We start from the raw sequence: 114,425 nt of genomic DNA on the forward strand, positions 1-114,425 counted from the left end.
TCCCATGATCGCCCCGGACACGCTGCTCGCCTTCGTCGTCGCCGCGTTCGTCATGGTCGTGATCCCCGGGCCGACGGTGCTGTTCACGATCGGCCGGGCCATGGTGCTGGGGCGCTGGGGCGGGTTCCTGAGCATCCTCGGCACGGCCGTCGGGTCGATCGTCCTCGTCGTGGCCGTCGCGCTCGGCGTCGGCACCGTGATCGCACAGTCGATCGTGCTGTTCACGATCGTCAAGGTGCTCGGCGCCGGTTACCTGATCTTCCTCGGCATCCAGGCGATCAGGCACCGGAAGGATGCGGCGCGCGCCATGTTCGCGGCACCGGCACGGCGCTCGGGGTGGCGACTCCTCAGCGAAGGCTTCGTCGTCGGCGTGACCAACCCGAAGTCCATCGCCTTCTTCCTCGCGATCCTGCCCCAGTTCGTCGATCTGCATGCCGGTTCCGTCCCCGCGCAGCTCTTCCTGCTCGGGGCGATCGTCGTCACCATCGGTGTGACGTGCGACGCGGTGTGGGTGCTCCTCGCGAGTGCCGCCCGCGACTGGTTCGGTCGCTCCCCACGACGCATCGAGGCGATGGGCGCGACAGGCGGCGGACTGATGATCGCTCTCGGAGCGTTCCTTCTGGTGTGGAGCGAGAAGCCCGCGACCGCCTGAGTGCGGCCTGAACGCTCACACGTGCCTGGAGGTCACATGCGAGCGAAGCGGGCCCGAGCGATGCAGAAGACGCCGTAGACCGCGAAGCCTGCGCCGACCAACCCCAGGACGAGTCCTCCTAGGGGCAGCTCGAGCAGGCTGTGCAGAGCAGCGTCGAGCCCTGCGCCCTTCTCCGGGTCCTGTGTCACGGCGGCGACCACGAACAGCACCCCGGTCACGGCCACCGCGATGCCCTTGCCGAAGTAGCCGATCACTCCCAGCGTCACGATGCCCCCGCGAGCGACCCCCGATGGCAGGTCGAGCAGCTTCTCGAAGCCGCGGGTGAAACCGCCGACGACGAACCCGACCCCCACCCCGACGATCGAGAGCCCCACGACGACCAGCAGGGCCACGCCGCCCGGCGCCGAGAGCAGCACCGCGCTCAGGGTCTTCGAGGCCGTCTCCGAGTCGGCGTTGCCACCCACCGCGTAGATCAGGGCCATGCCTCCGACGACGAGGTACGCGGCGGCGATGCCGAAGAGCTTGACGCGCTGACCCCACTTCTTCGTCTCGGCCGGGTCGGCGGCGAGGAAGGCACTGGCGATCTGCCATACGGCAAGCGCGATCAGCCCGGTGGCCACGAGCACGAGGAGCAGCCCTCCGATCGGGCTCTGGCGGATCTGCTCCATCGCTCCGTCCTGGTCGGCGTCACCGGAGGCGCCCGCCGCGATGGAGATCGCCACCGAGCCGATGATGACGTGGATGAGACCCAGGACGACGAACCCGGCACGGGCGATCCGTCGGAACGTCGACGACCTCTTGGCGACGCGTGCCGCATTCTTGACCGTGCTCATCGTTGAAGCGTATCCGTCACTCCGAAAGCCGAGGAGGGGCTTGCTTTCCCCGTGTCCACCGCTCAGGCGCGCGGCATGACCGGCTGCCGGAGGATCGTGCGCAGCTTCGCCGGAGCGACGCGACGCAGGTCGCTCAGGTAGATCTCGTGATGGAGTCCTCGCATCTGCAGCCCGTTCTCGGGGATGAAGCGGTGATGCAGATCGTCGAGCACCGGACCTTCGTCGTCGAACGGGCCGACATGCAGCGTCTGCACGCAGGTGGCCTCGTCGAGCGTCTCCAATCGCACGGACTCCAGTGCCGGAATCGACTCCTTCTTCTTCGCCGCCTTCTGCGCGACGGCTTCCACCGCAGCCGCGCACATCGCCCCGGTGATGTGGTCGCCGACCATGATCATCATCGTCCACATCCACGCCGACTTGTCGCGGCGCGAGGTGAACGACTCCATGTCCGGTGCATGCCAGAGTCCTTCGAGCGGCATCACCACCGTGTCGACGCCGAGCTCGTTCCGACTCGCGAACTTCAGCGCATAGGCCACCGGGAACAGGGCGGACACGGCCTCCCGGTACGCGGGTGCGGTGTTCGGGTCGCCTGCCCCGTCGATCATCAGATACTGCAGGGGCGGCACCTCGACGATGCGGAACTCTCCCCTCTTCGCGCGATACGCGTCGAGCGTCTTCTTGGGATCGATCGCCGCCATGACGTGCCCTCCTTGATCGTGCGCCCAGTGTCGCACGGGCGTCGGACACGGTGTGGCGAGGCGAGGGCGGGTGGTGCGCGGACGCCCGCCCGCCCTCGGGCCTGCGTCAGCCGTGCTCGACCGGAAGCCAGAGCTCGCACGACGCGGAGTCACCCCGGAACTCGAGGTAGCGCACGATCGAGGGACCGGGACGAAGCCTCCAGGGGTTCGACGGGAACCACTCGGTCGCTGTGGCGGCCCACAGATCCTGCAGCGTCTCGGGGAACGGGCCCTGGGCCGCGAAGACCGCCCAGGAACCGGCTTCGAGGGGAAGGGAGTCGAGGTCGTCCGGAACGGGAGTGGTGCTCTGCAGGGCGACGCCGTGCAGATACGTGAGCAGCGTGCCCTCCGGTGCGTCCGGTTCGATATCGGACGTGACGGCCAGGATCCCCGACGGCTCGGCGTCGCCGAGACCCTTGAGGCGCGCGTGTTCCTCGGACGGGATCGCGGCGATGTGCTCCTGGATGTGCGGATTGACGCCCTCGTGGATCAACGGGACCTCGGCGGCATGACCGACGAGGACGAACGCGGGCCGGGTGGTGATGGTGACGTCCATGGGGATTCTCCCTTCGACGCTCAGGCGGAACCGGAGCGTGGGTTGAGTGCGGAGGGGACCCCCGTCACGGCGCGCATCGGCCGGGCTGATGCCGTGCACAGCCCGGAACGCGCGTCCGAATGCCTCGACCGACCCGTACCCGTGGCGCACGGCCACGTCGAGCAGACTCGCGGCGCCCGCAGCGAGCTCCGCCCCGGCGAGCGTCATCCGACGACGACGCACGTATTCCGAGAACGGCATGCCCGCGAGTGCCGAGAACATCCGGCGCAGGTGATACTCGGTGGTGCCGTGCTCATGCGAGAACGAGGCCACGTCGATCTCCTGACCCGGGTCTCCCGCGTCGACCATGTCGATCAAGGCGTTCAGCGTGCCGATCATGAGGTCCTCCTTTCCTCACCATCGTCACCGTCGCCCGCCCCTCGCGACCCGACTTCTGCGGTCCGATGCGATCAGTGCCCGCACTCGATCGGCGCCAGAGCTCGATCGACGTCAGCGCTCGATCGACGTCAGAGTTCGACGGGCGGCGCCGGTTCGGTCTCCGATTCCTCGGGATGACGCGCCAGGTTGACGATCCCGGCGATCAGGCCACCCCACACCGTGACCATGGCGACGATCATCATGACGATCGCGATCGGAGTCATGCGCCGGCTCCCTTCGTCGTGCCGACTGCCGGTATCGCCGAGGTCTCGGTATCCGGTTCGTAGTGCTCCTCGGAGAGGAACTCGTCGTACTCGGGGTCGTCCTTCGCATGCGAGCGCGTGCTCCAGGGCAGCGCCGACAGGATCAGCGCCAGGACGACCAGGGCGATGACCATCCCCCAGCCGAAGATGGCGAGGAACCAGGCGGGATAGCCGCTGTACGGTTCGGAGGTCTTCGCGATGAGCTCGCTGACGAAGAGGTATCCGAGAACGACCGGCGCGAGAACCCCGACGAGCACCTTCCAGACGGTGCCCACCCGGAAACTCGAACGCCGGTTGAGGTGCTCGACCAGCACCGGCAGCTTGTGCAGCAGCCAGGCCACGATGATGACCGCCACCAGCGCGACCGCCATGATGCCGAAGGAGTTGACGAAGGCGTCGGCCGTGTCGAGCACCGACAAGGCCGTGGTCGTCGAGAAGAGCGCCATCGAGATAATCGCCAACGGGATCGCGACCGTGAGGGTCGTGCGCACGCGCGCCCATCCCAGCTTGTCCTGCAGGGCGGCCACGATCACCTCGAGGATCGAGATGAGGGAGGTGACGCCGGCGAACACCAGGGCTCCGAAGAACAGCACACCGATGATCGACCCTCCCGTGGCCTGCGAGACGATCGTGGGGAAGGCGATGAAGGCGAGACCGATTCCGGAGGACGCGACACCGGCCACCTCCGTTCCCTGCGCCTGCGCCATGAATCCCAGCGCCGCGAAGACGCCGATGCCGGCGAGGATCTCGAAACCGGAGTTGGCGAAGGCCACCACGAGCCCGGAACCGGTCAGATCGGTCTTCCGCTTCAGGTAGGACGAGTAGGTCACCATGATGCCGAAGGCGACGGAGAGCGAGAAGAAGATGTGTCCGTAGGCGGATGCCCAGACGCCGGGGTCGGCCAGTGCCTCCCAGTTCGGGGTGAAGAAGGCGTTGAGGCCGTCCATGGCTCCCGGGAGGAACAGGGACTGCACCACGAGGATCGCGAACATCACGGTGAGCAGCGGCATCAGGATCATGTTCGCCCGGCCGATGCCGCGCTTGACGCCCAGCGCCATGATGACGATCACGATCAGCCAGACCACGACGAGCGGGATGCCGACCTGCGGGACGAAATCGGTCGATACACCGACCTCGGCGACGTCCGCCGATCGCAGGAAGTCGATGAAGAAGAAGTCGTTCTCGTTGCCCGCGCCCCAGGTGAGCTGGGCCGAGAACCACGTGTACATCGCCGCCCAGGCGATGATCACCGCGTAGTAGACCGCGATCACGACGCAGATGAGCACCTGCCACCAGCCGAGAGGCTCGGCCGCACGGTGCATGCGACGGAACGCCAGCGGCGCCGACCCACGGAATCGGTGACCGATCGCGTAGTCGAAGAACAGCAGCGGGATCCCGGCCGTGAGCAGAGCACACAGGTACGGGATCAGGAAGGCTCCGCCACCGCCCTCGTAGGCGACGTAGGGGAACCGCCAGATGTTCCCGAGGCCGACCGCGGAGCCGATCGCCGAGAGGATGAACACATTGCGCGAGCCGAAGGCTTCACGTTTGTGGGTCTGCGTCGCTGCGGTGGCCATGCGGACGAGGCTACCTGAGGGTCGAGCCGAACGTCGGGTCGGACACAGACACGAGCCGATCCCGCCGCTTCAGTCCAACGCATCCGCCAGCCCGGCCAGGGTGGAGAAGCGACCGTCGAAGGCGTCGGTCTCCGCGGGCGGATCACCCACCGGACGCGGCACGTACGCGGTCCTCATCCCTGCATCTCCGGCGCCTCTGAGGTCCCAGGCGTGAGCGGCGACCATGAGCACTCTCTCCGGGTCGCCCCCTGCCTCCTCCACCGCGAGCCGGTAGACCCGCGGTGAGGGCTTATAGGCCTCGACGGCATCCGCGGAGAGTGCCCCGTGCCATCGCAGTCCGGCGTGCTCCCCCAGCGCGCGCAGCGACTCCGGGTTCGCATTCGACAGCCCGAGAACATGGAAGCGGGCGGCAAGCCGCGCGACGCCCTCGCACGAATCCGGCCAGGCGGGAAGACGCTTCGTCGCGGTGGCGAGGCGATCGATCGTCGCGGCATCCGTGATCCCCGCGGTCTGCGCCACCCGAGTCGCCGCCTCGCGATCAAGGATTCCGGAGTCGACATAGTCGCGCTCACCCCGTGCGATCCGGCGCTGCTCCCCTTCGATATGACGTTGCCAGACGCCGAGGAGTTCATCGGCATCACGGGGAGAGCCGCCCGCCTCCTCGATGGCGATGCGGAGCCCTCCGGGTTCATCGACCAGGGTGCCCAGCACGTCGAAGACGATCGTGGTGATGTCGCGCAGCATGGTTCGAGTCTGCCCCGACGCGGGAGTGCAGGGGCCGGGAACGAGAAAACCCCCGCCTGAGCGGGGGTTCTTCTGCGGAGACGAGGGGATTTGAACCCCTGGTCCCCGTGAGGGGACTCCACCTTAGCAGGGTGGTGCACTCGGCCGGACTATGCGACGTCTCCAGGCATCCGACCCGAAAGCACGGATGCACCTAGCCATCATAACGGGTCGGACGAGCGGTGACGAACCGGCACCCCCCGAACTCGCTTCCGACCGACGCGCACGCGGGCTGAGCGGGGATGCGCACTCGCGCTGGGATACTTGCCGCACATCGTGGGCACCCGACGTCCACCGCGCGGAAGAGGACCGATCATGCCCCGCACCGACACCGTGAACGCGGAGAACGCCCACACCCCCTCGCATCGCGAGCGGGACGGCCAGGCGCGCGGTTACGCGATCATCCTCGGTCTGCTCATCGTCTCGTACGGCTTCTGCGCGGCGCAGCCCAGCACCGACCCGAGCCCCTGGGCCTTCCTCGCCATGCTGGCGACGGTGGCGATGGTGTTCTACGTGACCCGTGCGCGACACCTCGTGCAGCGTGTTTGGTGGGTGGTGCTCTCGGTCGCCGGTGCCGCCGCCGTCATCGCCGCACTCTTCGGCGTCGACGGCCCGGTGCTCGCGATCCCGCTGTCGGCCGCATCGATGCTCGCTCTGCTGGTCGCTCCGTGGGCCATCATCGCGCATCAGGTCAACCGGCGGGGCCTCGACCTGGAGGCGCTGCTGGCGGCGATCACGGCCTACATCCTGGTCGGGATGTTCTTCGCCTTCGTCTACAACCTGATCTCGCAGATCTCCCCCACCCCGATGTTCGGCGAGGAGAGCCTCGACTCGCTCGGCAACCAGCTGTTCTTCTCGTTCACCGCACTGACCACGACCGGATACGGCAATCTGGTCCCCGTCGGCACCACCGGACAGGGGATCGCCATCGCCGAGGGCATCACCGGGCAGCTGTTCCTGATCACGGCGGTCGCACGGATCATGCGCGGCGCGAGTGCGAAAGGCAGATCGAGCACGCCCGCCTGAGTGCCTTCCGGCGTGCCCGCCGCCCGCCGCCCGCCGCCCGCCGCCCGCCGACCTCATCCGGAAGGGGTGACGCCCGCACGGAGATCGCCCCCGTCGGATGCCACGATGAACAGGCTCGAAGGAGTCACCATGAAGAGATGGGGCGTCATCGCCGTCCTCGGCTCCGCGCAGTTCGTGATGGTGCTGGACGGCACCGTGATGAACGTGTCGATATCGACGGTGGTGTCCGACCTCGACACCACCGTCGCCGCGATGCAGGGCGCCATCACGTTCTACACCCTCACGATGGCGGCGTTCATGCTGCTCGGGGCGAGGCTGGGTGACGTGTGGGGCCGCCGCAGGGCGTTCGTCATCGGATCGTGCATCTATGCCGTGGGGTCGCTGATCACGGCGGTGAGTCCGAACGTGCAGTTCCTGTTCCTCGGCTGGTCGGTCGTCGAAGGTCTGGGTGCCGTGCTCGTCATCCCGGCAATCGCCGCCCTCGTCGCCGACAACTACCGCGGCCGTGAGCGCATCACGGCGTTCGCGATCATCGGTGCCGTCTCCGGGGCCGCCGTCGCGGCTGGACCACTGATCGGCGGATTCGTCACGACCTACTTCGACTGGCGCTACGTGTTCGCCGCCGAGGTGCTCATCATGATCGGCGTGGTGCTGTGCGCCCGGATCGTCACCGACCCGACGCCACGGCAGAGCGTGCGCATCGACGTCCTCAGCGTCGCGCTCTCGTCGGTCGGGCTGGTCGCGGTGGTGTTCGGGATGCTGCAGAGCAAGACGTGGGGGTGGGTGCTGCCGCTGAACCCGCCCACGATCGGCGGCGTCGTGGTCGCCCCTCTCGGCATCTCTCCCGCCGCCTGGTTCATCGTGCTCGGCGTCGTGCTCCTGGCCCTGTTCTTCTCGCGTCAGCGCCTGCTCGAACGCCTCGGCCGGTCGCCGCTCATCCACGTGGGGATGTTCTCGATCACCTCGCTCCGCAGCGGACTCACCGTCCTCGGGGCGCAGTACACCGTGACCGCCGGGCTCTTCTTCATGGTGCCGGTGTATCTGCAGATGACCCTCGGCCTCGATGCCCTGGAGACCGGGATCCGGATCTTCCCCCTCTCCATCGCTCTCGTGCTGTTCTCGATCGTGGGCACCCGACTCTCGCGCCTCTTGTCTCCGCGGACGATCGTGCGCATCGGACAGCTGACACTCGTCGTCAGCGCCCTCATCCTTCTCGGCTCCGCCACCAGCGACCTGCGCAGCGGCTTCTTCGCGACCGGGATGTTCCTCGCCGGAGCGGCCCTCGGACTCCTCGCCTCGCAGCTCGGGAACGTGAACATGTCGAGCGTGACCGAGAAGGAGACGAGCGAGGTCGGCGGGCTTCAGGGCGTGTTCCAGAACCTCGGCTCGTCGCTCGGAACGGCCCTGATCGGGTCGATCCTCATCGGTGCGCTGTCGACCTCGTTCGCCTCGGGAGTCGCGGCGAGCGACCTGCCCGACACCACCCAGGCGACCGTGGCGAGCGCCACGCAGCACGGAGTCACCATCGTGCCCGCAGCCGACGTCGCCGCCATCGCGGAGAAGGCCGGGCTGGACGATGCCGACGCCGACACTCTCGCCACGGTCTACCGCGATTCGCAGCTGTCGTCGCTGCGCATCGCGTTCTTCGGGCTCATCCTCATCAGTCTGCTGTCGCTCTTCTTCTCGAAGGGGATACCCCACGCGAACGCCGTCCGCAGACGGCACGGCCAGGAGACGGCCGACCAGGAGGCCGGCTGACCAGGAGGCCGGCTGACCAGTGCGGACCCGGCGGAGACGCCGGTCCGAACGTCGCCGTCGCCGTCGCCGTCGCCATCGTCATCGGGATCGGCGAGGATGAGGACCATGACGACCGTCTCCGCACCCCGCATCGAGCACCACCGGGAACCGTTCGGCATCGGCGAGAGCGCACCACGCCTGAGTTGGACCACCACGGATGCACCTGCCGGCTGGCGCCAGGAGCGCTACGCCGTCACGGTGGTGCGCGACGACGCCGAGGAGACCGTCGAGGTCACGTCCGCCGAGCAGGTCCTGGTTCCCTGGCCGACTCGTGCGCTCGACTCCCGCGAGCGGGTGGGTGTGCGCGTGGCGGTGCAGGGTGCGGACGGCCGCTGGTCGGCCGAGAGCCCGCAGACCTGGGTGGAAGCCGGCCTCCTCCACCCCGACGACTGGTCGGCGCGGCCGGTCGGGCTCGACCTCGATGAGGACCCGGAGAGCGACGCCCGCCGCGCCACCCTGGTGCGGCGGAGCTTCCGGCTCGACGGGGAGATCTCCCGCGCCCGGCTCTACGCCACCGCGCACGGGCTGTACGAACCCGAGATCAACGGCGGGCGCGTCGGCTCCGACACGCTGTCGCCGGGGTGGACGGTCTATCGCGAACGGCTGCGGTACTACACCTACGACGTGACCGCCCTGCTCGTCGACGGCGAGAACGCGCTCGGCGCCTGGCTCGGCGACGGCTGGTACCGCGGACGTCTCGGCTGGCGCGGCGGGTACCGCAACGTGTTCGGAAGCGATCTCTCGTTCCTCGGCCAGCTGGAGATCACCTATGTCGACGGACGACGCGAGACGATCGTGACCGACGACTCATGGAAGGGCGCGCTCTCCCCCATCCTCCGCTCCGGCATCTACGACGGCGAGGACTACGACGCGCGCGAGGAGCTCTCGGAGTGGACGACCGCCGCCTTCGACGACGCGCAGTGGCTGCCTGTCGCGGTGCGCGATCGCGATCCGCGCACCCTGGTCGCACCGACGGCGCCACCTGTCCGGGTGACCGAGGAGATCGCCCCCGTCGCCGTGCTCACGTCACCCGGCGGCGCCCGCATCCTCGACTTCGGGCAGAACCTCGTGGGAAGGGTGCGCATCAGCGTGACCGGTCCGCGCGGCACGACCGTCACGCTGCGCACTGCGGAGGTTCTGCAGGAGGGGGAGATCTACACGCGGCCGCTGCGCAGCGCACGCTCCAGCGACTCCTACACACTCGCCGGACGCACCGGCGGCGAGGAATGGGAGCCGCGGTTCACATTCCACGGCTTCCGATACGCCGAGGTCTCCGGCTGGCCGGGCGACCTCGATGCGGATGTCGCGGCCGGCGCTCTGATCGCCCGTGTGCTGCACACCGACCTCGAGCGCACCGGGTGGTTCACCTGCTCCGATCCCCTGGTCGAGCAGTTGCACCGCAACGTGGTCTGGGGCATGCGCGGCAACTTCGTCGACATCCCCACCGACTGCCCGCAGCGTGATGAGCGCGTGGGGTGGACGGGCGACGTGCAGGTGTTCGGCCCGACCGCATCCACGCTGTTCGACGTCTCGGGGATGCTGTCGGGATGGCTCCGTGACGTGGAGGCCGACCAGCTGCCCGACGGCACGGTCCCGTGGTTCGTGCCCGTGATCCCGTCGCACAAGGTGTGGTCTCCGATCCGCGCCGGCGCCGCCTGGGGAGATGTGGCGACGCTGCTGCCGTGGGCCCTGTACCAGCGCTTCGGAGACGAGGGCGTTCTGGCGACGCAGTTCGAGAGCGCACGCCGATGGGTCGACAAGGTGGAATCACTGGCCGGACCCGACCGCCTGTGGAACGAGGGGTTCCAGCTCGGCGACTGGCTCGATCCCGCGGCGCCCCCGCAGGATCCGGGCGATGCCCGCACCGATCGGTATCTCGTCGCCACGGCGTACTTCGCCCGGTCGGCGCGAGCGGTCGCCGATATGGCTCGTGTGCTCGGACGCTCCGCCGACGCGGATCGTTACGGCACGCTCGCCACCGAGGTCGCTGCCGCTTTCCGGGGTGCGCATGTGAAACCCGACGGCACGATGACCTCCGACGCCCAGACTGCGTACGCCCTGGCCATCGTCTTCGACCTGCTCGCCGACGAGACGCAGCGTGCGATCGCGGGGGCACGCCTCGCCGCGCTCGTGCATGCCGCGGACAACCGCATCGCGACCGGCTTCGTGGGCACGCCGCTCGTCTGCGACGCGCTCACCCTGACCGGCCACGCGGATGCCGCCTACGACCTTCTTCTCGAGCAGGGATGCCCGTCCTGGCTGTACCAGGTCGTGCAGGGCGCGACCACGGTCTGGGAGCGGTGGGATGCGATGCTCCCCGACGGCACCGTGAACCCCGGGACCATGACCTCGTTCAATCACTACGCGCTGGGAGCGGTCGCCGACTGGTTGCACCGCAGCGTCGCCGGGCTCGCACCCGCAGAGCCCGGATACCGCCGCATCCGCTTCGCACCGCGTCCCGGTGGCGGGCTCACCCATGCCGCGGCGATGCAGCGCACGTCCTACGGTGACGCCTCGATCGCGTGGCGCGTGGGCGAGGACGAGCTGCATGTCGACCTCGTGGTCCCGGTCGGCGCGACGGCCGAGCTCGACCTGCCCGGCGCGGTCCGTGAGGAGCTCGGGCACGGCGCGCACACGCGCACCGTGCCCCTGCATCCGTGACGCGTCAGCCGGCGGCGGGACCGCCTGCGTTCGCCGCGGCGATCAGCTGCTCGATCTGCTCGAAGTCGACCGGGAGCCCGGGGAATCCGGCCAGGCGTCCGATCGGGAAGGAGGCCATCATCTTCTGCATCGCCTCGTCGTTCGGCATCATCGACGCCGCGGCCGCGTCGCCACCGAGCCCGCCCATCAGGCCACCCAGCGCCTGCTGAACGATGGGGCCGGCGATCGGGTGCGAGATCAGGTCGCCGATCGAGGAGTTCATGGTCAGTTCCTGGTGTACCTCGTCACCCGAGACCTCGACCGCCGCGGTCGAGCGGATGTCGCGACTGGAGGCGGCCACATCGACGGCATAGGCGCCGCCCTCGACCACCCAGCGGTCGACGCGGATGTCCCAGTAGGCGAGGTCTTCGCGCCGCACGACGAGCTCGACCGTGCGCGTCTCCCCGGCAGCGAGCGCGACCGAGGAGAAGGCCTTGAGCTCACGAGGTGCGCGCTGCACGATCGACGCGGCCGGGGCGACGTAGACCTGCACGACCTCGCGCCCGTCGCGGTCACCGGTGTTGGTGACGTCGACGCGCACGACGATGTCCCCGTCGGCACCGACATCGGCTGTCGCTCGACCGTATTCGAACGTCGTGTACGAGAGTCCGTGGCCGAACGGGAAGGTCACGTCGAGACCCTTCGCGTCGTACCAGCGGTAGCCGACCAGCAGACCCTCGCCGTAGCGCACGTGTCCGAACTCGCCGGGGAAGTTGCCGAATGACGGGTTGTCCTCGAGCCGGGCCGGCACGGTCTCGGTGAGCTTGCCCGAGGGGTTCACGGCACCGTAGAGCACGTCGGCCACCGCGCTGCCGCCGGCCTGACCGAGCAGCCAGCTCTCGACGATGGCCGGCACGCGGTCGGCGAAGGGCAGGGCCACCACGCCGCCGTTGGACAGCACGACCACGACGCGGGGATTGACCTCGAGCACGGCGTCGAGCAGGGCGAGCTGCGGCGCCGGCAGGTCGATGTGATCGCGGTCGAAGCCTTCCGACTCCTCGGCAGCGGGGAGGCCGAGGAAGACCACGGCCACGTCTGCCGCCTCGGCGACGCCGACGGCCTCTGCCCGCAGGTCGTCGGCAGTCCGACCGGATGTCGCGATGGTGCCGCCTTCGACGGCGAAGCCCGCGGCGTAGGAGACGTTCTCGCCGCCCACGGCACGCAGTTCATCGAGCGCCTTGTCGACGCGGGTGGGGTTGATCAGCGAAGACCCCGCGCCCTGGAACCGCGGCTCGGTCGCGAACGCGCCGATCACGGCAATCTTCTGGTCGACGGCGAGCGGGAGCAGGGCAGCCTCGTTCTTCAGCAGCACGATGGAACGACCGGCCGCCTCGCGGGCGAGTGCGTGGTGGGCATCGACATCGAGCGGGCCTGCCACGGCCGGGCGCTCCCCGGCCTTGCGCACGAGCTCGATGGCGCGGCCCGCGGCGGTGTCGAGCACGCTCTCCTCGAGCGTTCCCGCACGCACGGCGGCGACGAGCTGCGCATCCGTGCGCCCTCCCGACGCCGGCATCTCCAGGTCGAGGCCTGCAGCGACGCCGGCGACGCGGTCGTTGACGGCGCCCCAGTCCGACACGACGAGGCCGTCGAAGCCCCAGTCGTCGCGCAGCACGCTGGTGAGCAGCCACGGGTCCTCCGAGGTCCAGACGCCGTTGAGCTTGTTGTACGAGCACATGACGGTCCACGGCGAGGCGTCCTTCACGACGCGTTCGAACCCGCGCAGGTAGATCTCACGCAGCGGGCGGGGGTCGACGTCGGAGCTCGCACGCATGCGGTCGAACTCCTGGTTGTTCGCGGCGAAGTGCTTGAGCGAGGTGCCGACGCCCTTCGACTGGATACCGCGGACCGAGGCGGCGCCGAGGACGCCGGACACGATCGGGTCTTCCGAGAAGTACTCGAAGTTGCGGCCGCACAGCGGCGAGCGCTTGATGTTGATGCCGGGGCCGAGCACGACGGCGACGTTCTCGATCGCGGCTTCGACGCCGATCGCCGCGCCCACGCGCTCGATGATCTCCGGATCCCACGACGAGCCGATGCCGACGGCGGGTGGGAAGCAGGTGGCGGGGACACTGCTCGCGAGACCGAGGTGATCGGTGGCACCGGACTGCTTGCGCAGGCCGTGCGGACCGTCGGTCATCATCACCGACGGGATGCCCGCGCGGGCGATGGCCTTCGTGGTCCAGAAGTCCGCACCGCTGGTGAGCGACGCCTTCTCCTCGAGGGTGAGGTCGGAAGCCGAGATCTCGGTCATGGTGTTCCTTTCGCGGGCGACGTCGATGTCCTTGCGAAAACCATATGCCCTTCAGTATTAGATTTCAAACGGCATTCAGGATTAGGGTCGAAGCATGGCACGACGGGGTTCGTATGCGAAGGGCGTGGCGCGACGCGAGGAGATCCTCGAGAGCGCCCTCGACGTGATCGGACGCAAGGGTTACCAGAACGCGTCCCTCAAGGAGATCGCCGAAGTCGTCGGCGTCACCCCCGCTGCTCTCCTGCACTATTTCGGATCGAAGGAGGAGCTCTTCACCGAGGTGCTCCGCAAGCGCGACGAGCACGACGGCCTCGATCCCGCCGGGCTCAGCGACGCCGAGGCCAGAGCCGCGTTCATCGGCGTGATCCGCCACAACACCGAGGTCCCGGGTCTCGTCGCCCTGTTCTCACGCCTCTCCGTGGACGCCGCCGACCCGGAACACCCCGCCCACGACTACTTCCTGGATCGGAGCGCGCGCCTGCGCGACTCCATCGCCGACAACTTCGGCGCCGACGGCAGACGCTCCACTCTCGACCCGGACACGCTCGCGCGGGTGATCCAGGCGGCGTCCGACGGGCTCCAGCTGCAATGGATGATCGACCCGACCGTCGATATGCCCGGCATCATGGGTGCCCTGATCGACGCCCTGCATCCGCCAGTGCCGCCGACCGTCGACTAGCCCTTCACGGCACCCCCGAGTCCGGCCGAGCGCAGGAACACCGACTGGAAGATCAGGAACATCGCGATCGGGATCAGGGTCGCGATCGCCAGCGCCGCCAGGAACACGTCGAGCTCTGTCTGCGACTGCACGGCGGGGAGACGCACCGACAACGGTTGCACCGCAGGGTCGGGCAGCACGAGCATCGGCCACAGGTAGTCCTTCCACGCGGCGATGATCGCGAACACCGAGACCACGCCGAGGATCGGCTTCGACATCGGCAGCACGATCGACCAGAACAGCCGGAAAGGTCCGGCGCCATCGGTGCGCGCTGCCTCGAACACCTCCCGCGGGAGCGAATCGAAGAACCGCTTCACGAGCAGGATGTTGAACGCGTTCGCGCCCATCGGCAACCAGACCGCGAGGTAGTTGTTGAGCAGGCTCACGTCTCCGAGAAGCGGCGGATGCACGATCGTCAGGTACAACGGCACAAGCAGCACGATGCCCGGGATGAACAGCGTCGCCAGCACCAGGGCGTTCAGGATCGGCGCGTACTTCGGGCGTAGCACCGACAGCGCGTAGCCCCCGGTCGTCGCGATGAGCAGCTGCACGAACCAGGCGCCGAGGGCGATGATCACCGTGTTGAAGAAGTACTGGTCGATGTGGATGTCGTTCCACGCGGTCGACAGGTTCTCCCAATCCATGCCGTTCGGCCACAGGGCGAACGGCTGCTGCAGCGTGTCCTGGGTGGGGGTGATCGCCGACTTCGCGAGCCACAGGATCGGCCCGAGCCCGGCGACCACCAGTCCGACGGCGAGGAACACGTGCGTGAGCGACATCCCGATGCGGATGCCGGGCCGCCGACGTTCGGAGTCGGAGATGACGGTGCGGTCCCCGACGCGATCGGCGGCCTTCTCCGCCGCCTTCTCCGCGGCACGGGTCGAGAGGCGGGTGGTGAGGCTCACGTCGTGCTCCAACGGTCGGTCAGCTTGAAGTACAGCCAGGAGAGGAGGGCGAGGACGATCGCGAGCAGCACCGAGACGGCCGTCGCCTCGCCGTAGTCGCCGCCCAGGCTGTTGCGGAAGGCCTTGTCGTAGATGTACAGCAGCACGGTCTTGGTTGCTCCGGCCGGTCCACCGCCGGTGAACAGGAACGGCTCGAGGAAGACCTGCGCGGTGGCGATCACCTGCAGGATCAGCATGATGAAGAGGATGCCGCGCAGCTGGGGCAGCGTGACGTGCCAGATCTTCTTCCAGATGCCGGCGCCGTCGACCTCCGCGGCGTCGTAGAGCTCGGGCGGCACGCCCAGAAGCGCGGCGAGGTAGATGATGATCGACCCACCGGCGCCTGCCCACGTGGCCTCGAGCACGAGCGAGGGCATGGCCTGCACCGCGTCCTGGATCCACGGCTGTGGAGGGATGCCGACGAAGCCGAGCACGGTGTTGAACACCCCGGACGGGTCGGCGCTGTAGAAGAACTTCCACAGCAGCACCGCGACGACCGGCGGGATCACGACGGGCAGGTAGGCGAGCGCCGAGTAGATGCCCTTGCCACGACGCACCTCGCTCATCAGCACGGCCATCAGCAGCGGCAGCGGGAACCCGAAGAGCAGCGCGAGCACGGCGAACCAGAGCGTGTTGATCACGGCGCGGCCGAGCTCGGGGTCGCCGATCACGGCGAGGTAGTTGTCGAATCCGACCCACTCGGAGACGATCAGGTTCGTCTTCTGCAGGCTCATGATCACCGACTGCACGATCGGGGACCACGAGAAGAGCACGAACACGAACAGCATGGGGAGCACGAACAGCAGGTTCGCGAGCCCGCCGCCGCGGAACCAGGTGAGGGGCGAGCGGCGGCGGGAGGGGCGCACAGCGGGCGGCGGAGAGTCCTCCACCGCCGCCCGCTGCTCGGAGAGCGTCATCGTCATGAAGCGTTACTCGTCGAGCTTCGCCTGCGCGTCGGTCTGCACCTGAGCGAGCAGAGCGTCGATGTCGGCGTTCTGGTCGGTCAGGACCTTCTGCACCACGGTGTCGAGGAGGGCATACACCTCCTGCGTCTTCACCTTCGGCTCACCCACCGGCGTCTGGTCCCAGATGCGGTCGCTGAACGGCGCCATCTGCTCGACCGGGACGTTGATGTAGTCGGCGATCCACACCTGCGACTCGTCGTACAGCTCACGGCTGAGCACCGGGAGCAGCGGGGTGCCCACCGCCTGGCCGGACTCGTTCAGGGTCTTCGCATCGAGCACCGCCGCGTCCTCGTCCATCAGCTTCTGCATGTAGTACCAGTCGATCCACGTGACCGCCGCCTCCTTCGTCGCGTCGTCGACCGTGGGGCTGATCACCGCGATGTCACCGCCGCCGAGCGTGCCGGGGTCGTCGCCTTCCATGGGCACGACGGTCATGCCGTAGATGTCCGAGTCCATGCCGAAGTCGCGCACGAGGGCGGTGTAGATGTCGGAACCCGACGTGTACATGCCGATGTTGCCGGCGGCGAACTCCTGGTTGATCGTTCCCCAGTCGAGGTCGACCTTCGACCCGAACGAGCCGTCCTCCCACTTCACATCGTGCAGGAACTGCAGCGAGGCCTTGGTCGCATCGTTGTCGATCGTCGACTCGGCTGTGCCGTCTCCGTTGTCGGTCTGGGTGCGACCGCCGCGGGCGACGGTCTGCGAGGTGAGCTGCCACCCGCCGGTGTTGTTGATCGCCATCTGCGCGTACCCGGCCTTGCCCGTGGCATCCGTGATCTTCTTGGCTGCCTCGCGGATCTCGTCCCACGTCTCCGGCGGGTTGTCGGGGTCGAGCCCGGCCTGCTCGAACAGGTCGCGGTTGTAGTGCAGTGCGGCGGCGTATGCCTGACGCGGGAACCCGTAGATCTTGCCGTCGGCGCCGGTGACACCGTCGAGGATGATCGGGTTGAACTTGTCGGTGTAGCCGAGCTTCTCGATCGCGTCGGTCACGTCCATCAGCTGCCCGTTCTCGAGCAGCGTCTTCGAGTCGGTGAACGGCACGGTGAAGACGTCGGGCAGGCTTCCGCCGGCAAGCTGCACGGCGAAGGTCGGGCCCTCCCACTCGTACTCGACGCCGATGATGTCGATGTCGGGGTGTTCCTTCTCGAACTGCTTCTCCTGCGCGGCGAACGCATCGTAGGCCGCAGCGTCCGCTCCCGGGGGGAACGTCGCGACGCGCAGCTCGAGGCGTCCGTCGCCGCTGTCGCCGTCGCCGCTGGACGTGCAGCCGGCGAGCGCGCCGACTGTCGCGAGCACGGCGATGCCGGCGACCATGGCCTTCGTTGATGACTTCATTGTCTGTCCTTCCATGTGGTGCTGATCGGGTGGTGCAGGGCTACTTCGGCGCCCGGTGCGGGTGCGCGGGGACGGCTCGGAGGGCGAGCCAGGCTGTGGAGTCAGGAGGGAGCGCACCGTCGAGTGGCGCGCTGGCGAGGAGCACCCCGTGGTGCGCCGGCAGCGGCACGGGCGCGGACCCGAGGTTCGTGATGCTGAGCGTGCCGTCCCCTCTGCGGAACGCGAGCACGTCGGCGCCGAGCTCGAGCCACTCGAGGTCGTCTCCGGCGAGGTCGTCGAGTCGACGGCGCAGCGCGATCGTCGCGCGGTACAGGTTGAGGGTCGAGTCGGGGTCCCTGTCCTGCGCGTCGACCGTGAGCGCCTCCCAGTCCTCGGGCTGCGGAAGCCACGGGACGCCGCCGAAGCCGTACGGCGTGGCCGTTCCGGACCAGGGCAGAGGCACGCGGCATCCGTCGCGCCCCGGGTCGACCCCGCCAGAGCGGAAGTGCATGGGGTCCTCGATCGCGTCGAGCGGCAGTGCTACTTCGGGAAGGCCGAGCTCGTCGCCCTGGTAGATGTAGAGGCTGCCCGGCAGCGCCGCGACGAGCAGCGCCGCGGCGCGAGCGCGGCGCGCGCCGCGTACGGCATCCGTCGCGGTGCCGAAGCGCTTGCGCTCGAACGCGAAAGAGGAATCGGCCTGTCCGTACCGGGTGACCGGACGCGTGACGTCGTGGTTCGAGAGCACCCAGGTCGCCGGCGCGCCGACCGGCGCGTGTTCGGCGAGCGTGCGGGTGATCGAGTCGCGCATCGCCCTGGCGCTCCACGGCTGCGTCATGAATCCGAAGTTGAAAGCCGTGTGCATCTCGCCGGGGCGCAGATAGCGGGCGAAGCGCTCGGCGTCGTCGAGCCACACCTCGCCGACGAGCACCCTTTCGCCGTCGTACTCATCCGCGACGGACCGCCAGTGGCGGTAGATGTCGTGCAGCTCGTCGCGGTCGATGTGCGGGTGGCCGACCGTGGGAGCGGAGCCCGGCGGAAGGTCGGGAAGAGTCGGGTCCTTGACCGGGAGCGCCGCGGAGTCGATGCGGACGCCCGCGACGCCTCGGTCGAACCAGAATCGCAGGACGTCCTCGTGCTCACGCCGCACATCCGGGTGGTTCCAGTTCAGGTCCGGCTGTTCTGGGGTGAACAGGTGCAGATACCACTCGCCGTCGGAGCCGTCGGGGTTCTGCGTGCGCGACCAGGTCTCGCCCTGAAAGCTCGAGACCCAGTTGGTCGGGATGCCGTCACCATGCTCGCCCCGACCGGAGTGGAACCAGAAGCGCTCGCGCTCCGGGCTGCCGGGGCCGGCCGCCAGCGCCTGTCGGAACCACTCGTGCTGATCGGAGATGTGGTTGGGCACGATGTCGACGATCGTGCGGATGCCGAGTTCAAGCGCCTCCGCGATCAGGTGCTCCGCCTCTTCGAGGGTGCCGAAGCGGGGGTCGATGCGGCGGTAGTCCTGTACGTCGTAGCCGCCGTCCGCGAGCGGGCTCAGGTACCAGGGGGTGAACCAGAGCGCGTCGACGCCGAGGCTCTTCAGGTAGGGCAGCCGCGAGCGGACGCCGGCGAGATCTCCGATGCCGTCACCGTTGCCGTCCGCGAAGCTGCGCACGTACACCTGGTAGATGACGGCTGTGCGCCACCACCCCTCGCCCACGGGCATCGTCAAGGTGCGGGCCGGTGCCGCCGTGCGCAGAACGTCAGTGTCCACAGATCTCCTCGTCGTCGATGGCGATGAGTCGAATGTAGCTTTTCCGCGCGTTCCGTGCAAGAACTAAACAGAATGTTGGAAAATTGCGATGGCTTACATGCGCGCACAAGGACGGCTCGGGGCCGTCCGCAGCTCAGATCAGCGCAGCGGGCCCGTCGAGGCTCGCAGCACCAGCTCGGGCTCGAACAGCAGTTCGTCGCTCGGCTGGGCCGTGCCGGCGATCTGCGCGAGCAGCAGGGCGATCACGGCGCGCCCCATGGACTCGATCGGTTGTCGCACCGTCGTCAGCGGAGGTTCGGTGCAACTCATCAGCGCCGAGTCGTCGAACCCGACGATGCTCACGTCCCCCGGCACGGAAAGTCCGGCTCGCCGCGCCGCGCGTACGGCCCCGAGTGCCATCGGGTCGCTCGCGCACACGATCGCGGTCGCGCCGGCAGCGAAGAGGCGCGAGGCCCCTGCCTGCCCGGACTCGAGCGAGTACATGCCGCGCACCACGAGCTCGTCGGACAGCGGTGCCCCGAGCGCATCCAGCAGTCGGCGCGCGGACTCGAGCTTGCGGCGGGAGGGGACGTGGTCCTCCGGCCCCAGGAGCAGTCCGATCCTCCGATGCCCGAGCTGGTGCACATGCAGCACGGCCTGTTCCGCCGCGGCGGCGTCGTCGGTCGACACCGTCGCGAAGTGCAGCTCGGCGACGCGGGCGTTGACGAGCACGGTCGGCAGGTTCACCTGGCGCAGCCGCTCGTAGTGCTCATGTGCGGCGTCCGCCTGCGTGTAATTCCCGCCGAGGAAGATGACGCCCGAGACCTGCTGCGCGAGGAGGAGGTCGACGTAGTCCGACTCGGTCACTCCGCCGGCGTTCTGGGTGCACAGCAGAGGCGTGTAGCCGTTCTGGGTGAGTGCGCCGCCGACGATCTCGGCGAACGCGGGGAAGATCGGGTTCTGCAGTTCGGGGAGCACGAGTCCGACGAGGCGGGCACGCTCGCCCCGGAGCTTGGTCGGCCGCTCGTAGCCGAGCACGTCGAGGGCGGTGAGGACCGCCTGCCGGGTGGCGTCGGAGACCCCCGGCTTCTCGTTGAGCACGCGGCTGACCGTTGCCTCGCTCACACCGACCTTGCGGGCCACCTCTGCCAGTCGCTTCGACATGCAGTCAGTGTACGCAAATCCTTGCAAGAACGCGCAAGCAGTTTGCGCGTTCTCGCGAAGGACTCAGCGGACGTTGCCGTTGGAGCAGGTCTGCTGCGCCGCGGAGTTGCCCTTGATCGAATCGGGCAGCGCCACGACGTTGTCAGGCGTCGCTGCCGGGTCGGGAGTCGCTGCCGGATCCGTTGCCGGCTGCTCGACTGGCGCCGTCGGCTCCTGCACGACCACGCCGTCGTTCTTGTTGTTCTCGTGCGTGATCTGCAGCTGTGCATTCGCATCGAGTGCGTCCCAGAGCGCCGAGGCGGCGGTGTAGTTGGGAACGACCTTGTTGGGGTTGGCCGAGTCCGTCCCGTTCGGGTACTGCACGAAGACGATGTCCTCGAACGGCACCGACTTGACCGCGAGGGCGATCTGCACGAGCGTCATCGGGTTCGTGAGCGACTCACTCGGCTCCAGATTCTGGATCGCGGTGTTCGCGAGCTTCAGCATCACGGGGACGTTGCCGAGCACTTCCCCGCTGATCATCTTGCGTGCCAGGCTCGACATGTACTGCTGCTGGTTGCCGATGCGGCCCAGGTCGCTGCCGTCACCGACACCGTGACGCGTGCGCAGGAACTGCAGCGCCTGCAGACCCTCGACCGTGTGGGTTCCCGCAGCCATGTCCAGTCCGGTGTAGCGGTCCTTGATCGGGTTGGCGAGGCAGACGTCGACGCCGCCGATCGCATTGGTGATCTCGATCACGCCGCCGAAGGTGACGCCGGCCGCGAACTGGATCTCCTGATCGGTGAGCTCGGAGATCGTCTTCACGACGCAGTTCAGGCCGCCGTCGGTGTAGGCGGTGTTGAGCGGCTGCTTGCTCATCGCGGAGGTGGCGTTGCCGTTCTTGTCGGTGCACGAGGGGATCGGCACCATCAGGTCACGAGGGAAACTGACGACCGTGATGCGTCGCGGTTCCTGCGAGACGTGGACGAGCAGGTTCACGTCGTTGAGCGTTCCCTCGGCGTCCGAGCCGGAGCAACGAGCACCGAAGAGGTCCTTGTACTTCTCCTCACAGGTGTCGACGCCTGTGAGGACCATGTTGAAGCCGCCCTCGTACTCGCCGATGTCCGGTGGGATGGGGTCCTGACCCTCGATCTCGACCGCGTTCGCCGAGACCGTGCTCGTGAGATCGTAGAAGACGTAGGCACCGACCCCGAGTCCGCTCACCAGCACCACCGCGAGACCGATCGCGATGAACTTCAACAGCTGGCCGACGGTGCCAGGAGTGCCCAGCTGACCATGGCGCGCGATCGTGTGACGGCGTCGGGTGTTCTGGCTCACTCGGGTCCTTTCGGATCAAGCGCCGGTGCGGGGGCACCGTGCTCACATGCGGAGGGTGTGGGATTCGAACCCACGAGACATCTCTGCCCACTGGTTTTCAAGACCAGCTCCATCGGCCGCTCGGACAACCCTCCCGACAGATGCTTCTGTCGACCAGGCGTGAGTCTAGCCGAGTTCTATTCTCCTGCGCTGACCTGGGCGGGGGCTGGAAGCGTGTCGAGAGCCCGCGCGAGGCCGCCGTCGACGACATCTGCGGTGACCTCGCCCGCCGCTTCCTTCACCACGTCGGGGGCCTGCCCCATCGCCACCGCTCGTCCGCCGAGCGAGCGGGCCCAGCCGAACATCCCGATGTCGTTGCGTCCGTCGCCGGCGACGAAGATGCGGCCCTCGTCGAGCCCGAGTTCCGTGCGCACCTGTTCCAACGCCGTGCCCTTGTCGACACCCTGCGGTGCGATGTCGAGCCACGCGGTCCACCCGATCGCGTAGGACACCTCGTTGAGACCGGCATCCGCCACCAGACGGTGGAAGTCCTCTTCGTCGTGACCGGGAGAGACGACGACGATGCGCGAGACGGGGAGTTCCCCGAGTTCGTCGAAGTCGACCTGCCGGCCGCCGTCGAGAGTCCAGTCGTCGAGCTGCTCGGTGAACAGTCGCTGGCCCGAGGCGAGTTCGACCATGTATCGGGCATCGGGAAGACGCTCGCGCAGCAGACCGAGGACCGGGGTCGGATCGAAGGTCTCGACGTTCCAGCGCTCCCAGTCGTTGCCGGAGCGCCGCATCGTCACCGCGCCGTTGGAGCACACCACGTAGTCGGCGGTCAGGCCGAGCTCCTCGACATAGCGTCGCGTGGCCATCCAACTGCGCCCTGTGGCGATGGTGACGACGTTCCCGCCGTCGCGCACCCTGGCGATGGCTTCCGGAACGCCGGGGCTCATCGTCTCGTCCTGCAGCAGGATCGTCCCGTCGACGTCGAGGCCGACCAGCCAGGGTCCTGTCATCGGGCGGCCCGCCCGGCCGCGAGGGGCTCGATCACTTCGAGGCCGCCGAGATACGGCCGCAGAACCTCCGGCACGCGCACCGAGCCGTCGGCCTGCTGGTGCGTCTCGAGCAGCGCGACGATCCAGCGGGTGGTGGCGAGAGTGCCGTTCAGGGTGGCCACGTGCTGCGTCTTGGCCGTGCCCTGGCCCGCGGGATCGGCCGCGTCGACGGCCGGGCGGTGACGCACGTCGAGCCGTCGCGCCTGATAGGTCGTGCAGTTCGAGGTCGAGGTGAGTTCACGGAACGCGCCCTGCGTGGGGACCCACGCCTCGATGTCGTACTTGCGTGCCGCGCTCGATCCGAGGTCTCCGGCCGCGACGTCGATCACGCGATAGGCGAGGCCGAGCGAGGTCAGCATCTCCTCCTGCAGCGCGACGAGGCGCAGGTGCTCGGCTTCCGCCTTTTCCGCGGTCGTGTAGACGAACATCTCGAGCTTGTTGAACTGGTGCACGCGGATGATGCCGCGGGTGTCCTTGCCATGCGATCCGGCCTCTCGCCGGTAGCAGGTCGACCAGCCGGCATAACGGAGGGCACCATCGGACAGGTCGACGATCTCGTCTTTGTGGTAGCCGGCGAGGGCGACCTCGCTGGTGCCCACCAGGTACAGGTCGTCATCCTTGTCGAGGTGGTAGACCTCGTCGGCGTGCTCGCCGAGGAACCCGGTGCCCTGCATGATCTCCGGACGAACGAGCGTCGGGGTGATCAGCGGCACGAATCCGTTCTGCAGCGCTTTGTCGAGCGCCAGGTTCATCAACGCGATCTCGAGGCGCGCGCCGATGCCGCGCAGGAAGTAGAAACGGGCGCCCGACACTTTGGCGCCGCGTTCCATATCGATCGCACCGAGGAGTTCACCGAGCTCGAGGTGGTCCTTCGGCTCGAAATCGAAAGCCGGCACGTCGCCGACACGACGCAGCTCGACGAAGTCCGCCTCGCCGCCGGCGGGGACACCGTCGATCACCACGTTCTCGATTCGAGCGAGTGCGGCTGCCGCTGCGTCCGCAGCCTCGTTCGCCGCATGCTGAGCCTGCTTGACACGCTCCGCGAGGTCTTTCGCCTGCGCGACCAGCGCCGCCTTCTCCTCCTTGGGGGCCTTCGCGACCTGCTTGCCGAAGGCGTTCTGCTCGGCGCGCAGCTCTTCGAAAGCGGACAGCGCGGACCTGCGCGATCGATCGGCCTCGAGAGCGACGTCGACGGTGCTCTGGTCGTTTCCACGAGCAGTCTGCGAACGGCGGACGATCTCCGGGTTTTCGCGGAGGAGTGCGAGGTCGATCATCCACCAAGTCTACGGTGAACGCCCGGGCGCGCCGGATGCGAGGACCGCCAGGAGTCACCTGCTCCGGATCGACGGGGCGGGTCTTTCCCGGTTTAGAGTAGCGCCATGACATCCAGCGCCCCCGTCCAGCGACAGGCGGCGCTCGTCTACAACCCCATCAAGGTCGACGGCAAGCATCTCCGCGCCACAGTGCGCGACCTCTCGCGCGAAGCAGGATGGGCGCATCCGGCGTTCTATCCCACGACGCTCGAGGATGCCGGGCAGCTCGCCACTGCGCAGGCTCTGGAGCGCGGGGTGGACGTCGTGCTGGTCGCCGGTGGCGATGGCACGGTGCGGGCGGTGTCCGAGGCGATCGCGAACAGCGGGGTGCCGTTGGCGATCCTGCCCAGCGGCACCGGAAACCTGCTGGCCCGCAATCTCGGCCTCCCCCTCGGTGACCCGACCGAGATGATCCGCGCCGCGCTCGGCGACTTCCGGCATCCGATCGACATCGGCTGGGCCCGCCTCACACGAGAAGACGGCGAGGAGGCCCAACACGCCTTCGTGGTGCTGGCGGGCATGGGGCTCGACGCCGACATGATCGCGAACACCCGATCCGACCTGAAGAAGTCCGTGGGATGGATCGCGTACGTCGACGGTGCCGCCCGCTCACTGCCGCGCGCGAAGCCGTTCCGGGCCGTCTACCAGGTCGATCACGGACGCCTGCACTCGCACCGCGCGTACAGCCTGCTCTTCGCGAACTGCGGCACTCTCCCCGCCGGCATCTCCCTGATCCCCGACGCATCGATCACCGACGCCGCCCTGGACGTCGCCGTCATCCAGCCGACCGGCATGTTCGGCTGGTTCGGGGTCTGGCGGAAGATCTGGTGGGACAACTCCGTGCTCCGCCGCTTCCGCGCCGGACGCCGGGTACTCGAGCACCGCGGTAAGAACGCCTCGGTGCACTACTTCCACGGTGCCGCCGCCGAAGCCGCAGCACCCGAGCCCATCCCGATCGAACTCGACGGCGACGAGTTCGGTGAAGCGGTGCGCATCACCTGCTGGGCTGATCCTGGGGCTCTGCTCCTGGCACTGCCGTCAGGCCACCCGGTGCACATCCTCTGAGAGCCGCGGCCCCTGACGCTCAGCGGACCTCGACCGTGCCGTCGAGCCCGCCGCCGACGAGGGTCAGAGTGAAGGCCGCCTCGTCGTCGACCGTGTCATCGCCGAAGGAGAGGATGGTCGCACGCGGTCCCATGTCCATCGTGCACACCTGGTTCACGTCAGTCACGAACATCGCGGTCCCGGCGTTCCCCGAGCCCTCCAGTGTGTCGACGACCGGCGGGCAGGACGAGGATCCCCAGGTCAGCAGAACGAGGCCGCCGTCGTCGAACCAGCCGGCCGATGGCAGATACTCGGTGGGCGTCCCGGGCGTACCCGTCGCCGCCGGATCGCCGTCGAGGTCCACATCGTCGGTGATGTCACCGTAGGTGACGTTCATGGTGATGTCGGCCTTCGGGTCCACGCCTTCCGGCAGCGTGCCGAGGCTCGCGCGCGGCGCGAGATCCTTCGTGCAGGGCTTCGAAGCCTCGCCCTCCGCGTCGACGAGGGTGACGGTCACGGTCTGTCCTTCCGCGGTGACCTGGTCGACCTGCGGCACGCAGGTGGAGGAGCCCACCGTGATGACGGCGAACATGCGTCCTTCGTCGAGCAGTGCACCCTCGACGTCGTTCTGATCGTCGATGCCGGCGCTCGGGGCTGGAGAGCTGGTCGGCGTCTGCGCGCCCGGACCGGCAGTGCACCCTGCGATGAGGAGCGCAGCGGCGACGACGCCCATGACGGAAACGAGAGGACGAAGTGCGGAGGTCATGGTCACAGGGTAGCCCTCACGAAGTTCGTGCGGATACCCTGCGTCGCCTACTGCAGCGCGGAGGTGAGGCGGGCGAGGTTGTCGAGCACCGTCGAACGAAGCGGCTGCTGCATCCACTCCTCCAGCGTCAGCTCTCGGCTGAGCGAGCGGTACTTGTCTTCGACCTCGCGCATCTCGGCGACGAACTCCTCGCCTCGCACCAGCATCGAGACCTCGAGGTTCAGACCGAAGGAGCGCATGTCCATGTTGCTCGATCCGATCACGGCGACCTCATCGTCGATGGTCAGCGTCTTGGTGTGCAGGATGTACGGCTTGCGATACATCCAGATGCGGACTCCGGCCTTGAGCAGCACCTCGTAGTAGCTGCGCTGGGCGTGGTACACCATCGCCTGGTCGCCCTCTTCCGACACGAACAGCTCGACGTGCACGCCGCGGTCCACGGCCGCGGTGACCGCGAGCAGCAGCGCCTCGTCCGGGACGAAGTAGGGGCTGACGATCATGATCTTCTTCTTCGCCGCATAGAGCAGGCTGAGGAAGAGCCGGAGGTTGTTCTCGACCTCGAAACCGGGACCGGACGGGACGACCTGGCAGTCGAGGTCACCGGAGCCGATGTTCGCGTGAGCGATGTCGATGCCCTCGAGGACGGTGTCGGTCTCGCTGTACCAGTCCGCGACGAAGATCGCGTTCACGCTCAGCACGACCGGGCCGTCCAGACGCACCATCAGGTCGACCCAGTGCAGGCCGCGCTTGATGTTCTTCGGCAGGTTGTAGGTCGAATCGGTGATGTTCTGCGATCCGAGGAACGCGATGTTGCCGTCGACGACGAGGAGCTTGCGGTGGTTGCGCAGATCGGGGCGCTGCATCTTGCCCTTGAGCGGCTGCACCGGGAGCATCAGATGCCAGTCGGCGCCCATCGCATTGAGGCGCGCGATGGTCTGCTTGTAGCGGGGCTTGCCGCGGTTGGCCCAGTGGTCCAGGAGCACGCGGACCTCGACACCACGGGCGCAGACCTCTTCCAGCGCCCGGAAGAAGTTGTCGGTCGACGTGTCGGACTGCAGGATGTAGAACTCGACGTGCACATACTCCTGCGCCGTGCGGATCGCCTGCGCCATCTCATCGAGGGACTCCTGGTAGTCCGAGATGAGGTGGGCGCCGTTGTCGCCCGAGAGCGGGAGGGCGCCGAGCTTCTGATTCATCTGCACGATCGGCCCGAACCACGCGGGTGCGTTCGGGCGGAGCGTGCCGAAATGCAGGTGCTCGCTGGTCTCGGCGATGTACTCGTTGATCTGATCCTGTTTGCGCCGACGCGCGCGGGGAAGGCGCGGGTTGCCGATCACGAGGAACAGGAAGACACCGACGAACGGTATGAAGAACACGGCCAGCAGCCATGCCATCGCCGCCGTGGGACGCCTGTTGCGGGGGATGACGATGATGGCCGTGACACGGATGATGATGTCGAGCACCACGAGGAAGGCGGCGATCCACCATCCCCAGGTCTCCGCAGTCATCGTGCCCCCTCGCCACCGCAGTGACCATCACAGCCGAGGCGCACCCGAACAGGTGCGCTGGCTTCACAGTAGCCGATGGGTCGGACTCAGGCGCGCGGCGGGAGGCCTCGCGCGGCGCGCTCCTCAGCCTCGATCTGCGCGTGCACCTTGCGCTCGGTCCGGTCGAAGCGGAGAATGCCGCGGACCACGAGGAAGAACACGATGCTCACTCCGACGGTCGGCAGAAGCGACCATGCCGCGGCGAGCCAGAAGTTGTCCATCACCCCATGGTACGCGAGCCACTGTTCGTGCACATTTCGGCGTTCACAGGAACTCCGTCCACAGGGTGCTCTTTCGCGCTCGGCGGGCTTCGCCCTCGACGACACTCTCGGGATGACAACAGTTCTCCGAGCCTCCGATTCCGCCGCTTTCCTCGGCATCGTCCCGTCCCTCGCGGGCTTCACGCCCCGTCGGAGCATCGTGCTCCTCCCTTTCCGAGGCAGCCGCACCGACGGAGCCATGCGTCTCGATCTCCCGCAGGAGAAGGCTGACCTCGAGGTCTATGCCGACGCCGCCGTCGGCCTCGTCGCCCGCGTCACAGCGACGGATGCCGTCGCGGTCGTCGTCTACACCGATGAGGAGTCGCACCCGACGCGAGACGGTCTCGTCCTCCCCCACGCGGTCGCCGTCGACGAGCTGTTGGGGTGCGCAGAGGAGGCGGGCCTCCGCATCGTCGACGCTCTCTGCGTGACCCCCTCCGGGTGGTCGAGCTACCTCGACGAGGAGCCCGAGCTGGGGCCGTTGGCGCACATCCGCACTCCCGCCGATCTATCGCTGTCGACCGACGTGTCCGGAGACCAGAGCGTCGGGGCGGATCTCCCGCACGTCGACCTCGCCGAGAAGGAACGTGTGGGGACCGCGTCGCTCGAGCTCGCGGCGTTCCTCGATCGGAAGGGTCGAGGTCGACTGACGAGTCGGGATGATCCGCGGCTCATCGCCGCGCTCGTCCTGCTCGACGACGTTCCGGCCTTCTACGAGTCGGTGCTGGCGGCACCCGACGCTCTGCCCCCGTTCGCGACGGCCACGCTGCTGTGGCGCCTCGAGCAGCCCCTTTTGCGGGACGTCGCCATCGCTCAGTGGGCGACCGACCTGGCAGGCGGCGTGCGCACCCTCGCTGCACAGACCGCGTACGCCGAATCCGGGGTGATGATCCCCGACGAGGTGGGTGGGGTGTTCCTCGGGCGCGGCCCCACTCCCGACACCGACCGCCTCCGACGCGCCCTCACCGCCGCACGCGAAGCGGCGGCACGGGCTCCGAGGCTCTCGCGATCCGCACCCCTCACCGTGGCGGCGTGGTTGTCATGGGCTCTGGGACGCGCCAGCCACGCGGGCCGATACCTCGAGATGGTGCGAGAGATCGACCCGCACTATTCACTGGCCGCGCTCCTGGAGACCATGATCGGCGGAGCGATACTCCCGGAGTGGGCGTTCCGTCGCCACTCGGCGCAGTGACCGTCGGTGATCGTGTTACTTGACCAGGGGGAACAGGATGGTCTCACGAATGCCCAGGCCGGTGATCGCCATCAGCAGGCGGTCGATCCCCATGCCCATTCCTCCGGACGGCGGCATGCCGTGCTCGAGGGCCCGCAGGAACTCTTCGTCGACCGGCATCGCCTCGACGTCACCGCGTGCGGCGAGTTTGGCCTGTTCCACGAAGCGCTCGCGTTGGATCACGGGGTCGACCAGTTCGGAGTACCCGGTCGCCAGCTCGAAGCCACGGATGTACAGATCCCACTTCTCCACGACACCCGCGATCGAGCGGTGTTCACGGACCAGGGGCGACGTATCGACGGGGAAATCCATCACGAACGTGGGGCGGACGAGGTCGCCCTTCACGAAATGCTCCCACAGTTCCTCGACGAGCTTGCCGTGAGTGGCCTGCGGAGGCAGATCGACGTCGTTGGCCTCGGCGAACGCGACCAGGTCTTCGACCGAGTCCTGCGGAGTGATGGTGCGCCCGGATGCGGCCGACAGCGACTCGTACATCGAGATGCGATCCCACTCGCCGCCGAGCTCATACTCGGTACCGTCGGCCCAGGTCACGGTCGTGGAGCCGGCGACGGCGATCGCCGCGTTCTGCACGAGCTCCTGTGTGAGGGCGGCCATCTGGTTGTAGTCGCCATACGCCTGGTAGGCCTCGAGCATCGCGAACTCGGGGCTGTGTGTAGAGTCGGCTCCCTCGTTGCGGAAGTTCCGGTTGATCTCGTAGACGCGCTCGATCCCGCCGACGACAGCGCGCTTGAGGTACAGCTCGGGTGCGATGCGCAGGTACAGCTCGGTGTCGAACGCGTTCGAGTGCGTGATGAACGGGCGGGCAGAGGCCCCGCCGTGCTGCACCTGCAGCATCGGGGTCTCCACCTCGAGGTAGTCATGGCTGGTGAACGTCGAACGCAGGCTCGCATTCACGGCGGCGCGCGCGCGGACCGTCGTGCGCGCCTGCTCGCGCACGATCAGGTCGAGGTAGCGGCTGCGTACGCGGCCCTCCTCGCTGAGTTCGGAGTAGGCATTGGGGAGCGGCAGGATCGCCTTCGCCGCGATCGTCCAGTCGTCCGCCATGATCGACAGCTCGCCGCGGCGACTGGAGATGACTTCACCGTGCACGAAGACGTGGTCCCCCAGGTCGACGTACTCCTTCCAGTCGGCCAGCGACTCCTCGCCGACGTTCGCCAGGGAGATCATGGCCTGGATGCGCGAGCCGTCACCCGCCTGCAGAGTGGCGAAGCAGAGCTTGCCGGTGTTGCGACTGAACACCACACGACCCGCGACTCCGACGATGACACCGGTTTCGGCGCCGGCCTCGAGCTCGCCGTACTCGGCGCGCAGCGCGGGAATCGTGTGCGTGACGGGAACGGCGACCGGGAACGCCCCGCCGCCCGCATCCGCCCGCTTCTCGATCAGGCGCTCGCGCTTGGCGAGGCGCACGGCCTTCTGCTCGTGGACGTCCTCTTCGAGGGAAGGGTCGGTCGAGGCCGATTCGGGCGCGGCGGACGCGTCAGTCATGTGGGGGGCTCCTTGGAAGTCCCTCCCAGTTTACCGAGGCGGCATCCCGCTGCTTGGCGCACGCTGGGTAGCCTCGAAGAATGGCCCACACACGGATCCTCCGCGCGTTCGCTGCCCTCTCCCTCGCGCTGGTGGCGGTCCTCGCCCCTGCCGCCGCGCAGGCCGCGTCCGACGGGCCCGCGTCGCACCTGGCTGCGCCCCGGCCCGCGGACGTCCCCACCGATGTCGACGATTTCTCCTACAGCTCGTGGGATGCCGTCTACGAGATCGGTCTCGACGACGAGGGCCGCGCCCGCATGCGGGTGACGGAGACCCTCGTGGCCCGCTTCCCCGACGTCGACCAGAATCGCGGCATCGTCCGCGGACTCGCGACTTCATACGAAGGGGCGAGCATCGAGACGACGATCCTGTCCGTGACCGACGGCAACGGGGCGGACGTGCCCTACGAGACGGACGAGGAGGACGGGCTCCTCTACGTGCTGACGGGTAACGACGACGACTTCGTGCGGGGCCTCACCACCTACGTCATCGAGTACGAGATGCGCGACGTGATCCTCGCTACCGATCGGTCCGAGGGTTCGTCCGCTCCCCCGGCAGACGAGTTCTACTGGGACCTGCTCCCCCTCGACAGCACGCAGCCCATCGACCGGTTCCGCGCCGAGATCGTGTTCGATCCTGCGATGAGCAACGCACTCGACGGCGCCACCCGCTGCTACACCGGCCCTTCCGACTCGAAGGAGGAGTGCGAGCTGGAGGGTCCGACCACCGACGGCCGCAGCGCGACCTTCCGTGTCGGATCGGGGTCTCGTCCCGCCGGCGACGGGGTCACGGTGGCCATCGGTTTCGAACCGGGCACCGCCACGCAGCCGCTCGCCCGGACACCGGATCCGGTCGCCGACGTCGCACCGATCGTCGCTGCGGTCGGCGCTCTCGGACTCGCCGCCGGCAGCTGGGTGGCGGTGTCGGCCTTCGCGCGCAGACGGCGAGCCGCTACCGGCATCGTGGTCGCCCAGTACGACGTGCCGGACTCGCTGCCCCCGCTGCTCGCCGCTGCCGTCGTTCCCGGGGCCGAAGACGTGATCCCGTCCGAGATCGTGCACCTCGCCGTCCGTGGCATGCTGCGCATCGAAGAGGGGACGGAGGAAGACGAGCCTCGCGTTCGTCGTCTCGGCGAGGCACACAGCCCCGACCAGCTCGACGTCGACGCCCTCGAAGCGCTCTTCCTCGATGCGGACGCCGACGGGGTGGTCGATCTCCCCGCCGCCGACGAAGCCTTCGCCGCTCGGATGACGGCACTCCAGCACAGAGGCACGACCGAGGCGCAGAGCCGCGGACTCACCGAGAAGGCACGCAGTCGAAGTGCTGTGATCCTGCAGTGGTGTGCGATCGGCCTCGCCGTCGCCGGCTTGGCGTTCGGGATCTGGAGCGCCGCCAGCGGACGCCTGTCCGCGATCCCTGCACTCGTCGTGATCTCCATCGGGGCTTTCCTCGTGCTGATCTCCAGCGTGTATCCGTTCTCGAAGCACACGGTGCTCACCGTCGAAGGCGCACGCACCTACGAGTATCTGCAGGGAGTGAAGGAGTTCATCCGGGTCGCCGACGCCGACCGCCTGCGCATGCTCCAGTCGTACACCGGAGCCGAACGTCGCGCCGACGGCACCGCCGATGTCATCCACGTCTACGAACGGCTTCTCCCCTACGCGATCCTGTTCGGGATGGAACGCGAGTGGGGTGATGTGCTCGAGAAGACCTACGCGAGCGCGGAGCGCGGCGCATCCTGGATCGGCGACCCGGCATCGTTCGCACTCCGGACGCAGCTCGCCTCGTTCGTGGCATCGTCGCACTCAGCCGCGACGTACTCGGCCCCCTCGGCGGGCTCTTCGTCGAGTGCCGGAGGGTCATTCGGCGGCGGGTTCTCCGGAGGCGGCGGAGGCGGCGGCTTCTCCGGCGGACGGTGAGTCCCACTGGCGCCCGCATCCGGGGTACCGCCGCGAAACGGTTCAGATCAGCGGCGGAGCGTCCGAGGCTTCGCGCAGTGCCCTCTCGACGGTCGACTGCACGAGGGCCGAGAGGTAGCCGCCGGGGTTCTCCACGCCGATCTCCCGCAGTCGCGCGGTCGACTGTCCGATGATCGACCGCGAGAACTCGGTGGCTGTGGCGATGGCATCGGCGTAGGCGGGACGATCTGCCTCCGCGATCACGACGGGCTCGCATCCCATCTCCACGGCGAGGGCCTGGGCGATCGGCAGCACGGCGACCGGAGCGGTCACCGCGGCGAACCCGGCATGCAGCTGCCGAAGGTCGATCGACGTCCCTGTGAAGGTGATCGCGGGATGCACGGCGAGGGGGATCGCCCCGCGTTCGGCTGCCGGGCGCAGCACGTCGATGCCGTAGCCGGGGTCGGTGTGCAGCACGAGCTGGCCGATCTGCCAGCCGCCCACCTCGGCGATGCCCGCGACGAGCGACGGCAGCTGCTCGCTGGGTACCGCGATGATCACGAGCTCGGCGCGACGCACGACCTCCAGGGCATCGAGAACCGGCACATCCGGCAGCACGGCCGAGGCGCGTTCGTCGTCGGATCCGCTGGTGATCCCGATCACGGCATGTCCTGCACCGCCGAGCGCCGCCCCGACGACCGGCCCTACGCGCCCTGCCCCGATGATGCCGACGCCGAGGCGTCCGTCACGCGCCATCGTCGCGCCTCGTCCGCCGGAGCAGCGGGGGTGCGGGAGGAGCTGCCGGCGGAGCAGCCGGGACGTTCGGAGGCACCTGCGGACCCTCCGGAGCGTTCTCCGCGGGCGCTGCCGGTACACCCGAAGGCGGTCCCACCGGAGATGCCGGCGGAAGCACCGGAAGCACCGGAGGCGCCGGCGTGTCGACCGGTGGTGCAGGCGGCGATACGGGCGGGGCGGGCGGCCCTGCCTGTCCGGGGACCGGGAAGACCGGCGGCGGGCCGGTGTACGCCGGCGGGGCCGGAGGCGCTGCGACGGGAATCTCCGTCGCGTGCGCACTCCAGCGGTGGGTGGTGTCGCGAGACGCCGCCTCCGCTGCCGCACGGCTGACCTCGTCGACCAGAGCCAGCGCATCGGCACGTTCGAGACCCGAGAGGTACCCGGTGATCGGCCCGGGGACCGTGTGCACCTGTGCGCCGGAAACCCGCTGGTGCCGGTCGATCGGCCCCTGGCTGAGCGAGACCCCCTGCAGACGTGCCAGCGGGAACACGGCGAGCTTGCGCCAGACGTTTCCGCGGCGCAGCAGCAGACCGAAGTCGGCGACGAGGTAGCCGTGTCGCTTCCAGGAGAACGGACGCCGCCACGCTGCACGCCGTGGCATCGTCCGATACGCGTCGCCATCGGCGGGACCAACGACGCCCTGATCCCAGAGGAACGGGATGCTCTCCCCAGGAACGTCGGGGAGCACCAGCGCGAGCACGCGTTCGACATCGGCGCGTTTGCCGACGGGCAGCACCACGTTGAACTGCTGTCCGCTTCCCGACGACTGCTGGGCTGCGCTCTTGCCGCTCATACGGTTGATCTTGATCGTCCACCACCCGAACGGGCGCCACAGCAGCGACTGCGACACCTCCACCGCGAAGATGCGTCCCGGCGGGAGCGTCTCGGTCACGGTCGTGAGAAGACCGTAGGTGATGCGCACGCCGTCAGGAGTCGGAGCGATCGAGTAGCGCAGCGACTTCGAGATCTGCGCCCAGGTGATACCGACCACGGCGATGACCATGGGGACGCCCATGCCGAGACCCAGCCCGAGGAGGACGAAACCTCCATCCGAGTTGCCATCGGCCAGCATCCCGATCAACGCGCTGCCGATCGCGATCGCGAAGATCGCTCCGAAGAAGACGAACCACAGCAGCCCGGAGATCAGCTGCGAGCCCACAAGCCGGCCGGTCGGGATCTTCACGACGCTCTCGGGGACGACATCGGCGAGGTCGACGCCGGAGATGAGGCCGTTGACACCCGCGTTCATCGAACCGACCAGCTGCGCCCGGGCGGATGTCGGACCGGGTGCGGCCGACGTTGCCGCCGGGTTCAGAGCGGCGTCGCGCGCCGCGCGAGCACCGGATGCCAGACGCAGGATGTCGGCACGCACCGACTCCGCGCGGGGCGTCGCGAGGTATTCGAGCTCGACGTTCGCGTCATTGCCGGCTCCGACCACCTCGAGCTTCGCGAGACCGATGATGCGGGCGGGGAATGGGCGTGTCAGGTTCACGCCCTGCACGCGGTCGAGAGGTGCGCGGCGGTGCGAGCGGAAAATGATTCCCTTGCGGACCTCGACGTGATCGCCGGTGATCCGGAACTGCTGGAAGCGCCAGACGAACCAGAAGATCAGCACCAGCACGATCACGAGCCCGAGCACGCTGAGGAGCGCGACCAGGATCAGGTTGTTCGAGAGCACCCAATCGACAGGATCGGCACCGGCGTAGTCGCCGTAGTGCGCTTCTTCGGGCGTGAAGATGCCCACGGCCCAGGTGATCAGGCGATCCCGCATGTTCGCGATGACGATACCCGCGATGATGATCAGCGCGAGCCCGCCCTTGAAGAGCGGGGTGAGGGGGTGCATGCGGTGCCACTCACCGTTCGCGAGCGTCGTGGAACCCTCCTCGACGGGCAGCGGCGCGCTCGGCGCGAAAGGGGGCTGCTGCTCGCTCACAGGCCGGTCCGACGGGTCTCGGCTACCTGGATGAGGGTGTCGCGCAGCGCCTCGGCCGCACCCTGCGTCAGACCGGGGATCTGCACGCCGGTCGTTGCGGCGGCCGTGACCATCTTGAGTTGGGCGATGCCGAACGCGCGGTCGAGCGGCCCCTGCGTGATGTCGACCAGCTGCATGCGACCGTAGGGGACGGCGATCATGCGCTGCCACAGGATGCCCTTGCGGAAGACGATGTCGTCGGCGCGGAGCATGTAGCCGATCGCCTTCGCCTGGCGCGGCAGGATGATGAGGGCGAACACGGTGATGAGCAGGATGATCCCGGCGGGGATCCACACCCACTGCTGATGCAGCACCACGTTCAGCACGACGGCGGCGATCGCGACGATCGCGATGAAGATCACGTTCTGCACGATCTGCGACACGACATAGCGCGGCGAGATCTGGTGCCACGTGCCGTCGAGTTCGAGGCGGGCCTCGTTGCGTGCCGTGCGCAGCTGGGTGTACGTCCCCCTGTCGAGGGCGTCGAGGTCAGTGCCCTCCGCCGGGTTCAGGGGCGCGGTCTCTGGGTTCTGAGTCATCAGGATCCTTCGGCAGGGTGCAGAACTGCTCGGCGACGAGCGCGGCGATCACGAGGACGATCGCGCTTCCGATCAGGGCCAGCATGGCCACAGTCGACCCTACCTGCGGAATGACGGGACGTGACAGGAGGAACACGAGCAGCCCGGCTCCGAACCCGGCCATGATCGCGCCGAGCAGACTCGAGGCCCGCGCGAGTGTCGCCGCTCTGAGTGCGCGGAAGGGATCGATGCGGATGCCCGACCGCACGCTGCGCCGCACCGGCCAGGCGACCCCGAGGGAGGCTGCGCCGATCAGCAGGAGGAGCACCGGAAGCAGGAGCGAGGGGGTGAACGTGACACGTCCCGATGCCGTCAACAGGTGATCGAGCAGGAACCCGCCCCCGCCGGCGAGCAGTGCGAGGACGACGAGCACGCCCGCAGAGGTGCGTCTCATCCCTCGCTCCGGGCCCGCAGTTCCGCCACGAGGTCGGCGACTCTGCCCCGGCCGAGCAGCACCGCGTCCTGGTCGACATCCAGCCACGGTTCGAGCACGAAGAGGCGTTCGGCAGCGCGCGGATGCGGCAGCTGCAGACGCGGTTCGTCGGAGATGACCTCGCCGTACGCGATCAGGTCGAGGTCGAGCGTGCGGTCGCCCCAGCGCTCCCGTCGCTCTCGGCCGTTCTCGTCCTCGATGGCGTGCAGCATCCCGAGAAGGATCTCGGGAGCGAGGCGCGTGGTCACCAGAGCCACGGCGTTGACGTAGCCGGGTGCCTCGGGATCGGGCCCGTCGAGCCGAAGGGCGACGGTCTCGAACAACCGGGAGAGGCGCACCTCGCTGACCAGCGGGAGCCGCGCGATCCTCTCGGCGGCCGCCCTGATCGTGTCGTGGCGGTCGCCGAGGTTCGCGCCGAGGGCGACGACCGCGGTGGTCTCCGGACGTCCGGGACGAGGCGCGGGCATGTCGGGCGGGTTCGCGAGGTTGCGGCTCATACGATCGTGTCCTCCAGCGCGTCAGGCGTTCGGCGGCGATGCACGGTGACCGCCACATCGGTGAAGTCCAGCGCGATCGGCGCATGCGGCTTGTGCACGGTCACGACGACGTCCTGCACCCGACGGTCTTCGAGACCGACGGCGGCGATCCTCTCGGCGAGCGTCTCGATCAGGTTCACCGGTTCCCCGGCCACGACCGCGGCCACCTTCTCGGCGAGCTCTCCGTAGTGCACGGTGTCCCTCACGTCGTCGGAGACGGCAGCCTGCGCGAGCGACAACCGCAGACGAAGATCGATCGTGAACTCCTGCCCGTCGCGGCGTTCGTGCTCGAAGACACCATGACGACCGAAGACGGTCAGACCGGTGAGGACGATCTCGTCGAGGGACTCCATGCTTCTAGCGTACGGGGCCACCCCGATGCGCCCTCAGCCTTCCCAGGCGTGCGCGATCGCGAGGGCGTCGCGCGTGCTCGCCACATCATGCACACGCACGGCCCAGACTCCGGCCCTGACCGCGAGAGCACTGGTCACAGCGGTAGCGAGGTCGCGTCGAGACTCCGACACGTCACCGTCGCTCTCGGCTTCCCGGCGCAGTGCTTCGGCGAGGAACCGCTTGCGCGATGTGCCGATGAGCACGCGCGGCCCGAGGGCGACGATCTCGTCGAGCCCCCGCAGCACCTCCCAGTTCTGCGCGCCCGCCTTGGCGAACCCGATACCCGGGTCGACGATCAGGCGCGATGGGGCGATTCCGGAGGCCGCCGCCTCGCCGATGCGCTCCTGCAGCTCCCCCGCGACCTCGCGGGCGACGCGACGGTACTCGGCGTTCGCGTACATGTCGGCGGAGAAGCCACGCCAATGACCGATCGCGAAATCGGCCCCGGACTCCGCGACGGCCGCGCGCATCTCGGGATCGGCGAGCCCTCCGGAGACGTCGTTCACGATCCTGGCGCCCGCCCGCACGGCCGCAGCCGCCGTCGATGCGCTGAGCGTGTCGATGCTCACGGGAACACCCGCGGCAGCGAGCTGTTCGATCACGGGGATGACGCGCTGCTGTTCGGCCTCGTCGCCGACGCGGTCGGCGCCCGGCCTGGTCGATTCTCCGCCCACATCGAGCACAGCCGCACCCTCGGCTCGCAGTCGCAGTCCGTGGGCGACCGCGCGATCGACGTCGAGATAGCGTCCGCCATCGCTGAACGAATCGGGCGTCACGTTGACGATGCCCCAGATCCCGGTCATCAGCGCGCCGCACCCCCGAGAGGCACCGACGCGCCGATCAGGGTGATGAGCTCCGCTCGGGCGACGGCGTCCGTGTACTCTCCGCGCGCCGCGATAGTGAGCGTCGATGCCTCGGTCTGCCGCCCGCCGCGCATCGTGACGCACCCGTGTGCCGCATCGAGCACGACCAGCACCCCGCGGGTGTCGAGGTGCTCTGCGATCGTGTCGGCGATCTGCTCCCCGAGGCGCTCCTGCACTTGAGGACGTGCCGCGAGGATCTCGACGACGCGCACCAGCGCTCCGAGCCCCACGACCTGCTCCCCGGGGAGGTAGGCGATATGCGCATGACCGGCGAAGGGCAGCAGATGGTGCTCGCAGACGGAGCGGAAGCGGATGTCGCGCAGCAGCACGGCTCCGGAGGGCAGGGTATCCGGTGCGGGGCCGCGGGAGACGCTGATGGTGCGCGCCAGCGGCTCGGCCGGGTCTTCGCCGACGCCCGAGAAGAACTCGGAGTACAGCTCGCCCATCCGCATCGGGGTCTGTTTCAGCCCTGGCCGGTCCGGGTCCTCGCCGATCGCTTCGAGCAGCTCCCTCGTGAGCCGCTCGACGCGCTGCCTGTCGACGGTCACGTCACGCCGTCGCGGGCCGCGGGTGCCCGGCTCCCGCCGAACCCTGCTGCGTGCGCGGCGTTCCGGCCGGAGCCTCCACGGATGCCGCAAGCGAGACGTCCTTCTTCGGCACCTCGATCGGAGGACGCTCGGACACCGGGCGCCCTTCGCTCGACAGCCACAGCGGGCGCTCGGGAAGCTTCTTGATCTCGGTGAAGATCTCCGCGATCTGATTGTGGTCGAGGGTCTCCTCCTCGAGCAGCGCCAAAGCGAGCTTGTCGAGGATGTCGCGGTTCTCGCTGATGACCTCGTACGCCTCGTTGTGCGCCTGTTCGATGAGGGCACGCACCTCGGCGTCCACCCGCTCCGCGACCTTCTCCGAATACTCGCGACCGCGTCCCATGTCGCGTGCCACGAACATGTCGCCGCCCTCGGTGCCCAGCTTGACCGGTCCGACCTGCGTGGTCATGCCGTACTCGATGACCATCTTGCGCGCGATCGAGGTCGCCTTCTCGATGTCGTTCGAGGCACCTGTGGTGGGGTCGTGGAACACGATCTCCTCCGCGACGCGGCCCCCCATGGCGTAGGTCAGCTGGTCCTGGAGCTCGTTTCGGGTGACCGAGTACTTGTCGTCCAGCGGCAGCACCATCGTGTAGCCGAGAGCCTTGCCACGGGGCAGGATCGTGATCTTGGTCACGGGGTCGGTGTAGTTCATCGCCGCCGCCGCGAGCGCGTGGCCGCCCTCGTGGTAAGCCGTGATCAGCTTCTCCTTGTCGCGCATCACACGGGTGCGTCGCTGCGGACCCGCGATCACGCGGTCGATGGCCTCGTCGAGAGCACGGTTGTCGACCAGCTGCGCGTTCGAGCGCGCGGTGAGCAGCGCGGCCTCGTTGAGCACGTTGGCGAGATCTGCGCCGGTGAAACCGGGGGTCTTGCGGGCGACGACTTCGAGGTCGACGCTCTTCGCGAGGGGCTTGCCCTTGCTGTGCACCTCGAGGATCTTCTGTCGGCCCTTGAGGTCGGGCGCGTCCACGCCGATCTGACGGTCGAAGCGACCGGGGCGCAGCAGCGCGGGGTCGAGGATGTCGGGACGGTTGGTCGCCGCGATCACGATGACGTTCGCGTTCGGGTCGAAGCCGTCCATCTCGACCAGCATCTGGTTGAGGGTCTGCTCGCGCTCATCGTTGCCGCCGCCCATACCGGCGCCGCGGTGACGGCCGACGGCGTCGATCTCGTCGATGAAGATGATGGCGGGCGCATTCTCCTTGGCCTGGCCGAAGAGGTCGCGCACGCGAGAGGCGCCGACGCCGACGAACATCTCGACGAAGTCGGAACCGGAGATGGAGTAGAACGGGGCGCCTGCCTCGCCGGCGACGGCGCGGGCGAGGAGCGTCTTGCCGGTTCCGGGAGGGCCGTACAGCAGCACGCCCTTCGGGATGCGGGCGCCGATGGCCTGGAACTTCGCGGGGTCCTGGAGGAACTCCTTGATCTCATGGAGTTCTTCGATGGCCTCGTCGGCACCGGCGACATCGGCGAAGGTGACCGTGGGGGTCTCCTTGTTGACGAGCTTGGCCTTGGACTTGCCAAACTGCATGACCTTGCCGCCGCCACCCTGCATGGACGACAGGAGCCACCAGAACAGCAGGCCGAGCAGCACCAGCGGAAGAAGGAGCGAGAGGAAGCCGTCGAACCAGGTCGCACGAGGAACGGCGTCGTTGAAGCCGTCCTTCGGAGCCGCCTCGTTGATCGCGCTGACCACCTCGTCGGCGCGGGCGTCGACGTAGTAGAACTGCACGTCCTCCGAGCCCTTGAAGGGCTTCGAGAGCGTCATGTCCACGCGCTGGTCGCCGTCGGTGTTCACGACCTTGGCGACCGTCGTGCCGGAGAGCAGCTTGAGCCCCTCCTGCGTCGTGATCTGCTTGGGCGCGCCCAGATTCGAGATCAGCAGGAAACCGCCGAACAGGAGCACGCCGATCAGCGCGACGTAGATCAGCGGATTCCGGGTGAGCTTCTTCACATCCATGATCGGATCAGCGTATCGCGCGCGCCCTAGGGGGTCGCTGTGCGTTCACCCACGGCGTAGCGCGTCGCGGTCGTCAGCTGTAGACGTGCGGAGCGAGCACCGCGACGTCGCGCAGGTTGCGGTAGCGCTCGTCGTAGTCGAGGCCGTATCCGACGACGAAATCGGTCGGGATGTCGAACCCGACGTACTTGCAGTCGATGACGACCTTCGCGGCCTCGGGCTTGCGCAGGAGGGCGAGCACCTCGATCGACTCGGCTCCGCGGGATCCGAAGTTCTCCAGCAGCCAGCTGAGGGTCAGGCCCGAATCGATGACGTCCTCGACGATGAGCACATGCTTGCCGTTCAGGTCGGTGTCGAGGTCCTTGCGGATCTGCACGACACCGCTGGACTTGGTGCTCGCACCGTAGCTCGAGACCGCCATCCAGTCCATCGGCGCGTGGAAGGGCAATGCCCTGGCGAAGTCGGCCATCACCATCACCGCGCCCTTGAGGACGCCGACGAGGACGAGGTCCTTGCCCGCATAGTCCTCTGCGACCTGTGCCGCGAGTTCGTCGAGCTTGGCGAGGATCTGCTCCTCTGTGACGAGAATGCTGGTGAGGTCGTCCTGGATTTCCGCGGCGCGCATGGATCGATTTTAGGCGACGCGATCGGATGCTCGGTCCCGGTGGGTCGGCCGGGAAGGCATCTCCCCCTCCCGCGCCATCCGCACTACTGTGAGCGGTGATGTGGGCGGACGCCCCGACGGAAGGATTCTCCATGGCTCTTGACGACATCCTCAGGCAGGTGCCGATCGACGACATCGCCGAGAAGCTGGGCGTCTCGCGGGACGAGGCCAAGGTCGCGGTCGAGCAGGGCGGTGCGGTGCTGCTCGGCGGGCTCGCGCAGAACGCCCGGACCGACGAGGGCTCGGCCGCGATCCAGAACGCGCTGAAGAAGCACGAGGGCAGCGCCGGCGCCGCGAAGGTCGACGACATCGATCAGGCCGACGGCGGCAAGATCGTCGCGCACATTCTCGGTTCGAAGGAGAAGGAGGTCACGAAGGAGCTCACCGAGTCGAAGGCGACCCCCGGCATCGACTTCGGCAAGCTCCTGCCGATCCTCGCCCCCATCGTGATGGGTCTCATCGCGAACGCGAGCAAGGACAAGGCCGCGAAGGCGGATGCCGGCGCGGAGAGCTCGGGAGGCATCGGTGACCTCATCGGGGGCATCCTCGGTGGCGGCGACAAGGGCGGCTCCTCCGGCGGCGGCATCGGCGACGTGATCGGCGGGTTGCTGGGCGGTGGCAACAACGGCTCCGCCGGCGGCGGCATCGACCTCGGAGGGATCCTCGGCGGCCTCTTCGGCGGCAAGAAGTAGAGAGCTTCCGCGCTGAGCGCGTTTCGTCTCGCGAAGACGCCACAGGCGCCCGAGACGAAACGCGCTCAGCGACCGGATGCCGTGAAGACGATGCGGCCGCCCTGTCGCACGACCGAGCACTCGGGGAGGTCGATCGGTCCCTGGCCGCTCCAGTCGGTCACCAGTCGCGCGACCTCGATGGTCTGCACCCGCGTCAAGCTCACCCCGAACTCGCTGTCGACGACGAGGCGGATGATCCTGTTGCGCAGCGCCGCCGGGTTCGCGGCGAGCGCCGCCACGCTGACCGAGATGCCCGCCTCCGCGTGCTCGACGATGTCCTCGATGGTCTCGTGGATCATCTCGTCGAACGCCTCCGCGTCCTCCCGCAGCTGCTCTGCCGTGCGGGCGAGGGCCTCGGCGATGCCGGGACCGAGCTCGGCCTCGATCACGGGGAGCACGCGCTCGCGCACCCGGACCCTCGCGTAGCGGCCATCGATGTTGTGCGGGTCATCCCAGGGGTCGAGGGCCGATGCCGCGCAGAATGCCCGCGTCGTCTCCCGGCGCACCCCGAGCAAGGGGCGTACCCACCGCACGCCGTCGTCGTCCTCCCGCACCGGCGCCATCCCCTGCAAGCTCGCGGCGCCGGAGCCGCGGGCGAGTCCGAGGAGCACTGTCTCCGCCTGGTCGTCGAGGGTGTGCCCGAGCAGCACCGCGGCGGCACCGACATCGATGGCCGCATCGCGAAGAACGCCGTAGCGGGCATCGCGAGCAGCGGCTTCGGGCCCTCCCTCTCCGGCGACGTCGACGCGCACGATCAGGGGGTCGAGGCCCAGCTCGGCTGCCGTACGCGCTGCGCCGGAGGCGACCTCCGCGGAATCGTCCTGCAGGCCGTGATCGACCGTCAACGACGCCGCACGGATACCGAGCTTGGGTGCTTCGAAGGCGGTGGCCGCGGCGAGCGCGAGCGAGTCCGCGCCGCCAGAGAGGGCGACGATGACCGTCGATCCTTCGGGGAGTTCGGCGAGCGCTGTGCGCACGGCGAGGCGGATCTCGGCGATGGCGGGAGGAAGTGACGGCACCCGTCCACGCTAGGGCACTCCCCTGCCCGGCGCTCCTCCCATCCGCGTGCGCACGGCGACGCGGCGCTGTGGCGGGGCTATCCTGACGCCGTGACCGACAACACGCGTACACGTCCGTTCCGGACCGAGAGGTTCAAGGCATTCGTCGACGCCGTCGTGGCGATCGCCATGACGCTGCTCATCCTGCCCCTCATGGAGTCGGTCTCCGAGGCCGCATCCGGCCACATGAGCACGTCCGAGTTCCTGGACGAGCATTCGGGGCAGCTGCTGAGCTTCGGGCTGAGCTTCCTCCTCATCGCCACGTTCTGGATGGGACACCACCGCCAGTACCGGGACGTGGAGCGGATCACCGGACCGCTGTTGTGGATAAACGTCGCGTGGATGGCCACGATCGTCTGGTTGCCGGTCCCCACCGCGATGATCGGCCAGATGGACACCGACGCGCTGCAGGCCGTGGTGTACATCGGCACGCTGATCATGACCCAGGTCACCACCCTCGCGGGCTGGCTCTATCTGGCGCGTCATCCCGAACTCGGCGAGGTGTCGACCGAGACCATCCGGTTGGGGGCGATCGGCGACCTCGCGGCGATCATCCTGTTCGCCGCCGCACTCGTCATCGCGGTCGCCGCCTCGCCGAACGGATACGCCGGTCTCTTCCTGCTGCTCCTGAGCGACCCGATGAGCCGACTGCTGAATCGTCTGTTCCGCAGACGATCGAATGACGACGACGTGCCGACCGTCGACGCAGGGTCCTGAGCACGCCGGGTCCTGAGCACGCCGCCCCCCGGGCGCGCGAGCGCCGCGGGTAGGCTAGTCCGCGGCATCCAACCGAACTTTCCTGAGGAGCACACGCATGGGCGCACACGACGCCGTCATCGAGATTCCGCGCGGCAGCCGCGTGAAGTACGAGGTCGACCACGAGACCGGACGAGTGCACCTCGACCGTGTGCTCTACACGACCTTCGGCTACCCGGCCGACTACGGCTACTTCGACAACACCCTCGGCGAGGATGGCGACCCGCTCGACGTGCTCGTGCTGCTCGACCACGCCATCTACCCCGGTGTCGTCGTCGAGGTCCGTCCGGTGGCCGTGCTGAAGATGAGCGATGAGGCCGGCGGAGACGACAAGCTCGTCGCCGTGCTCTCGAAGGACCCACGCTGGGCGCACATCCAGGACATCGACGACATCGCCGAGTACACGAAGAAGGAGATCTCGCACTTCTTCGAGCACTACAAGGACCTCGAGCCCAACAAGTGGGTCAAGGTCGACGAGTGGGGCAACGCCGTCGAGGCGCAGCGCATCCTCGACGAGGCCATCGTCCGCTTCGGCGAGCAGGGCCACTGACCCTCCGCCTGCACGAAGAAGACCCCCGGTTCCGCTCAGCGGCCGGGGGTCTTCTTCGTGCAGAGGTGAGAGCTGGTCAGGCGGAGACTCCGCGTGCCCCGAGGAAGGCCACGGGGTTCACGGGGCCACCGTTGACGTAGACCTCGAAGTGCAGGTGGCAACCGAACGAGCGGCCCGTGTTCCCCGCGTAGGCGATGACCTGACCGGAGCTGACGCTCTGCCCCCTGCGGACGAGGATGCCGCCGTCACGGATGTGGGCATAACCGGTTCCGACACCGCCGCCGTGCTGGATGCGGATGTAGTTGCCATAGCCGTCGTTGGGCCCCGCGTAATCGACCGTGCCCGAATTCGCAGCGTAGATGGGCGAGCCGCAGCCGTTGGCGAAGTCGGTGCCGTAGTGAAACGACGAGGAGCAGCCCTGAGAGCCGCACTGCACGGAACGGGGTCCGTATCCCGAACTCTTTCCTCCGCCGTGCGGGCGGCACCAGCCACCGCTGCCCTGGCTTCCGCCACCGCCACCACCACCGCCACCACCCGCAGCGGCTGCGGCCGCAGCCGCTGCGCGCTCGGCGGCTTCGCGTTCGCGACGGGCCTTCGCCTCGGCTTCGACACCGGCCTGGTAGCCGGCGACCGTCTGGGTGGTCGCGTCCTTGAGAGCGGCGAGCTGCGCCTGCATCGTGGCGAGGTTGGCCGACTGCTCGTCCAGAGCGGCCTGAGCCGCATCCGCCGCCTGCTGAGCCGCGACCATCTTCTCTTCGGCGACCTTCTGCAACCGGTCGCGCTCGTTCCGCGCGACGACGGCCTGATCGCTGAGGGACTGCGCGGAGTTGCGCGCCGCGACAGCCTTGTCGTAGACCGACTGGTTGTACTCGAGGAGCTTGTCCATCGTGCCCAGGCGCGCGAGCAGCTCATCGGCGTTGCTCGCCGACCCGGCGAAGAACAGCTCCATCGACGTGTCGTCGCCGCCGTTGCGGTAGAGCTGGGCGGCCACCTGGCCCGCCTTGCGCGCCGAGCTGTCGGCGACCCCCGCCTGTTCGTCGGCCTTCGCCTGCATGGAGTCGGCCTCGGTGGCCGCAGCGAAGTAAGCCTGCTGCGCGTCGTAGAACTCCTGGGACGCGACCTTGGCCGCGGCCTGGGTCTCGGCCACCTTCTGCGTGAGCGACTGGATCAGTCCCTCGATGCGCGAGACCTCCGCGGCCTTGGCCGCTTCATTGCTCTTCGCGCGCTGCACGTCGTCCCAGCTCGGGTACGTGGCGGCATAGGCGGCGGAGACGCCGTTGGTGATGCCGAACGCGCTCAGCGCGACGACGCCGAGCGCGCCGATGCCGAGGGCTCCACGACGGCTGATGCCGTTCTTGCCGAACGCACGGCGTTCGGTCGGGCTGGGCGCGCAGCCGCAGTCCTCGGACGCCGCAGCAACTGCAGCGTCCAGCGTGATCTTGTCGTTCACACGGCCCCTTCCGCCGGTTTCACAGTTGCCACACTAACAACAACCTTCACATCCGCACCAGGGGGCATGGCGGCGTCTTCGTCCACTCCCGACACGTCGATCGTGCCCCCGGAACACGCCCGGGTTGCGGCGCCGCGCCCTCGATTCGCGATTTGCCCGAAACATCCCTTATGCTTGAGCGTCGGCAAGGAAGTCCCCCGGGACTGACTCGGCCCCATCGTTTAGCGGCCTAGGACGCCGCCCTTTCACGGCGGTAGCACGGGTTCGAATCCCGTTGGGGTCACACCTTCCGATATAATTGAAAACAAGTATGGCCCTGTAGCGCAGTTGGTTAGCGTGCCGCCCTGTCACGGCGGAGGTCGCGGGTTCAAGTCCCGTCAGGGTCGCTCCGTGCGATGAGCTCTTTCTTCGGAGAGGGCTCTTCGTCTAGGACGCGACAGGTTCGCCGGTCGCGCGGCTCTGTAGCTCAGTTGGTAGAGCGTTCGACTGAAAATCGAAAGGTCACCGGATCGATGCCGGTCGGAGCCACACGGCTGATCATTACAATCAGCCCAGAAACCCTCGCCTAGCTTCTACATGGCGGGGGTTTTGCTTTTCCCTGGTGAGAGTCGGACCGAACCGCTCCGGACGGAACTCTCGACGTCCGCACGGTGCACGTCGTCGGCTACAGCGCGTCCTTCGCCTCCCGAGCCAGGTCCAGAGCATCGGTGGCTGCTTCCGCTCGTGTCGCCGCGTCGGCCCGACTCTGTTTCGCTTCCGGAAGGACGCGCTCCACCCGCGCCAGCTCGGCACGAGTCCGCGACATTTGAGCATCGAGCTCCGCAGCGCGCGCGGCGAGCTCGTCGTTCCGGGCCTGCAACTCCTGAAGTGCCTTGTCACGCGTCGTGAGCTCCCTTTCGGCGGATGCCTGCTCCTTCTCCGCCGCGACGACCGCGCGCTCGGCCTCGCGTCGAGCGCGACGGGTCTGCAGCTCATCCGCCGGAGGCGGCTCAGACGCAGACTCGAGCTCGGGCACGTCCCCCGCCACGGCGTCGCGGATGTCGTTCTGCGTCGACGCGGGGGTGAGAGCACGCGACAGTCGGCCTGAGGCGACTGCTGCCGCCGCTGCCGGATTGAAGAACGCAGCGGAGATGGTCTGCTCGACCGCCTGGAGGGTTGAGGGCGTGACCCGCTCCCCATGCGACGCAGCCAACTCCCCCGCGTCCTGAGAGAGCTTCCTCGTCAGCAGACGGCGCTCTCTGCCGAGCGTCGCCACATCGAGATCCTCCTGCGCCTCGCGCAGCTCTCGCGCCAGCTGCAGGGCCATCCGCAGCCGGCCGGACCGCTCCCGCGCGAAGACGTTCACAACCCAGGCCGCGATCGATGGCTTCCGCACGGCGAGGATTCGCGACCCGAGGTCCGGGGCGACCTCCGCAGCGCGGGCGCTGCGCGACGAGACGAAAGCTCCCGGAGGCCCGCAGTACAGCTCCGTCACAATCTCCTCGAATGTGACACCGACCATGCGCCCACGATACGCCGCGGCTCGCTCAGCGGCAGGCGCTACTCCGCGTCAGGGGCGGTTATCCGAGGGCAAGGTGGTCGGCCCAGTCCGAACTGATCAGTTTTCGAGTCCCGAACATCCCATCGCCGCGCCCCGGATAGAGATACAGCTCGCCCGCGGGCGTACGGCCGAGCAGATCGACGCGACCGTCCCCGTCGTAGTCCACCCCGCCGAGCACCGCCGTGAACTCGACCCACCCTTCGCCGACGACGCGCCTGGCCGCGAACCCATTGGGCACGCCCGGATAGAAGTCGAGGCTCCCGGTTTCGGTGACCCCGATGAGGTCGCCTCGGCCGTCGCCGTCGAAATCGCCGCCGATCAGGAAATGGGCGCTCGACCAGTTGCTCTCCGGGAATGTCACGTGTGCGCTCCCGAACCCTCCAGCACCGTTGCCCTGATAGATGGTGAGGACGCCAGACGGAGCGACGGCGATGACGTCCTGTCTTCCGTCGCCGGTGTAGTCCGCTCCTGACGTGACGTGAAGCGTCTCGTACCACCCGGTGCCCACACTCACTGGCGGCGCGAATCCGCCCGAGCCGTTGCCCGCATAGAACTCCAGCGCACCATCAGATCGGGCTGCGAAGATGTCCCCTCTGCCGTCACCGTTGAAATCCACGTGCGTGACATGTCTCCGGGTATTGCCCCACCCGTTGAAGACGGTGATCGCAGGATGAAAGCTTCCCCCTCCCGTCCCCGGCCGATAACGGAGGTCGCCGTTCCCGGCGACGAGCAGCAGGTCGGCCTTCATATCGCCGTTGAAATCGGCCGATGCGGCCACAGGGCCCGTTCCGAGACCGGGAAGGAAGAGGGGGATCAGGCTTCCCCGGGTGACGTTCGCGAGACAGGTGAACCCGTTGTTGATCGCGGTGTAGACCGCCCCGTTCCGCCGTACCTCGAAGTGCAGATGGTAGGCCGGAGAGTTGCCGGTGTTGCCGACGACTCCGATCTGCTGCCCGCGGACCACGGGAGTACCCGGTGCATACGTTCCGGGTGAAGCCATATGGGCGTATCTGGTGACATAGCCACCGGGATGTTCGACGTCGGTGTAGTTCCCGTAGCCGCTGTTCACCGTTCGCGACTTGATGATTCCGTCGTAGGCGGCGACGATCGGTGCCCCGCCGGGGGCGGAGATGTCGATACCCTCATGCGCCCGGTAGTTCCCACGACAGCCGTCCCCGACCTTCGATTGGATGTTCCCCGACGCTGGATTGACCATCTGGCCGTCGGTCGCAGCGAGTGCAGGAGTGCTCGTGGACAGCGAAGGTGCCAGCGCTCCGACGATGACCGCGAGTACTGCGGCGAACCCGATGCGCCCGAGACGCACACGGGAGGAGCGCTTCATCTCGACAGATCCCTCTTGCTCGTCGGCCCCAGGAGCGCCATGCCCACCGCCGACACCGTATCAGGGCGACGCAACTGCCGGTATCCGCGTCGCCGAGGAGTCGGAGGATCGCCGGGCGAGCCAACGTCACCCCGCGCTCACAGCAGGTCGTACTCGCCACCATACGGCACCGCACTGTCGCCGGTGTCGCGCGCGTCGAACTCCACCGTCTCGACCGAGATCACGACCTGGGTCGCCGCGGTGATGAGCACGCTGACCGATCGATTGCCCACCACGACGAATTCGACGAACCCTCCTCCGGCGCGCATCGCCTCTTCCATGCGCCCTCTCAGCTCGGCGACGTCCTGACCCTGAGCCAGGAAGAATTCCGATTCGTTGAGCGCAATCCGCGTCCGCGCCATCGTCTGCACCTTGCCCTCCACTCGTTGTCACTCCGCTGTCGTCATGCTGCGACGGTATCGAGGGGATCACCTCTCGCAGAGGGGGTTGCGCACAGACCTCAGAAGAGGCAGTACGCGCGCGGTGTAGCGTGCTCTCATGGGCAGACTGCGCTACGACGGGACTTCCGATCCGATCCTCATCGAGGACGCGACGCTGGCGCACCTGAAGATCGTCATCTCGACGAAGCTCCGCCGCCAGGAGAGCTTCATGATGACGTGGCGACCCGTCACCGACGGCGTCGACAAGCGCGCCACCGTCTGGATCCACCCGGCGATCCCACTCCAGTTCGGGTACGACGCGGCGGAGCAGCCGCCCATCGACCCCCGGCTGATCGCGGAGATGATGCAGGCCCTCAACGCCTCGGGCGAGCTGGTCCTCGACCACCTGGTCACCCCCGTCTGACGTCGCTCCCCGACCGCACCGGAGCACACGCGGATCCGGATACGCTGTGCCCGTGGACCCCGCCCCCTACCTCCTTCTCGGCCTGCCGATCCTCGCGTTGATCGTCGGCGGCCCGCTCCTGAGGAAACGCTTCAGCCGGGGTGCCTCCGAAGCCGGTTCGAGAGCGGGGAAGAGGTTCGCCTCGGACCGGCTCGACACAGCCCTCGGCGTGCTCGGCACCACGCTGGTGATCCAGGCGCCCGAAGGTCGTGCTCGCGAGATCGTGGCGTCGGCGATGGTGGAGAAGGAGCGGGAGTACGTCATCCGCGATGACGGCGCCTACGGCATCCGGTTCGTCGAGCCGGACGACACCGTCGTGCGGCTCATCCCCGTCGCCGAAGGCACCCGGCTGCAGATCGAGACGTTCCGTGAGTACTTCGGTTTTCCGCAGACGGTGCAGCCCTGGGTCGATCTGCGGGAGCGCATCGCGTCCGCGGCACGAGCCCAGGGGATCTCGGTCGCCGACGGACCACCTGTCCGGTACACACGCGGCGACCCTCTCGACGACCGGAACGCGCGCTGGATGCGCGACACGTGACCTGCCCGGCACCGCGATCTCCGTCTCCGCCCGCGGGAGCAGAAGACGGGCGCGCAACTCACAGCCGACGCAACTAGGCTGGGGAGCGCGCCCTGCCCGCCGGGCTCCGCCGGGTCATGGTGGTGGCGTGCGCCCTGACGACCTCCTCCGGTCCACACGGTCCCGACTGTCGGGACGGAGCCGCCGCTCCCGGTGTGACCACGCCAGAAAGGCTAGAACCATGAGCGAATCCCCCGGAACCGCCGACCGCGATGGCGAGCGCTCCCCGGACTTCTTCGATCAGCTGATCGAGACCACCCCGCGCGACCAGCAGGGCGCCTTCACCGTCGGCTTCCGCGGCTATGACAAGGCAGAGGTCGACGCCGCGCTGGCGACCCTTCGCAATCAGCTCAAGCAGGCCGCCGCCGACGTCGCCGAGGCGCAGGCCCGTGAAGAGGACGCCGTCGAAGCCGTGCGTGAAGAGGAGCGCAAGGCCCGTGAGGCCCTCGAAAGTGAGCTGACTGCCGCCAAGGTCAAGGCGTTGGACGCCGAGCAGCAGGTCGCGACGCTGACGTCCGAGCTCGTCGATGCCCCGCAGCCCGACGGGGAAGAGGCACCGTCCCGTCAGCAGTTCGAGGCGATCCTGCGGGTCGCCGAAGAGCAGGCGAACGTCCTCATCCAGAACGCGGCGGTGCAGGCCGACCGTCTGATGACCTCCGCCCGTGAGGAGGTGGCCGCGCAGCGTGCCGAAGCCGAGGCCGACGCCGAGCGGATCACCGCCCAGGCGCAGCGCGACGCCGACCAGGTGCGCCTGAAGATGGACACCGAGTACACGGCACACGAAGCGCGCATCGAGCGCGAAGCCGCACACGCAGCGGAGAAGGTGAACCAGGCGGCGCAGGAGGCCACGGCGATCCGCACGGAAGCCGAGAAGGGCGCGGCCGCGCTGCGCTCCCTCGTCACGCGCGAGACCACCCAGCTGCGTGCCGACGCCGAGCGCGACGTCCGCGACATGAACGCGCGCGTGCTGGAATTCGAGGAGACCCTCACCCGCCGTCAAGACGACGCGCAGCAGGAGTTCCTCGTGCTGCACAATCAGGCTGTGGCCCACGCCGAGCGCATCACCAATGACGCGAACGAGCAGGTCACCGCATCGCTCGAGCATGCCCAGCGCATCTCGGCACGCGCCGAGGACTACGAGCGTCTGACCCGCTCGCAGGCGCAGGCGATCGAGGCCGAAGCCCAGGTCCGTGCGCGCGAGACCCTCGAGCGCGCTCGCGCGAAGGCGCAGAAGATCGTCGACTCGGTCACCGCCCACACCACGGCGGTACTGCACGACGCAGAGGACCGCACCCGTCAGCTGCGGTGGCAGCAGCAGCAGCTGTCGAGCTTCATGGCCGAGGTGCGCGAGCTGATCCGCCCCGACGGCATCTTCTCCGACGAGGCACTGCCGACGGAGCTCACCGGAGCGGATGCACCCGTCACCGCAGCACCTGCAGAGGTCGCCGACCAGGTCGCCGCAGCCGAGACGCCGGAGGAGACCTTCCTCGGTGACGAGGTGCTCGAAGACGAGCTCGACGACGATCGCCCCCTCGAGAAGATCACGATCGACGTGGTGGAGACCAAGAAGAAGTCCTCCAAGTAGACGCACACACGACAGAGGCGCGAGCAGGAATTCCTGCTCGCGCCTCTGTCGTCCCCGGGCTGATCAGGGCCCGGTGAGATCGGGGGCTACGCCCGGCCGAACTGTGCGACTGCCGGGCAGTCGAAGGGATCGGCACCGGCAGACAGTCCGACGCGGTTCAGGTACTCGATCACGATCATGTACGAGCGGCCGAGGCTGGTCTCCGTGTACGGCACGTCATTCGCCGCGCAGTAGTCGCGCACGATCTCGCGCGCCTTCGCCAGGTGCGGTCGCGGCATGCTCGGGAAGAGGTGGTGCTCCACCTGGTAGTTCAGCCCGCCCATGAGCCAGGTCGTCCACCATCCGCCGCTGATGTTGCGGGAGGTGCGCACCTGCTTGGTGAAGAAGTCGAGACGGGCGCCGGGCTCGATGATCGGCATGCCCTTATGGTTCGGCGCGAACGCTGCGCCCATGTAGACGCCGAACACCGCGAACTGCACGCCCATGAAGGCGAAGGCCATTCCGAGCGGGAGCATCATGAACACGGGCACCAGGATGAGGGCGAACCGCAGCGCGATGATGCCGAGCTCGGTCCAGCGTCCCTTGACGTTCTTCGTCGTCGTGAGGTACTTCAGCCCGAGGAAGTGGAGGTTCAGCCCCTCGAGCGTCAGCAGCGGGAAAAACAGCCACCCCTGCTTGCGGGTGATCAGCTTGATCAGGCCCTTCGCCTTCGCGGCGTCTTCTTCGAGGAACGAGATCGTGTCGACCTCGATGTCGGGGTCCTTGCCGACCTGGTTCGGGTTGCCGTGGTGCTTGGTGTGCTTCGAATCCCACCAGGAGTAGCTCATGCCGATGCTGGCGATCACGATGCGGGCGAGCTTGAAGTTCGCCGGCCCCGTGGAGAGGATCTGACGGTGGGCGGCTTCGTGGCCGAGGAAGGCGATCTGCGTGAGGACGATGCCGAGGCCCGCGGCGATGAGCAACTGGAACCAGCTGTCACCGAGCAGGATGAAGCCGGTGATGAGGCCGCCGAGCGCCACAGCGACACCGGTGGCCACGAAGATGTAGAACCACTGGGTGCGCTGAAGCAGCCCGGTCTCCTTGACGACCTGCGAAACCTGCTTGTACGCCTTCGCCATGGGAGGGAAGTCCGCGTTACCGGAATACGTCTGACGAATCGGACCCAGCGTTGCCGCGGTCGGTTCGATCTGTGTGATGGAGATGATCTTCTCCTGACGATCGGAGCCCTTGAGCTGTGAAAGCCCAAGGCAGCTGCCCAACGCTTACCTCACAGTAGCCCTAGCTCTATACGCGTCAGGGAATACATCGGAACCTCTCGCCGAGCCCCCAGTCACGGGCGGGCGTGCAGGGGTTCCCGCCACGCTCAGGCGCGAGCGCGGCGGGTCCGGCGACGCCAGGCGCGCGGCACAATCGTCGGGAAGACGGATCCGCGCCGCTCGGAACGGACCGCGTCTTCGAGCGCGCGGAAGGCGTCGTCGAGCGTGTCGAAGACGCCGAGCTCGGCGCCGTGGTTGTCGCGCACGAGGTGCGCAGTGCCATCGAACTCGACGAAGCCGGCGAACTCGCCGTCGCGCGTCGCGACGTGCACATCGGTGTCGGCCTGCTTCCAGGTCAACGGGTCGGACGGGGGAAAGGTGGTGGTGCTCATGGTGATGCTCATTGCTGTGTGGCGGACACGCGTGGGCGCTCCGCAAGATGTGAGACCGAGGGCGGATTCCGCACGCATCGATGTGCGCGGTCCGTAATGGCCCTGATCAGTGGCGACGTGGCGGCCGAGAGGGGCGATGCACACACGCTGCACCATAACTATAGCAGATCGATCCCACAGGCCTCTCATCGCCGTTCGCTGCTCAGTTCGACGGCGGCTGTCCCCCACCGCCGGGACCACCCTGCCCTCCGCTCATCGCCGGAGCAGTCGCGGTGTCGACACCCACCACGAGGGTTCCCGCATACCCGTCCCGCACGCTTCCGGTGACCGCGGCCAGCTGCAGCGCAGCGGAATCGTCACCGAAGACGTTGTCGCTCGCCAACGTGATCTGCGCGAGGTTGCTCGCGGATCCGTCGTAAGCGGCCTCGGCGTAGACATCCGTGCATGCCGCCTCGGGGAGCGCCAGCTGCGACGTGGCGATGGCCGCGGTCGAATCGGTGATCGACCCGACGTCGGGATACACCTCGAAGTGGATGTGGGGCCAGCGCCCCGAGTAGCATCCCGGGAACACCGAGGTGAACGAGACCCTGCCGTCCGCATCCGCCACCTGCACGCCGCGCAGGTACGTCACGTCCTCCAGGCCGGAGGAGTACATCGAGTACCCACCCTGCGCCGTGCAGTGCCACGCGTACACCGCGACTCCGGCGAAGGGCACTCCCCCGTTCGCGAGATCGAACACCTGCAACTCGAACGTGAGCGGAACGCCGTCTGCCGTCGCCCCGCCGTCGATCGACGACCGGATGTCCTGACGGACGATCCCCGCGTCCTCCAGCACGTCGGGGCCGTTCGAGCCGTCGCCGGGGTAGGGGCCCGCCGTCTCGTCGGGGATCTCACCCACGCCCGCGACATCGCCGCTGGAAGTCCCCGCGGTCGCGCTCGGCGTGGCGGCGCTCGTCGATCCGCCCGATGCCGCCGGCGCGCAGGCCGCGAGGACGACGGCGCCGAGCCCGATCCCCGCGAGTCCGAGCACCCCGCGCCGGCTCAGCAGCGTACGGATGTCGAAGGCTGCCCCCTGATCGACCACCTCCTCGTCCACACGGTCGAGCAGACGCCCCTCGTAGGCGGGACCGTCAGGGGTCTGGGTGGGTTCCGGGATGCTCATGATCTGTCTCCTCGTCGACGGGCGTCTGGCGCCTATCCCCAGCGTCGCGGAGCTTCCGATCAGAACCCTCTGTCCGCGCTATGCCTTGTCTATGCGCGTGGCGTCCATGCGCGTGGACTCCACGGGAGGATGAAGCACCAGCACCACCACGACCACGACAAGGACGAGCGCGGTGAGGGTGACAGGGATCGGCAACACCGGATCGAGCAGCACCAGCAGGGCGCCGAGAGGAACGACCGTGTTCACCACGCGATCGGCGTTCTGGCGGATCGCGATCCACCAGATGCCCACGAGGAAGATCGCGATCGGGATCGTCACCGTGAACGAGGCCGCGAGGTTCGACAGGTGGCTCTTCCCGGTCAGCACGTCGATCTCGACCTCGATCCCGGCCGAGAAGGCCGCCGCCGCGGCGAAGACGAAATAGTGCGTATAGCCGTAGCGCAGCGAGCGGCCGAAGCTCGTGATCGCACGGTGATGCGGGGGCCAGAAATAGATCCACCACAACGACGCCGTGACCACGAGCGTGAGGACGGAGATCGCGATCAGCGGGCCGAGACTCTCGACCTCGTGAAGCGCATCGATGATGGCGTTCGCGGATGCGAGAAGGCTCTCACCGAGCACGATCAACGTGAACAGCCCGTAGCGCTCGGTGATGTGGTGCGGATGCCACGGCGTCTGCCTCCGGAATTCGGCGAACACCGGAACACTGATCTCGATGAGGGCGAAGACCACGAAGGCGGCGAACTGCAGAGGTCCCGCCGGGATCAGGAGGAACAGGATCCACAGCACCTGGACCGCGGCGATGCCGAACGCGTACCGGCGCGTCGCCGAACGCAGTTCACCGGCCGATCGTGACGCTCGCAGCCATTGCGCCACCATCGCCACGCGCATCACGACATATCCGAGTACCGGGATGGTGAAGTCGCTCTCGTTGAACGCCGCGGGGATGCCGGCGGCGAAGACGAGGACTCCTCCCATCTGCACGAACGTCGTGACGCGATAGAGCCAGTCATCGGTGTCGAACGACGTGGCGAACCAGGTGAAGTTCATCCAGGCCCACCAGATCGCGAAGAACAGCATCGCGTAGGAGGTGACCCCGTGCAGGAAATCCCCTTCGCTGAGGGCATGGTGCAGCTGTGCGGAGGCGATGCTCACCGCCACGACGAAGACCAGATCGAAGAAGAGTTCGAGCGGGCTCGCGGTGCGATGCGGCTGAGAAGGGTCGCGCGGCAGCATCGTTCGGAGCTGGAAGCGTGGAGTGTCGGTGTTCGCGGTCACCGCGACAGGATAGCCCCCGACCAGGCGCTCCTCGCCGCCCCCGTTCGTCCATTCACCAGAATTACCTTCCCGTGGCGACGATGTTCCGCTACAGTGGATCAGGTCTGCAGTGCCTGCTGTCAGCGCTCACCGTGTGGGACGGTGAGAACGCACTCCGTGATGTGGGAATCACGGAGAGTTTCAGCAGGACCCGAGGGGTCGGGACGCAGACGAATGCCGTGAACGTGGGGTTCATGGTCTGGGGAAACTGGGGAAACACATGTCGCACTGGGGATTTTTGCGTACATTCACGGCTCACGAGGCCTCGGCATGACTTCCGTCGAGGATGCTCTGAGCATCGCTCGGACGGGCTTCGTGCCGGTCGCGGCTCCGCGAGCTGCCAAGTCGGTGACGCGCACGGTGGTCACACCGCGTGCTTCGGCGACTCTGGAAAGACGCCGTCAGTGGGAGCGTCGCTATCGGATGCGTCTGCGGACGACGGATGCAGCTGTCATCCTGTTCGCGCTCGGTCTGACGGCAGCGGTCCAGCTGGCCTCCGGCGTCTCCGGGCTCGAGGTCATGCGCGACGGCATTCCGCTCGCCGCGCTGTGGTACCTCATGCTCAGCGCGATGCACACGCGGGACGCCGCGTTGTTCCGCGCTAGTGCCACCGAGTATCGGGGCGTCGTGCACGCCTCCGGACTCGCCTTCGGGATCATCGCCATCGTGGCGGTCCTGCTCGCATGGAAGTCGATGCAACTGACGCTGCTGCTGGGGCTGCCCGTCGGTGTGCTGACTCTTCTGGTGACCAGGTGGCTGTGGCGCCACTGGCTGCAGAAGCAGCGCTCCCAGGGGAGGTTCGCCTCCCGCACTCTCGTCGTCGGCAACAGGGACGACGTGGAGTATGTGGTCCGGACGCTGCACCCGATCGGCGCATCCGGCTACAAGGTGGTCGGCGCGACGCTGCTCGACGGCAACGCGCGCGACATCGTGATCGACGACACGAGGTTCCCGGTTCTGGGGAACGTGAACTCCGTGTCGTCGGTCGCGGCCGAAGTCGGTGCAGACACGATCATCGTGGCGAGCCGCCCCGAGGGTGAGCCCGAGTTCGTCAAGCAGCTGAGCTGGCAGCTCGAAGGGACCGCTGCCGAGCTCGTGCTGTCCAGCCGACTCACCGATGTGGCGGGTCCCCGCATCTCCTTCGCCCCGGTGGAGGGCCTGCCGCTGATCCAGGTGCAGATCCCCACCTACGAAGGCGGCCAGCACCTCCTGAAGCGTGCACTGGACGTCGCCGTGGCGACGCTGGCGCTGATCCCGATCGGTCTGCTGGCTCCCGTGCTCGCCGTGCTCATCAAGCTGGACTCCCCCGGTCCGGTCTTCTTCTTCCAGGAGCGCGTCGGCCGTGACGGTCGCCGCTTCAGGATGGTCAAGTTCCGCTCGATGAAGACGGATGCCGAGCAGCAGCTCGCCGCCCTCAAGGAACAGAACCAGGGCGCCGGGCTCCTCTTCAAGATGAAGGACGACCCGCGCGTCACCCGCGTCGGCAAGGTTCTGCGCAAACTCTCTCTCGATGAGCTGCCGCAGTTCTGGAACGTCCTCATCGGCGACATGAGTGTGGTCGGGCCGCGCCCGCCGCTGCCCAGCGAGGTCACCGACTACGACGGCACCGTCTTCCGGCGCCTCTACATCAAGCCCGGCATCACCGGTCTGTGGCAGGTCTCCGGGCGAAGCGACCTCTCCTGGGATGAGAGCGTCCGCCTCGACCTGCGGTACGTCGAGAACTGGTCCGTGATGAACGACCTGCAGATCATGTGGCGTACCGCCAAGGTCATGGTGCAGCCCAGCGGGGCATACTGATCGGATGAGCAATTCGAACCGCCTCACCATCGCGATGGTGGGGACCCGAGGAGTGCCCGCGGCCTACGGCGGTTTCGAAACCGCCATCGAAGAGGTCGGACGCCGACTCGCGGACCGCGGACACGATGTCGTCGTGTACACCCGCGGCTCCGAGCGGCGTGAGAAGGAGTACCTAGGCATGAGGGTCGTGCATCTTCCTGCCGTCCCCGTGAAGCAGATCGAGACGCTGAGCCACACCGGGCTGTCGGCGTTGCACCTCGTGTTCCGCCGGCGTCCCGACGCGACGTTCGTCTTCAACGCGGCCAACTCGCCGTTCCTGCCCCTCTTCCGGCTGCGTCGTGCACCGGTCGCGCTGCACATGGACGGTCTCGAATGGCGACGCTCCAAATGGGGGCCACGAGGCAAGGCCTACTACCGCTGGGCCGAGCAGTTCGGGGTACGCACGGCAGATGCTCTGATCGCCGATGCGCCGGGGATCGCCGACTATTACCGGCACCAGTTCGATGTGCCCACCGAACTCATCCGCTACGGCGCCCCCATCCTCGACGAGCTTCCCGAACGCGGCGTGGCCGAGATGGGGCTCAGCACGAAGGGCTATCACCTCGTCGTGGCGCGGTTCGAGCCGGAGAATCACGTGCTGGAGATCGTGGAGGGCTACCGAGACAGCGACGCGAAGCTCCCTCTCGTGGTCGTGGGCTCCGCGCCGTACAGCGCGGGATACACCCAGGAGATACAGCGCGTGGCCGATGGCGACGAACGGATCCGCCTCGTCGGTGGCGTGTACGACCAGGAACTGCTCGACGCGCTGTACGCGAATGCGCTCACCTACGTACACGGACATTCCGTGGGCGGGACCAATCCCTCGCTCCTTCGGGCCATGGGGGCCGGGACCGCCGTGATCGGCTTCGACGTTCCCTTCAACCGCGAAGTACTCGACGGCAACGGGTGGTTCTTCGCCGACGCCGCCGATGTCGCTGCGCACGTCGTGGCGGCCGAGGCCGATCCGGCGTTCGCCGCGGCACGGGGCACGGCGGTGCGGGAGATCGCCCGCACCCGGTTCCTCTGGGACGACGTCGCGGACGAGTACGAAACGCTCGCGCATCGGATCGCCGAGCGTGCGACCATCCACCCATCGGCGCGACGAGCACGTCGCCGACAGACGGACTGGGCCCCCGCTCCCGCCGCGGCGGACGCCGGAGCGGACGGCTCATGAGCGGCAACGGAGGGCAGCGCACCGTCCTGCTCGTGCATCCGGGTGCCGAGCTGTTCGGTTCCGACCGCATGCTTCTGGAGAGCGCGATCGGCCTGGTCGAGTCCGGGGCGCGCGTCGTCGTCGCGCTTCCGAGCTCCGGGCTCCTCGTGAAGGAACTGCGTGCTGCCGGGGTCGAGGTCGTCATCGTCCCGATGCTCGTGCTGCGCAAGGTCCTCCTGACGCCCCGAGGGCTGCCCAAACTCTTCCGTGACACCTTCCGTGGCCTCGGTGCCGCGTGGCGCCTGCTCGGCCACCTACGCCCGGACGTCGTCTACGTGTCGACGATCATCATCCCCGAATGGCCGCTGATCGCCCGGCTGCGGGGCATCCGAACGGTGAGCCACGTCCATGAGGCCGAGGCTTCGGGAAACCGGCTCGTCAACGGCATCCTCTACTCCCCGCACCTGGCCTCCCACCGCACCCTGGTGAACAGCCGATTCAGTCTGGACACGATCCACGCCGCGCTGCCCGCCCTCGCCCGGCGCTCACACGTCGTCTACAACGGCGTCGCCTCTCCCTCGCATCCGGTATCGCCCCGCCCCCACACCGACGGGCCGCTCCGTGTGCTCTACATCGGACGTCTCTCCCCTCGCAAGGGGCCCGATCTCGTGATCGAGGCGGCTTCCCGACTGCACGCCGCCGGACGCGCTGTGGACGTGACCCTTCTCGGCGCGGTCTTCGAAGGCTACGAGTGGTTCGAGGCCGAGTTGCGGGCACAGGCAGCCGATGCCGGGGTCTCCGTCGACTTCGCCGGGTTCCACACCGACATCTGGCCGTTCCTGGAGAAGACCGATGTGCTCCTCGTCCCCTCGCGGATCGACGAGCCCTTCGGGAACACCGCCGTCGAGGGGATCCTCGCCCTGCGCCCCGTGATCGCCAGCGACAGCAGCGGTCTTCGGGAAGCGGCAGGCGGCTACGGCACTGCGCAGCTCGTCACCGCCGGCGACCCCGACTCCATCGCAACGGCTCTGACCGATATCGACACCCGCTGGGACGAGATGGTCTCGAGCGTCGCGGACAGCCGCGCAGAGGCACTCCGTCGACACGCTCCCGCTGTCTACCGCTCGAGCATCACAGCGCACGTCCTGAGCTGACGGCCGCCGACACACTGCCTCCGGCGTCGATCCGCCCGGATCGGACTACACCGGGTCGAGATCTCCGACCGTCAGCCGCTTCTTGTTCCGGACGATGTAGATCGAGAACGGGATCAGCTGGCAGACGACGAGCGCGAAGGCGACGCCGATCAACGGTCCGGCGATTCCCAGCACCGGGGTCAGCACGAACGAGAGCGTGATGCCGACGGCGGCCATGCTCAGCGTGGGGATCACCTGGAAGCGGATGCCCGGCTTGTCCATGATGAACATGCCCAGGGGGTACACCGCCGCGGTCATCATGATCATCAGACCGAACGCGAATATCGTGCTCGGCCGCACGGTGAGCTCACCCTGCGTGATGAAGCCGAACAGCCACGGACCGACGAGCCACACCATCACGGTCGCGACGGCGATGGCGGACGCGAACAGCACAGACAGCAGGAACGGCCCGCGCCGGAGATCGCCGTCGTGTCGACTCTTCGCGAAATGGGGCCAGAGCGCGAGTCCACCCGCCATCACCAGTCCGTTGAGCGCGAAGAAGACCTGTCCCGCCACTCCGTACTCCGCCACATCGGTGGGACCACCGAGCTGGGCGATCACGTACCGCTGGGAACCCACGGCGATGGGATAGGTCACCATCTGCGCCAGCATCGGCCACCCCACGTCCATCACCCGGACTCCCGGATACCGCCGAGGGCGCAGGACCATCCGCGCAGCCGCGGGAATCAGGGGGGACGTCGTGCGCGCCGTGATGAGGATGCCGAGCAGCGAGACGATGAAGGAGGCCGCGAAAGAGGCGATGGCGACGAAGGAGTGAAGGTTCTCACCGCCGAACGTCAGCATCAGCCAGACACCGGTCATGGTCAGGGGTGAGATCAGGCCCTGGAGGAGGATGACGATGTGGTTGCGGCGCTGCCCCAGCATGATCCGCGCCCAGACCCCGAGGGGGATGCCGAGGCAGAAGATGGTGACGCAGTAGAACGCGGCCAGCGAAGCGCCGGGGCGACCGCCTGCTTCGCCGAACACCAGCTCCCAGGCTCCGGTGAGCACGAGGATCGTGTTGATCGCCATCGCCGTCGCCGCGAACATCAGCAGAACGCGACCGACCGATGTGAGCTGATATCGAAGCTTCTCGTCTGTGCGCACGTTCTCGCTCGTCGCGACCGCGTTGACCAGAACCGCCCCGCTGCCGAGGTCGGTGAACGTGAGCAGAGAGGGGATCGTCGTCAGCAGCGTGTACAGGGCGAAGCTGTCGACGCCGGCACCGCCGATGATCATCCGGGTCGTGAGGACGCCACAGACCAGCGCGATGACCATCGTCAGCGCACGCGCGCCGACGGCGAGAAGAGAGCCCATGCTTACATCGTCACCGGGGCAGGGCCCCCAGCGTCGTGCTGCTGCCGGGGAGTCGTGATACTGAGGCGATATCAGACGGCACCGGGACGGCAACTGAGCCCTGGGCGGCGGCGAACGGCGGAAGCAGCGCGAAGGAGCCATCGACGACCGGAGCACCCTCGATGAACTGCGAACGACGGTCCTGACCCGTCGTGGCCGTGAACCCGGCGAGCGTATCGCTCACGGCGGGGTCCCTGGAGACCGATCCCTTCGACCACGCGGAGAACCATCGGGGCGTCCCCGGCGATGTGCGCTGGTAGAGGTTCCCGTTGACGCTCGACACCATCTGGGACCCGGTGTACTGCATGGAGAAGTCCTGCACGCAGACCAGGCAGTTTCCGGCGCTCTCTGCCATGACGTTGTTCGACATCACGACGTTGCGCACGATCCAGGAGGCCTGCGGCGCGTACCGTGTGCGCGGGTCGTGGCCAGGCGTGTTCGGGTCGGACGCGCGTCGGGCATCCATCCCGATGCTGATGTTCCGGTTGCCGTTGCCGACGAAGGTGTTGTTCCAGATCTTCACATTGCCGGAATTGAGCACGAACAGCCCGAACTCGCCGTTTCGGGCGATGACATTGTCGGCCACCACGGCCCGCTCCGACAGTTCGACCATGACGCCGTGGCCGGTGTTGCCGATCACGTCGTTGCCTGTGAACGCGATGTCGAGCACCGATTCGTCGAACCACGGTCCTCGTCCGTCGTTGCCGGTGAATGCGCTGTCCGTCACCGTCACCCCGCGAGTCCGCGTGACCTTGAAGGCGCCGGAGACCGGGGAATCGTTGAAGTGCTCCATGTTGTTGCCCACCGAGAGCATCTGGGTCACTCTGAGCCCATCCGCCTGCGAAGCCCCTCCTCCGAGCAGGCCGTTCCCGATCAACGACACGCGGGTCAGCGTCGTCCCGGGGGCCCACGAGTAGAAGCCCGTCGTCGAGTTGTCGCGGATGGTCACGTCGGTGAGCGCGACGTTCGGGGCTGCCGCGATCACGGTGCCCATCTGCGGAACGCTGGTGGCGTAGCGGCGCACGCCGATTCCACGCACCTCGCTGCCTGCCGAGCGGATCGACAGAGCCTGCGTGAGCACGCTCGCCTCGACGGATGCGCCCGTGGGGTTCGTTCCGATCACCAGGCGCTTGGCCGCATCATCGACGAAGAAGGTGCCGTCCGAGACCTGCGATGCAGAGGCCACCTCCCGCAGCTGCACCCCGGCGACCCAGACCTGGTCGGGGTGTGCGGCCATCGGGTGGGCCGGATCGACGAAGCGCCACTCGGCCTGAGTGTTGTCCGGCGCCCCCTTGGTGTAGGTCGGACTGGCGTCGAGAGCCGTGTTCCAGCCCTCGACGACCCATGTGCGTCCCGAGGCCTTCCACCCCGTGACCGGCTTCGCACCGTCGAGCCAGACCGACTCGTTCGGTGCCGGTTGGATCGTGACCCGCTTCTGCGCGGGCACCACGATCTCCTCGTGGTAGGAACCGCCGCGCAGGACGATCGTCCCTCCGTTCGGAACGACGCGCAGCGCGGCAGCGACCGTCCTGACGGGCGAGTTCTTGGTTCCCGAGGCTCCGTCGACTCCCGAGGGAGAGACATAGACCGCCGTCGCCGGGGCGTCGTAGGCGAGCGTTCCGGGCGCATGGGCACCGGGAGTCCCGCGCACGCCCTCCGGCGTTCCCGGCGGCACCGGCTCGGGCTCGGGCGCCGGTGTCGGAGTCGGAGTCGGAGTCGGAGTCGGCGTCGGCGTCGGAGTCGGAGTCGGCGTCGGACTCGGCGTAGGAGCCGGAGTCGGCGAGGCCGTCGGCTCGGGCGACGGGGATGGTGTCGGCTCCGGCGCAGGCGTGGGCTCCGGCGCAGGCGTGGGCTCCGGCGCAGGCGTCGGCTCCGGCGCAGGCGTCGGCTCCGGCGCAGGCGTGGGCTCCGGCGCAGGCGTCGGCTCCGGCGCAGGCGACGGCTCCGGCGCAGGCGTGGGCTCGGTGGAAGGTTCCGGCACCGTGGTGGGAGTGGTGACTGAGACGTCGTCGATTCCGACCGGAACGGCGGTCCGAGCACCCGAAGACGTGTAGAGCGAGAAGGCGTAGCCACCCGCCGCCTGGATCCGGTCAGCCGAATCGTCGGAGTACGTCACCTGCCAGTCAGTCGGCTCCGCAGCGCCCGATTCCCAGGCCTTGGCGCCCAACTCCACCGGGCTCGTGCCGGTGACGCTGAGTGCCACGGTCAGCGTGGTGTCGCCCGTCACCGTGAGCGGGAGTCTGCGCTCGCTGAGGTGCTGCACGCGCATGAGGTCCGTGAGACGCACGATCGACACATAGGCAGAGCCGTCGGGATGCACGCGCACACGCACCCCATAGGAGTCGGCACCGGACACGCGGACAGCCTGGGAGAGGTAGAGCGGCCCTCCCACCGGAAGCTCGGGGACGGTCAGCGAGAAGCGGCTGTCCACGTCGGTCGCGGCGACACCGTCGACGGTCGCTCGGGCGGTGATTCCGGGCTTACGGCTCGCGAGCAGGGCCTGCGCGCCTGTCACGCTCGCCGTTCCCTCCACGACGCGCCAGGGCCCCTCGGGCGACGAGCCCCATCCGGAGCCGACGGCGCGATCCATGTCATCGTCGATGACCGGGATGTCCGCCGATGCCTGGGACTGTGCGAGAGTCACGGCGTCGTCGGCCAATGCCGACGACGGAACGGTTGTCAGCGCGGCAGTGAGCGCAAGGGTGGCCGTCAGTGCACCTGCGAGGAGCTTTCGAGAGCGTCGCCGAGGCGGAGTCGCGGACTCGCGTGATGCGAGATCGAGGAACGGAGTGGACACGATGTCACCGTCTTCTGGGGCAGATTCATGATCACCCCGCATCTCCGCCGCAGTTTAGACCCCGGCAGCAAAGAGCGAGTCCCCCTCGCAACTCATGAAGAATACCCGGCTACCGGGGCAAAGACAAACGAACACAGCGTCACACCGATATACTCCGTCGCCTGCGCGGTGTTTCCGCGTCGAGGCATCGCGTCAGTCGCTGTAGTACTCGCTGCGGTGTCGATCCGGACGAGCACGGTTCAGGACGGTGCCGAGGATGCGCGCGCCACCCGATTCGAGCGACTTGACGCTCTTCGCGAGGGCGGCGCGACGGGTCTTGGTCGCGTCGACCACGAGGATCACGCCGTCGGTCTGGGTGGCGAAGAGGTTCGCGTCCGCCACGCTCAGGATGGGCGGAGAATCGATCACGACGTAGTCGTACTCCGCCGCAGCGAAGTCGAGCAGCTGCGCCATGCGAGCGGAGGTGAGCAACTCCGCAGGATTCGGCGGGATGGTGCCGGCGGGGAGGATGTCGAGTGTGCTGTCTGCCACGCTGTGCTTGGCCACCTCGAACTCGACCTCGTCGAGCAGCACGCTCGTGAGTCCGATCGAGCCGTCGATGCCGGCGTGCTCGTGAGCCCGCGGCCGCCGCATATCGGCGTCGATCAGCAGGACGGAGTTGCGCAGCCCGGCGAGCGTCATGGCGAGATTCACCGAGACGGTCGACTTGCCCTCGGACGGCATGCCCGACGTCACCAGCAGCACCTTCACCCGTGAGGAAACGTTCGCGTAGGCGAGCGCCGAGCGGATGCGACGGAACTCCTCGGAGGTGTGGCCCAGCGGCTCCTGGGCCACAGCGATACCGCGCATGGCCAGCAGCGGAGACTTCGAGACGACGCCCAGCACAGGGTCGCCGCCCGCCTCGGTCAGCGTCTCCTCGGTGCGCATGCGGGTGTCGAGCACACCGATCAACGCCGCGATGGCGAGTCCGAGGACGCCACCCAGGAAACCTCCGAGGAGGGCGTCGCGAGGCTTGCTCGGTGTGAACTGGAACTCGGGCACGACGGCATCATCGATCACCTGAGCGGTGATCGTGGATTCGCCCTGTGGGTCTTTCGGCGCCACATCCTTGACCACGATGATGAGTTGTTCGGCCACGGCGTCGGCCAGCTCGGCGGCCGCCTTCGCGTCATCGGTGATCCCTGTGATGCGCAGCGTCACGGTGCTCTGCGGGATCGTGACCTCGATGTCACGCGCGAGAGCGCGCGGCGTCGTGTCGAGACCGAGCTCCTCGATGACGGGATCGAGCACCCGCGAGCTCGTCGCGAGCTGCGCGAAGGACAGCATCTGGCTCTGCGTGTACACAGAGCCCTGGTTGAGGTCGGAGGCGCTGGTGCCCTGATTGAGAGCGAAGTAGAGCGAGGTCGTCGCCTGGAAGAGCGGGGTCTGCAGCGAGGCGTACCCGTAGGAGCCCGCGGCCCCGACGACCCCGAAGAGCACGACCATCCACCAGAACTTGCGCAACGAGCTGGCGATGACGCGCAGACTCACCCGGCTCTCGCCCATGACTCCCCATTCCCCCTCAGACTTCGATTCTAGAGGAGTGTTCGATTCCACGACTTCATGACTGTGCAGGGCGCTCCACGGCGCCACGGGGCGGGCGCGAAGTCTCGAGCGATCCCCGCCGTATCTCCACAGGTCCCTCGCGCCTTCCACCGAGCGCGTCGGCGTCGCGGGCCCACGTGATCGCGAGCCCCACGCAGAACCAGAGGAACATGCTGTACTGCGTGATCAGTGCGACCACCACGAGGCTCGGCAGCTGCCCCACGACGGCGATGGACGCCGGGCTCCGGGTCGAACGTCGCACGGTCATGATCGCCGCGCAGACGATCGCCGCCATGATCAGCAGGGTCGGCACGTAGCCGTAGCGGAGCAGGGTGAGGACGAGGGCGTTGTCGACGGAGCGCGCGAAGTAGCCGAGGTAGTAGTCACCCGAGACGAGCGAATGCCAGTCCCCCGGATTGCCGAAGAGCTGCACCTGCTGGAGGAGCACGAGGAGGTCGGTCCGATAGTCCGCGCTGCCGCCGGCCTCATCGCCCGCCGCCCCGAAGACGGAGTCGATGATCGGGATCGCGATGACGGTGCCGATGACGCCGGCGGTGACGATCGCGACCCGGAACCGGGTGGACACCCCGACGATCAGGAACGTGGACAGCACCAGAGTGAGCACGAGGGTGAGCTGACCCGCGCGACTGAACGTCAGGACCGTCGCCACGGCGATGAGTACGACGCCGCCGATCTTCGGGACCAGACGCCACTTCGTCGCCACGATGAACGCCGACGACATCGCCAGGGCCGCTCCCAGGGCGATCGAATGCCCGAACGCGCCTTCCACCCTCAAGACCCCGCCGCGTTCCTGCAGGGGGCTCCAGGTGTCGTAGATGACGCCCGATCCCGGGATCAGCACGAACGGGTTGAACGACGTGAAGAACTCGACGATGCCGAGGACCGCGGCGATGATCGCGACCACGGCGATCGTCGACGTGACCCACCCCGGCGCGACGCGGGCGAGGACGACGCGCCCCCAGAGGTAAGGGATGACCCACTCGAGCAGCGCGGCGACGAGAGACGGAAGGTCCACCGAGCCGAAGCCGTACAGTCCGACGATGACGATGATGAACGCCACGACCCAGGCATCCGCGGCGCGCAGAGGGACGACGGACCAGTTGACGATGATCATCAAAGCCGTGAGCAGCGTGATCGCCGCCCAGTAGAAGCCGACGTTCACGCCGACCCAGAGCGGCACGAAGAAGAGCACGCACGCCCAGGCCACGAAAGCGGTGCGCGGCATCAGCCGGAGCACGAACACGACGATGGCCACTGCTGCGATTCCTCCGACGGCGAGGAGCGCGATCGGAACAGCAGTGGCCATGCGTCAGGATCTTACTGGGGCGCGGTGACGCGGAACGAATCGAACGAGACGTTCAGAGGCGCCGTCGAACTGCCCGACCGGTTGCCGCTGAGGCCGACCGCTCCCGCAGCCAGCGGCGTCGCATCCGTCGCGTTGATCTGCCAGTTCGCCGGCTCGGTGGTACCCGTCGCCCAGATCTTCGCCGAGATGGCGGTCGAGGTCGACCCGGTGACCGACACCTTCAGGCTGTACGACGTGTTCGCCGCCCAGACCAGCCCGGGCACGGCCTGCGTGAGCACCACAGTCCCTTCACGGTGGACCACGAGCCACACGGTTCCGTCGGGACGGAGCCACGCGCGGGCGAAGTACTTCCCCGCGGCCGTCTGACGGGCGATGACTCCGATGTAGGCGCCACCTGCGGCGGGAGCCTGATCGACGCGGAACTGCGTCTCGAGGAGGGAATCACCGATCGACGTCGTGTTGAGCGTCGCATGACGGGTGTCTCCGGCGACCAGGCTCAGCTTGCCCTGGCCGTCGGCGACGGTCGCCGCCGCCTGCGAGCCTCCGGCGATGCTCCAGGCACCGCCGGTGACCGCGCTCCCCCAGCCGGGACCAGCGGTGCGGTCGAACTCATCGCTCGCCAGCGCTGCCGGGTTGGGCTCAGGCTGCGGCTCGACAGGAGGTGCCGTGACCGTGACCTGCTGGGTGGCGGTGTTGGTCGCGCCCTTGTCGTCCGTCACCGTGAGGGTCACCGTGTAGGTGCCCGCCGCCGTGTACGCCCGCGAGCTCGTCGCTCCGGTGCCTGTCGTTCCGTCTCCGAAGTTCCAGGCGTAGGAGGCGATGGTGCCGTCCGAGTCGGTCGACGCTCCGCCGTTGACATTGACGGTCAGGCCCGTGGCCGTCGCCGTGAACGCGGCGGTCGGCGCGACGTTCGTCGGCTGAGGCTCGGGCTGCGGTGTCGCGGCTCCGAGGTTCTTCAGCGTGAAGTCGTCGAAGCTCGCGAGGTTGGTGCCGGTCGCGCTGCCGGCTCGGTAGGAGAACACCGTCGGGGCTCCGGCGGCCTGGAGGGCCGGCGTCGCATCCGTGGTCGAGAGCTGCCAGTTGGCGGGCTCTGCAGCGCCGGCCGCCCACAGCTTCGCGCGGATCGTCGTGGTTCCGGAACCCGTGGTCTCCATGGCGAGGTTGAAAGTGCTTCCCGCGGTCCACGTGAGACCGGCGACCGCGGTGCTGGCGATGGCCGTTCCGTTGCGGTGGATCACGAGCCACGTGGTGCCGTCCGCACGGTGCCATGCGAGCGCACGGTAGCCGTTCGAACCGGAGCGACGTGCGCCGAGTCCCTCGTACGCGACACCCGTCGACGGTCCGGAGGCCAGCGAGTAGGTGATCCGCGCCGACGTGTCGAGGAGCGACGTGCCCTGCAACAGCATCTCGCGGGTCTCACCCGGGGTGAGATTCACCTTGCCGACGCCGTCGGCGACGGAGGTGACGGCGGCCGAACCGCTCATGGGTGCCCAGGTGCCGCCGACATCAGCCGCGCCCCAGCCACTCGAGACGACGCGGCCGAACGAGTCGGATGCTGCGAACACCTGCGCCTGAACGGTCACGGACTTCGTGACGCTCGCCGAGCCGCCGAGGCTGTCGGTGACCGTGAGGGTGATGTCATGCGCACCCGGCTGGGTGTACGTGTGGCCGGCGGTCGCCCCTGTACCCGCAGGCGTTCCGTCGCCCCAGTTCCAGGAGTAGGAGAGCGTCGCCCCGTCGGACGCGCTCGACCCTGCGGCCGAGACGTCGACGTTCATCCCCGACGCGGTCGATGTGAACGTCGCGACCGGGTTCGCATGGGTCGTGACGGCCTCACGCGTGGTGGTCGCCGTGCCACCACGGTTGTCGGTGACGGTCAGGGTCACCGTGCGCGTGCCCGCCGAGGCGTACACGTGGCTGGCGACCTGGCCGCTCGACGTCGATCCGTCGCCCCAGTTCCAGTCGTACGAAGCGATCGTGCCGTCGGAGTCGGTGGAGGCGGAGGCATCGGCGGAGACCGAGAGACCGGTGCCCGTGACCTCGAAGGAGGCGGTGGGCAGCACATTCGCCGCCTGGACCACGACCGGGTTCTCGGTCGTGGTGGCCAGCCCGTTGCTGTCCGTGACCGTGAGCTTGGCCGTGTAGGTTCCCGCGGCGGTGTAGGTGTGCGAGACCGTCTGGCCGGTGGCCGTCGCCGAGTCGTCACCGAAGTCCCAGCTGTAGCCGGTGATCGTGGCCGAGCCGGTCGGTGCGGATGCACTGGCGTCGAACGCCACCGCGAGATCGGTCGGCGTCGCGGTGAAGGCGGCGGTCGGCGGCTGGAAGCCCTTGCCGATGCCGTAGTGCGTCTGCACCTGTGCAGCGGTCAGCGCGTAGGGGTAGACCGCGACCTCGTCGAGCGCACCCTTGAAGTTGATCGAGCTCGGCGCGGACGGCCAGCCGTTGAGGTTGTCCCCGCCGACGCGCCAGTAGCCGACGTAGTTCTCGGCAGTGGTCGCACCGGCTGCCGATGAGACGAGAGCGCCGTCGATGTACAGCTTCATGCCGGCAGCGCTCTGCGTGGCCACAGCATGGTGCCACGCATTGTTGTTCAACGCCGTGGAGTTCTGTACGGTCTGCGTGCTGCCGTTGTACGTGCCGAAGACCAGCCGACCGTTGTTCGTCATGTAGAGATGACGGTCGTAACTCGTGGAGTCACCCGAGGCCGCGTTCCCGTAGCCGAGAAGCTTCCCACCGGTCGTCGTGTTCGTCTTGAACCACAGTTCGGTCGAGAACTCCGTCGGGGCGGCGATCTTGTCGGTCGACGAGATTCGTCCCGTGCTCGTTCCGGAGAAGGTCGAGGCACCGGTGGCGGTGTTCTCGACACCGGAGGTCGACGACGTCACGCCCGAGCCGAACACCGGCGGGTTCGCCCCCGCCCAGTCCTGCGGCGCGGTGCCCAACGGGTAGTACAGCTGCGGGCTATCCGTGATGACCGCGTTGGTGTAGCTCGAGACCGTGCCCGATGCGACGGTCACGGACATCGCCTGACTGCTCACGGTGTTGCCGTTGCCGTCCTTCGCGACGACCGTGTACTCCTGCTGCGACCCCGGCGTGGCGGTCTTGTCTTCGAGGATGACGGCCGGTCGGTTCCACCAGGTTCCGTTCGCCGTTGTCGTGGCGACAGGGGTCGCCGTGCCCGTGCGACGGAGCTCATACGTGAGCGTCAGGTCGTCGCGGTCCCAGTTGGCCGGGATCGAGACGCGGACGCGACCCGGAATGAACGACTGCGCAGTGCCTGTCCAGTTGGCCGCGGCGAGGCGGGGTCCGTCCTTGGCTCCGCCCGGAGGGTTCGTCGAGAAGCGCACTAGGCCCTCGAATCGACCGTTGTTGACCGAGCGGAACTCGCCGCCGATCGAGATCATGTTGCCGGCGCCGGTGATGGAGAGTCCGGCCTGACCCAGGCCCGTCGTCACGCCGACGGCCCAGTCGGGCGTCCAGGCGTAGGGAGACGGCGCGGGGGTGCCCGCCCAGTTCTTGTAGGTGCCGCCGGCTGCGGGCTGGTTGCCCAGCGAACCGCGGGCATCGGCCGTGTACGCCTCGGAGTAGCGGTGCGTGCGCGGGTTCTGCTCGGGGTGCAGGTTCATCGTGCCGCACGCGTGCGTGTGGCTGGTCGTGTAGACGACCTTGCCGGTCGAGTAGACGCCGTAGTGGTCGCCGAGGCAGTCGGCGATCCAGCGGACCTGTCCGGTTCCGGCCTCCGCCGCGAACGTGCCCTCGAGGTTTCCCGTGGCGGCGTCGGCGTAGACCCAGCCGGTGCCGTAGACGGCCGTGGCATCGGCGGCGAGTCCGAAGATGCCGGCCTTGCCCGAGTTGCTGCCCGTGTTGGAGCCGTTCTTGACCGTCTGCGGGAGCGCCCACGACGAGTCGACGGCACCGGTCGTCTTGTCCAGCGCGACGGTGCCGCGCATGGTCAGGTCGCCGTTCACCTGCGAGAAGCGGCCGGCGGCGATGACGTTCTGACCCGCGGGGTCCATGACCATCGCGTCGACCTGGAGGTCAGTCTGCGGTGCCCAGCTCAGCAGGGCACCGTTGGCGGCGTTGAAGCCGGCGAGGTTCTTGCGAGCCGTTCCGTTGCCCTGCGTGAACAGGCCGCCGACGTAGACGCTCGATCCCGAGGTGGCCAGCGCGTAGACGCCGCTGCCGCCGATGGACGGCGAGAATCCGGGGACGAGCTGACCGGTCACGGCGTCGAGGGCCGCGAAGTTCCAGCGCGCCTGACCGTTGACCGAGTTGAAGGAGCCGCCGATGTAGATGCGGCTCCCGTCGGGCGAGGCGGCGACAGCCTTGATCACGCCGTTCACCTGCGGGGCGAACGACAGCAGCTGGCCGGTGTTGATGTCATAGGCGAGAACGTTCGAACGCGCCGTCAGGCTCGTTCCCGGGGCAGCCAGGGGCGCACGGGCGTTGTCGAACTTGCCGACCGCGTACACGGTCGAACCGATGGTCGTCTGAGACCAGACGTAGCCGTTGTCGATCTGCACGGTCGGAATCGGATCCGACGTGACGACGTTGTCGTCGCGCTGCAGCAGGGGCGGTGGTGTCGACGGGACGTCTGCCGACGCCGCCTGTGCACCCAGTGTCGTCATGCCGGCGACGAGCAATGCCGCCGTCACGACAGACGCAAGCGCGCTCAGCGCCCGCCTCGTGGTCGATGTGTTCCCCATAGTGACTCCCCAGCCGCCAGTTTTCTTCTTCGAAATTGAGTTAGTGCGATGAAAAACCGAAAGTGATGCGAAAGAATGCGTGCGCGTCAGGAGAGCTGGCCGGCGAACGTCGCCACCGGCTCTCCTGCGGCGTAGTTGACGCTGATCTTCACCGAGCGGCCCTGAGTCGGGTCGAGCATGAAGACGTAGGTCCCCGTGGCCTTCGCGCCGGCGGCGAGCTCGCCCTGCAGGGGCTCGTTCGGACCGGCGGTGGTCGAGACGCCGATGTCGCCGTCGTCCGTGACGAGGCTGACGACGGCGGAATCGACGCTCTGCGCGCGCTTCGAGTCGTTGGACACGGAGAGCGTGACGACGACTGCGGAGCCGGCGTACTCGCCGGGCGTCTCGGGCTTGATGGTCGTCGTCGAGATCTTGTCGATCGTGACCACCATGTCGGTGGAGAGCGCGATCGGTGCGTCGAGCGCCCCGCTCTGCTCGGTGAGCGCCGGAGCCTCGGTGGGCCCTTCGGTCTCCGTGTCGGAAGGCGGCGTCCAGTCGGTGGTGCTGGTGCCTTCAGGCGCCGGCGTCTCGGACGCGCCAGGCGCTGCGGTGCAGCCGGCCGTGACGAGTGCGAGCGCCACCAACGGCGCGACGACCATCGCTCGTAGTGAGCGCGAAGAGCCGTCCCCAGAACGGCATGATGAAACTTTGAACACTGCAGCTCCCCAGAACCCAGATTCCCCGTTCCCAAAGCCCCCTCGGCTTCGGGTCCCCTTCAACCGCGTAGAACGCGGCGTCGGCTAATCGTAGTGCGAGGACCGGAATATCGCAAGTGTTCGCTCAAGTAGAGTGTCGCCGATGTCCTCCGAGTTGCGCCAGGATGGTCGCGACGGAGGCCTCGACCTCCGAGATCGTCTCCAGGTGTCCGCGGCTTCCGTGGCGATCGGCGATGCTCGTCGGGTCGACGGTCGTGCGGCCTCCGAAGAGCTGCCGCAGGCGGGTCCCGACACCTCCGGACGCGGCCAACGGAACGGCTCTCGATCGACCCCGGTCGAGGTGGGCGACATATTCCGCCACCCGATCCGGAGCAGACGACGCGAAGCCCTCACCGAGGTGAGCGGCTTCCTTTATCGTGAACATCCAGTCACGCGACCGCGGTGCCAGTCGCACCAGCTCGCCACGGATGTCGCGCGAAGCCGTGAGCACGATGCTCGCCTGCTCGATCTGCTCGACCGTGACCGGTCGCGCCCGGTGCGCCCGGGCTTGGGCCTGCCACTCCTCGTCGTCGTGCAACGACGCCACGGCCGAGCAGATCGGGTCGCCCGCGTTCGCTCGGATGCCCGCGCTGCTCACCGAGAGGGGCGAATCCGCCCCGAGCCCCCGCCTCAACGCGAGTTCGGCCAGAGGCGACCGGCAGACGTTGGCGGCGCAGACCACGAGGATCTTCTCGTCGGTCATGCGGCCTCCCCGAGCTTTCCGATCTCGCGGAACCACTTCACCGCGGCGAGTGCCAGGAACAGGACGGCGGCCGCGCAGAGTGCGCCGTAGCCGACGAGGAACGCCGGGGTCCATCCCCACAGGACGAACACGAGGCACACGAGACCGAAGTCGGTCGGCAGCAGGATGAGAGACCGCAGCAGGGTCCCGCCGCCGCGCTCATGGGTCGACGCCACCGCGTGCTTTCCCTTGAGCAGGTCGTTGAGGAGCATTCCGGAGAACGTGGTCGTGGCCACGATGCTGAACACGATCGGGATCAACAGCAGCAGAGGCGTCTCGGGGAGGACGCGGTAGAGCCCGATGAGCACGGCGAGATGGAGCGAGGCGATCTTGATCGTGTCGATGAAGTGATCGAGCCACTCGCCCTGGGGGCTTCCCCCGCCGCGCAGACGTGCGACCTGGCCGTCCGCGGAATCCCAGGCGTACCCGAGCACCAGAAGGAGGGCGATCAGCAGCCCCATGGGCACGTTCACGGGACCGAACGCGATCAGTCCGATCGCGACGAACGAGTGCACCGCGCTGATGATCGACACCTGGTTGGGGGTGAGACCGATCCGGTAGGCCACGGCGGCGAGCACCCGCCCGATACGACGGTTGACGTACACCGAGTACGCGGGTGCCCCTCGGGCGTGCCCCTTCTGCGCACGCGCGAGACGGTGATATGCGTCTACGACCATTTCCTGCCCTTCTGGACCGTTGCGTGGGTCCGCGCGATCCGACGGGCCTCGCGGACACCGCGAAGATAGGCCCGGATCGGTGCGGCCGACTGGATCAGCTGCCGTCGCCCACCTCGGAGGATGACCTCTCTGGCCGTGCGGGGGATGGACCGGCGCCAGCGCTGCACCGCGGCATCGTCGAGATGACGCACCGCGTACAGCATCCGGTTGCGGATGTTGTAGTAGTAATACCCCTCGGATTTCGCCCGGGAGGTCTCGGGTTCGGCGCGCTGCGTGCCGCCCTCATCATGCACCGCATTGGCGTCTTCGACGAGCATCAGCGAGCCGCCGGCGGACACCACGCGGCGAGAGAAGTCGACGTCTTCCCAGTACAGGAAGTAGTCGTCGTCGAAACCGCCGGCGAGCTCCCACACTTCGCGCGTGATCCACAGGCAGGCCCCGCTCAGCCAAGGTTCGAACGGCTGCGCATCGCCGTCGACGCGCTTGCGACGTGCGCGCATGGTGCCGTCGTCGAGCAGGAGGTCGATGCCGGCGAACCAGGTTCTTCCATCGGAATCCGTGATGACCGGCGAAGCGAGCGTGGTGCGTGAGGCTGCGGTGACGGAAGCGAGTCGACGCAGGGAGTCGCGGTCGATGTGCGCATCGGGATTGATGACGAGCACGTCGGTCGCCCCCTCGGCGAGCGCGCGCGTGACACCGATGTTGACGCCGCCGCCGAAACCCGAGTTCGATTCCGATTCGATCAGCAGCCAGCCGTGCGCGTCGGCGACTTCGCCGGCGGCACGCCGTTCGTCGGCGTTCGACCAGTTGTCGACGACGAGGACGAGCACGTCGGGATCGATCGCCCGCGCTTCGCGCTCCACGGTCACCAGATTGCGTTGCAGAAGCCGCGCCGAGGCGTAGTTGACGACGACGACGGCAAGCCGTCCGTGCTCGATTGACACGCGATCCTCCCCCCGGATCCGGGTCACGGATCGCCTCGGGTCGTCGGTCGAATTCCCCAGAGTCGCGACCGACGTCGACTCCCAGGACAACGACTATACGCGAGAGCAGCCCCCGCAGATCGGTATCAGGGGGTTCACGATACGATGAGCCGGCGTCGGAGTCGAGGCGCGATACTGCCATGGGGATGGGGCGGATGAGCAGGGGACCGGAATCGAACGACATGATCACTGTGACGATCGGCGTACCCACGTACCGGAGGCCCGAGCTTCTGGCGGCCCTGCTCCGGACGCTCCCCGCACGCATCGCCGAATGCGCCGACCTCGGAGTCGCGGTGGATGTGCTGGTCGTCGACAACGACCCCGCGGGTTCTGCGCGGAGCATCGCCGCGGACGCGGATCTCCCTGTCCGCTACGTCGTCGAACCCGCACCGGGGATCGTCGCCGCGCGCAACCGCATCCTGGATGAAAGCGCCGATCGCGATCTCCTCGCCTTCATCGACGACGACGAGATCCCTCGGGAGGCATGGCTCTCCTCGCTCATCGAGGTCTGGCGCGAACACGGTGCGGACGCCGTGATGGGCCGCGTGATCTCGGTCTTCGACGAGGACGTCGACCCGTGGCTGCTCGCGTCCGGCACGTTCCGGCGACCGCCGAGACGGACGGGCACCGTGCTGCAGGTGGCCGCCGCGGGTAACCTGCTGCTCGACCTCCGTTCCGTCCGTCGGCTCGGGCTGCGCTTCGATCCGTCCCTCGGTCTGGGCGGTGGGGAGGACACGCTCTTCTCGCGGCAGCTCGCACGTCGTGGCGGCCTGATCGTGTGGTGCAACGAATCGGAGACAGAGGATCTCGTCGTCGCGTCGCGCCTGAGCCGCGCCTGGGCGGCGCAACGGGCATACAGCTCCGCGAATGCCGGCACCCGCATCCAGCTGATGTTGACCGACGGGAAGATCCGTCGCGGCATCCTGCGGTTGAAGGCCCTGGTGGGCGGCGTGGCCCGGATCGTCGTCGGCGGCCTGAGCAGGATCTTCGGAACACTGACCTCGAACATCACCCACCACGCCAGAGGAACCCGCCTCGTGCACCGCGGCCGCGGCACCATCGCGGCCGCCCTCGGCCGCCGCTATGACGAGTACCGTCGCCCATCGGAGGATGACACGACCATGACCGACACCGCATCGAGCATCCGCGTGATGCAATCGTTGGGCGCCCCCCGTCCGACGACGAACCCGTACAACAAGATGCTCGATGAGGCGCTCGGATCCACGGAGGGCCTGACCCGCCTGCGGTTCTCCTGGGGGACGGCTCTGTTCGGACGCTACGACGCCTTCCACTGGCATTGGCCGGAGGCGAAGCTGCACGGCTCCACGTGGTGGAAGTCCACGGGCAAGTTCCTCCTCACGACGGCGCTCGTGTTCCGACACCGCCTCTCCCGTCGCATCGCCGTGGTGCGCACCGTGCACAACATCGAACTCCCCGACGACAACGCGCCTCGGCTGTGGCTGCTGCGTTTCATCGATCGCCACACCGACTACCGGATCGTCATCAACGAGACCACTCCGCTCGCCCCCGGCACCCCGCACAGCCTGATCCTGCACGGCGACTACCGCGGCTGGTACGCGAAGTTCCCCTCGGCGGAGCGGGTGACGGGGCAGCTCGGGTCGTTCGGCGGCATCCGTCGCTACAAGGGTCTGGAGGGCTTCATCGATGCCTATGCCGAGGCCGTGACGGTCGAGCCGACGCTGAGCCTGCGGATCGGCGGGCGGCCGTCCACCCCTGAGCTCGGCGACGACCTCCGGGCGCGGACCGCGGATCTCCCGGGCGTCGAGCTCCACCTCGACTTCCTGAGCGATGCCGAACTCGTCCAGCTCGCGACCTCTTCCGACCTGATCGTGCTGGCCTACCGTTTCATGCACAACTCGGGCAGCGTCCTCGCCGCCCTGTCGATGGACCGACCGGTGCTCGTCCCCCGCAACGAGGCGAACGAGGCTCTCGGACGCGAAGTCGGACCGGAGTGGGTGCTGATGTACGATGGCGATCTCGATGCGCCGACCGTCGTCGAGGCGTGGCGGTCCGCGACCACGCTGACGGGCTCGCCCGATCTCTCCCGCCGCGACTGGGCCGACGCCGGCCGCGCGCACGCGGACGCGTTCCGCGCCGCCGTGCGGGTCAAGCGCCGCGGCGCCAAGCGCTAGGGCGCCTCGGCAGCACCCGGCGCATCGTCAGGCGGGGGCCAGCAGCCCTCGCACGAGAGATGCGACCATGATCTGCGTCGTGAAACGCCGCTCCACCTCGATCCGGCCGTTCCGCCCGAGCTCGGCGGCATGTCCCGGATCGTCGAGCAGTCGGAGCAGCGCGAGGGCGAGCTCGGCAGGATCCTCCGGACGAACGAGGTGGCCGGTGCGCCCCTCGCTCACGTACTGCTCCATCCCCGGGGTATCGGTGACGACGACAGGACGCGCCGTCGCGAGCGCTTCGAGTGCGACCGTCATCCCGGAGGCATGGAGGTTCGGCCGGGTCGGGATGACGACCACGCTCGCGGTGGCGTAGAGGTCGCGGAGGTCGGCATGCGGCATGTGCCGCACGACCCGGACCCCCTCCGGCGGGTCGAGGTCCGACCGCGTCTGAACCACCGCCTCGGTCTCCGGACGGATGGCGAGGACCCGGGCGAGCGCCGCGTAGAGGGTGGCGGGGTCGCGGTCACGGTCGTTCCCCACGCTGACGATGCGCGGCCGGTCCGGATAGGGCCTCGGGACGAAGAACGCACTGTCGATGCCGAAAGGGACAGCGAACACGCGCGTCGGTCCGTGCCCGAGCATCGTTCGCAGAGGTTCGACCTGTGCGTCGCTGAGCACCCAGGCGGCCTCCGCCCTGCCGAGCATCGCGACCATCCGTGCCGGTGCCTCCCCGGTCTCGGCCATATCCGTGAGCCAGATCACCCCGGTGGCGAATCGGGTCCGCGGGTGGGTCGTCTGCATCCGATAGGCCGTGTTCTCATCCCACGTCAGCGTGAGACCGTCGACGGGGCGCGGCCCCATGGACAATCGCGCACGAGCTCGCGCGACGCGGCCCGGCGGGGCGAGGTCGATCACCTCGACCGCCGCGTGGTCACGTAGTGCATCGAGACCGTACGGCCAGATGCTGGGCACCTCTCCCCTGGCGTGGCTCTGCTCCCAGGTGCGCGCCGACTGTTCGACACGATGCGCCCAGGTGAGAGACAGCGAGGGACCGCCCTCGGATTCCACGAGCCCACTATGGACCCCCTCACCCGTCCTGGCAAGAGAGGAGTCGCCGATCACCCTGGAAACCGGCTCCGGAAGGAACTCCGCCCTCAGAGCTCGCCGGGCTTCATCACCTCGGCATCGATGGCGCGGATGACGCGCTGGGCCGCGGTGTCCGTCGGGGGCTCGGCACCATCGCCCTCACCCTTGCGTCGCCGCTGGGGCGCGTACACGACGAGCGAGTGGAAGAGGAAGCGGGCGAAGAACGCCACGATGAGCGAGAGGCCGGTCGCGACGACGCTCGAGATGTGCCACGACTCGACCATCAGAGCCATCACCGGGATCCGCAGTGCGGCCTCGATGTTGTTGAACGCGAAGGAGCTGGCGAAGCGGATGCCGAGGGCGCGCGCGTCGGTCCGCATATCGGCGAACACGAAGCGCTCCTGCAGCACGAAGTTGCCGATGATCGTGACCTCGGCACCGATGATCGCCGCCCAGATGTACGGGACCCCTGCGGCGGTGAGCGCCCACATGATCCCGAGGTTGGCGGCGGCGCCGATCGCACCGATCAGTGCGAACAACGACATCTTGCCGAAGCGCAGGCGCGCGAGGTGCTCGAGGAACATCGCCCCCTGACGCATGCTCGCCTTGGACGTGCCGTGTCGACGTTCAGCGAACTCCATCGGCACCTCGGCGATGCGCAGATCGTTGCGAGCGAGGATCTCGAGGAGGATCTTGAAACCCCGGGGTTGGAGCGTCGAGCGGTCGAGACGACCGCGATCGACCAGGAAGAACCCGGTCATCGGGTCAGTGCTGCGGGCGAGACGGATCGGGAACATCGCCCGCGTCAGCCACGTCGCGACGCGGGAGACGCCGAAGCGCACAGCGGTGCCGAGGCCGCTCGTGTCCCCTCCGCCGATGTAGCGGGACGCGGCGACGACATCGGCGTCTCCCTGCGCATACCGGGCGAGCAGGGTGGGGAGGAGTTCGGGCGGATGCTGCAGGTCACCGTCCATCACGATGCAGATGTCGAAGGCCGCGGCCTCGAGCCCGACGACGACGGCGCCGCCCAGTCCGCCCGTGTTCTCGGATCGGTGGATCACGCGCACGGGGAGCGGAGCATCTGCCGCCACCCGCGCGACCTCGGCCGCCGTGTCATCCGTGCTGTCGTCGACGAACAGGATCTCGGCGTCCCACCCCTCGAGGGCGACCGCAGTCCGTGCCACGAGCTCGGCGATGTTGTCGCGCTCGTTGAACGTCGGCACGATGACCGTGACCGGTGTCCCCACGTCCGCCCCCTGTCCCCCACGCGCATCGCGTGCGGCCTCCATCGTTCCACGGGTTCCTATGCGGGAGGAAACCCGGACCTGCTAGACTTTCGAACCGCGGCTGTGGGAGTCGCGAAGCGGATGGGGATCCGCTTACTGGGGAATTACTGATCTGGGGAGATCATGGGGACGCGTATCGGCTATGCCGTTGGTGCTTTCGACCTGTTTCACGTCGGGCATCTGAACCTTCTTCGTCACGCCAAGCAGCACTGCGACATTCTGATCGCAGGCGTCGTCAGCGACGAGATGCTGCGTCAGGTGAAGGGCATCGAGCCCGTCATCCCGACGGCCGAGCGGGCGGAGATCGTGAAGCACATCTCGTTCGTCGATGACGTCTACGTCGAGACGACGCCGTCGAAGATGGACTCGTGGCGCGACGTGCAGTTCACGCACTTCTTCAAGGGTGACGACTGGCGCGGCACCGAGAAGGGTCTGCGCCTGGAGCGCGAGTTCGCCGAGGTCGGCGTCGAGGTCGTGTACTTCCCGTACACGGCGCACACGTCGAGCTCGTCGCTGCGTCGCGCACTCGACGCGATCACCGCGGGCGCGAACGCTCCCGCGGTCGCCTCGGTGCGCTGAGAGCCCGAGCAGCCCTTCGCCGCCCGGTCGGTGCGCCACCGCCGACGTGAGGTCAGTTGGCGACGCCGAGCAGACTGCGCGCCATGCGCGCCACGTGCGGCGGAGTGTGCGGCCCGAGCCACACCGTCCACTGCGACGGCGGCTCACTGCATGCCCACTCCACGCACCACGCGTGCACGGCGTTCGCGAGCCGTTCGCCGCGCGTATGCGCCCTCGTTCCGTCTCCACGCACGAGCCAGCGCACCGACACCCCGTCGGGGACGTCGATGTGTCGGAACTGGATACGTGCCGCCGCTTCGAGGATGACGACGCCCTGCGCGTCCCACGGCAACCGCGCGGCGATGCTCGCGATGAAGCCGGCGTCGGCGGCGTCGCCGGCGATGAGCACGGCACCCTCGATGTCGTCCCAATCGGGATCCTCCAGATGCTCGCATGCGCCGCTCATGGCCCCAGCCTAAGTTAGGGTACCCTTACTTACAAGGGATGAGTCCGGAATGCCCCACCGCGCGCCCAGCCGGCACTCAGCGCCACCTCATCCGCGCGGCCGTAGGCTGGATGCATGACTTCTCCTGCCTCCGACACCATCACGATGTTCGGCGCCGACTGGTGCCGCGACTGCATCCGCACCAAGAAGCAGCTCGACGCGCTCGGTGTCGAGTACACGTACGTCGACCTGGTCGCCGAGCCCGCCGCCGCAGACGTGGCGAAGGAGATCTCGGGCCGCACCAACATCCCCGTCGTCGTGTACCCCGACGCCTCGCACCACGTCGAGCCGTCGAACGCCGACGTCGAGTCGAAGCTGCGCGAGCTCTCGCTGATCTGACCCCGCGGCATCGCCCCACTACACTGGCGCGATGAGCACCGAGGCTCGGTCCGAACGAGCACCCGTCCGTCTTTCTCCGCGCACGATCGTGCTGTACGCGATCGGCTCGCTCGGGACTGGTGGCTATGCGACACTGCCGGGCCTCGTGCTGACCTACTTCCTCACCGACAACCTCGGTGTCGCCGCCCTCGCCGCCGGTCTGATCGTCACGGCGGCGAAGATCTGGGACGTGCTGATCGACCCCCTGATCGGGGCCGCGTCCGATCGCCAGCTCGCTCGCACCGGGTCGCGCCGCGGGTTCATGGTGGCCGGTGCTCTCGCTCTGCCATTCTTCTTCGCCCTCACCTTCGCCGTACCGCCCTCCTGGGGGCCGGTCGCCGGAGCGATCAGTGTGCTGCTGGCGTTCCTGGCGACCGCGACGGCATTCAGCCTGTTCCAGGTGCCGTATGTCGCTCTGCCCGCGGAACTGACCGGCAGCTACGACGAGCGCACGCGTCTGCTCGGGTGGCGCGTGGTCGTGCTGACGGCAGCCATCCTGCTGTTCGGCGCCGGTGGCCCCGCCCTGCGCAATGCCGGCGACGACCCTGTGCAGGGCTACCTCTTGATGGGCATCGCCTCAGGTATCGCAATCGGCATCGGCATGCTGATCGCCTCCGGGACGGCGGATATGGCGGCGAAGCGCACCGCGGCCGCCCCCGTCACCACCGCTGACGCTGCCATCCCCACCGCTGACGCTGCCGCCGCCGTCGCTTCGACCTGGCGGCACCAGTACATGTCGGGCTTCCGCGCACTCGGGCGCAGCCAGCCCTTCCGTGCACTCCTGGGGACGTTCGTGCTGCAGGCGCTCGCAACGGGAACGATGCTCGCCGGCGCGCAGTACGTGGCGACCTGGGTGCTGCGGTCGGAGGACGCGGTCACCTTCGTCTTCGTCGCGCTGGTGGGCCCCGCACTGCTCGCCACCCCGGGATGGACCGTGATCGCGCGACGGGTCGGCAAGGAGCGGGCGTTCGCGATGGCCACCGTGCTGTTCACCGCGGCCGCGGCGTCGCTCGTCTTCGCCGTCTGGGCATCCGGCGCCTGGATCTACGTGTCCGTCGCGGTGGCCGGCGTCGCCTACGCAGGACTCCAGTCGCTGCCGATGGCCATGCTGCCCGATGTGATCTCGCACGACGAACGCACGAGCGGAGCGGGACAGGCCGGCACCTTCACCGGCATCTGGACCGCGGGCGAGACCGTGGGCTTCGCCCTCGGCGCGACCGCTGTGTCGTTGACCCTCGCGGCCACCGGCTACATCTCGACCGTCGCAGGCGCCACAGTCGAACAGCCGGACGCGGCCGTCACGGGCATCGTGCTCAGCTTCAGCGCGCTGCCCGCCGTGCTGATGGCCGGGAGTCTGCTGACCCTCCGCCACTACCGCCTGCGCCGAGCGGACATCGATACCCTCGAGCCCTTCCACGCCTAAGCTGGGATCCCGTCCGAAGGAGACGTCGATGACTTCTGCGAGCACAACCGCCACCTCCGCCCCGACCTCGAAGCGCGCGTCGGGAAGCGCAGCCCCGGAGCTGGGCGAAGGGGAAAGAGAACGGCTCGACGCCGCGGTCGATGCCCTTCAGACCGGAACGCGCACCTGGTCTGCCCTCACCGTCGCCCAACGGGCGACGCTGCTGCGCGCGGTGCGCACGAGCGTCGCCGCCACCGCGGAGGACTGGGCGCACACGGCCGCCGCCTCGAAGGGCCTCGACGCGCGGCATCCCCTGCGCGGTGAAGAGTGGCTCAGCGGACCGTACAGCGTGCTCGGCGCGCTCGACGCCTATATCGAGACCCTCTCGCGCCTGGCGAACGGTGTGAACCCGCTCGACGGGATCACGATCGATCGCGCGCCCGGAGGACGCACCCGCGTGCACGCCTTCCCCCTCACCGGCATCGACGGGTTCCTGTTGTCGGGCTTCGCGGGCGAGGTCTGGCTGGAACCGGGGATCACCCCCGGCGCCGCGCGCGCAGCGGCCGGCCTCGCGCAGCGCACGCCCACCGAGTCGGGCGGTGTGGGCCTCGTGCTCGGAGCGGGGAACGTGACGTCGATCCCGGTGCTCGACGTGCTCTACGAGCTGCTCGCCCACAACCGCACGGCTCTGCTCAAGGTGAACCCGACACAGGATGCGCTGGTGCCGGTCTACAAGCGCGCACTCGCGCCGCTCATCGAGCCCGGGTTCCTGCGCATCGTCCGCGGCGGGCCCGACGTCGGGGCCTACCTCACCGGCCACCCCGGACTCGTGCACGTGCACATCACCGGCTCGGCGGCGACGTTCGACACCATCGTCTGGGGTCCGTCGAAGGGCGAGGGCGCGGCGGCGACGAAGCGACGACGTCGTGAGGATCGCCCCCAGCTGAAGAAGCCCATCACGGCTGAGCTCGGCGGCGTCTCCCCCATCATCGTCGTGCCCGGCGCCTGGACCGATGCCGACCTCACCTACCAGGCCGAGCACATCGCGACCATGCGGCTGCAGAACTGCGGGCACAACTGCATCGCCGGCCAGGTCGTGATCATCTCGTCCGACTGGGACCAGGCGGATGCCTTCCGCGCAGCGCTGCGGCGCGCGTACGCCAACGCGCCGGAGCGCCCGATCTGGTACCCCGGTTCTTCGTCGCGGATGGAGCTCGCGACCGACGCCTACCCCGACGCCCTCGTGCTGGGCGACCGGCTGCTCGTCGAGATCGATGCCGACGACGATCCGACGGCACTGGAGAGCACCGAGTACTTCGCCCCCGTGCTGGGCGTCGTGACCGTGCCGGGCACGGGCCAGGACTTCCTGGACGCCGCCGTGACTCACGCCAACGACAAGCTCCAGGGCACCCTCGGCGCGAACCTGCTGATCGACCCCGCGACCGAGAAGTCGCTCGGCGCCGGCTTCGAGCGAGCCATCGCCGCGCTCCACTACGGGTCCATCGCGATCAACAGCTGGACGGCGTTCGCCTTCATCACCCCCACCCTCACATGGGGTGCATTCCCCGGTGGAACGATCGGCGACGTCGGCAGCGGCATCGGTGTGGTGCACAACGCCCTCCTGCTCGACGGCGTCGAACGCTCGGTGCTGCGCGGCCCTTTCCGCCCGTTCCCCCGGTCGCTGCCGATCGCGAACGGCGGTGGACGATTCACGATCCTGCCGAAGCCGCCCTGGTTCGTCTCCGCGCGCACCGGGGCGGCCGTCAGCGAAGGGCTGACCCGTTACCGGGTGGACGGCAGCATCACCGGGCTCGTGAAGACGCTGACGAAGGCGCTGCAGGCCTGACGGTCAACGCGTCGATCGCGCGAACCGATCGGTCGCTGCTCGGAGCGCCTTCTGCGTGCCGGGCTCTGTGGCCGCGTGACCGGCATCGTCGACCACGACGAACTCCGCCTCGGGCCAGGCGCGGTGCAGATCCCATGCGGTCATCATCGGTGTCGCGACATCATGTCGTCCCTGCACGATGACCGTCGGGATATGACGGATGACGTCGACACCGGCGATCAGCTGCCCTTCCTCCCACCAGCCGCGGTTGACGAAGAAGTGGTTCTCGATGCGGGCGAACGCCGTGGCCTTCGCCGGATCGGACATCGCCTCGATCTGCGCGATATCCGGGGTCAGGGTGACGGTCGATGCCTCCCAGGTGGACCAGGCGACCGCCGCCGGCACGTGCACGGCGGGATCGGGGTCGAACAGTCGACGGTGATACGCCTCGATCATGTGCGAGCGCTCCAGCACGGGGATCGGTGCCAGGAAGCTCTCCCAGAGATCGGGGAACAGCGCCGCGGCACCACCCTCGTAGAACCACTCCAGTTCGACTCGACGCAGGGTGAAGATGCCTCGGAGCACCAGCTCGGTCACGGCTTCCGGGTGCGCCTGCGCGTAGGCGAGCGCGAGTGCGCTGCCCCACGATCCGCCGAACACCTGCCACTTCTCGACGCCGAGATTCTTGCGCAGAAGTTCGATGTCGGCGATCAGATGGGCCGTCGTGATGTGACGGAAGTCGGCGTCGGGTGCACTCGCGTGCGGGGTGCTGCGCCCGCAGCCGCGCTGGTCCAGCAACACGATGCGGTAGCGCTTCGGATCGAAGAACCGCCGCTGCCACGGCGATGTCCCACTGCCGGGACCGCCGTGGAGGAACACCACCGGCTTGCCCTCGGGGTTGCCGCTGACCTCCCAGTAGACCCGGTGGCCGTCACCGACGAGGAGTTCCCCTGTCTCGTACGGTTCGATCGGTGGATACAGTGCATCCGTCTTCTTCATCGTCGGCCCCCCAGCCGGTCGTGCTGACTACTTCGTCAACGGTAGCGGACGTTCGCCCACCCGCCGGGCATCACGGGTCCAACTGATCGGCGGGAAGCGTCAGCACCTGCGCGCAGACGCCCAGCCCGTTCTGATAGCCCTCCGCGAACCAGCGCTTCCGCTGCACACTGGATCCGTGCGTCCAGGTCTCCGGATTCGAGAACCCGGACTGCTCCTGGATGTGGTCGTCGCCGACGGCCTCTGCCGCGTTCAGCGCGTCCTCGATCTGCGCTTCGGTGGGCTTCATCAGGTACGGATCGCCGTCGGCATCCTTCTGCTCGGTCATGCGGCCGAGCCACGCCCCGGCGTAGCAGTCGGCCTGCAGCTCGATCCGCACCCCATTGCTTCCCGGCCCCGTGCCGTTGTTCGGGTAGGCATCCATGTCGCCCGTGATGTTCTGAATGTGGTGACCCCACTCGTGCCCCACGATGTACAGCTGCGCGAGATTGCCGGCGGACGCCCCGAACTGCTGTTGCATGAGTTGGAAGAACGTCGGGTCGACGTAGACCCCTTCCTCCGGGGGACAGTAGAACGGCCCCACGGCATTGGACGCCGTACCGCACTGTGTCGGCGTCGATCCGTCGACGACGATCATCTGCGGCTTGCGATAGCCCTCCACGTTCTCGGCCCAGAAGGCGTCCAGCGCGACCTGAGCACCCGCCATGCGGCAGTCGACGTCGGCGTTCGCCTGCGCCCCCGTATCGCAGTTCTCGATGACCGATCCGCCCGCTGGTTCGCTGCCTCCGCTCGGCGCTCCGCCACCCAGCAACCCGGTCAGGTCGATGCCGAGCAGAGGCCCGGCGATGAGCGCGATGATGCCGAGCACGCCCACGCCCGTGCCACCGGCGATCGCTGCCGTGCGCCCGCGACGACGCGTGGTGTTGCCAGAGATGTCGGCGTCGGGATTGAAGGTCATGGGACGAGGGTACTCCGAGCGGAGGCCCCTCGAACGGACGTAGGCTCGGGGCATGACGACCACGATCACCATCACCGGAGCCGGCGGACAGATCGGCTACGCACTGCTGTTCCGCATCGCGGCGGGCGACCTGCTCGGCCCGGATGAGAAGGTGCGTCTGCGGCTGCTGGAGATCCCGCAGGGGCTCGGTGCCGCGGAGGGCGCGGCGCTCGAATTGCAGGACGGCGCGTTCGGACTGCTGGATCACGTCGAGGTGACGGATGACGCCGCAGTGGGATTCGACGGCTGCGACCTCGCCCTGCTCGTCGGTGCACGTCCACGCGGGCCCGGTATGGAGCGCGGCGACCTGCTCGCGGCCAACGGCGGCATCTTCGGGCCGCAGGGTGCGGCCATCGCGGCGAACGCCGCATCCGGCGTGCGCGTCACCGTGGTCGGCAACCCCGCCAACACGAACGCGCTGATCGCCGCCGCCTCGGCAGATGGCGTGCCCGCCGAGCGTTTCACCGCCCTGACACGGCTCGACGAGAACCGCGCGCGGGCTCAGCTCGCACTGACGCTGGGGGCTCCGGTGCACACGGTTCGCCGCGTGCCCATCTGGGGCAACCACTCGGCGACCCAGTTCCCGGACATCTCGCACGCGACGGTGGGCGGCCGGCCGGTGGGAGAGGCGCTCGAACAGATCGTGGGCGACGTTCCCTCCTGGCTCGACCGGACGTTCATCCCCCGCGTGGCGAAGCGTGGGGCGGAGATCATCGAGGTACGGGGCTCCTCGTCGGTGGCATCGGCGGCGAGTGCGACCATCGATCACGTGCGCGACTGGGTGCGGGGCACCGACGACTGGACGTCGGCCGGCGTCGTCTCCCACGGCGAATACGGCGTTCCGGAGGGCCTGATCTCGTCCTTCCCGGTGCGGTCGATCGACGGTGAGTGGCACGTCGTCGAGGGACTCGAGTTGAGCGAGTGGGCACGCACCCGGATCGATGCCTCGGTGGCCGAACTGCAGCAGGAACGCGAGACGGTGCAGAGCCTCGGCCTCTTGTGAATCCGGTCACCGCGACGCACGCCGACAGGGCAGAATGGATGCCGGAGGTGCGCGATGAGCGAGACGATTGATCCCACGAAGACCACGGCATCGGTCGAAGAGGCTCTGACGAGTCCCCTGCACCTGCCGCACGATGCGGCGTCCTGCCCGAAGTGCTTCACCGAGTTGCAGCAGAACCGCAACTTCTGGACCGCCCGCCCCGACGGCTCACGCCTGGTCGGTCTCGTCGTCGCCCGCGAAGGTCTGCCGTCAGTGGTCGAGCAACGCGAAGATCTCACCCGTTTCGGTGTGCCGATCGAAGGATTCCGTCACCCGGCGCCCGACATCCTGGAGAGCTGGAACGACCGCCTCGCGCGCCTCATCTCGACCCTGCGCATCGGCGACGTGGTGGTCGTCGTGAACATCAAGGCTCTCGGCCTCGACGCGGACGAAGGCGCCCGCACCGTGGCCGAACTGCGCAAGCACGGCATCATCGTGAAGGTGCTGAATCACGACGCGCGGCACCTGGCCGACGCCGCCGCCGTACACACCTCGGCCCGCTGAGACACCGTCCGAGAGCGCTCGTCAGCCGCCGTAGGGCGCGACCGGGAACGCGGTCGTCGTCGGCTGAGGTTCGACGGGCGATCCGTCTTCGTTGTAGTACACCGGGCTCCCCTCTTCGGGGAAATAGAACCGCGGCTGCCAATTCGGACCCTCGAACGCCGGGAATCGCAGCGAAGCCCCGTCATAGGCGAGTTCTCCGCCGAAGACCATGTCCGAGAGCGCGGCCGCATCGCCGGGGATGCACCCGGGCGTCGCCGTCGCGGAGATCTGGTTCCGACCGGGCCGGATCGTCACGACACCTCGGCCGACGTCGCCTCCGGTGCCGACGATGTTGACTTCCTGCCGATCGCCCTCTCCGAATCGCGTCGTGCTCGCCTCCACCCCGGCATCCTCGAACGCCGCCGTCGCCGCGGCCACCACGGCCTCCACATCGATCTCCTCCGCCGGTTCGAGCACCCGCGCCCAGGAGAACGTGTACCCCGAGACGTCGCCGTCGATCCGGCAGGGAATCGGCGAGGCGCCGAATGAGCCCTGGTCCACGGCCCAGTCGCCTTCGTGGATCGCCATGATCACGGAGTGCATGACGGTGGAGTACGCGACGTAATTCTTCTCGCCATCGCGATACAGCGCATCGCCTTCGGGCGCCGACGTGGTTCCGCAGCTCGTCATCGTCATCACCAATCCGACGGCTGCTGCCGCCATCACTCCGCGCCGCCATATCCCGCGCATTCGTCGTCCCATTCGCTCAGAAGTCGATGAGAGCGTACTCATCGCTGATCCACCAGTTGCTCGCATCCCAGAACCCCTGCGTACTGCCCTCGCCGCCGCGAACGGTACCGGGCTCCCCGGTCTGGATGATCTCCGACACGTTGTAAAAGGATTCCGAACCCGGCTCGAGGTATGCACCGGGCCCGAGAGCATCGTGTCCGGTCGCGGACGGAAGACTGTCGCCGGATGCGCTCACGCCACCGTCGCTGTCGAACACGGTAGTCCCTGACAGGCTCTCCGGGCTGACAGGATGCCCGGGAGCCGTGGCGCGACCGACGCGGGCCACGGCGTCGTCCTCGGAGATCGTCGCATAGATCTGCGGGGGCTCGCCGTTGGTCAGGTTGTCGACGACGGCCGCATCGTTCGGGAACCCGGCGGATCCGACCGCGACCAACGAGGTGACGCCGAGACCGTCGGGCTGCGATCCGATGGCGAGCGCCGCTGTCGTACTGCCATACGAGTGTGCGATCACGTTGACGTCGGCCTCGGGCGACAGCGCGCGTACCGCGAGCAGGTAGGAGCGCAAGGACGCCGCTCCGTCCTGCGCTCGACCCATCGCGGGCTCCTCGAGGAGTTCCGGCGTGTCGTAGCCGAACCAGACGACGGTCGCGGATCCGGCACCCACGGAGGAGTTCAGCGCCTTCGCCGATTCACCCCACGATTGCAGGTCGTGCACGTTCCCCAGCATCCCGGGGACGAGAGTGTTGATCTCCGACGCCGTCGACAGGTCGCCGTAGGCGATCGCCGCGGTCACCTGCTCCGAACCGTCCGGGTCGAAGCTGATCAGATTCGGGGCCGGGATCCCACCCGCGTTCAGCGCTCGCACGATCGCTTCGAGGTCGTCACGGTGCGGACCCGCGGGTTCGGTCTGGAGCACCTCCTCCAGCCTCGCGGCGTTCACCCTCGCACGCACGTCCCAGGGGACCCCGTCGAGGTTGCCGACGATGGCGGGGTGGCTGTCGATGAGCTCCTGCTGCAGTTCGGGGTTCGCCGCCCAGAGTCGAGCGACCTCCTCCGGACTTGAGGCCGCGAGCAGGTCGGCGAGCAGGTCGCGCGCCTGGTTCGTCAAGACGGCACCCGTGCCTGCGGCGAGTGCGGCGAGGGCCGCATCGTACGCGGCGTCCCAGTCGCCGTAGAGCCGTTCGTACTGGTTCCAGAGCTCGTCCAGCGCCTCTTTCGCGGCATCACGGTCGACGATCGCATCGTTCACGGCGTCGGTCGTCTCATCGATCTCGGACTGATCGTCACCGTAGGCGGCGGCCATGGCGGCACGACCGGCTCGATCGGCGGCGATGTCGAGCCGGGACCACTCGGCGTGCGCCGTCTCGATGTCGTCGATCAGATCATTGGCGGGCTTGGCATACGCATCGAACGCGTCGGCATAGCTTTGCAGGACGCCGGCGAGGAGTTGTGCCTCGGCGATGTCGGCGGGGAGCAGTGCGGCGAGGTCATCGGCATCTGCGCGCACCGCTGTGACCGCACGACCGACTCCGCGCAGTTCCTGCGCGGAGTTCGCGGCCGAACGCACGTCGCCGAGCCGGTCGGCCACGCGCGTGAACAGACCGCTCCAGTACCCCATGGATCCGCTGCTGCCCTCGAGGCGTTCGAGCGGATACCCCCGATTCGGCGATGTCAGGCTCATGGTCCGTCCCGCCCGGTGAGTTCGACATCGAGGTCGGAGTACTTGCTCGCGATGGCGGAGATCGCGGCAGCGAGGTCATCCCCCGATTCGACGCGGTCGTACACCCGGTCGTGCAGAGCGGTCAGCCGCCGGTGCATCTCGAGCCGCAGAGCGGAGCGGTGCGCCGGGTTCTCGACACCGGTGTCGTCACCCTGCAGACCCGCCGCCTGCGTGAGGACCTCAGAGGTCGCGGTCGTGAGGCTCCTCGCGGCATCGTTCAGCTCCGCGTAGAAGATCTCGACGTCTGACATGGCCACCCCCCGGTTCCGCCGGATTCACCCTACCCGGTGGCGCACGGTGAGCCGATGGGGAGAACTGCCCATCGACCGCGATCTCCGGACCCGAGGACACGAAGAAGGGGCCGACGGCGAACCGTCGACCCCTTCTCGAGACTGTGTGTCAGCTGCCGGCGAGCTGCTGGTCCAGGTCCTGGATCGCCCGCATCATGCCCAACAGCGACTCGGACATGTCGTTGATGCCATCGACCGCGGTCTTCAGACCCGTCGTCAACTCCGTGTACCCCTCACCGAACTTCCCCGACGCATGCTGCGTCTTGAAGTCCTCACCCAGAAGAGTGTCCACCTGACCCTTCAACGTGTCCAACTGACCCTGAATGTCATCACGAGCCTGCGACAGCGACGACGCCACCTGCTCCATCTCCGCATAAGACGCACCGAAATCGGCCATCGTCCACACCTCCGCCAATCGAGAGAACCGGACCCCTCCGGCCCGAACAACACCCACCCTACGGCGCACCCACGAACACCGTCGATGGGGACAACTCCCCATCCCCGCACACCAGTCAGCGGCGGTCGGTCGGCGCCTGCTCGACGGTGACGGGGACCGCCGGCTCCTCGGCCAGCTGCTCCCACGCGAAGGTCGAGATCATGGCGTCGCTGAGCAGCTCGATGCCGTCGAGCACCTCGGCGGGGATCACCTCGCCGTCCGGGATCACGATGGTCGACGTGAACACGAGCGCCTTGCGACGCAGCGTTCCCGGCACGGGGATGATGTACGTCACGGTGCGTCCGCCGACGCCGTCGATCGCAGGCGCACCCGCGGGGCGCGTTGCCTCGGCGGACCAGCGGACGATGTGCCGGAGGTGCTCGTCGAGAAAGACGGCGCCGCGGAGGCGGAAGGCCTCCGCCACCCAGCCGTCGAGATTCTCGCCGACGGGGGCGTCGAGGGCGGAGGCCGTTATCGAGAGGGGCAGGAGCTCCTCCATCGGCACGTCTTCCTGCCGATAGATCGCGAACACCTTGGTGCGGCGCATGCCCTGATTGGCCTGCGCCATCATCGTGCGGAACTCCGCGTCGAGATCGGGGCGCCCGGCCTGCATGAAGATCGCACTGGCCTTGCGCACGTCCTCCTGCTGGCCCGCGTTCGTGGGCAGATGCGTGGCCCACCCCGGAGGCAGCACCAGGCGGAAGGCGGGGATGCCGTAACGGAACTCCACACCGAGATCGTTCATCTCGCTCACCGCTGCTGCGCTCTCTTCTTCGCGCGTGACTCGACGAGGGCATTGCCGGGGAGCGCGATCGCGCTGAGACGCGCCGTCCCCAGCCCGGAGCGCTTGGCTCCCTTCGCCACCGATCGAGCGATCGGTCGAGAGTCGTGCGAGGCTGCGCTGGCGAGCTCACGCCAATTCGTCAGCATCTCGTCGAAGATCTCACCACGCGCAGCGCGGTTCAGTCGCGTGAGACGATGCCGAGCCTTCCGTTGTTCATGCTCGACGACAGACCATTCCGTGGCGGGATCCAGCTTGATCTCCGCCAGTCGGTCGACCAGCGCATCGAGCACCCCGTCGACCGCTTCTCGCAACGCCGGCAGGCGAAGCAGCACGCGTTGCTCTTCCGCATCCCACACCGCCGTCACCGCCTGCGCGCAGACGTAGCATGTGCGCTTCGGGAGGTTGCGGGTGGAGGCGTATCCGCAGGTGCAGCGATCCGCGACGGCTGCGAGCGCCTGATCCAGCGTCGCCTGGCCGCCCGATGCATCGCCACTGTCGTGCACCGCTTCCAGGGCATCGAGCAGAGACGCCGCTCCAGGCGCATCGACCTCGCGCAGCAGCGAGTCATATGCGCTCAGCCTCAACGCGTCGCGGGTGCGCACCCACCGCACCATGTCCTCGACAGACACGATCCCTCGGACCGAGGCTGCGTAACTCGCAAGAGCCGAGCGCTGAATGGATGCCACATGCTCGGCGAACGCGTCGGCATCGCCCCCGCGTGCCGCGTCGCTTCGCTCGATCAGACCACGAATATGCTCGGAGCCCGCTCGAGCCGCCTTCTCGTGGCGATCGGCCAACGCCGGATACTGCTCGAAGAGCTGCGCTTCGACGCCGAGGAGGTCGTACCTGCTCACTGTTCGACCGCCGCCGTCCGCGGAAGTCGGATCCCCGGGATCAGGCGCATGAGCTGCTCCTCGAACAGGACGAAGGCGGGAAGGGTCGTCCCCAGCGTATCGACAAGGATGCTCCACGTGCCGTCGTTCAGCCGCACGGTCCATTGCGTGATGAACAGCGGCTGTTCCCCTTCGAGTTGCGTGGAGCGCCGGAGGAGGAAGCCGCTGCCATGCGTCTCGGTCTGCAGTGGCACCACATCGAATCCAGCGGAGAACCGGTCGCCGTCGAAGACTTCCTCATTCGCTGCGCTCCCCGGCCCCGATGCTCGCGACACGGTGATCGTAACGAGGAGATCGCTGTACATTCGCTCCGGAGCGAACCACAATCGGGTGACACCTTCTTCGGCTTGCGAAAGCAGGGCGCCAGCGGTCGCGCGCAGCAGCGCAGCGCGCTGCGGATCGGACGTCGCGGCATCGGGCAACCTCGCGAGGGCGGCGTCGGTCCAGGCAGCCGCCGCATCGGGACCGATCTGGCTCCCGTTCACTCCGGGAAGCGGGACGAACCACGCGGCGTCGAAGTCGAGGTCCCAGACGAATCCCGCGTCTCCCGCCATCAGAGCAGCCCGTTGACGAGCCCGGCGGGCGACAACCCACCAGAGGGCTTGCCGTTCCCGGTGAGCCCCACCACTCGGTCCGACCACTTGAACGTGTTCCACGCGGCTTCGAACATCGAGTTGGTCGGTGCCTTGGCAACGTTTGCGAGCCCTTCGGGCAGCGCCGCCCGCAGCACCTCCTGGAACCGCGGGCCGGTCGACGACACCGCGTCGTTGAAGGCGACTTGGAACGATCGGTTGGCACCGAAGAAGAACCGCTCGCCGAGCCCGCCGAAGATGTTGTTCCCGAACTGACGGACTCCGGAGACACCGGACGCGTAGGAGCCGAAGTTCTGCGAGACGATGCCCCGCCACGGAGAAGCGGTTCCGGCGAGACCGCGCAATCGAGTCATCTGCTGGACCGGATTGCGGAACTGACCGATGAACTCCTCTACGAACTTCGCCTTGCCGGAGAAGATCTTGCCGAGTTTGCCCACAGGCAGGATGCCCACGATCGCCCAGCCGAGGTCACCCCAGCCCTTGCGGCCGTCGAACATCAGGGCGACCGTGAGCGCCAGCGCGATGACCCCGACCACCAGAGCCGCGATCGCGAAGAACGGACCACCGATGATGAGTCCGAGCACGGCGATCGCGAGGCCGATCCAGCTCACCCACTCCGCGACCACGGCGAGGACACCGGCGATGTTCTCCCACGTGGAGTCCTCGCCGATCTTGTTCGCGTCGGTCAGTCCCGAAACGGCCGTCTCGTAGGCGGTGTGCCAGCTGTCGTACTCGCCGTCGAACGCGTCGAGGTTGTCGTTGTGGGTGGTCTCCGCGGTGTTGAGGGTCGACGCCGCACCGGAGGCGACGGTCGCGAGATTCGTGCCGGCAGTCGTGTTCGCTGCCGCGTCCTCTTCGGCCGGTGGGTTCAGCCGCGTCGAGGTGTTGTGCGCCTGGAGCGCGTCGGCGGCATCGGCCGCGTTCGACTGCGCGGTCTGCAGCTCGGTGAGGCTCGTCTGGCAGTCCGCCACGATCGTGCGCATGCGGCTCTGGGCGGTCTCGAGCGCCGTCGCGTAGCTGCTCAGCGTGGTCCCGGCCGGCTTGTACCGACGCCCTGCCTCATCCAGATCCTTGTGGACGTCGTCGACGACGTCCTTGATCTTGTCCATCGCGTAGCCCTCGCCATCGATGGAGCCGTCTTTGATGCCCTTGAGCGTCGCAGCGGCACTGACCATGCTGTCGCCGAGCTCGACGATCTTCGTTCCCCGGTCGGCGATCGCCACGGCATCGCCGGCAACGACTTCGACGTCACGTCCCTTGTTCGTCTGCATCTGCCTCGCCCCCTACACCGCGGCTGGCTGACGCCCGGCACCCGGCGCGTTCCCCGACCCCGACTGCTCCATCGACGTCGCCATCTCGTTGTCGAGGCTGGTGACCTCGTCGACCGTGCCCTTGACGCGATCGGCGACCTCTTTGAGCTTGGTCAGCAGCTTGTCGCGGCTGTCGTTCCAGCTTCCCTCGAAGTCGTGGCAGCGGTCCTTCAGGCGACCGTCCCCGTACGGCCTGCCGACGGCGTTCTCGACGTCGTCCTGCTTCGCGGCCGCAGACTCCAGCTCGGACACGATCGCCGCGAGCTTCTCGCTGGTCGTCTGCAGATCACTGATCGGCACGAGCATGCGTTCGCCTGCCATGGCCCCCTCCTTCTTCCCGGACGCTACGACGTTACGGGGAAGCTCCGCCCGACGCGATGGGGAGTACTCCCCATCGGGCTGCGCCTCACACTCTCCTGCTGCTCTTCGTGCGCTTCTCGGAATCCTTGACGAAGGCCTTGATGCTCTCCGCGTCTGCACGCACCCCGAGTTCGGTGAGCGCCGCCGCACCGAGACCGCGCTTGTGCACCTTCTGCACCGTGGAGCGCAGACTCGTCGTGGACGCACGGGAAAGCGGCTCGATGAAGCTTGTCCACCGTCGCAGATCGGCACCGGCGAGCTCCGCCCGGTGTCTGCGTCCCAGACGGGCAAGGCGTCGTCCACCGGCCTTCCTCCGGCCGAAGGCCTCGGAGTCGAGATACTCGCCGTGGCTCTCGAATACCTTCGTCTGCTGCTGGGCGACGTCGTCGATCACCTGGGCGACGTCCTCCGCATACGCGGGCATCGCCCGAAGCAGCCGCCGTTCTTCCGCTACCCAGCGCCGCAGGAGCACGTCGCAGCACTCCGGACACAGCCTCTGCGGCAGGAGGCCATCGACCGCATAGCCGCATGCGCAGTCGATACCGGCGCGCTGCTGCACCCGATGCGGACGACCGCCGAGCTTCGCGCGCAGGAGTGAGGCTCCCACCGCGCTGCGCCCGAGCTCGTCGGCGAGGAATCCCTCGCCACTCCGGCGCTGCATCTCGGCGACCAGCAGCTCCCAACGCTCCTGGTCTGCCGGTCGGAGCAACGGGCGAGCGGAGGACGCATACTCGTCCAGCGCCGCGGTGATTTCCGCTTCCTGCGCCGCGTGTCTCAACGCGCTCGCGGATGTGACTCCCGGCCAAGACGGGAACGCGACGTGAGTCGCGAGCACCCGCATCCGCGCATCACCCGAGACTCCCGCCGCCTCGTGCAGCGCGGCCAGGGGCACGTTCGCCTCCAACACATCGCGTTCGAACTCCTCGACAGCGTCAGACGCGCTCATGCCCCCAGAGTAAACGCCCGCGAACGACGAAGAGGGCCGACCGTCGTGGTCGACCCTCTTCGTGAAACCGTGCCGTGTGTCAGCTGCCGGCGAGCTGCTGGTCCAGGTCCTGGATCGCCCGCATCATGCCCAACAGCGACTCGGACATGTCGTTGATGCCATCGACCGCGGTCTTCAGACCCGTCGTCAACTCCGTGTACCCCTCACCGAACTTCCCCGACGCATGCTGCGTCTTGAAGTCCTCACCCAGAAGAGTGTCCACCTGACCCTTCAACGTGTCCAACTGACCCTGAATGTCATCACGAGCCTGCGACAGCGACGACGCCACCTGCTCCATCTCCGCATAAGACGCACCGAAATCGGCCATCGTCCACACCTCCGCCTATCGAGAGAACCGGACCCCTCCGGCCCGAACAACACCCACCCTACGGCGCACCCACGAACACCGTCGATGGGGACAACTCCCCATCCCCGCACAGGGCTCGATGCGTGTCGGGGCGGGGTCAGCCGTTCAGCACCCAGTCGTCCCCCGGGCGCACCACGGCGGAGACGAGCTCTTCGAGACGCTCGGGGTCGGACCGCGGGACGAAATCGCTGAGCGAAGCAGTGGTGAGAACAGCCTCGGCGAACGGCTCGACGAACGCCATCCCGTAGGGCACGACAGGACCGAGCATCGCGCACACGGTCGTACCCTCACCGAAGAAGATCCAGCGGCGCGTCGCGAAGTCGAGACCGTTCTCCCGCTGCGCGAGGGTGGAGGAGAACCCGGTGCCGAGTGCGTCGGTTTCGGTGAGTCTCGGCGTGACGGGCAGGATCGCGGTGCTCGACCAGAGGAAGTCCGCCTGCTCCTGACGCGAGAGTTCATGCGTGATCACAGAGATCATCAGCGGTGCGACGACCCCGCCATCGACGCCCACGACGAGCAGGAGCCTTCGGTCATCGTCGGCCTGCGCCGCCACCGCGAGCAGGGCGGTCTCGATCTGCGCCGCGACCGTGGAGTGCGCACCGGCATCGCGAGCGAAGTCCTCCGCCGTCTGACGCGCCCACGTCACCTGCTCTTGCGGTGAGAGTCGTTCGCCAGGAATCGGGATGATGCGATCAGGCGCGTACGAGAGGGCGAGGTCCATCAGCGCACCGTCCATGTGAAGGTGCTGACGTGGGTGTCGAACAGTGCCGTCCAGAGCGTGAGGTTCGGGTGATCGGCGGGAAGGTCGGCCTCATGCGTCACGGTGGCCGTCCATTGCACCGCCTCGGTGAGCCTCGTTCCCGGAATCGGGATCAGGTAGTTGATCAGCAGCGACGCGACGTCTTCCCCGTCGAGGGACACCTCACGGCGCTCGGTCCACCGCACGATGCGCTGACCCTCACCGATGGCGATGCCGGCGTGGTGGCGGATCGCGCTTTCGACGAGCTGCTCCAGCGTCGCTTCGGGCGTCGAGGAACGCTTGAGCCCGACCAGGGTCGCCGCACCGATCGCCCAGGACGGCGCCGCCTCTCCCGCGAAGGCATACGCGAAGCCCTGGCGTGCCCGCAGTCCCTCGAGGGCCTCGTGCACCTTTCCTGCGAGGACGGGCCCGAAAGTCGTGTTCTGCGCACCCCGCAGGCGCGCGTCCGCCCGACGGATCAGGTCGCGTTCGGTCGCCTCGCTGAGGTCGAACGCCTCCCATCCCGGAGGGAGGAGCATCCGGTAGGGCGGGATGATCGTTCCGGAGTTTCCCGTCAGTTCCGCGCGCAGGCTGCTCATCGTCTCAGTCTTCCATGGGGCGACTCGCGTCGCTGTCGGTCACGAGAACGGATTCTGATCCGGGTCGAATGTGCCCGACCACGCACCGCCCGCGCTGTCTTTGATACCGCCGGCGATCGCGAAATGCGAAGCGAAGACGTTGCCCACCATGTCGAGCGTCTGCACCCCCGTCATCTGCGCGGCGAACGACGCGGCGCCGTTGCCCGTGAACAGTCGAGCGGAGAACTCGCCGAAACCCGTCGTGAATCCGCCGCGGATCTGGCTGAGCGTGCTCAGAGGAGCCCGCCCGGCGACGGCGTTGAAGAACCGCATGCCGTCGGCGCCGAAATCCGCGCCGCGGATCATCGCCATCGGACCACGCGCGAACTTGATCGCGGGACCGATCAGCGGGATGACCCCGATGACACCGAAAACGACATCGATGACCGACCCCTTGCCCCTCGCCAACCGCGCGACGGCCACGATCAGCGTGGCGACCGCGACGATGGCGGCGAGGGCGGCGATGATCGGGCCACCCACGATGATCGCGAGCACGGCGAGAACGATGCCGGCGACGGCCAGGAAGTCGGACATGAACTGCAGGAAGCCGTCCACGTTGTCCCAGAAGCCGTCTTCGATCTTGTCGGAGGTGTCTTCACGGATGTTGCTGGCCGCGTTGGTGAACGCGGTGTGCCAGCTGTTCCACTCGCGATCGTAGTCACCGGCACGCGCATCCCAGTCGCCGCGCGCGCTGCTCGCCGCCCCCGATGCGGCCTCGGCTGCGTCGTCACGCGCGTCCTCCGCCGCCTGCCGCGCCTGATCGTCGTCGGCATCCGCGCCCGTCGGATAGTCGGGGCTCTGCGCAGCCGCCGACGATGCGGCATCCTTCTTCTGCTGATACGTCGCCCACAGTGTCTCGAGATCGTCGAGGATCGGATCGATCGCGGCCTTCGAGGTCTCGAGGTCTGACGCATACTGCACGATGTGCGGCGCGACGGCGTCGTACAGGTCGGCTGCGCGGCCGAGCTCGGCGTGCATCTTTCCGGAGATCTCGGCGAGCTTGTCGACGGATTCGCCCTGCATGTCGGCGCCGTTGTCGACGAGGCGCTGCAGCAGCGTCGCGGAGTTGCTCATCGCGTTCGCGAGATCCTGCAGCGAGTTCCCCCGATCGCGGATCGCCTCCACATCACCGGTCAGAGCGCCGATCGGGTGACCCGCCGGCGAGGTCATGGGCATGTACTCGTACACGGTCAGCCTCCGCTGTTCTCGGACTTGGATGCGGCGTCACGGTCGAAATCCTGGAATCCCTTGATCACCGCAGCCACGTACTCTTCGACCGTCTTGCAATCATCCATGAGCTGCTTACGGCGGTCGTCCCAGCGCCCCTCGAAGTCGGATGCCGCATCACGCAGCGCACGCTCGCCGTAGGGTGAGCCCACGGCGCTCTCGAGATCGTTGCTGCGCGAACCGGCGTGCTCGAACTCCTCGATGATGTTCTTCAATTCGGTCTGCAACGGCTCGAGATCTCCGTACTTCAGCTTGACGCCGTCACCCACGTCCGTCCCCCTCATGAAACGTTCAGATCGAAGGGACCGGCTGCGGAGCCGGCCCCCTGAAAGTGTCCGTCGCGGCGATCTGATCGCCCCGACTATGCAAACTCTACGAAGAGAATCACCCTTCGGTCGATGGGGACAACTCCCCATCCCAGGGTGACCCGTCGCTGTTAGCCCGTCGTGATCTTGGTGATCAGGGCGGCGGCCACGAGACCTACGAGAAGCGGGACGAGACAGCCGACAGCCGCCGCCCGCCCGCCCTTGGGAGCGGCGAACAAAGCCTCCCGCCGCGTGCGACGAGCAGGATCCGCCTCCGTGACACCCGCCGTCTGCTCCGCGCGTCCGCGGACTTCCAGCAGTGACACCAGCGCGGCGAGATCCTCGATCCACTCCCAGTACGCGGGCTCAGCCATCGGGAGGTGCCGTCGGGCGATGACGTAGACCCGGTCGCCGACGACTTCGACGTCGCACCGCTCGGCGACCGCCGTCAGTGCCGCCTGCACGTCCGGAGAGAGCAGATGACGTACCGGCTCCTCCGTCGCCCGCGTCGTGAAGACCTCGAAGCGCGCGGCGAAGTCGCCCTCGATCTGCACGCGCTCCTGCGGCGCGGTCGGCTCCCATCCGGATGCCGCGACTGCGGGTGACTTGGTCACGAGGACCATCGGCGGCAGCGAGCCGGTCAGCGCGAACTCGACGTAGTTCGCGACCCGCGGCATGCGCGCGCGGGCGACCCAGGTGTCGAACGAGTAGTTCGCGGCCTCGAACGGGCGCGGGGACGGGCCGGAGACGATGTCGCTGGCGACTCGCGAGGTGCCGATTCCGAACAACGCTGCCGGCCGCTCAGGGTCGAGTTCGCCGGTGCGATAGGTGAGTCCGTTCGCCGCTGTGAACTGCTCGAGGCGGTACTCCTCGATCTCCCGCTCGCGCGGACCCCGGAGGTGGGATCGGATGCGGCCGACCGCGAGCGGCAGCACCATCAGCACAGCCAGAACGACGGTCGTCAGATCGGCGCCGTCGGCACCGAACATGAACTGCACGGCCACGACGGCCAGGGCCGCGAGTGCACCGGCGCCGACGACCAGCACGACCGATTGGAAGACGACCCAGCCGGAACCGAGCACCACGCCGAACCGGCGCCCCTCCCTCGTCACACGCTCACGGCTCTCCTGCCGCGCACGCACCGGATCCACGCGCGCGCGCAGCGCGGCGTCGTCGAAGGTGACCGTCATCGTTCGCCCCTCCTTCGGAACCGATGCGTGTGCGCGTTCGCGCTCAGCGGACTGGCGTCCATGTGTCTCCTTCGATGAGTGGCAGCTGTACCGTGACCTGGCGTCCCGCTTGTACGAAGATGCCTCGACCGTCCGGGAAATCCGTGCGCTTGACCTTGGGGAACGGGACCTTGAAGATCGCATCGCCGTCGAACGCATCCGGCTTGAGAACAATGCCCTTGCGCCCGGCTTTGAAGTCGCCGATGAATCCGAAGCCGCTCGTCACCTGGGTGACGTCGGCGTCGCCCACCAGCAGGTGATCGCTCCGGTTGATCGCCTGGAAGAGCGCCTTCATCTCGCGTTCGGCGGGGCCGTCCGCGAACTGGGGCACGTCCTCGACGATGACGAGCATGCGCACCGGAATGGTTTCGTCGACGGCGATCTCGGCGATCTCCTTCGCGAGCTCTTTCGCGTCCTCCGGGGTGACCGCGCTCCGCGTCCAGTCGACGTAGCCCTTGAGCTGGGCTCGGCGACCGCCGAAGTGGAACAGCTTGACCTCGGGGTCGAACCGCCGTATCGACGTGATGATCCCCTTGAGCGCGGTGGTCTTGCCCGACGATGGCGGACCGGCGACCACGAAGGTGCCGACAGGGTCGAAGTCGCGTGCGGCCAGCGTGTCCTCCGCGACGCCGAGCACCGGGAACTCGCCCAGACGATCCGGGAGATCGCGCACGGACAGGCGGGTCGGCAGGGCGCCGATCTCCGGCACCTCCCTCGCCCCGGCCGCGCGCAGAGCCGTCGCGTGCTGTTCCAACAGCTTGGTCTGCTCAGCCACGTTCGGGGTGCCGCCCAGCGTCGCGATCTGCGTCTCCCGCCCGTCGACGATCGCGCGACCGGGAGCCGAACGCTCGTCGAGCACGTCCTTGGGCGCGTTGAGCATCGCGTACCCGGATTCGTCGGAGAGCCGCAGGACCACGCGCCGCGACACGTTGGCGCTGACCGCGGTGGGCACGGAGCCCGAACGGTCGGCGCTCGCGATCACGTGCACGCCCAGCGGGCGCCCCTCTCCGAGAATGCGCATGAACGTCTGGTAGAACGGCATCCGCGCGGTGGTCGACTCCCACTCGCTGCGGAACTGCGGGAACCCGTCGATCAGGATCAGGATGCGGGCCTCATCCTTTCCGGTGATCTCCCGGTACTCGGTCAGGCTGGAAGCGTTGGCGGCGCTGAAGCGCTTGCCGCGGTCGTCGAGCACGGCGGCCAGCGAACGCAGCACGCGCTGCACGCGCTCGGAGTCGTCGCCGGAGATGATCGAGCCGACGTGGGGCAGCATCTCGAGGCTCTTCAGCGCACCCGATCCGAAGTCGAGGCCGTACACCTCGACGTTCGAATGCGCGGGCTCGAAACCCGCCGCGATCGCGATCGTGCGCAGGACCGTCGATTTGCCCGATCCGCTGGTCCCGTAGACGAGAAGCGACCCGTCCTTGTCGGGATGGAAGTACGCGGGCTCCTGCAGCTGCCGCTCCGGGACATCCATCTTGCCGAGCAGCACCTGCCCGTCGCCGAGCACCGGGAGGTCGCGCAGATCGACGGCGCCCTCGAGGTCGTCGAGCCACGGACGCCGGGGCGCGGGGATGCGGGCCTCGCGTGCCGCGTTCACGAGTGTCGCCACGATGCGCTTCTGGTCGTTGGGTCCGAGATCCTCATCGTGGGAGTCGGATTCCGGAGCCTGCTCGGCCTCCCAGGTCTGGATCGAGCCGAAGCGGAGTTCGGCGACCTTGACCTCGGCGACCTGCGCCTCATCGGTCGTCCACCCGCCCGCGTAGGCGGACTGGAACGGCACGAGGCGACCCGGACCGGTCTTCGCGATGCCGCGTCCGGGCAGCGAGGGCGGGAACGTCGCCGCCACCGGATCGTCCACGACATCTTTCGAGTCGGATTCATCGGCCATCCGCAGCGCGACGCGCAGGTTCGTGTTCGCGCGCAGATTGTCCTTGATGACGCCCGCGGGGCGCTGGGTCGCCATGATCAGGTGGATGCCGAGGGAACGACCGCGCTGGGCGATGTCGACGACGCCGTCGACGAACTCCGGCACTTCTCCGGCGAGCGCGGCGAACTCGTCGATCACCAGCACCAGGGCCGGTGGCGTCTCGGGATCGCGACGCTTCTCGAGCTCGAGGAGGTCCTTCGCCTTCTTGCGGTTGAAGAGGTGCTCGCGATGGTGCAGCTCGGCGCGCAGGCTGGTGAGGGCGCGACGCACCAGGTGCGGGCTCAGGTCGGTGACCAGCCCCACGGTGTGCGGCAGATCGACGCAGTCCGCGAACGCAGAACCGCCCTTGTAGTCGACGAAGAGGAATGTGACGCGATCGGGGCTGTGGGCCGCGGCCATGCCGAGCACCCACGCCTGCAGGAACTCGCTCTTGCCGGCACCGGTCGTCCCGCCGACGAGCGCGTGCGGACCCTGGGTGCGCAGGTCGAGGGTCATCGCGTCGGTCTGCGACTGCCCGATGATGGCGCGCAGGTTTCCGGCCTTCTTGAGTCGGGACTGCGGAGCACCGGAGCGATCGATGATGGTGTTGTTCTGACGCCACCGGTCGATCACGGCGCTCGCATCCTCGGCGACCTCGTTGCCCACCAGCGAGAGGAAGCTGACGGAGTTCGGGATGTCGGAGGAATCCTCGATCACCGTGCTGGAGTCGACGACCGGGGCGAGGCGCTTCGCGAACATGGTCATGTAGGCGTGCGAGACGCCCTCGACCTGCACCCCGCGGTAGTCCACGCCGCTGCGGACGGTACCGACCACGGCATCGGCGAGGCCGGCGCTCACATCGACGAACGTGCGGCACGCGGCGGGCAGCGCCTCGACGACCGGAGCGACGAAGAGCGCGTACACGCCGACGTCGGCGCCGCGTTCCAGGATCTGGGTCAGTCGAGCCCGGTCGACGGGAGCGTCGTTCGTGATGATCACCAGGATGGCCGTCTGGCCGGGGAACGTCGCGTCCTCGGCTGCCCGCTTGACGTCGGTCCCGTAGCGCATCGGATCCCAGTCGGCGCCGTACGGCGGCCGCGCGGACTTCGATTCCCGCGAGCGACGCAGCACGATCTCCTCCAGGCCGCTGAGCAGCGCCGTGCCCGTCGAGGCGGAATCGGCGAGGGGCATCTCCTTGAACGGGTTGCGCTCGCTCGAGGTGTGCGGCAGCCACTTGAGCCAGTCGAGCTCGTTCGCCCAGCCCGGCTCGGTGAGGGCGACGGTCACCAGCTCATTGGGGGAATGCGTACCGAACAGCTGCACCGCGATCCCGCGCAGCGCATCGCTCGCGAGCGACGTCGGCCCCGCGACGCCGATGGATCCCACGCTCTGGAGCGATTCCAGGATGGGGACGTCGTCGATCATCCGGTACCGCTCCTCGAGGCGGTCGACGCGCTCGACGTACTCGACGAGCGCCTCCGGGGTCTCGGTGCGCTTGATGCGCGTGCGCGCCTCGCTCTCGCAGACGCCGAGGCGCAGGGCGAGGAAGTTCCAGTGCTCCGGTCGACGCGTCCACAGCAGGGGTCCGAGGCGCATCGCCTCATCGAACACGACGGCGACGGCGGGAACCTCGTTCTGCCGCACCTCCCGCTCCTTCGGGTGCGAGTGGTAGAGCGTCTCCTCGAGCCGCTCGAACTGCTCCTCGAACGACTCCGCCTCCTTGCGCAGACGCTGACCGATGTTGGTCTTCTGGGAGATGAAGTTGCCGAACATCATCATCGGGGAGGCGGCGGCGATGAGCAGAGAGGCCGGACGCTGCGTGATGCTGAACATCGTCACGGCCAACAGGATCGGCGCGACGAGCATGGGCCAGGGGAAGAGCCGAGACGGCTGGTCGCGTGGGTAGCGCGGTTCATCCAGCTCCTGCCCCGTGAACCGTTCCTCCACGCGGGGGCTGCGATTGAACATCAGAGCACCCCCGCGCTCGAGCACCGGGTCGCCGCTGGCCGATCCGTCGAAGTCGCTCACCATGTGCACGACGAACTCGCAGTCGCCGAGCGCGAAGCTCTGTCCGGGAATCACGCGGAGCCGCTGCACGAGTCCGCCGTCGACGAGGATCCCGTTCGCCGAGTTCAGATCGACCAGCTCGACGAAGGTCGCGGCGACCTCGATACGCGCGTGCCGCTTCGAGACCAGCGGATCAGCGATCGTGACGTCGTTCGCGCTATCACGGCCGATCAGGAAGTGACCGATCGGCAGCGGGAACTCCTGGCCCGCGGCGGGACCGGCGACGACCGTGAGCACGGCGGCCGGGCGCGTGCCGGCTCCTCCCACCGATACCCGGTTCGGGCCGACGTTGACCACCTCGGCGAGGAAGCCGGAGCCGATCGGAGCGTCACCGACGAGCAGGTCGGGGTTGAGCATGGTGAGCTGCTCGCTGGTCGGCGGCGCCACCGAGAGAGTGAGCACGTCGGCCGGAGCCGCGGCGATACTGCGTGCGGGGTCGGTCGTGGCGATCTGACGCGCGACGTCGGCGATCGTCGCCGTCGAGTCGGCCATCACGACCACATCGGTCAGGGGTGCTGCGGGTCGACGCAGGGTCAGCTTGACTCTCATCGCTCGTCCTCACCGCGCCGAGGGCGCATCTCACTACTCAGGGTCATGCCCACTCCACCTGGAGGGACCGGTCGCCGAAGCGCACCGTGTCGCCGGTCTTCAGCTCGGCGGGGTGTCCGGCCGGGAGGACCGTCTCCGCACCGCCCCGGATGATCGCGCTGCCGTTGGTCGACGCCCGGTCGACGACGAAGACACCTCGTCGAGCCGGCATCACCGCGATGTGCGTCTTGGACACCGAGCGAGTGTCGTCGATCACCGGCACGAGCAGCGCCTCCCCCTCGCCGGCAGCCGCACTCGGAGACCGCCCGAAGAGCGTGGTGCCGCGCACCTCGATGCGCTCGCCCGTGTCGAGCACGAGGATCGCACGGACGCCCGCGGGTGCGGGCGCAGCGGGCGCAGCAGACGCAGGTACAGGTGCAGGTGCTGCCGGGGCGGGCGGTTCCGCCGCGGGCGGGGCGGGCGCCGCGACCGGTGCCGGAGCGGGCGCCGGAGCGGGAGCCGGGGAGAACGTTGCCGGAGCCGGTGCGCCCGTCGCGAGCGACGGCGGCGCCGCCGACACCATGGAGCCGGCTCCAGATGGCTCTGCCTGCTCCGTCGCAGCCGCCGCGGCCGAGCGGTGCGCACCGATGACGCCTCCGGAAAGGCGCGCACTCGGGACGTACTCGGCCGGCGCGTCGCGATGCACCGGCGTCGCCAGTGACGGCAGCGGAGCCTTCTCCTCGTGTTCGGGCGTCTTCACGCGCTTGCGCGCGATGCGCATGCGTTTCGCATCGTAGGGATTCAACCCGCCGCGCACGTCGACGAACCAGGTCGCGGCAGCGAGATCGAGCCAGCCGCGTCCTCGCCTCTCGATGTCGAACAGCGGGGAGAGCATGATCACCAGCACCGGACCGATGACCGGGACGATGAGCGAGGCGTAGGCGACGAGGAAGCGGACCACGGCTCCGCGCCAGAAACCGGGGCGCTCGAGGGTCCGGACGTTCACCGAGCGGATGCCGCAGATCGCCTTGCCGAGCGTCACTCCCTTGCGTCCGTGCAGGACGAGCTGGACGACGATATAGGCGATCATCAGGCCCTGCGATACGGCTGCCGCGACGATGAGCCACACCAGGTCACCGCGGGCGAAGAACTTCTCGGCGTCGAACCGCCCTGCCACGACCTGCGCCAGAACCGGGGTGAGCGCGACGATCGCCGGAAGCGCGATGAGCACGGCCACCGCCCACTCGATCAGCGCGGCGAGCACGCGCGGCCCTCGCCCTGCTGTGCGGAGCCCGAGGGCCTCCGCGTACGCGGGATCCGGGCGTCCGTGCGCGTCGAGCCCTTCGACCTCGGGAGCGTGGTCGTCGATCTCCCAGATCACTCCTGCTCTCCCTCGACCTCGTCGACGGCGTGCGCGGTGTCGAGCAACGGCAGGTCGCTCTTGCCGACCAGTCGCGACGCGATCACGTGCTCCACCAGGCGCGCACGTCTGTTGGTCGCGAAGCTGCGTTGTCCGCCGCGCATTCCGGGCACACCGATCCGGTCGAACTTGTCGCACACGTTGTCGAGCTTGCGGTTGAAGCGGGTGACGGTCCAGCCGAGGCGCTCCGCGGCCTTCGCCGACGTCGGGATCTCGCTCATACCCGTACCGTCCCTGCGCAACTGCGGCTCCGCCAGCGCGAGGATGAGGAGCTTCTGGCTGAGGGTCAACGGGACGTCGCCGATCGTGGAGGCACCCCCGTCGTCGTGCTCGCGCCTGGTCGCACGGAACGTCGGCTCCGCCGCATGCAAGGTGAGTTCGTAGGTCGTCGGTCCCGCGCTGAACACGATGGTCGTGGTCTCGAAGACCAGCGGAAGGCGGGCACCGGGAGCGAGCCAGGCCTGCACGCCACCGGCCGAATCGGTCACGGTCGCCGTGAGTCGCGTGCCGACGTTCGACAGCCACCACAACCCGTCGGCGTCGGTGATCTCCAGGAAGTGCCGGTGCAGGAACAGGTTGTCGTCGAGCTCGAGATCTCCCTCGCGCCCGACGATGAACCGCCCGCCCCGACGGACCGGGAAGTACTCCCCCGCGAACTCGACGGTCACGCCGCCTTCACCACTCACTCCACGCACCCCCGCACGGTCTCGGACGCGCGCCCGTCGTCGCGTCGCAGCATCACATCGATGCAGACGGTCCCCGCCGCGGCGGGCACCGTGGCGGTCGGATCCGGCGTCTGCTGGGGATCGACCTCGCCCGAGACCGCCACCGGGGTCCAGATGTACGAATCGCCGTCGAGCGGGCTCGGGTTCGTCCAGGTGAAGACCACCTGTTCGCCCTGTCGCGTCCCGGCGAGCTCCGTCACCTTCGGCACCACATCCGTTCCGACGTCCTTCGGATCGACGGCTTCCGCGGTCTCCTGCGGTTCGGGCGCGATACCCGCGACCAGGAGGTTGAGTCCGACGATGCCGCCGATCACGAGCACGACTCCCGCGGCGGCGAGGGTGATCCACAGCCCCTTCCGACTGCGGGGCGGCTCGGGTGCGACCGGGGCCTCGACGGGGACTCCGGGAACCATCGTCGGCGGCACGGCGGCGTCCGGGGCCACGACCATCGGCGCACGGGCGATGGTCCGGTCGTCGGCGCCCGGCACGGTCGGAGGTGCAGCACCGGGAGACGGCGTGCGCAGCTGCGTCTGCTCGACCGCCGCTTCCTGGGCGACCGGCGCGTCGAAGCGCGGCACCCCCTGCAGCGCGGCCGGAGGCTCCTTCCGCTGCGTCGTCGCCGACGGGCGGGTGAACGAGGCCATGTCGGGATCGATGCTGACGATCTCCCGCACCCGGGTGAGACCGTCGCCGTCGTCGTCGAGGTCTTCCGCCGGCGGGTGATCGTCGACGATGTCGATCGGGGTCACCGAGTGGGAGAGCTCGATCTGCACCTTCTGCAGCGCTCGCGCGAACGCCACGGCGCTCGGGAAGCGATCGTCGGGATTCTTCGCCATCGAGCGCTCGAGGAGTCGTTGCAGGCTCTCCGGGGAGTCCGGCCGCTTCAGAGACGGCAGGGCGGCGCGCTCGATGCGCTCGATGAGGTCGGCACTGGAGTTCCGTTCCCCGGGGCGCTCGAACGGTGATCGTCCGGCGAGCAGGGTGTACAGCGTCGCCCCCAGCGCCCACACGTCCGTGCGCGGCCCGCTCTGGGGCGGCTCGGCGAACGACTCCGGTGGCGACCACGGGATCGACATGCCCGACGCCTCACCCGTCGCGCCCGTCGTCGACGCGATGCCGAAATCGGTGAGCGCCGGCCGGTTGTACTCGGTGACGAGGATGTTGGCGGGCTTGATGTCGCGGTGCAGCACGCCTGCGCGGTGCGCCGTCTCGACAGCGCCGGCCACCTGCACGCCGACCCGGAGAGCCTCGGCGACGGAGAACGGGTCCTTCCGTGCGCGCAGCTGGAGGTTCGGCCGCGGGCAGTACTCCATCACCAGATAGGGGCGCCCGTCGCCGGCGACCCCGGCCTGGTAGATCGTGACGATCGCGGGGTGCGTCGAGAGCATGGCCATGACGTTCGCCTCATCGGCGAACTCCTGCGCGGCGCCGCTCGAGATGCGATCGGCGAGCAGGACCTTCACCGCGACGCGGCGGCGAGGCATCTCCTGCTCGTAGAGGAACACGTCGGCGAAGCCACCGGTGCCCAACGGCTCCACATAGGTGAAGCCGGGAAGATCCGGCGGCGGCGACGGGCGACGCGTCACGGGAGATCCTCGAAGGCGACGGTCACGCCGTCGCCGAGGTCGACGACATCGCCGGAGAGCACCAGCGTCTGCTCCCCGGGGTGCAACCGCACGGGATCGGCGCCCGGGCGCAGGAGCGTGGACCCGTTGGTGGTGTGCAGGTCGATGACCACCACGGTGTCGCCTTCCGGCCTGACCTCGAGGTGGCTGCGTGAGATGTCCTGCTGGGGGCTCTCGACGGCGATCAGGTGCGGGAGGTTCGCCCCGCTGGCACGTGTCGACCGTGGCCGGCGCCCGATGATCACGGTGCGGTCGAGGGCGGCCACCTGACCGGTGGAGAGCCGGATGCGGCCGACCGAGGCCACGGCCGGCGCCGGCGCCACATCGAGCACCTCCGTCGGCGCGTCGTTCGCGACCGGCGGCTGCTGGCGGAGGGCACGGAGGTCCGCTGCCGAGACGGTGGCGCCGTCGTGGTCGCCCTCGACGGGGACCGGCACCACCGGTGCCGCCCCGCCGACCGAGTGCACGGTGGCACCCCACAGCTGGTCGAAGTCGTCGTCGACCGGTGGCGCGAGCGTCACCTCCGTGGGCGGCAGGAAGGCGTCTTCGATGAGGGGAAGCGGCTCCTCGGCCTCGGGCTCCGGATCGGGTTCGGGCTCGGGCTCGGGCTCCGGCTTCGCCTCGGGCTCTGCTTCGGGCTCCGGCACGACCGGCTCGGCGGCGACGGCCTCGGGCAGAGCCGGTTCCGAGAGCACGGCGCCGACCACGGGCGACGGCCCGAGCACGGAGGTGAGCGGATCGGCGTCGCTCGGCTCGAGCTCGGCGCTCACGGCCGCGGCACGCACGATGCCGCTCTGCACGGGCAGGCCGTCGGCGTCGGTCGGGGCCTCGACGGTGATCTCGATCTTCGACGCACCGCCGAGGAATCGCTCGTTCCAGGTCGTGACCTCAGCGCCGGACAGCTCGAACGAGTCGGTCGGGGTCGCGACCTGGGCGGAGACCGTGCCTCGCAGGGCGATGCGCACATCGGCACCTTCGGCGACGGCGGCGACGAAGGACGGCAGCGACGTGAACGAGCCTCCCGCGTGTGCGGTGAGCACATCGACGACCGTCGCGAGCGTCTTCTCCTCCGGCATCCGCTCCCACAGCCGCGCGACGACATCGCCCGGGACGTCGGGGGGCAGCGCGACGAGCGCTCCCGGGATGACGATCAGGTACCACTGTCCCGGTCGGTAGATGGTCTGCATCAGCGAACCCCTCCTGCTGCGGCTTCTCGTGGACGTGTGTCCTGGTCGATGTCCGTGTCGGTGGCCATCAGCGTGCCCGGCCGTGAGGCGACGGAGACGGCATCGACGACGAGGACGGTGATGTTGTCCCTGCCCCCGGCGCTGACGGCCTCGTCGACGAGCACATCAGCGGCCCGCTGCGGATCCGACTCGGCGTTCAGAACCTCGCGGATGCGCGCGTCCGGCACCTCGGAGGTGAGTCCGTCGGAGCACACCAGGATGCGGTCGCCCAGTTCTGCGGGGAACATCCAGTAGTCGGCGTCTCCCGTGCTGCTCGCGCCGATGGCCCGGGTGATGATGTTGCGGCGTCGATCGGAGACGGCGTCCTCGGTCGTGAGCTCGCCCGACTCGATCAGCTCCTGCACCACGGAGTGGTCGACGCTGATCTGCTCGAGCTCGCCGTCGGCGAAGCGGTAGGTGCGCGAGTCTCCGATGTTGAGCGCGAGCCAATACCCCATACCGTCGACAGACGCGATCACCACTCCGCTGAGAGTGGTCCCCGCGCGGCCGTTGCCGGAGGTGGACAGCTCCTCCACGCTCTCCCTCGAGAGCGACAGCGCGTGGCGGACATCGTCGAGCACGAGCGCCGAACGTCCGATGTACCGCGCGAACTCGGCGATCACGGCGGCGCTCGCGCGCTCTCCGGCCTCGTGGCCACCCATTCCGTCGGCGACCAGGAAGATCGGAGCGGCCGCCAGATGTGCGTCCTCGTTCAGCGCACGCCGAAGCCCCGGATGCGTCGCGGATCCGGTCGAGACGATGAGTCCCGGCCTCACGCGTAGCCGCCGATCGTGACGATGCGGTCGCCGATCTCGATGGCGTCGCCCAGACGCACGGGCACGCGTTGCCCCGCGGGGCAGGCGATCCGCTGTCCTGCGCGCACGATGGTCATGCCGTTCGTGGAGTGGCGATCCATCACCCACCCGCCCGACGTCTCCGCTGCGGCCTCGAAGTGCGTCTTCGAGAGGGAGAGCGTCTCGTCGCGCACGGGGACGAGCGTGGCTCCCTCTTCCGGGGCAGGGTTGCGCCCGAACACCGTGCGTCGTGAGACGGATACTCGCGTGCCGTCATCCCAGGTGAAGACGAGGCGATGCCCCGGAACACTGATCCTGGTGTCCTCGAGATCGTCCTCCTCGACGACCGCCGAGGAGGGAGCCGAGGAGGGAGCCGCAGGAACAGCCGAGGCGTCCGGGACAGGCGCGGCTGCCGGCACCGGGGGCACTGGCGGCGCAGGCGGTGCGACGGGAGCCACCGGGTGCTGCTGGATGGTCGCGTCGATCTCGGGTTCGGGCTCCACCGCCGGCGCGGACCGCACGGGGGCGTCCTGCGTGATGCCGGGAACGAAGGCGATGAGCGATCCTGCCTCGGCGACGGGCGCCGCGGGGGCGGCCGGTCGCGGAGGGATGGAGGCCGGTGCCGGAGAGGCGGGCGCAGCCGGGGCTGCTGCCGGCGGCTGCGGGAGACCGGGGATCGCTGGCGCCTGCGCCGTCGGAGCCGCAGCCGGCGCGACCGCGGCTCCCCGCACCGTCGGAGCCGAAGCGGGCGCCGCGGCGTCCGCCCTGACGGGCGCCGGTACCCGCGCGTCCAGCATCAGGGATCCGGCGACCTTGTCGTGCCACCCCTGGAACCGTCCGGAGCCGTCGAAGAGCGGGGTGAAGTACCCCACGACGACGGAGGCGGCGAGGCCGAAGATGACGTTGCGCAGCAGCGTGCGTCCGAAGCCGAGCGGACTCCCGTCCGCGGCCGAGGCGAGCTTCAGACTCTGAGCGCGCATGCCGATCGAGCCGGCCCCCGCCTGCATCACCGTGTAGACGAAGAACCAGCCGAGCAGCACCAGGCCCACCACGGGGCCGCCGATCAGCAGGACTCCGAGGCCGGCCTCGACGCTGCCGGCGAGCGACACGGCGACGAGGAGTCCGCCGCCGAGCACGATCGCGAGGCCCCCGGCGATCAAGGCGTCGATGAGATAGGCGACGGCGCGACGGGAGACCGGCGCGATCTGGTCGGGCGCGGGCTGCGTCATGAGGTCTCGCTCTCGGGGGACGGGGGCGTCGTGCTGTTCTTGATGGTGCCAGGTTCGCGGCGGACGCGCACGGCCGCCGCGTCCTTCAGGTTCTGGAATCCGTTCGAGATGGCGGTGCCGCCGATCAGGGAGCGGACGCTCAGTCGCGCCTGGAGGCGCTTCCAGAAGCCGGCCTCCTTGCCCAGTCCGCCGACGATGTCGTCGACCTCGTGCCAGAAGGACTCGACATCCTCCGGGCTCGGCTCGGCGGGGCCGAACACGTCGGCGTCGGCCCGCTCGGCGAGGGCGGTGACCTGCGGGACCGTGAGCGACGACGCCACGACCGCCGCCTCTTCGATCCGCGTGCGTCCGGGAGGGATGCGGGCGCCGTAGTCGACGGCACGGTCGGTGAGCTCGTCCCAGCCGCCGCTGATGCGGTCGGCGGTGCGCGCGGCCGCGCGGCGGGACCGACGCTTCGCCGCCTTCCACGCGCCGATCACGATGAAGGGCGATGCCAGCAGTGCGATCACTCCGAGGGAGATGCCGCCGATCACGAGGATCGCCCCGATGATGCCCGCGAGGTTCAGACTCTCGTCCTCGGCCTCGCGGTCGTCGGGCAGGGTGGGTGGCAGGTCGACGGGTTCCTGCGGCGGAGGGGGCGGCTGCAGCACCTGCGGCTTCGGGTCGACGCGCGGCTTGGTGTTCTGGTCGTTCGGCACCTGGTCTTCGGGCGGGGTGGGGTTGAACGCCATCCACCCGAGTCCCTCGAAGTTGACCTCGACCCAGGCGTGCACGTTGTCGCCGGTGGCGGCGAACGTGGCTTCGCCTGCCTTGTCCTCGTCGGGGTAATAGCCCATGACCACCCGGGCGGGGATGTCGACCTGCCCGGCGAGCAGCGCCATGGCGACGGCGTACTGCTCGTCGTCACCGATCATCTGCTCCCCGCCGACGAGCGTCGAGATGCGCTCGGCGGTGTGGCCGGCGCGGGAGATGACCTCGCCCTCGAGCCCGTGGCTGAAGAAGCCCTCCTTGGAGAGGAAGTTCTCGAGGGCCCGCACCCGTTCGATCGGCGTCTCGGCACCGGCGATGGTCTCGGCGGCGAGGGCCGTGAGCTCTTCCGGCACGTTGCTCGGCTTCGGCATCGACACCTTGCCGAACGGCACCTCGGCGAGCTGCTCGTCGTCGGGTACGTTCGGCATCACGGCATCCACCGTGTACTCGTCACCCTTCGTCAGCTTCGTGGTGGAGACGGCGGTACCCGTCTCGGTGTTCACGTAGGTGCCGCGGCGCAGCTGCTCGGCATCGTCGCCGGAGAACCTGATCTCGGACAGCTCGCCCGCGGTGGGCATCCATACTCCGCGATACGCACCGATCTCGACGTTGAGCGTCACCGGGAGGCCCTCGGCATCCGGCGACATGTTCGAGCGCAGGGGGCTGAAGGCGCTCGACGAGGTGGGCCCGCCGTCGGTGACGTTGTAGACCATCCCGTCGAACTGGTCCATGACCGCGGTGCGCACGCGCGCGCCCTTGGGCAGGCCCTGCACCGTGAACAGCGTCTGGTCCGCCTCGTCGCGCACGTTCTTCCGGAACGCCTGCAGGGGGCTCGGGTAATCCCGGATGTCGAACGGCGGGATGATCACGTCGCGGAACACGTGTCGTGGCTGCGCCGGGTTCGCGACGGCGCTCGTGGCCACCCCCGCGCCGCCGGCGATCGCCAACACGGCCACCCCGGCGAGCAGACGCCGGGTGCGCATGTGCGCGGCGCGGGAGGGATCGACCTCGCTGACGGAGATCGCCGTGTTCTGCGGTGCCCACAACTGGCGAAGGGCGAGCCACGACATGCTCACGACCGCGAACACGAGTCCCTGCACGAGCGGGAACGCGGGTTCGGGCGTGCCGAGCGCGATCACCAGCATGAGCAGCACGCCGGCCGGGATCAGGGCCCACGCCACCTGCGACAGCCGGAGCGCGAGGGAGGCGGTCACGGTGGTGACGACCAGCGCCAGCAGGAACGGGACGACGAGGTGTCCGTCGGCCGCCGCGACGGGGGCGACCGTGGTGAGCATCTGCTTCCACGCGGTGACCGTCCCGAGCGCGAGCTTCTGCAGCGTCTCGATGGTCGGGATGAAGCCGAGGATCGACGTCTGCGGCAGAGCGAAAGCTCCGCCGAACACGAAGTACGCGGCGATCGTGAGACCCGCGATGATCAGGATGCCCCAATGACGCCAGGTCGTGATGACCGCGATCGCCAGGCCGATCAGGATTCCACCGATGGCGGCGGGCAGGAACGACGGACCGGCGAACGTCGGCCAGAAGCCCACGAGGGCCGTGAGGACCAGGAGCGCCGTCGCTCCCAGGTCGAGGATCCAACGGCGGAGGGGGAGGTCGCCGAACGCGACGGAGGACCCGGTCATGCGAGCACCTTCTGCAGAGCGAGCGGGACCTGTTCGAGCGCACCCACCGTGACGACGTCGGCATCGCCGATGCGGCGCAGCGCCGGGGCGGAGGCCGTGGTGTCGGCGACCACGACGAGGACACGGGCGCCGAACGGCAGACGCGCGCACGCGAGGCGGAGATCGTCGGACTTCACCCGAGCGCCGCAGACCAGGACCACCACGCTCGCCAACGGCATGGTGGCGGCCACGACGCCCGCGAGCTCGGCGATGCCACCCTCCTTCGGCTTGCTGTTCTCCACGGCCGAGAGCGAGTCGAGCAGCTGCTTGCCGGTGCCCGCGGGAAGCTCC

At 68.3% G+C, this 114,425-nt stretch carries 101 protein-coding genes and 5 tRNA genes (1 of these 106 running past the window's edge); 27 read left to right on the forward strand and 79 right to left on the reverse strand.

Annotated elements, in window-relative coordinates; translation table 11 throughout:
• Nucleotides 1-4 precede the first annotated feature (4 nt).
• The gene (locus tag ACLFA2_RS04990; RefSeq protein WP_167254668.1) at nt 5-652 is read left to right on the forward strand and encodes a LysE family translocator; all 648 of its coding nucleotides are present in this window, start codon (nt 5-7) and stop codon (nt 650-652) included.
• Between the two features lie 32 nt (nt 653-684).
• On the opposite strand, the gene ACLFA2_RS04995 is transcribed toward ACLFA2_RS04990, so the two are convergent.
• The 7 genes from ACLFA2_RS04995 to ACLFA2_RS05025 all read right to left on the reverse strand — a co-directional run bounded on the left by ACLFA2_RS04995 (nt 685) and on the right by ACLFA2_RS05025 (nt 5,943).
• Nucleotides 685-1,485, reverse strand: a complete 801-nt coding sequence (locus ACLFA2_RS04995) for a DUF1206 domain-containing protein (RefSeq protein ID WP_426622138.1) — start codon at nt 1,483-1,485, stop codon at nt 685-687.
• Nucleotides 1,486-1,547: 62 nt separating this feature from the next.
• On the reverse strand, nt 1,548-2,183 hold the full coding sequence (locus ACLFA2_RS05000; RefSeq protein WP_426622139.1) for a GyrI-like domain-containing protein: 636 nt from the start codon (nt 2,181-2,183) through the stop codon (nt 1,548-1,550).
• 106 nt (nt 2,184-2,289) lie between these two features.
• Nucleotides 2,290-3,156: an AraC family transcriptional regulator gene (locus ACLFA2_RS05005; protein ID WP_426622140.1), complete on the reverse strand. Its 867-nt coding sequence runs from the start codon at nt 3,154-3,156 to the stop codon at nt 2,290-2,292.
• Nucleotides 3,157-3,284: 128 nt separating this feature from the next.
• A complete protein-coding gene (locus tag ACLFA2_RS05010) occupies nt 3,285-3,419 on the reverse strand; it encodes a methionine/alanine import family NSS transporter small subunit (RefSeq protein ID WP_021198173.1) in 135 nt (44 codons plus the stop codon).
• Nucleotides 3,416-5,035 (reverse strand): sodium-dependent transporter, encoded by a 1,620-nt coding sequence (locus ACLFA2_RS05015; protein WP_021198174.1) that lies wholly within the window; start codon nt 5,033-5,035, stop codon nt 3,416-3,418. Before ACLFA2_RS05015 ends, ACLFA2_RS05010 begins: the two co-directional genes overlap by 4 nt.
• Nucleotides 5,036-5,104: 69 nt before the next feature.
• Nucleotides 5,105-5,779 carry a haloacid dehalogenase type II gene (locus tag ACLFA2_RS05020; protein WP_021198175.1) on the reverse strand — a complete coding sequence of 225 codons (675 nt, stop codon included), beginning with the start codon at nt 5,777-5,779 and terminating at the stop codon, nt 5,105-5,107.
• Nucleotides 5,780-5,854: 75 nt separating this feature from the next.
• A tRNA-Ser gene (locus ACLFA2_RS05025) sits at nt 5,855-5,943 on the reverse strand.
• Nucleotides 5,944-6,133: 190 nt separating this feature from the next.
• Here ACLFA2_RS05025 and ACLFA2_RS05030 point away from each other — a divergent pair.
• The 3 genes from ACLFA2_RS05030 (at nt 6,134) to ACLFA2_RS05040 (ending at nt 11,302) form a co-directional block, all read left to right on the forward strand.
• Nucleotides 6,134-6,844 carry a potassium channel family protein gene (locus ACLFA2_RS05030; protein WP_021198176.1) on the forward strand — a complete coding sequence of 237 codons (711 nt, stop codon included), beginning with the start codon at nt 6,134-6,136 and terminating at the stop codon, nt 6,842-6,844.
• A gap of 105 nt (nt 6,845-6,949) precedes the next feature.
• Nucleotides 6,950-8,602, forward strand: coding sequence for an MFS transporter (locus ACLFA2_RS05035; RefSeq protein ID WP_426622141.1), 1,653 nt, complete (start codon nt 6,950-6,952; stop codon nt 8,600-8,602).
• Between the two features lie 105 nt (nt 8,603-8,707).
• Nucleotides 8,708-11,302: a family 78 glycoside hydrolase catalytic domain gene (locus tag ACLFA2_RS05040; RefSeq protein WP_426622142.1), complete on the forward strand. Its 2,595-nt coding sequence runs from the start codon at nt 8,708-8,710 to the stop codon at nt 11,300-11,302.
• A gap of 4 nt (nt 11,303-11,306) precedes the next feature.
• On the opposite strand, the gene ACLFA2_RS05045 is transcribed toward ACLFA2_RS05040, so the two are convergent.
• The gene (locus ACLFA2_RS05045) at nt 11,307-13,592 is read right to left on the reverse strand and encodes a glycoside hydrolase family 3 C-terminal domain-containing protein (RefSeq protein WP_426622143.1); all 2,286 of its coding nucleotides are present in this window, start codon (nt 13,590-13,592) and stop codon (nt 11,307-11,309) included.
• A gap of 94 nt (nt 13,593-13,686) precedes the next feature.
• Here ACLFA2_RS05045 and ACLFA2_RS05050 point away from each other — a divergent pair, with 94 nt between their 5' ends.
• Nucleotides 13,687-14,271 carry a TetR/AcrR family transcriptional regulator gene (locus ACLFA2_RS05050; RefSeq protein WP_029259679.1) on the forward strand — a complete coding sequence of 195 codons (585 nt, stop codon included), beginning with the start codon at nt 13,687-13,689 and terminating at the stop codon, nt 14,269-14,271.
• Here the strand turns inward: ACLFA2_RS05050 and ACLFA2_RS05055 are convergent.
• From ACLFA2_RS05055 to serS, 9 genes are all read right to left on the reverse strand, one after another.
• The gene (locus ACLFA2_RS05055) at nt 14,268-15,215 is read right to left on the reverse strand and encodes a carbohydrate ABC transporter permease (protein ID WP_029266096.1); all 948 of its coding nucleotides are present in this window, start codon (nt 15,213-15,215) and stop codon (nt 14,268-14,270) included. The genes ACLFA2_RS05050 and ACLFA2_RS05055 overlap by 4 nt on opposite strands.
• Nucleotides 15,212-16,177: a carbohydrate ABC transporter permease gene (locus ACLFA2_RS05060; RefSeq protein ID WP_021198182.1), complete on the reverse strand. Its 966-nt coding sequence runs from the start codon at nt 16,175-16,177 to the stop codon at nt 15,212-15,214. The genes ACLFA2_RS05055 and ACLFA2_RS05060 overlap by 4 nt, the downstream gene beginning before the upstream one ends.
• A 6-nt stretch (nt 16,178-16,183) precedes the next feature.
• Nucleotides 16,184-17,554, reverse strand: coding sequence for an extracellular solute-binding protein (locus ACLFA2_RS05065; RefSeq protein WP_031206650.1), 1,371 nt, complete (start codon nt 17,552-17,554; stop codon nt 16,184-16,186).
• 40 nt (nt 17,555-17,594) lie between these two features.
• Complete coding sequence (locus tag ACLFA2_RS05070) at nt 17,595-19,238, reverse strand: glycoside hydrolase family 13 protein (RefSeq protein WP_426622459.1); 1,644 nt, start codon at nt 19,236-19,238, stop codon at nt 17,595-17,597.
• 186 nt (nt 19,239-19,424) lie between these two features.
• Nucleotides 19,425-20,429, reverse strand: a complete 1,005-nt coding sequence (locus tag ACLFA2_RS05075; RefSeq protein WP_021198185.1) for a LacI family DNA-binding transcriptional regulator — start codon at nt 20,427-20,429, stop codon at nt 19,425-19,427.
• Between the two features lie 63 nt (nt 20,430-20,492).
• Nucleotides 20,493-21,746, reverse strand: a complete 1,254-nt coding sequence (locus ACLFA2_RS05080) for an LCP family protein (RefSeq protein ID WP_021198186.1) — start codon at nt 21,744-21,746, stop codon at nt 20,493-20,495.
• A 49-nt stretch (nt 21,747-21,795) separates the two neighbouring features.
• Nucleotides 21,796-21,880: transfer RNA gene (locus ACLFA2_RS05085), tRNA-Ser, on the reverse strand.
• A gap of 42 nt (nt 21,881-21,922) precedes the next feature.
• Entirely contained in the window at nt 21,923-22,744 is an 822-nt protein-coding gene (locus ACLFA2_RS05090; protein WP_426622144.1) for an HAD family hydrolase, read from the reverse strand.
• A complete protein-coding gene (gene serS / locus ACLFA2_RS05095) occupies nt 22,741-24,057 on the reverse strand; it encodes a serine--tRNA ligase (protein ID WP_426622145.1) in 1,317 nt (438 codons plus the stop codon). Before serS ends, ACLFA2_RS05090 begins: the two co-directional genes overlap by 4 nt.
• 105 nt (nt 24,058-24,162) lie before the next feature.
• Between serS and ACLFA2_RS05100 the strand changes: the two genes are divergently transcribed.
• A complete protein-coding gene (locus tag ACLFA2_RS05100; RefSeq protein WP_426622146.1) occupies nt 24,163-25,161 on the forward strand; it encodes a diacylglycerol/lipid kinase family protein in 999 nt (332 codons plus the stop codon).
• Between the two features lie 19 nt (nt 25,162-25,180).
• Here the strand turns inward: ACLFA2_RS05100 and ACLFA2_RS05105 are convergent, their stop codons facing one another.
• From ACLFA2_RS05105 to ACLFA2_RS05115, 3 genes are all read right to left on the reverse strand, one after another.
• Nucleotides 25,181-25,906, reverse strand: coding sequence for a hypothetical protein (locus tag ACLFA2_RS05105; RefSeq protein WP_426622147.1), 726 nt, complete (start codon nt 25,904-25,906; stop codon nt 25,181-25,183).
• 47 nt (nt 25,907-25,953) lie between these two features.
• Nucleotides 25,954-27,414 (reverse strand): cardiolipin synthase, encoded by a 1,461-nt coding sequence (gene cls, locus ACLFA2_RS05110; protein WP_021198191.1) that lies wholly within the window; start codon nt 27,412-27,414, stop codon nt 25,954-25,956.
• 86 nt (nt 27,415-27,500) lie between these two features.
• Nucleotides 27,501-27,674: a hypothetical protein gene (locus ACLFA2_RS05115; protein ID WP_021198192.1), complete on the reverse strand. Its 174-nt coding sequence runs from the start codon at nt 27,672-27,674 to the stop codon at nt 27,501-27,503.
• 112 nt (nt 27,675-27,786) lie between these two features.
• Here ACLFA2_RS05115 and ACLFA2_RS05120 point away from each other — a divergent pair, with 112 nt between their 5' ends.
• Nucleotides 27,787-28,905, forward strand: coding sequence for a DUF4192 family protein (locus ACLFA2_RS05120; protein ID WP_426622148.1), 1,119 nt, complete (start codon nt 27,787-27,789; stop codon nt 28,903-28,905).
• A gap of 15 nt (nt 28,906-28,920) precedes the next feature.
• Here ACLFA2_RS05120 and lysS read toward each other — a convergent pair whose 3' ends face one another.
• Nucleotides 28,921-30,453 (reverse strand): lysine--tRNA ligase, encoded by a 1,533-nt coding sequence (gene lysS, locus ACLFA2_RS05125; RefSeq protein ID WP_021198194.1) that lies wholly within the window; start codon nt 30,451-30,453, stop codon nt 28,921-28,923.
• A gap of 80 nt (nt 30,454-30,533) precedes the next feature.
• Here lysS and ACLFA2_RS05130 point away from each other — a divergent pair, with 80 nt between their 5' ends.
• On the forward strand, nt 30,534-32,411 hold the full coding sequence (locus ACLFA2_RS05130) for a DUF2207 domain-containing protein (RefSeq protein WP_426622149.1): 1,878 nt from the start codon (nt 30,534-30,536) through the stop codon (nt 32,409-32,411).
• A gap of 42 nt (nt 32,412-32,453) precedes the next feature.
• Here ACLFA2_RS05130 and ACLFA2_RS05135 read toward each other — a convergent pair whose 3' ends face one another.
• From ACLFA2_RS05135 to hpt, 10 genes are all read right to left on the reverse strand, one after another.
• On the reverse strand, nt 32,454-33,146 hold the full coding sequence (locus ACLFA2_RS05135) for a DUF2520 domain-containing protein (RefSeq protein ID WP_167254691.1): 693 nt from the start codon (nt 33,144-33,146) through the stop codon (nt 32,454-32,456).
• Complete coding sequence (locus tag ACLFA2_RS05140) at nt 33,136-35,118, reverse strand: PH domain-containing protein (RefSeq protein WP_426622150.1); 1,983 nt, start codon at nt 35,116-35,118, stop codon at nt 33,136-33,138. The genes ACLFA2_RS05135 and ACLFA2_RS05140 overlap by 11 nt, the downstream gene beginning before the upstream one ends.
• Nucleotides 35,115-35,696: a PH domain-containing protein gene (locus ACLFA2_RS05145; protein ID WP_347124799.1), complete on the reverse strand. Its 582-nt coding sequence runs from the start codon at nt 35,694-35,696 to the stop codon at nt 35,115-35,117. The genes ACLFA2_RS05140 and ACLFA2_RS05145 overlap by 4 nt, the downstream gene beginning before the upstream one ends.
• Nucleotides 35,647-36,129 (reverse strand): DUF3180 domain-containing protein, encoded by a 483-nt coding sequence (locus ACLFA2_RS05150; protein ID WP_021198199.1) that lies wholly within the window; start codon nt 36,127-36,129, stop codon nt 35,647-35,649. Before ACLFA2_RS05150 ends, ACLFA2_RS05145 begins: the two co-directional genes overlap by 50 nt.
• On the reverse strand, nt 36,126-36,665 hold the full coding sequence (gene folK / locus ACLFA2_RS05155) for a 2-amino-4-hydroxy-6-hydroxymethyldihydropteridine diphosphokinase (protein ID WP_347124796.1): 540 nt from the start codon (nt 36,663-36,665) through the stop codon (nt 36,126-36,128). Before folK ends, ACLFA2_RS05150 begins: the two co-directional genes overlap by 4 nt.
• Nucleotides 36,662-37,057, reverse strand: coding sequence for a dihydroneopterin aldolase (gene folB / locus ACLFA2_RS05160; protein ID WP_347124794.1), 396 nt, complete (start codon nt 37,055-37,057; stop codon nt 36,662-36,664). Before folB ends, folK begins: the two co-directional genes overlap by 4 nt.
• 33 nt (nt 37,058-37,090) lie before the next feature.
• A complete protein-coding gene (gene folP, locus ACLFA2_RS05165) occupies nt 37,091-37,900 on the reverse strand; it encodes a dihydropteroate synthase (protein ID WP_021198202.1) in 810 nt (269 codons plus the stop codon).
• Nucleotides 37,900-38,508: a GTP cyclohydrolase I FolE gene (gene folE, locus ACLFA2_RS05170; RefSeq protein ID WP_167254695.1), complete on the reverse strand. Its 609-nt coding sequence runs from the start codon at nt 38,506-38,508 to the stop codon at nt 37,900-37,902. The genes folP and folE overlap by 1 nt, the downstream gene beginning before the upstream one ends.
• Nucleotide 38,509: 1 nt before the next feature.
• The gene (gene ftsH, locus ACLFA2_RS05175) at nt 38,510-40,510 is read right to left on the reverse strand and encodes an ATP-dependent zinc metalloprotease FtsH (RefSeq protein ID WP_426622151.1); all 2,001 of its coding nucleotides are present in this window, start codon (nt 40,508-40,510) and stop codon (nt 38,510-38,512) included.
• Between the two features lie 73 nt (nt 40,511-40,583).
• Complete coding sequence (gene hpt, locus ACLFA2_RS05180; RefSeq protein WP_021198722.1) at nt 40,584-41,135, reverse strand: hypoxanthine phosphoribosyltransferase; 552 nt, start codon at nt 41,133-41,135, stop codon at nt 40,584-40,586.
• A gap of 131 nt (nt 41,136-41,266) precedes the next feature.
• Here hpt and ACLFA2_RS05185 point away from each other — a divergent pair, with 131 nt between their 5' ends.
• Nucleotides 41,267-41,866 carry a DUF937 domain-containing protein gene (locus ACLFA2_RS05185; protein WP_292765025.1) on the forward strand — a complete coding sequence of 200 codons (600 nt, stop codon included), beginning with the start codon at nt 41,267-41,269 and terminating at the stop codon, nt 41,864-41,866.
• A gap of 65 nt (nt 41,867-41,931) precedes the next feature.
• Here ACLFA2_RS05185 and tilS read toward each other — a convergent pair whose 3' ends face one another.
• Nucleotides 41,932-42,924, reverse strand: a complete 993-nt coding sequence (gene tilS, locus ACLFA2_RS05190; protein WP_426622152.1) for a tRNA lysidine(34) synthetase TilS — start codon at nt 42,922-42,924, stop codon at nt 41,932-41,934.
• A gap of 90 nt (nt 42,925-43,014) precedes the next feature.
• Between tilS and ACLFA2_RS05195 the strand changes: the two genes are divergently transcribed.
• Both ACLFA2_RS05195 and ACLFA2_RS05200 read left to right on the forward strand, forming a co-directional pair.
• Nucleotides 43,015-43,680, forward strand: a complete 666-nt coding sequence (locus ACLFA2_RS05195) for a TMEM175 family protein (protein ID WP_426622153.1) — start codon at nt 43,015-43,017, stop codon at nt 43,678-43,680.
• Between the two features lie 97 nt (nt 43,681-43,777).
• Nucleotides 43,778-44,269: an inorganic diphosphatase gene (locus tag ACLFA2_RS05200; RefSeq protein WP_426622154.1), complete on the forward strand. Its 492-nt coding sequence runs from the start codon at nt 43,778-43,780 to the stop codon at nt 44,267-44,269.
• Nucleotides 44,270-44,345: 76 nt separating this feature from the next.
• On the opposite strand, the gene ACLFA2_RS05205 is transcribed toward ACLFA2_RS05200, so the two are convergent.
• Complete coding sequence (locus tag ACLFA2_RS05205) at nt 44,346-45,719, reverse strand: M23 family metallopeptidase (protein WP_029259656.1); 1,374 nt, start codon at nt 45,717-45,719, stop codon at nt 44,346-44,348.
• A 210-nt stretch (nt 45,720-45,929) separates the two neighbouring features.
• On the opposite strand from ACLFA2_RS05205, the gene ACLFA2_RS05210 reads away from it, so the two are divergent.
• From ACLFA2_RS05210 to ACLFA2_RS05220, 3 genes are all read left to right on the forward strand, one after another.
• Nucleotides 45,930-46,002: transfer RNA gene (locus tag ACLFA2_RS05210), tRNA-Glu, on the forward strand.
• A gap of 29 nt (nt 46,003-46,031) precedes the next feature.
• Nucleotides 46,032-46,105 (forward strand) — tRNA-Asp (locus tag ACLFA2_RS05215).
• 69 nt (nt 46,106-46,174) lie between these two features.
• A tRNA-Phe gene (locus ACLFA2_RS05220) sits at nt 46,175-46,247 on the forward strand.
• 136 nt (nt 46,248-46,383) lie between these two features.
• Here the strand turns inward: ACLFA2_RS05220 and ACLFA2_RS05225 are convergent.
• The 3 genes from ACLFA2_RS05225 to ACLFA2_RS05235 form a co-directional block, all read right to left on the reverse strand.
• A complete protein-coding gene (locus ACLFA2_RS05225; RefSeq protein ID WP_426622155.1) occupies nt 46,384-47,220 on the reverse strand; it encodes a transposase in 837 nt (278 codons plus the stop codon).
• A 58-nt stretch (nt 47,221-47,278) separates the two neighbouring features.
• The gene (locus ACLFA2_RS05230) at nt 47,279-48,601 is read right to left on the reverse strand and encodes an FG-GAP-like repeat-containing protein (protein WP_167254697.1); all 1,323 of its coding nucleotides are present in this window, start codon (nt 48,599-48,601) and stop codon (nt 47,279-47,281) included.
• A 137-nt stretch (nt 48,602-48,738) separates the two neighbouring features.
• The gene (locus ACLFA2_RS05235; protein ID WP_208323594.1) at nt 48,739-49,002 is read right to left on the reverse strand and encodes a hypothetical protein; all 264 of its coding nucleotides are present in this window, start codon (nt 49,000-49,002) and stop codon (nt 48,739-48,741) included.
• Between the two features lie 136 nt (nt 49,003-49,138).
• Here ACLFA2_RS05235 and ACLFA2_RS05240 point away from each other — a divergent pair, with 136 nt between their 5' ends.
• From ACLFA2_RS05240 to ACLFA2_RS05250, 3 genes are all read left to right on the forward strand, one after another.
• Nucleotides 49,139-49,444 carry a hypothetical protein gene (locus ACLFA2_RS05240; protein WP_021198731.1) on the forward strand — a complete coding sequence of 102 codons (306 nt, stop codon included), beginning with the start codon at nt 49,139-49,141 and terminating at the stop codon, nt 49,442-49,444.
• Nucleotides 49,445-49,496: 52 nt separating this feature from the next.
• Entirely contained in the window at nt 49,497-50,021 is a 525-nt protein-coding gene (locus ACLFA2_RS05245) for a hypothetical protein (protein WP_235045213.1), read from the forward strand.
• 220 nt (nt 50,022-50,241) lie between these two features.
• Nucleotides 50,242-51,645, forward strand: coding sequence for a DivIVA domain-containing protein (locus tag ACLFA2_RS05250; protein WP_426622156.1), 1,404 nt, complete (start codon nt 50,242-50,244; stop codon nt 51,643-51,645).
• An 86-nt stretch (nt 51,646-51,731) separates the two neighbouring features.
• On the opposite strand, the gene ACLFA2_RS05255 is transcribed toward ACLFA2_RS05250, so the two are convergent.
• The 4 genes from ACLFA2_RS05255 to ACLFA2_RS05270 form a co-directional block, all read right to left on the reverse strand.
• Nucleotides 51,732-52,850 (reverse strand): acyl-CoA desaturase, encoded by a 1,119-nt coding sequence (locus ACLFA2_RS05255; protein ID WP_318386957.1) that lies wholly within the window; start codon nt 52,848-52,850, stop codon nt 51,732-51,734.
• A gap of 158 nt (nt 52,851-53,008) precedes the next feature.
• Complete coding sequence (locus ACLFA2_RS05260; RefSeq protein ID WP_136025275.1) at nt 53,009-53,293, reverse strand: hypothetical protein; 285 nt, start codon at nt 53,291-53,293, stop codon at nt 53,009-53,011.
• 202 nt (nt 53,294-53,495) lie between these two features.
• Nucleotides 53,496-54,455, reverse strand: a complete 960-nt coding sequence (locus tag ACLFA2_RS05265) for an intradiol ring-cleavage dioxygenase (RefSeq protein ID WP_021198736.1) — start codon at nt 54,453-54,455, stop codon at nt 53,496-53,498.
• A 78-nt stretch (nt 54,456-54,533) separates the two neighbouring features.
• Nucleotides 54,534-55,691 (reverse strand): low temperature requirement protein A, encoded by a 1,158-nt coding sequence (locus tag ACLFA2_RS05270; protein ID WP_031206786.1) that lies wholly within the window; start codon nt 55,689-55,691, stop codon nt 54,534-54,536.
• 351 nt (nt 55,692-56,042) lie between these two features.
• On the opposite strand from ACLFA2_RS05270, the gene ACLFA2_RS05275 reads away from it, so the two are divergent.
• The 3 genes from ACLFA2_RS05275 to ACLFA2_RS05285 are packed head-to-tail and all read left to right on the forward strand — an operon-like array spanning nt 56,043 to nt 59,915.
• A complete protein-coding gene (locus ACLFA2_RS05275; protein WP_297556973.1) occupies nt 56,043-57,569 on the forward strand; it encodes a sugar transferase in 1,527 nt (508 codons plus the stop codon).
• Nucleotides 57,570-57,573: 4 nt separating this feature from the next.
• Nucleotides 57,574-58,782, forward strand: a complete 1,209-nt coding sequence (locus ACLFA2_RS05280) for a glycosyltransferase (RefSeq protein ID WP_347124782.1) — start codon at nt 57,574-57,576, stop codon at nt 58,780-58,782.
• A complete protein-coding gene (locus tag ACLFA2_RS05285) occupies nt 58,779-59,915 on the forward strand; it encodes a glycosyltransferase (protein ID WP_021198740.1) in 1,137 nt (378 codons plus the stop codon). The genes ACLFA2_RS05280 and ACLFA2_RS05285 overlap by 4 nt, the downstream gene beginning before the upstream one ends.
• A 45-nt stretch (nt 59,916-59,960) precedes the next feature.
• Here ACLFA2_RS05285 and ACLFA2_RS05290 read toward each other — a convergent pair whose 3' ends face one another.
• The 9 genes from ACLFA2_RS05290 to ACLFA2_RS05330 form a co-directional block, all read right to left on the reverse strand.
• Nucleotides 59,961-61,271, reverse strand: a complete 1,311-nt coding sequence (locus tag ACLFA2_RS05290; protein ID WP_021198741.1) for a hypothetical protein — start codon at nt 61,269-61,271, stop codon at nt 59,961-59,963.
• Nucleotides 61,272-61,281: 10 nt separating this feature from the next.
• Nucleotides 61,282-64,107 (reverse strand): right-handed parallel beta-helix repeat-containing protein, encoded by a 2,826-nt coding sequence (locus tag ACLFA2_RS05295; RefSeq protein ID WP_426622157.1) that lies wholly within the window; start codon nt 64,105-64,107, stop codon nt 61,282-61,284.
• Between the two features lie 192 nt (nt 64,108-64,299).
• Nucleotides 64,300-65,652, reverse strand: a complete 1,353-nt coding sequence (locus tag ACLFA2_RS05300; RefSeq protein WP_021198743.1) for a polysaccharide biosynthesis tyrosine autokinase — start codon at nt 65,650-65,652, stop codon at nt 64,300-64,302.
• A gap of 55 nt (nt 65,653-65,707) precedes the next feature.
• Complete coding sequence (locus ACLFA2_RS05305) at nt 65,708-67,018, reverse strand: hypothetical protein (RefSeq protein ID WP_021198744.1); 1,311 nt, start codon at nt 67,016-67,018, stop codon at nt 65,708-65,710.
• Nucleotides 67,019-67,029: 11 nt separating this feature from the next.
• Entirely contained in the window at nt 67,030-71,724 is a 4,695-nt protein-coding gene (locus ACLFA2_RS05310; RefSeq protein ID WP_021198745.1) for a PKD domain-containing protein, read from the reverse strand.
• 86 nt (nt 71,725-71,810) lie between these two features.
• Nucleotides 71,811-72,362 (reverse strand): DUF4352 domain-containing protein, encoded by a 552-nt coding sequence (locus tag ACLFA2_RS05315; RefSeq protein WP_021198746.1) that lies wholly within the window; start codon nt 72,360-72,362, stop codon nt 71,811-71,813.
• A 181-nt stretch (nt 72,363-72,543) separates the two neighbouring features.
• Nucleotides 72,544-73,161 (reverse strand): hypothetical protein, encoded by a 618-nt coding sequence (locus tag ACLFA2_RS05320; RefSeq protein WP_426622158.1) that lies wholly within the window; start codon nt 73,159-73,161, stop codon nt 72,544-72,546.
• Complete coding sequence (locus ACLFA2_RS05325) at nt 73,158-73,877, reverse strand: CDP-alcohol phosphatidyltransferase family protein (protein WP_021198748.1); 720 nt, start codon at nt 73,875-73,877, stop codon at nt 73,158-73,160. The genes ACLFA2_RS05320 and ACLFA2_RS05325 overlap by 4 nt, the downstream gene beginning before the upstream one ends.
• The gene (locus tag ACLFA2_RS05330; RefSeq protein ID WP_021198749.1) at nt 73,868-74,821 is read right to left on the reverse strand and encodes a glycosyltransferase family 2 protein; all 954 of its coding nucleotides are present in this window, start codon (nt 74,819-74,821) and stop codon (nt 73,868-73,870) included. The genes ACLFA2_RS05325 and ACLFA2_RS05330 overlap by 10 nt, the downstream gene beginning before the upstream one ends.
• Before the next feature lie 221 nt (nt 74,822-75,042).
• On the opposite strand from ACLFA2_RS05330, the gene ACLFA2_RS05335 reads away from it, so the two are divergent.
• On the forward strand, nt 75,043-77,013 hold the full coding sequence (locus ACLFA2_RS05335) for a glycosyltransferase (RefSeq protein WP_426622159.1): 1,971 nt from the start codon (nt 75,043-75,045) through the stop codon (nt 77,011-77,013).
• A 27-nt stretch (nt 77,014-77,040) separates the two neighbouring features.
• Here the strand turns inward: ACLFA2_RS05335 and ACLFA2_RS05340 are convergent, their stop codons facing one another.
• Nucleotides 77,041-78,063, reverse strand: a complete 1,023-nt coding sequence (locus ACLFA2_RS05340) for a glycosyltransferase family 4 protein (protein WP_167254714.1) — start codon at nt 78,061-78,063, stop codon at nt 77,041-77,043.
• Nucleotides 78,064-78,149: 86 nt separating this feature from the next.
• Nucleotides 78,150-79,370, reverse strand: coding sequence for a glycosyltransferase (locus ACLFA2_RS05345; RefSeq protein ID WP_021198752.1), 1,221 nt, complete (start codon nt 79,368-79,370; stop codon nt 78,150-78,152).
• 120 nt (nt 79,371-79,490) lie between these two features.
• Between ACLFA2_RS05345 and ACLFA2_RS05350 the strand changes: the two genes are divergently transcribed.
• Nucleotides 79,491-79,946, forward strand: coding sequence for an adenylyltransferase/cytidyltransferase family protein (locus tag ACLFA2_RS05350; protein WP_021198753.1), 456 nt, complete (start codon nt 79,491-79,493; stop codon nt 79,944-79,946).
• 52 nt (nt 79,947-79,998) lie between these two features.
• On the opposite strand, the gene ACLFA2_RS05355 is transcribed toward ACLFA2_RS05350, so the two are convergent.
• A complete protein-coding gene (locus ACLFA2_RS05355) occupies nt 79,999-80,391 on the reverse strand; it encodes an SIP domain-containing protein (RefSeq protein WP_017831448.1) in 393 nt (130 codons plus the stop codon).
• Nucleotides 80,392-80,505: 114 nt separating this feature from the next.
• Here ACLFA2_RS05355 and ACLFA2_RS05360 point away from each other — a divergent pair, with 114 nt between their 5' ends.
• The 3 genes from ACLFA2_RS05360 to ACLFA2_RS05370 are packed head-to-tail and all read left to right on the forward strand — an operon-like array spanning nt 80,506 to nt 84,056.
• On the forward strand, nt 80,506-80,769 hold the full coding sequence (locus ACLFA2_RS05360) for a glutaredoxin family protein (RefSeq protein ID WP_017831447.1): 264 nt from the start codon (nt 80,506-80,508) through the stop codon (nt 80,767-80,769).
• Between the two features lie 31 nt (nt 80,770-80,800).
• Nucleotides 80,801-82,231 (forward strand): MFS transporter, encoded by a 1,431-nt coding sequence (locus ACLFA2_RS05365; protein WP_426622160.1) that lies wholly within the window; start codon nt 80,801-80,803, stop codon nt 82,229-82,231.
• A 28-nt stretch (nt 82,232-82,259) separates the two neighbouring features.
• A complete protein-coding gene (locus ACLFA2_RS05370) occupies nt 82,260-84,056 on the forward strand; it encodes an aldehyde dehydrogenase family protein (RefSeq protein WP_029260471.1) in 1,797 nt (598 codons plus the stop codon).
• 3 nt (nt 84,057-84,059) lie between these two features.
• On the opposite strand, the gene pip is transcribed toward ACLFA2_RS05370, so the two are convergent.
• Nucleotides 84,060-85,034: a prolyl aminopeptidase gene (gene pip / locus ACLFA2_RS05375; RefSeq protein ID WP_021198756.1), complete on the reverse strand. Its 975-nt coding sequence runs from the start codon at nt 85,032-85,034 to the stop codon at nt 84,060-84,062.
• A gap of 70 nt (nt 85,035-85,104) precedes the next feature.
• Nucleotides 85,105-85,989, reverse strand: a complete 885-nt coding sequence (gene ypfJ, locus ACLFA2_RS05380) for a KPN_02809 family neutral zinc metallopeptidase (RefSeq protein WP_021198757.1) — start codon at nt 85,987-85,989, stop codon at nt 85,105-85,107.
• A 52-nt stretch (nt 85,990-86,041) separates the two neighbouring features.
• On the opposite strand from ypfJ, the gene ACLFA2_RS05385 reads away from it, so the two are divergent.
• Nucleotides 86,042-87,031 carry a malate dehydrogenase gene (locus ACLFA2_RS05385; RefSeq protein ID WP_021198758.1) on the forward strand — a complete coding sequence of 330 codons (990 nt, stop codon included), beginning with the start codon at nt 86,042-86,044 and terminating at the stop codon, nt 87,029-87,031.
• 54 nt (nt 87,032-87,085) lie between these two features.
• Entirely contained in the window at nt 87,086-87,574 is a 489-nt protein-coding gene (locus ACLFA2_RS05390; protein ID WP_029260475.1) for a dehydrogenase, read from the forward strand.
• Nucleotides 87,575-87,595: 21 nt separating this feature from the next.
• On the opposite strand, the gene ACLFA2_RS05395 is transcribed toward ACLFA2_RS05390, so the two are convergent.
• The 25 genes from ACLFA2_RS05395 to ACLFA2_RS05515 form a co-directional block, all read right to left on the reverse strand.
• Nucleotides 87,596-88,276, reverse strand: a complete 681-nt coding sequence (locus tag ACLFA2_RS05395; protein WP_021198760.1) for a hypothetical protein — start codon at nt 88,274-88,276, stop codon at nt 87,596-87,598.
• A gap of 43 nt (nt 88,277-88,319) precedes the next feature.
• Nucleotides 88,320-89,984, reverse strand: coding sequence for an alpha/beta hydrolase (locus tag ACLFA2_RS05400; protein ID WP_347124753.1), 1,665 nt, complete (start codon nt 89,982-89,984; stop codon nt 88,320-88,322).
• Nucleotides 89,981-90,274 carry a hypothetical protein gene (locus ACLFA2_RS05405; RefSeq protein ID WP_021198762.1) on the reverse strand — a complete coding sequence of 98 codons (294 nt, stop codon included), beginning with the start codon at nt 90,272-90,274 and terminating at the stop codon, nt 89,981-89,983. The genes ACLFA2_RS05400 and ACLFA2_RS05405 overlap by 4 nt, the downstream gene beginning before the upstream one ends.
• 148 nt (nt 90,275-90,422) lie before the next feature.
• Nucleotides 90,423-90,710: a WXG100 family type VII secretion target gene (locus tag ACLFA2_RS05410; protein WP_028501988.1), complete on the reverse strand. Its 288-nt coding sequence runs from the start codon at nt 90,708-90,710 to the stop codon at nt 90,423-90,425.
• Between the two features lie 115 nt (nt 90,711-90,825).
• The gene (locus tag ACLFA2_RS05415; RefSeq protein WP_426622161.1) at nt 90,826-91,503 is read right to left on the reverse strand and encodes a hypothetical protein; all 678 of its coding nucleotides are present in this window, start codon (nt 91,501-91,503) and stop codon (nt 90,826-90,828) included.
• Nucleotides 91,500-92,387 carry a hypothetical protein gene (locus tag ACLFA2_RS05420; RefSeq protein WP_021200026.1) on the reverse strand — a complete coding sequence of 296 codons (888 nt, stop codon included), beginning with the start codon at nt 92,385-92,387 and terminating at the stop codon, nt 91,500-91,502. Before ACLFA2_RS05420 ends, ACLFA2_RS05415 begins: the two co-directional genes overlap by 4 nt.
• Entirely contained in the window at nt 92,384-92,980 is a 597-nt protein-coding gene (locus ACLFA2_RS05425; protein ID WP_426622162.1) for a hypothetical protein, read from the reverse strand. The genes ACLFA2_RS05420 and ACLFA2_RS05425 overlap by 4 nt, the downstream gene beginning before the upstream one ends.
• Entirely contained in the window at nt 92,980-94,290 is a 1,311-nt protein-coding gene (locus ACLFA2_RS05430; RefSeq protein ID WP_426622163.1) for a hypothetical protein, read from the reverse strand. The genes ACLFA2_RS05425 and ACLFA2_RS05430 overlap by 1 nt, the downstream gene beginning before the upstream one ends.
• Before the next feature lie 12 nt (nt 94,291-94,302).
• Entirely contained in the window at nt 94,303-94,650 is a 348-nt protein-coding gene (locus tag ACLFA2_RS05435; RefSeq protein ID WP_021200029.1) for a hypothetical protein, read from the reverse strand.
• An 85-nt stretch (nt 94,651-94,735) separates the two neighbouring features.
• The gene (locus ACLFA2_RS05440) at nt 94,736-95,635 is read right to left on the reverse strand and encodes a hypothetical protein (RefSeq protein ID WP_426622164.1); all 900 of its coding nucleotides are present in this window, start codon (nt 95,633-95,635) and stop codon (nt 94,736-94,738) included.
• 79 nt (nt 95,636-95,714) lie between these two features.
• The gene (locus tag ACLFA2_RS05445) at nt 95,715-96,002 is read right to left on the reverse strand and encodes a WXG100 family type VII secretion target (RefSeq protein ID WP_028501988.1); all 288 of its coding nucleotides are present in this window, start codon (nt 96,000-96,002) and stop codon (nt 95,715-95,717) included.
• Between the two features lie 136 nt (nt 96,003-96,138).
• On the reverse strand, nt 96,139-96,762 hold the full coding sequence (locus ACLFA2_RS05450) for a hypothetical protein (RefSeq protein ID WP_136023791.1): 624 nt from the start codon (nt 96,760-96,762) through the stop codon (nt 96,139-96,141).
• Nucleotides 96,762-97,379, reverse strand: a complete 618-nt coding sequence (locus ACLFA2_RS05455; RefSeq protein ID WP_021198491.1) for a hypothetical protein — start codon at nt 97,377-97,379, stop codon at nt 96,762-96,764. Before ACLFA2_RS05455 ends, ACLFA2_RS05450 begins: the two co-directional genes overlap by 1 nt.
• 39 nt (nt 97,380-97,418) lie before the next feature.
• Nucleotides 97,419-98,588, reverse strand: coding sequence for a hypothetical protein (locus ACLFA2_RS05460; protein ID WP_029259845.1), 1,170 nt, complete (start codon nt 98,586-98,588; stop codon nt 97,419-97,421).
• A 20-nt stretch (nt 98,589-98,608) separates the two neighbouring features.
• Nucleotides 98,609-98,914, reverse strand: a complete 306-nt coding sequence (locus tag ACLFA2_RS05465) for a hypothetical protein (protein ID WP_021198489.1) — start codon at nt 98,912-98,914, stop codon at nt 98,609-98,611.
• A gap of 167 nt (nt 98,915-99,081) precedes the next feature.
• Nucleotides 99,082-100,140 (reverse strand): hypothetical protein, encoded by a 1,059-nt coding sequence (locus ACLFA2_RS05470; protein WP_029259846.1) that lies wholly within the window; start codon nt 100,138-100,140, stop codon nt 99,082-99,084.
• 43 nt (nt 100,141-100,183) lie between these two features.
• Nucleotides 100,184-104,704: an FtsK/SpoIIIE domain-containing protein gene (locus ACLFA2_RS05475; protein WP_167254865.1), complete on the reverse strand. Its 4,521-nt coding sequence runs from the start codon at nt 104,702-104,704 to the stop codon at nt 100,184-100,186.
• 43 nt (nt 104,705-104,747) lie between these two features.
• Complete coding sequence (locus ACLFA2_RS05480) at nt 104,748-106,064, reverse strand: RDD family protein (RefSeq protein ID WP_426622165.1); 1,317 nt, start codon at nt 106,062-106,064, stop codon at nt 104,748-104,750.
• A complete protein-coding gene (locus ACLFA2_RS05485; RefSeq protein WP_322957424.1) occupies nt 106,061-106,771 on the reverse strand; it encodes a hypothetical protein in 711 nt (236 codons plus the stop codon). The genes ACLFA2_RS05480 and ACLFA2_RS05485 overlap by 4 nt, the downstream gene beginning before the upstream one ends.
• 14 nt (nt 106,772-106,785) lie before the next feature.
• Nucleotides 106,786-108,414 (reverse strand): protein kinase domain-containing protein, encoded by a 1,629-nt coding sequence (locus ACLFA2_RS05490; RefSeq protein WP_426622166.1) that lies wholly within the window; start codon nt 108,412-108,414, stop codon nt 106,786-106,788.
• Nucleotides 108,411-109,640 (reverse strand): FHA domain-containing protein, encoded by a 1,230-nt coding sequence (locus tag ACLFA2_RS05495; protein WP_426622167.1) that lies wholly within the window; start codon nt 109,638-109,640, stop codon nt 108,411-108,413. Before ACLFA2_RS05495 ends, ACLFA2_RS05490 begins: the two co-directional genes overlap by 4 nt.
• A complete protein-coding gene (locus ACLFA2_RS05500) occupies nt 109,640-110,455 on the reverse strand; it encodes a PP2C family protein-serine/threonine phosphatase (RefSeq protein ID WP_021198482.1) in 816 nt (271 codons plus the stop codon). The genes ACLFA2_RS05495 and ACLFA2_RS05500 overlap by 1 nt, the downstream gene beginning before the upstream one ends.
• Nucleotides 110,452-111,702 (reverse strand): RDD family protein, encoded by a 1,251-nt coding sequence (locus ACLFA2_RS05505; RefSeq protein ID WP_021198481.1) that lies wholly within the window; start codon nt 111,700-111,702, stop codon nt 110,452-110,454. Before ACLFA2_RS05505 ends, ACLFA2_RS05500 begins: the two co-directional genes overlap by 4 nt.
• Entirely contained in the window at nt 111,699-114,095 is a 2,397-nt protein-coding gene (locus tag ACLFA2_RS05510; RefSeq protein ID WP_426622168.1) for a transglutaminaseTgpA domain-containing protein, read from the reverse strand. Before ACLFA2_RS05510 ends, ACLFA2_RS05505 begins: the two co-directional genes overlap by 4 nt.
• Nucleotides 114,092-114,425: the end of a DUF58 domain-containing protein gene (locus tag ACLFA2_RS05515; protein WP_426622169.1), read on the reverse strand. The gene runs 929 nt beyond the window's last position; 334 of the gene's 1,263 nt are visible here — the last part of the coding sequence; its start codon lies beyond the right edge, outside the window; it ends in the stop codon at nt 114,092-114,094. The genes ACLFA2_RS05510 and ACLFA2_RS05515 overlap by 4 nt, the downstream gene beginning before the upstream one ends.

The sequence above is a fragment of the Microbacterium sp. As-52 genome, assembly GCF_049949185.1.
Classification (GTDB): Bacteria; Actinomycetota; Actinomycetes; order Actinomycetales; family Microbacteriaceae; genus Microbacterium; species Microbacterium maritypicum_A.

Bases quoted from the DNA above. Each gene is read 5' to 3' on its own strand.
- ACLFA2_RS05050 (WP_029259679.1), top strand. From the start codon at position 13,687: ATGGCACGACGGGGTTCGTATGCGAAGGGCGTGGCGCGACGCGAGGAG.
- ACLFA2_RS05150 (WP_021198199.1), bottom strand. From the start codon at position 36,129: ATGAGACGCACCTCTGCGGGCGTGCTCGTCGTCCTCGCACTGCTCGCC.
- ACLFA2_RS05130 (WP_426622149.1), top strand. From the start codon at position 30,534: ATGGCCCACACACGGATCCTCCGCGCGTTCGCTGCCCTCTCCCTCGCG.
- ACLFA2_RS05265 (WP_021198736.1), bottom strand. From the start codon at position 54,455: ATGAGCATCCCGGAACCCACCCAGACCCCTGACGGTCCCGCCTACGAG.
- ACLFA2_RS05335 (WP_426622159.1), top strand. From the start codon at position 75,043: ATGATCACTGTGACGATCGGCGTACCCACGTACCGGAGGCCCGAGCTT.
- ACLFA2_RS05310 (WP_021198745.1), bottom strand. From the start codon at position 71,724: ATGGGGAACACATCGACCACGAGGCGGGCGCTGAGCGCGCTTGCGTCT.
- ACLFA2_RS05225 (WP_426622155.1), bottom strand. From the start codon at position 47,220: ATGGTCGGTGTCACATTCGAGGAGATTGTGACGGAGCTGTACTGCGGG.
- ACLFA2_RS05405 (WP_021198762.1), bottom strand. From the start codon at position 90,274: ATGTCAGACGTCGAGATCTTCTACGCGGAGCTGAACGATGCCGCGAGG.
- ACLFA2_RS05440 (WP_426622164.1), bottom strand. From the start codon at position 95,635: ATGAGCGCGTCTGACGCTGTCGAGGAGTTCGAACGCGATGTGTTGGAG.
- ACLFA2_RS05115 (WP_021198192.1), bottom strand. From the start codon at position 27,674: ATGGACAACTTCTGGCTCGCCGCGGCATGGTCGCTTCTGCCGACCGTC.
- ACLFA2_RS05285 (WP_021198740.1), top strand. From the start codon at position 58,779: ATGAGCGGCAACGGAGGGCAGCGCACCGTCCTGCTCGTGCATCCGGGT.
- ACLFA2_RS05505 (WP_021198481.1), bottom strand. From the start codon at position 111,702: ATGACGCAGCCCGCGCCCGACCAGATCGCGCCGGTCTCCCGTCGCGCC.
- ACLFA2_RS05305 (WP_021198744.1), bottom strand. From the start codon at position 67,018: ATGGCCACTGCTGTTCCGATCGCGCTCCTCGCCGTCGGAGGAATCGCA.
- ACLFA2_RS05020 (WP_021198175.1), bottom strand. From the start codon at position 5,779: ATGCTGCGCGACATCACCACGATCGTCTTCGACGTGCTGGGCACCCTG.
- ACLFA2_RS05240 (WP_021198731.1), top strand. From the start codon at position 49,139: ATGGGCAGACTGCGCTACGACGGGACTTCCGATCCGATCCTCATCGAG.
- ACLFA2_RS05345 (WP_021198752.1), bottom strand. From the start codon at position 79,370: ATGGAGGCCGCACGCGATGCGCGTGGGGGACAGGGGGCGGACGTGGGG.
- ACLFA2_RS05250 (WP_426622156.1), top strand. From the start codon at position 50,242: ATGAGCGAATCCCCCGGAACCGCCGACCGCGATGGCGAGCGCTCCCCG.
- ACLFA2_RS04990 (WP_167254668.1), top strand. From the start codon at position 5: ATGATCGCCCCGGACACGCTGCTCGCCTTCGTCGTCGCCGCGTTCGTC.
- ACLFA2_RS05445 (WP_028501988.1), bottom strand. From the start codon at position 96,002: ATGGCCGATTTCGGTGCGTCTTATGCGGAGATGGAGCAGGTGGCGTCG.
- ACLFA2_RS05230 (WP_167254697.1), bottom strand. From the start codon at position 48,601: ATGAAGCGCTCCTCCCGTGTGCGTCTCGGGCGCATCGGGTTCGCCGCA.
- ACLFA2_RS05065 (WP_031206650.1), bottom strand. From the start codon at position 17,554: ATGAAGTCATCAACGAAGGCCATGGTCGCCGGCATCGCCGTGCTCGCG.
- ACLFA2_RS05455 (WP_021198491.1), bottom strand. From the start codon at position 97,379: ATGAGCAGCCTGCGCGCGGAACTGACGGGAAACTCCGGAACGATCATC.
- ACLFA2_RS05060 (WP_021198182.1), bottom strand. From the start codon at position 16,177: ATGACGATGACGCTCTCCGAGCAGCGGGCGGCGGTGGAGGACTCTCCG.
- ACLFA2_RS05315 (WP_021198746.1), bottom strand. From the start codon at position 72,362: ATGGTCGTCGCGCCGTTGGTGGCGCTCGCACTCGTCACGGCCGGCTGC.
- ACLFA2_RS05075 (WP_021198185.1), bottom strand. From the start codon at position 20,429: ATGTCGAAGCGACTGGCAGAGGTGGCCCGCAAGGTCGGTGTGAGCGAG.
- ypfJ (WP_021198757.1), bottom strand. From the start codon at position 85,989: ATGACCTTCAATCCCGACGCCGACATCTCTGGCAACACCACGCGTCGT.
- hpt (WP_021198722.1), bottom strand. From the start codon at position 41,135: ATGCGCGCCGCGGAAATCCAGGACGACCTCACCAGCATTCTCGTCACA.
- cls (WP_021198191.1), bottom strand. From the start codon at position 27,414: ATGACTGCGGAGACCTGGGGATGGTGGATCGCCGCCTTCCTCGTGGTG.
- ACLFA2_RS05005 (WP_426622140.1), bottom strand. From the start codon at position 3,156: ATGATCGGCACGCTGAACGCCTTGATCGACATGGTCGACGCGGGAGAC.
- ACLFA2_RS05070 (WP_426622459.1), bottom strand. From the start codon at position 19,238: ATGCCCGTGGGCGAGGGGTGGTGGCGCACAGCCGTCATCTACCAGGTG.
- ACLFA2_RS05360 (WP_017831447.1), top strand. From the start codon at position 80,506: ATGACTTCTCCTGCCTCCGACACCATCACGATGTTCGGCGCCGACTGG.
- ACLFA2_RS05000 (WP_426622139.1), bottom strand. From the start codon at position 2,183: ATGGCGGCGATCGATCCCAAGAAGACGCTCGACGCGTATCGCGCGAAG.
- ACLFA2_RS05145 (WP_347124799.1), bottom strand. From the start codon at position 35,696: ATGACTCAGAACCCAGAGACCGCGCCCCTGAACCCGGCGGAGGGCACT.
- ACLFA2_RS05185 (WP_292765025.1), top strand. From the start codon at position 41,267: ATGGCTCTTGACGACATCCTCAGGCAGGTGCCGATCGACGACATCGCC.
- ACLFA2_RS05105 (WP_426622147.1), bottom strand. From the start codon at position 25,906: ATGACCTCCGCACTTCGTCCTCTCGTTTCCGTCATGGGCGTCGTCGCC.
- ACLFA2_RS05425 (WP_426622162.1), bottom strand. From the start codon at position 92,980: ATGGCGGGAGACGCGGGATTCGTCTGGGACCTCGACTTCGACGCCGCG.
- ACLFA2_RS05390 (WP_029260475.1), top strand. From the start codon at position 87,086: ATGAGCGAGACGATTGATCCCACGAAGACCACGGCATCGGTCGAAGAG.
- ACLFA2_RS05355 (WP_017831448.1), bottom strand. From the start codon at position 80,391: ATGAGCGGCGCATGCGAGCATCTGGAGGATCCCGATTGGGACGACATC.
- ACLFA2_RS05320 (WP_426622158.1), bottom strand. From the start codon at position 73,161: ATGACCGACGAGAAGATCCTCGTGGTCTGCGCCGCCAACGTCTGCCGG.
- ACLFA2_RS05090 (WP_426622144.1), bottom strand. From the start codon at position 22,744: ATGACAGGACCCTGGCTGGTCGGCCTCGACGTCGACGGGACGATCCTG.
- ACLFA2_RS05475 (WP_167254865.1), bottom strand. From the start codon at position 104,704: ATGAGAGTCAAGCTGACCCTGCGTCGACCCGCAGCACCCCTGACCGAT.
- ACLFA2_RS05280 (WP_347124782.1), top strand. From the start codon at position 57,574: ATGAGCAATTCGAACCGCCTCACCATCGCGATGGTGGGGACCCGAGGA.
- ACLFA2_RS05045 (WP_426622143.1), bottom strand. From the start codon at position 13,592: ATGACCGAGATCTCGGCTTCCGACCTCACCCTCGAGGAGAAGGCGTCG.
- folK (WP_347124796.1), bottom strand. From the start codon at position 36,665: ATGAGCCGCAACCTCGCGAACCCGCCCGACATGCCCGCGCCTCGTCCC.
- ACLFA2_RS05325 (WP_021198748.1), bottom strand. From the start codon at position 73,877: ATGGTCGTAGACGCATATCACCGTCTCGCGCGTGCGCAGAAGGGGCAC.
- lysS (WP_021198194.1), bottom strand. From the start codon at position 30,453: ATGACTGACGCGTCCGCCGCGCCCGAATCGGCCTCGACCGACCCTTCC.
- ACLFA2_RS05430 (WP_426622163.1), bottom strand. From the start codon at position 94,290: ATGCAGACGAACAAGGGACGTGACGTCGAAGTCGTTGCCGGCGATGCC.
- ACLFA2_RS05450 (WP_136023791.1), bottom strand. From the start codon at position 96,762: ATGGACCTCGCCCTCTCGTACGCGCCTGATCGCATCATCCCGATTCCT.
- ACLFA2_RS05395 (WP_021198760.1), bottom strand. From the start codon at position 88,276: ATGGCGGCAGCAGCCGTCGGATTGGTGATGACGATGACGAGCTGCGGA.
- ACLFA2_RS05350 (WP_021198753.1), top strand. From the start codon at position 79,491: ATGGGGACGCGTATCGGCTATGCCGTTGGTGCTTTCGACCTGTTTCAC.
- ACLFA2_RS05260 (WP_136025275.1), bottom strand. From the start codon at position 53,293: ATGAGCACCACCACCTTTCCCCCGTCCGACCCGTTGACCTGGAAGCAG.
- ACLFA2_RS05365 (WP_426622160.1), top strand. From the start codon at position 80,801: ATGAGCACCGAGGCTCGGTCCGAACGAGCACCCGTCCGTCTTTCTCCG.
- ACLFA2_RS05510 (WP_426622168.1), bottom strand. From the start codon at position 114,095: ATGACCGGGTCCTCCGTCGCGTTCGGCGACCTCCCCCTCCGCCGTTGG.
- folB (WP_347124794.1), bottom strand. From the start codon at position 37,057: ATGGAGTCCCTCGACGAGATCGTCCTCACCGGTCTGACCGTCTTCGGT.
- ACLFA2_RS05495 (WP_426622167.1), bottom strand. From the start codon at position 109,640: ATGCAGACCATCTACCGACCGGGACAGTGGTACCTGATCGTCATCCCG.
- ACLFA2_RS05200 (WP_426622154.1), top strand. From the start codon at position 43,778: ATGGGCGCACACGACGCCGTCATCGAGATTCCGCGCGGCAGCCGCGTG.
- ACLFA2_RS05435 (WP_021200029.1), bottom strand. From the start codon at position 94,650: ATGGCAGGCGAACGCATGCTCGTGCCGATCAGTGATCTGCAGACGACC.
- ACLFA2_RS05135 (WP_167254691.1), bottom strand. From the start codon at position 33,146: ATGGCGCGTGACGGACGCCTCGGCGTCGGCATCATCGGGGCAGGGCGC.
- ACLFA2_RS05120 (WP_426622148.1), top strand. From the start codon at position 27,787: ATGACAACAGTTCTCCGAGCCTCCGATTCCGCCGCTTTCCTCGGCATC.
- pip (WP_021198756.1), bottom strand. From the start codon at position 85,034: ATGAAGAAGACGGATGCACTGTATCCACCGATCGAACCGTACGAGACA.
- ACLFA2_RS05035 (WP_426622141.1), top strand. From the start codon at position 6,950: ATGAACAGGCTCGAAGGAGTCACCATGAAGAGATGGGGCGTCATCGCC.
- ACLFA2_RS05370 (WP_029260471.1), top strand. From the start codon at position 82,260: ATGACTTCTGCGAGCACAACCGCCACCTCCGCCCCGACCTCGAAGCGC.
- ACLFA2_RS05030 (WP_021198176.1), top strand. From the start codon at position 6,134: ATGCCCCGCACCGACACCGTGAACGCGGAGAACGCCCACACCCCCTCG.
- serS (WP_426622145.1), bottom strand. From the start codon at position 24,057: ATGATCGACCTCGCACTCCTCCGCGAAAACCCGGAGATCGTCCGCCGT.
- ACLFA2_RS05290 (WP_021198741.1), bottom strand. From the start codon at position 61,271: ATGGGCTCTCTTCTCGCCGTCGGCGCGCGTGCGCTGACGATGGTCATC.
- ACLFA2_RS05015 (WP_021198174.1), bottom strand. From the start codon at position 5,035: ATGGCCACCGCAGCGACGCAGACCCACAAACGTGAAGCCTTCGGCTCG.
- ACLFA2_RS05275 (WP_297556973.1), top strand. From the start codon at position 56,043: ATGACTTCCGTCGAGGATGCTCTGAGCATCGCTCGGACGGGCTTCGTG.
- ACLFA2_RS05100 (WP_426622146.1), top strand. From the start codon at position 24,163: ATGACATCCAGCGCCCCCGTCCAGCGACAGGCGGCGCTCGTCTACAAC.
- ACLFA2_RS05410 (WP_028501988.1), bottom strand. From the start codon at position 90,710: ATGGCCGATTTCGGTGCGTCTTATGCGGAGATGGAGCAGGTGGCGTCG.
- ACLFA2_RS05300 (WP_021198743.1), bottom strand. From the start codon at position 65,652: ATGGGCGAGAGCCGGGTGAGTCTGCGCGTCATCGCCAGCTCGTTGCGC.
- ACLFA2_RS04995 (WP_426622138.1), bottom strand. From the start codon at position 1,485: ATGAGCACGGTCAAGAATGCGGCACGCGTCGCCAAGAGGTCGTCGACG.
- folP (WP_021198202.1), bottom strand. From the start codon at position 37,900: ATGACCGGGATCTGGGGCATCGTCAACGTGACGCCCGATTCGTTCAGC.
- ACLFA2_RS05040 (WP_426622142.1), top strand. From the start codon at position 8,708: ATGACGACCGTCTCCGCACCCCGCATCGAGCACCACCGGGAACCGTTC.
- ACLFA2_RS05400 (WP_347124753.1), bottom strand. From the start codon at position 89,984: ATGAGCCTGACATCGCCGAATCGGGGGTATCCGCTCGAACGCCTCGAG.
- ACLFA2_RS05010 (WP_021198173.1), bottom strand. From the start codon at position 3,419: ATGACTCCGATCGCGATCGTCATGATGATCGTCGCCATGGTCACGGTG.
- ftsH (WP_426622151.1), bottom strand. From the start codon at position 40,510: ATGGATGTGAAGAAGCTCACCCGGAATCCGCTGATCTACGTCGCGCTG.
- ACLFA2_RS05470 (WP_029259846.1), bottom strand. From the start codon at position 100,140: ATGACGGTCACCTTCGACGACGCCGCGCTGCGCGCGCGCGTGGATCCG.
- ACLFA2_RS05270 (WP_031206786.1), bottom strand. From the start codon at position 55,691: ATGCTGCCGCGCGACCCTTCTCAGCCGCATCGCACCGCGAGCCCGCTC.
- ACLFA2_RS05460 (WP_029259845.1), bottom strand. From the start codon at position 98,588: ATGACCTCGCCGGCGGGTCACCCGATCGGCGCTCTGACCGGTGATGTG.
- ACLFA2_RS05235 (WP_208323594.1), bottom strand. From the start codon at position 49,002: ATGGCGCGGACGCGGATTGCGCTCAACGAATCGGAATTCTTCCTGGCT.
- ACLFA2_RS05385 (WP_021198758.1), top strand. From the start codon at position 86,042: ATGACGACCACGATCACCATCACCGGAGCCGGCGGACAGATCGGCTAC.